Here is an 82,020-nt window from a genome sequence, read left to right as displayed (position 1 = left end):
GGCTCGGCGCGGGCGTCCGCCTCGTAGCCGCCGCGCGGTCGGAAGGAGGCCGTCGGCTCGGTGGGCGCGGCGCGGCCTCCCGCCGCCGCGGCGGTCTCCAGCGCGCGCGGACGGCTCTCGAAGGCGCACGGGCCGCTCAGGGCCTGGTCGGCGGTCCGCTGGACGGTGTGGTGGGACGGGAGCCGTCTGTCCCGCGGGAGGCGGCCGAGGCCGCCGCCGGTCCGGACGGCGATGTCGCCGCTGCCGGGCCGCCCGGCACCGGCGAGCAGGCGCGGCAGGGTGGTCTTCCCTGAGCCGTTCTGCCCCACCACGCCGGTGCGTTCACCGGCGCCGGGGGCGCCGGTGACGGGGTCAAGGACGAGCCGGCCGCGGTACGGCTCGGTGACCGCGCGGACGCTGGGCTGTGGGGGCATGCGAGTACTCCGGAACGTTCGCGAGCGAGGCGGCCCGGGTGGGCCGCGGGGTCGGGAGAACGTTCTGGATGAGCATGTCCGCTCCGTTGCCTCGACGACAGTGCAGCCACACGCTGGCACGTGTCCGTGGGCGGGGCAACCGGGTTTTCCCGGGCGGCCGGGCCGGCCGGTCAGTCGTCCGTACGTGAGCCGGCGCGCCGGACCCGCAGTACGTCCTGGTGGTGCGCGATCCGGTAGGTGCCGTCCTCGGTCCTGAAGTGCCGCTGTACGTACTCCTCCACCGCCTCGCGCGTGGGCCGGGGACCGCCCGGGAAGCTGAGGAGGAACCCGGCGACGGTGACCGTCTCCGCCAGGTCGTCGCCGCGGTAGTGGGCGGGGAGGGACTCCAGGCGGAGGTCACCGGTCAGGCCGTCCGGTGCCGCGGCGAGTTCGTCCGCGAGGTCCCGCAGGCCGAAGCCGATGCCGGTGAAGTGGCGCACCATCCGCATGCACGCGTTGTCCGGGTCCTGCTGGATCACGAGCAGGGTGCCGCCCGGCTCGACCCACCCCAGGACACGCCGGAGTGTGGCCGCCCACTCCTCGCGGGGGATGTAGTACAGCACGTGGGAGAGGAGCGCCAGGTCGACGCCGACGCCGGGATCGGCACGGTGCACCGGTTCGGCCAGGATCACGGCGTCGGGGCAGGTGCGGGCGAGGGCACGGCGCATGGGTGCGCTGGGTTCGACGCACACGGTGCGGTCGAAGGACCGGCCCACGTGGCGGGTGGTCGCTCCGTCGGCGGGGCCGACGTCGAGGAACACGCGCCGGGCGGGCAGCCGGCGCACCACCTCGTCGAGGTAGGCGTGGGTGGTGGCCTTCTCGTCGCTGTTGGCCAGGAACCGGGTGAACGCGTCGTAGTAGGCGTCCTCGTCGGTCCGCAGACCTCCGGTCGTCACGGTCTTCGGCGGCTTCATGTCCGTGTCCCTTCTCGCGGGCGGCGGGGCGGGCCCGCGCCGTCCGTGGATCCCGATGACCGGACACTGACACCGCGGGCCGCCCGGCCGTCGCGTGACGCGCGGTGAGCGCTGACCGGATGGAGCGCGCGCAGGCGCGGGGCGACGCGTTCGCGCCCCTGCGGGCACCACGTGACACGGCCGCTTCGCCCTCTTCCCGTCCGGGTGGCCGACGCGGCGTCGCCCCTCCCGTTCGGGTGACGCCCCGGGCGGGCCGTCCGCGGAGGAACCCGCGCGGCCACGGGAGCCGTTGAAGCGGATCGCCGCCACGGCGAGCGTTCCCCGCCTCGTTCCGCGACACGCACGCCCTGCCGCTCGGCACCGGCGGCGGGTGCCGTCCGGCGCGGAACGGGCCCGGCCCGGCCCGTCGGCCGCGGGCTCCCGCACGTCACCGGACGAGGCGTCGGTCGCCGAGAGCCTCCCGCACGGTGGGGTAGCAGCGCAGGAGCCCGTCGATGCCCAGGGCACCGAACACGCGCAGAACGGTGGGCGAGCACGCCGCCAGCCGTATCCAGCCGTCGCGGGACCGCGCGGCATGGTGGGCCTGGATCAGCGTGTTGACACCGGCCGAGTCCATGAAGGACACCGAGGCCAGGTCGACGACCGTGAACGGGGCCGGGCCGCCGGACGGCAGCAGTGCCCGGCGCACCCCGGCACCGGCGTCCTGGTCGATGTCACCGCGCAGTGTCACCACGGTGACACCGCCGGGAGTGGGGGAGCGCACCGCGGAGAACGGCTGCGGGGTCATGGCACACGTCGTCCTTTCCGGTGCTGGGTCCTGCGCAAGGATCGGCCCCGGTGACATCACCTGTCAACAGATACCTGAAAGGTATTTCCTATTTGCTGATACGTGAAACGCTCGTCACACTCAGGAATCATGGAAGGAGCACCCGAACCACACACCGGCTGGACGTTCCTGACCAACCACGCCCGCGTCCTGGCAGCGATCGCCGACGATCCGAGCGCGCGCGTGCGGGACATCGCCGCGCACTGCCGGCTCACCGAGCGCGCGGTACACAAGATCATCTCTGACTTGGAGGAGGACGGTTACCTCTCCCACACCCGTCGGGGAAGGTCGAACGTCTACCGGATCGAAGCGGGCGTCCCCCTGCGGCACCCCGCCGAGGCGGAGGCCGGTCTGACCGTGGCCGCCGTCCTGTCCGTCCTGGCCCGCCACGACGCGCGGCGCGACTCCCGGTCCTGAGCCCGGGCCTCAGGACCTCCCGTCCGCCGCGTCCCGCCGCAGGACCAGGAGCGCGACGTCGTCGGTGCGCTGTCCGCAGGGGCCGGCCTTCTTCAGCAGATCGTCGATCAGCAGGTCGAGGTCCTGGTCGTCGGCCTGGGCGAAGTGCCGTGCGAGGTGGGCGATGGCGTCGTCGAGGTCGACCCCCGGCGTCTCGATGAGACCGTCGGTGTAGAAGAGCAGCGTCAGCCCCGGCACGAGCGGGATGTCGCTGTGCGGGTACCGGGCGGCGGGGTCGACGCCCAGCAGCGGGCCGGGCGGCACGTCGACGGGCCGGGTGGCGCCGCCGGGCAGCCGGACCAGGGGCGGGGGGTGGCCGGCGCTGGCCAGGGTGGCCCGGCCCCGGACGAAGTCCAGGTGCGCGTAGAGGCAGCTGGTGAACAGGTCGGGGGCGAGGTCGGTCAGGAGCCGGTTGGTGCTGGAGAGGATCTGTTCCGGCGGTGTGCCGCGGGCCGCGTTCACGTGGACGGCGGTCCGGACCTGCCCCATGAGCGCCGCGGCCGCCGCGTTGTGCCCCTGGACGTCGCCGATGACGGCCGCGGCGGCGCCGTCGCCGAGCCGGATCAGGTCGTAGAAGTCCCCGCCGATGTCCATGCCCCGGGTGGCCGGCAGGTAGCGGGCGGCCACCCGCAGGCCCGCGACGGCCGGCAGGGTCCGCGGCAGCAGCGCCTGCTGGAGGCTGTGGGCGAGGTCCAGTTTGGTGTCGTAGAGACGGGCCCGGTCCAGGGCCTGGGCGATGAGGCCGGCGAGGGCGGTCAGGACGGCGCGTTCCTCGGCCGGGAAACGGTGCCTGCGCTCGTAGGACAGGATGCAGCAGCCCACCGGGCGGCCGGAGATGACCAGGGGCAGGAAGGCCCAGGCCTGTTTGCCGCTGACCACGGGGGCGTCGGGATAGCCGCGGCGCAGTTCCTCGGGGGCGGAGAAGAACAGGGGGGAGCCGGTGCTGAGGGTGCGCCCGGCGGGCGTCAGGCCGCTGTCCACGGGCACGCCGTCCAGGCGCTCGACGACGTCGGGGGCGTAGCCGCGGGACCCGGTGATCAGCAGCCGGCCCGCGTCGGCGGCGGCCAGGATCAGGCCCTGGGCGCCGAACGCGGGCAGGACCTGGTCGGCGACCAGGTCGATGACGTCCCGCACGCCGACGGCCTCGGCCAGCGCGGCGGCCAGATGGGTGAGCTGGTGGAGCCGGCCCGCGCGGGCCGGTGCGGCGAGCCGTGCGGCCCGGCGGGGCGCCTCGGCCGGAGCCGGCCCGGAGCCGCTGGGCACGACGCGGACGCTGATGCCGCTGGCGTCCGGGTAGAGGTGGAAGTCCAGCCACCGGTCCGGCGGGCGGCACGCGGTGAAGGCGACCGGCCGCCGGCTGAGGACGGCCGCGCGGTAACGCTCCTCGAAGGCGGGGTCGTCGAGCCAGCGCAGGGACTGCCAGGGCCGGGTGCCCAGCAGGTGGCCGGCGTCGCGGCCCAGCAGCTCGCAGGCCCCGGAGCTGAGATAGGTGAAGCGTCCCGCCAGGTCCACGGCGCAGCTGCCGCCGGGGAGCCGCTCGGCGAAGTCGGCGGCGGCCAGGTCGGGGTCCGCCTTCCGGTGGGCGGGCTCGGCCGGCACGATCCGGGGCGGGGCGTCGCGGTCCGCCGGGAGGCCGTGTCCGGCGGTTTCCTCGATCAGCCGGGCCAGGCGGCGGCAACTGGTGGTGATGTGTCCGTGTTCCCGTCCGGACATGTGGGGCGGGCGCGGGAGCGGCCACATCAGCAGCAGTGCGCCCCAGCGCCGGACGCCGGTGACGGGCGCGGCGGCCAGCGCCATCGGGTAGGGCAGGGCCACCGCGGTACGGGGGTAGGCCCGGGCCAGCTGTTCGTGGCCGCCGACCCACACCAGCCGGTCCTCGCGGGCCGCGTCGGCCACCGGGGTGGGGGCGGCCAGCGGCATCCGGACCCAGGGCGCGGCGAAGCCGGCGGGCGCGCCGTACAGCACGTCCAGCCGCAGCACCGGCTCGAGCGATGTCAGCAGGTACAGCGCGCCCACGGACGCGCCGATCCGGCGCACGGTCTCCGCGAAGGCGGCGTCCAGCGCGTCGAGGCCGACGGCCGGTCCAGGTGTGCCGGTCACCGAACACCTCCCGCAGCGCCGGGACGATCGATCCGGGCCGGAGCGGCCTTCGCTCACCGCCGGGCCGTACGGCGGGCCCGGCACCCGGTACGGCTTCTCCCACTCATGGACGCTACCCGCGCCCGGGCCGGTCGGCATGTGGCGGACCGGGGCGCGCCGGCCTGCGTCCCACCGTCATGGAATCTCCACCTCCCGTCACCGCTCCCGGAGCCGGCGGCGGGCACCCGTTCCGTGTACCGGTGCGAAGGGGGCCCGTGGTGATCGTCGTCGTCGCCGTTGTGCTGCTGCCCGCCCTGGGGCTCCTGCTCTACGGGACGGACCGACTGGAGGATCTGCTGTTCGGCCCGCCCTCGCGGCCGTCGACGGCACGGCACAGGCGGCACGGGCGGCACGGGAAGCGCGGGCGGCACGGGGGGCGCGAACGGCACGGGAAGCTGCGGCTGGTCGCCGCGACGGCGGCGGAACACCGTCACCGCGCCGACGGCGGGGCCCGGCACCCGGACGCGGCCTGACGGCGGCCGTCTGGCCGCCGCCGTCGGGGGTACTCGCGCGCTTCAGGGACTCCGGGGACCGCGGCACGGGCCCCGGCGAGCGGAACGGAGATGATCACCGTGGCGACCACGAGCACACGGCCGCACTCCGCCGGTGCGGACGGACACGGCCCGGGACACGGCCCCGGGCACGGACAGGGGCAGGAGCCTGTGAGCGAGCTGGTACAGCGGGCCTCGCAGCAGCTGACCGAGCTGGTGCGCGGCGAACTGAGGCTGGCGCAGGCGGAGATGAAGGAGAAGGGAAAGCGGTACGGCAAGGGCGGAGGCATGTTCGGGGGTGCCGGCCTGGTGGGGTTCCTGATGCTCCAGGCCCTGGTCGCCACCGCGATCGCCGCGCTGGCGGTCCCCCTTCCCGTATGGGCGGCGGCGCTGATCGTGACCGCGGTGCTCGGCGTGATCGCCGCGGTGCTGGCGCTGAGCGGCAAGAAGCAGGTCGGCCGGGCGGCGCCGCCCACGCCGCAGCGGACCATGGAGAACATCAAGGCCGATGTGGCCGAGATCAAGGGGAGCGCGCACCGATGACCCAGCCGCAGCACGACGGACCGGCCGCGCAGAGCCCCGAGGAGCTGCGGCAGCAGGTCGAACGCACCCGCCGGGAACTGGGCGAGACGGTGGAAGCCCTGGCGGCCAAGACGGACGTCAAGGCCCGCGCCCAGGAGAAGGCGGCCCAGGCCAAGGTCCAGGCCGCGGCAGTGGCCGGGCAGGCGAAGGAACAAGTCGCCTCGATGGCCGGACAGGCGAAGGAACAGGCCGCCTCGATGGCCGGACAGGCGAGGGCCAGGGCCGGTGAGGCGGCGCACCAGGTGCGGGACAAGGTGCCCGAGCCGGTCCGGGACCAGGCCGCCCGGGCCACCGGACAGGCCCGTGCCGTGGCGTCCCGGGCCGGCCGGACCTGGCACGAGAAGGCGCCGGAGCCGGTACGTGAGACGGCCGCCCGGTCGGCCCGGGCGACGCGGGACAACCGCGCCCTGCTGCTGGCCGGTGCGGGAACGGGCGTCCTGGTGCTGTGGCTGGCGCTGCGCCGCCGGGGAGACTGACCCAGGACACGCGCCGGTCCGCATCACGCGCCCGCTCCTTCCCGCGTGTCACGGGAGGGCCGGTGGCGGGCGGTCCCTCCGGGCGGCCCGGTACCCGCCGCCGGGGCCGGCCCGCCGGACCGGCCCCGGTGTGCCACGCCCCCTGCGGAGGACCCGGCGCCGGTGTACCCGGCCGGCGCCGGACAGGCGCACGAAGGCCCCGCCCGCGCGCTGCTCGACCCGTCGGCACGCCTCGCGCCCTCCGGGCGGACTCGGCGCCGATGTGCCCGGCCGGGTGGCTCCGCGCGCGCCGCCCGGACGCCTCCGGCACACCGCCCTCCCCCGGTCAGGACGCCCGGCTCCGGTCACGACGACCGGCGGAAGGCCGCGCCGCCGTGCGGAATAATGCACGTATGCGGATCTCAGCCAGGGCGGACTACGCGGTACGCGCCGCGCTGCAACTCGTCGCGTCGGGGGATGACGGGCCGGTGAAGGCCGAGGCCATCGCCGACGCCCAGGACATCCCGCACAAGTTCCTCGAGGGCATCCTCAGCGACATGCGCCGCGGCGGGCTCGTGGTCAGCCAGCGCGGCGGCAACGGCGGGTACCGGCTGGCCAAGCCGGCCGGGTCCATCTCCATCGCCGATGTCATCCGCGTCGTGGACGGCCCCCTGGTGTCCGTACGCGGGGTCCGCCCGCCGGAGCTGTCCTACCGGGGCCCCGCCGAGTCGCTGCTGCCCCTGTGGATCGCTCTGCGGTCCAACGTCCGCGAGATCCTCGACGGGGTGACGCTCGCCGATGTCGCCTCGGCCGAACTGCCCGCCGACGTGGCGGCGTTGACCGACACGCCGGGAGCCTGGACCAACCCCTGACCAGACCGCCACCACCTGCCGCGTCTCGCTTGACGAGACGCGGCTGACCATCATGTGAACTCCCCCTTGGGGCAGGCCCCGTCTTCTGCCACGATCCCTATCAACCCGGTGGGAAAACTAGGGATGGGATCGAGGGGTGACCATGGGAACGCTCAGCCGCGCGGACCGGTCGCTGCCCCTTCTCACCTCCCGCCGGCACGTCGACCTCCTCCGCACGTCCAGCGCCGTCTGTCCCGGCGTCTGAGACCACGCCACGACCGGTTCCACCGGGGAACGTGACGGCGCCCGCGTCGCCGTCACGTTCCCGGACGTCCCCCGGGCACCCGCCGCCTTCGCGCGCGTGCCCCCGCAGCCCCGTGCCCACGCACCCTCCGAAAGGACACCTCCGTGTCTGCCGCCGGACCGTTCACCGCCCTGCGCACCCTCGCCGCCCTGACGGCCCTCCCCCTCCTGCTGACGGCCTGCGGCTACGGCTCCGAGTCCAGCGACGACGACCGGTCGGCAGGCGTCGCCGCGAACGCGGAGAAGCTCTCCGCGGACGAGGTCAGGATCGGTTACTTCCCGAACCTCACCCACGCCACCGCACTCGTCGGCGTCCAGGAGGGCCTGTTCCAGAAGGAGCTGGGCGGCACCACGATCAAGGCGTCGACCTTCAACGCCGGCCCGTCCGAGATCGAGGCCCTCAACTCCGGGTCCATAGACATCGGCTGGATCGGCCCCTCCCCCGCCATCAACGGTTACACCAAGGCGGACGGCAAGAACCTGCGCATCATCGGCGGTTCGGCCTCCGGCGGGGTGAAGCTCGTGGTCGACCCGGACAAGATCAAGTCCGAGGAGGACCTGAAGGGCAAGAAGATAGCCACCCCGCAGCTCGGCAACACCCAGGACGTCGCCTTCCTCAACTGGATCGCGGAGCAGGGCTGGAAGGTCGACGCACAGAGCGGCAAGGGCGACGTGTCGGTCGTGCGCTCGGACAACAAGGTGACCCCGGACGCCTACAAGTCCGGCTCGATCGACGGCGCCTGGGTCCCGGAGCCGACCGCGTCCAAACTGGTCGCCGAGGGCGCGAAGGTGCTGCTGGACGAGTCCGACCTGTGGCCGGACAAGAAGTTCGTGATCACCAACATCATCGTGTCGCAGAAGTTCCTCGAGGAGCACCCGGACGTCGTCGAGGCGGTGCTGCGCGGTTCGGTCGAGACCAACGAGTGGATCAACGCCAACCCCGAGGAGGCCAAGGCGTCCGCCAACAAGGCGCTGGAGAAGCTCTCCGGCAAGGCCCTGCCGGACGAGGTCATCGACCCGGCGTGGAAGTCCATCACCTTCCTGGACGACCCGCTGGCCTCGACGCTGGACACCGAGGCCGAGCACGCGGTGAAGGCCGGCCTGCTGGAGCAGCCGAACCTCAAGGGCATCTACGACCTGGCACCGCTGAACAAGGTCCTCAGGGCCAAGGGCGAGGCCGAGGTCGACGACGCCGGTCTCGGCACCGAGTGACGGCCACCGGACCCACCGGACCCACCGGACCCACCGGACCCACCGGGCCCACCGGCGGCACCGATCCCATGAAGACCCCTGGAGGTGACGATCATGGCCAGCACGACGGCCAAGGCCGCCAAGGCCGCTGAGGGCGCCGGGGCCGCGGCACACGCCGCCCGTGTCGCGCACGTCTCGAAGTCCTTCCCCGCGCCGGGGGCGCCCGGTGGGCAGCAGCTCGTCCTGGACGACATCACGCTCGACGTCGCGCCCGGTGAGTTCGTCACCCTCCTCGGGGCCTCCGGCTGCGGGAAGTCCACGCTGCTGAACCTCGTGGCCGGGCTGGACCGGCCGTCCGCGGGGACGATCGGCACGGACGGCAGGCCCGCCCTGATGTTCCAGGAACACGCGCTGTTCCCCTGGCTGACGGCGGGCAAGAACATCGAACTGGCCCTGAGGATGCGGGGCGTGGCCGGACCCGAGCGCCGGCTGGAGGCGGAGCGGCTGCTCGGACTGGTCCGGCTGCACGGGGCGTACGGCAAGCGGGTGCACGAACTGTCCGGCGGGATGCGCCAGCGCGTCGCGCTGGCCCGGGCACTGGCCCAGGACAGCAGGCTGCTGCTGATGGACGAGCCGTTCGCGGCGCTCGACGCCATCACCCGGGACGTCCTGCACGACGAACTGACCCGGATCTGGCGGGAGACCGGCCTGGCCGTGCTGTTCGTCACGCACAACGTGCGCGAGGCGGTGCGGCTGGCCCAGCGGGTGGTGCTGCTGTCGTCGCGGCCGGGGCGGATCGCCCGGTCCTGGACGGTCGGCATCCCGCAGCCGCGCCGCCTGGAGGACAGCGCGGTCGCCGAGCTGTCCGCCGAGATCACCGGGGAACTGCGAGAGGAGATCCGCCGCCATGGCCGGCACTGACACCGGACCGGCGCACCGGGACGACGCGGCGTCGCGGGACCTGGCGGGCCTGGAGGCCGGGCTCGACGCGCTGGACACCGTGCGGGTGGGCCGTCCGCCCCTGCGCGAGGTACTGCTGCGCAAAGTCCTGCCGCCCGTCACCGCCGTCGCCCTCGTCCTGGTCGTCTGGCAGGTACTGGTGTGGACCCGGGCCGCGCCCGCGTACAAGCTGCCCTCGCCGTCCGCGGTGTGGGGCGAGGTGTCCGAGGCGTGGCTCCAGGGCACCCTGCTGGACTACATCTGGACCTCCGTCTCCCGTGGTCTGCTGGGCTTCCTGCTGGCACTGGTCATCGGCACACCACTCGGCCTGCTGGTCTCCCGGGTGCGGTTCGTCCGGGCCGCGATCGGGCCGATCCTGTCCGGGCTGCAGTCCCTGCCGTCCGTGGCGTGGGTGCCGCCCGCCGTGATCTGGCTGGGGCTCGACGACAACATGATGTACGCGGTGATCCTGCTCGGTGCCGTGCCGTCGATCGCCAACGGCCTGGTGGCGGGGGTGGACCAGATCCCGCCGCTGTACTTGCGGGCCGGCCGCACGCTGGGCGCCACGGGACTGCGCGGCGCGTGGCACATCGTGATGCCGGCCGCGCTGCCCGGCTATCTCGCGGGGCTCAAGCAGGGCTGGGCGTTCTCCTGGCGGTCGCTGATGGCGGCCGAGATCATCGCGTCCTCGCCGGACCTGGGCGTCGGGCTGGGGCAGTTGCTGGAGAACGGCCGCAACAATTCCAGCATGTCGCAGGTGTTCCTCGCCATCCTGCTGATCCTGGTGGTGGGCATCGCCGTCGACCTGCTGGTCTTCAGTCCGCTGGAACGGCGGGTGCTGCGCGGCCGGGGGCTGCTGGTCACCCGCTGACCGGGTAGGGCACACCGGGCACCGGCCGTACGGGGCGTCACCGCCCCGTACGGCCGGTGCCTTTCCCTGTGCTCCGCGCCGGCCGCGCCGCGGCCGGTCCCGTCAGGCGGGGAGGGCGAACGGGGGATGTGCCCCGCTGAGGAAGTAGTCCCCGACCTCGCGCAGTCCGTGGGCCACGGGGTGGCCGAGGGTGTGGGTGCGGGCGTTGCGCCAGAAGCGGTCGAACCCGTGGCGCGAGGAGGCGGCGCCGGGGCCGATGACGTCCAGGGCGCGGGTGGTGATGTCGTGGACGGCCCGCGCGGCGGCGGCTTCGGCGGCGGCGGCGAGTACGGAGATCTCGGCGCACTCGTCGTCGGTGAGGTCCTCGCCGCGGGCCAGCCCGTCGTCGAGGGCGGCCACCGCCTGGTCGGCGAGGGCGGACGCCGCGCGCGCGTCGACGGTGAGTTCGCCGTAGGTGACCAGCGGGTACGGGTCCTGCGCCGGGCCGTCCTGCCAGGACGGGAGGCCGGCTTCGGGGCGGTCGCCGAGCGGGGAGCGGCCGCCGGCGCGGATGTGCTCGCGGGTCCTGGTGTACTCGCGGGCCTCGGCGAGCACGCCCTCGGCGATGCCCAGGCAGAGCTGGGCGGAGACCAGGCGTCCGGTGGCGGCGGCCAGGCCGGCGAACGGCGGCAGCGCGCCCTCGTCGGCGGAGAGCGACCCCAGCACCGCGTCACCGGCGACGGGTACGGCGTCGAACTCCACGCTGCCGGTGTCCGACAGCCGCTGCCCGAACGCGTCCCCGTCGTCCCCGCTTCTCACACCGGGGTGAGCGGGGTCGACGAGGACGGCCAGCGGCTCGCCGCTGTCGGGCCGGGCGGCCCGGACGACCAGCCGGTCGGCGACGCGGACGCCGCCGACGGTGTCCTGGCGTCCGTTGAGCAGGTAGCCGCCGCGGGAGTCCGGGGCGAGCCGCAGGGGCTGCTCGTGGGCGGCGAAGCCGCCGCCCCAGCACCACTGGCCCGCCGCGGAACGGCGGGCGACCCGAGCGGCCAGGTCGGGCCCGGCGAAGAAGCGGGCCGTCCAGGACAGGACGTAATGGCCGCCGAGGAGCCGGCCGATGGCCCCGTCGGCCGCGGCGACCTCCCGGACGACGGCGTGGGCCGTGCTCCACTCCGCCCCTCCCCCGCCGTGCTCGGCGGCGATCAGCAGGGTCAGCAGTCCGGCCTCGCGGAGCCGGGCGACCTCGTCGAACGGGGGCTTGCCGGCCTGGTCGCGGGTGATCGCGTCGGTGGCGAGGTCCTCGGCCACCTCACGGGCGACGAGCAGCCAGTGGGCACGGCCCTCGGCCTCGGCCGGGGAAGGGACCGAAGGGGCGGGGGCGGTCGTCGTCACGTCCGTTCCCGGTGCCTCGGTGACCGGCGGACCGGCACCGGGCCGGGGTGGGGCAGCGTCACCGCCGTTCCTCCTCAGGACTTTCCTCGGGACGCGGAGCCGGAGCACTCCGGCCGGGCGGGGGTGTACTTGTAACCGACGCGCCGGACGGTGACGATCCGGTGCCGGTGGGCGCGGCCGAGCTTGGCCCGCACCCGGGCGATGTGCACGTCGACGGTGCGGCCGTCGCCGACGTGGCCGTACCCCCATACGCTGCCGATGAGCGACTCGCGGGAGAGCACCTGGTCGGGGTGGGCGACGAGGTGGGCGAGCAGTTCGAACTCCAGGTAGGTCAGGTCCAGCAGGCGTCCGCCGATCCGCGCGACGCGCCGTACGGTGTCGATCCCGATGTCGTTCTCCTCCTCGGCCGTGCCGTGCTCCGCGGGGGCCTCCGGCACGGGCGCGAGGGGGTGGATGACCGGCCGCGGCCCGTCGGGGACGAACAGGCGGGCGGGGTCGGTGCCTTCCGGGACGAACACGACGTAGCCGACGAGCGGCCCGGCGGCCCGCGCCGCCGGGTCGCCGGGCGGCTGTCCGGGCACCAGCCGCAGATGGCGGGGGCCCGGGTCGGCGGGTCCGGGGGGCGGGGTCTCGGACGGCAGGGGGGTGGTCATGACGGGCTCCTCGACAGGGGCGCCGGGCGGCCGGGGCGGGGCGGGCGGCCGGGAGGGGGCGAGTCTGGAACAGGAGGGGGCGAAGCGGGGTGACGGCACGCGTCAGCGCGTCAGGGATCGTCCTACGGGAGACGGCAGACCGCGCCGGCGACACGACAGAAGTCGACATGCCGACGGCGAACGAGCGGCTGCTGCGTACGGGACATGTGTCCCATCCTGCGCACCCGGACCGCTCCCGGTCAACAGTTTCCTATAAAACCGATAGGGATGATGGAGAAAAGGCCGGCGGTGCTGTGCGTCGGCGTCCGGCCCGGCCGCTCGGCACACCCCTCCCGGCGCGGGTCACGCGCACTCCGCCGGCCAGGGCCACCGACGGCACCGGTCGCGCCCCGTCGGACGCATCCGGCCGGGCGCGTCCGTCCGGACACCGCCGCGCGCACCATCCGGGGACACCCGTCAGGTGGCGGGCCGCGGAGTGCCCTGCGGCCCGCCACCTGACGGTGTGTCAGCCACTCCCATCCAGTGGAAAACGGCCCGAGAGGAACAAGTGGCACTAGTTGTACGTAGTATCTCCACCTCAGGGCATACGCAGCAGCCGAGGCCCGCCCAGCCATCGCGCGCGGCCGCAAGGGTGCCCCGCGGTCCCCCGGCACCCGGCTGCTGCCCGCCGGCAGCATCGACCGTCAGTGTCAAGGAGAGTGACCGACCATGTCGGAGACAGCGTCCACCGCCACCGAAATCGCCTCGCAGTACGCCGCGCAGGTGACCGGAGACCTGGAGCGCAACGCCAAGGAGCAGGAGCGCCTCAGCTCGGAGATCACCGCTCTTCAGGAGCGGCTCGCCGCGTTGCAGCGCGACCACAGTGTGCTGGTCAGCATCCAGCAGGCGCTGGGCTCGACAGGGGCACCGGCCGAGGAGGCGGTCGTGTCCGACAGCGCGGCCGTGCCGTCGCCGCGCAGGAAGTCCGCGCCCGCCGAGGGCACCGGCCCCAAGCGGGCCCGGGCGAAGAAGTCCGCGCCGCGGCAGGACCGGACGGGGAAGAAGACGCCGTCGGCCGGCAAGTCCGCGGCCGGGCCGGCCGCCGAGTCCGGTGTCAGGACCGGCACCACGCCCACGGCGAAGACCGCGGCGAAGACCGGGGCGAAGAAGCCTGCCGCTCCGACTCTGGGCGAGCTGATCCTCGGTGTGCTGGCCGGACAGGCCGGGCCGCGTTCGGCCGCGGAGGTGGCCGGCGCGCTGAACGAGGCCCACGCCGACCGGACGGTCAAGACCACGGTCGTGCGCAACACCCTGGAGAACCTGGTGGCCAGGAACCAGGTGCAGCGCACCAAGCAGGGCACCTCCGTCTTCTACACCGCCTCCGAGACCGCTCCGGCCGCGGCGCCGGCGGACGAGGCACCGTCCGAGAAGGCCGAGTAGCGGTTGCCGCGGGCCGCGCGGTGACTCCCGGAGGCCGGGCCCCGTCGATCGAGCGGAGCAACGACCTGCTCGGCGCTCGCGGTGCGCCGGGCCGACGGTGCCGGGGTGCCGGGGTGCCGACGGCGGCGCATCACCGCTCAGAGTCGCGGCACACCCCGCTGCTGACCGGCCGGGACACGCGCCGGCGTCCGGACGGGCGGTACGCCGCCGACGGCTCAAAACCGGACCGCGACAACGGATGTCCACGGGGCGCGCGCTTCCCGTCCGCCGTTCCCTGACGACGTGCCGCTCGGCGCCGCAGGCGGCCGACGCCCGGCCGCGCGGGGCGAGTCGCCCGGCCACCGGGTGCGCGCACCGGCCCGGGAGCCCCCGCCGTCGAGGTTCACGCCCCGGCCACCACCGTCCGCGTACCGCCGTCGAACACCCGGCACAGCGCGTGGCCGGGCTGACAGCCCAGGGTGCGGCAGACGGCGTCGGGCGTCGTGGACCGCACCGCCCCGGCGCACCCGTCCTGGTCCGGCGGCGGGTCAGCGGACCGGCGGACCGTGGCGTTTGTGACGCGGCGCGCGCCGGTCGGTGCTCTGGTGGACCAGAAGAAGGGCGAGCAGCAGTGGCCCGGCGGTGCACAGCGTGAAGAGCATGAGTCACCTCTCGCTCGGCTGACCTGACTGAGGTGTACCCGCTTACCCCCCGCACCAGTGGTGTGAACCCGGCCGCCACCCTCACGTGCCTCCGGCCTCGCACACCCGCACGACCGTGTTCGGCGCGGGGCCGGCCGGGCATGTGGGGGCCGGGACCGGGCAGATGAACCATCCGCGACGGCAGGACGCCACGACCGCGGAGGGAGAGGGCCATGGACGGCAACACCTTGGAGTTGGGAGACCTGCTCGCCGACGCCGAGGACGCCTCGCCGGTGGAGTCGGTCGACGTCGTGGCGCGCAACCTCCAAAAGCGGTTCGCGGCGGCCAGCGTCTCGTTCCTCTTCCTGGATCTGATCGAGGAGGAGCTGGTACGGCTCACCACCGCCGACGGCGTACGGGACGGGCACCGGGCGACACGCATCGCGCTGCGCGGCAGCGTCTACGAGAAGGTGCTGCGGTCGCAGCGCCGACGCGTCGAACCGGACGGTGACGGAAGCCACCGGGTGATCTCACCGGTCACCAACCGCGGGGACTGCGTGGGCGTCCTGGAGGTGACCCTTCCGCACGCCGACCCCTCGGTCCTGTACAAGATCGACCAGGCGGCCCACGCCCTGGCCTACATCATCGTCACCGACCGGCGCTTCACCGACCTCTACCACTGGGGCCGGCGCACCACACCGACCAGTCTGGCCGCCGAGATCCAGCACCAGTTGCTGCCGTCCGCCTCGGCCTGCGACGCCGCGCAGTTCTCCATCGCGGGCGGCCTGGTGCCGGCCGACAACATCGGGGGCGACACCTACGACTTCGCCCTGGACCGGGACGTGCTGCACCTGTCCATCACGGACGCGATGGGCCACGACACCGACTCGGCGCTGCTGGCCACCTTGCTGCTGGGGGCGCTGCGCGGCGCCCGCCGCACCGGATGCGGCATCGCGGAGCAGGCCAGACGCGCGCACCAGGCCCTGCTCGACCACAACCGGGGCCTGGCCACCGGTCAGTTGCTGTGTGTCCAGCTCGCCACCGGCGCCGTCCAGCTGATCAACGCCGGCCATCCGCGTCCCCTGCTGCTGCGCGACGGCACCGTACGGGAACTCGTGCTCCGCGCCAACCTGCCCTTCGGTGTCGCCTCCCCCGTGCCCCACCAGGTCCAGTACCTGAGGTTGCGCCCCGGTGACCGGCTCGTCCTGCTCACCGACGGCATGCAGGAGCGCGGCGCGTCCGAGGTCGATCTGCCCGCCCTGCTCCGCGACTCCCGCGCCCTCCACCCCAGGGAGGTGGTCCGCACCCTGGCAGGCGCCGTGCAGGACGCCTGCCGGGGCCGGCTGCGGGACGACGCCACCGTCCTGTGCCTGGACTGGTACGGCGACCGGGTTCCGCGGCTCCGGTAGCCGACGGGGCGGTCCGGGGACGGCGGCCGGCCCGAGCGGCCCTTCGAGGCGGCTGTCGCCGTTCCGCGGCGTGGGTGTGCTCAGCGCAGTGCGATGCGGGCGGTGACCCGTTCGCCGGTCGGCGCGAGCCGACCGGCGAGGTGCCGGCCGCTTCGACCTCGCCCATGCCGCCACCGCCGTCCGGCTCCCCCGTGGAGCGCGCGACGCCGCCGTCCCGCGCGACCGGAACACTTGTCGCCCCCCACGACAGTTCCCGTCGCGTCCCGGCAGGGCTCCGTGGTCCCGGCGCCCTCTCACGGGACATGAGCGGACGGTCCGGCCGGTCCCGCGCCGCCGCGCCGCCCGCGGGTGTCAGGAACGGGTGAGGACGACGAGCTGCCGGGTCGCGCGGGTCATCGCGACATAGCGGTCGACGGCTCCTTCGACGCCCTCGCCGAAGCGGTCCGGGTCGACGAGGACGACCAGGTCGAACTCGAGTCCCTTCGCCAGTTCGGGGGTGAGCGAGCGGACGCGGGACGTCGCCGGGAACGCGGGGTCGCCGATGACGCAGGCGGTTCCCTCGTCGTGTGCGGCGAGCCAGGTCCCGAGCACCGTCTCCAGGTCCGCGGTGGAGCCGTGGACGACGGGGACGCCGCCGCTGCGGACGGAGGTGGGCACGTTGGCGTCCGGGAGGGCGGCCCGGATGACCGGCTCGGCCTCCGCCATGATCTCCTGTGGCGTCCGGTAGTTGATGTTCAGGCGGGCCAGGCCGATCCGGTCGAGGCCGACCCGTTCGAGCCGTTCCCGCCATGACTCGGTGAACCCGTGCCGGGCCTGGGCGCGGTCCCCGACGACGGTGAAACTGCGCGAGGGGCAGCGGGCCAGCAGCATCTGCCACTCCGCGTCGGTCAGTTCCTGGGCCTCGTCGACGACGACGTGGGCGAACGGCCCGGCCAGGAGGTCCGGTTCGGCGGTGGCCAGTTCGCTCTCGTCGACCAGGCTGACCCGGGCGTCCTGGCCGCGCAGCATCCGTACCAGGCCCTCGCCGTCGTCTCCGTCCGCGCCGGAGTCCGCCACCGCCGCGATCAGGTTGTCGACGACCCGGTCCATGCGGTCGCGCTGGGCGGCCAGGGCCGCCTGCTCCCGGCGCCTTCGCCGCGCCGCCCGCGGGTCGCCGAGCCGCTGCCGCGCCGCGTCCAGCAGCGGCAGGTCGGACACCGTCCAGGCGGCCGGGTCCGCGCGCTGGAGCCTGCGTACCTCGTCCCGGTCGAGCCAGGGCGCGCACAGCCGCAGATAGGCGGGGACCGTCCAGAGGTCGCCGACCAGGTCGGCCGCTTCGAGCAGCGGCCAGGCGCGGTCGAAGGCGGTGCGCAGCTCCCGGTTCCGGTCGAGCGACCTGCGCAGCAGTTCCTGTGGGGCGTCGCCGTCGTGCTTGTCGGCCAGGATGGTGAGCAGTTCCTCCCAGACCTGGTCGCGGGCCTCGTTGTGCGGGGTGCCGGGGGCCGCCGCTTCGAAGGCGACGGCCCACTCGTCGGCGCTCAGCCGGATGTCGGACCAGGGGGTGGTGACCGTCATCCCCTCGGTGGGGGGCTCCTCGTAGAACCGGACGGCCTTCTCGATCGCTCTCACCAGGTCGGCGGACGACTTGAGCCGGGCCACCTCCGGATCGGCTTCCACGCCCGCTGTGGCTCCCTCGGTGACGAGGTCGCGCAGGACGCAGGTCTGCACGCCCTCCTCCCCGAGACTGGGCAGGACGTCGGAGACGTAGGCGAGGTAGGGCCGGTGCGGGCCGACGAACAGGACGCCGCCCCTGCGGTGGCCCAGGCGCGGGTCGGAGTAGACGAGGTAGGCGGCACGGTGCAGGGCGACGACGGTCTTGCCGGTGCCCGGCCCTCCGTCGACGACCAGGGTGCCGCGGGAGCCCGCGCGGATGACGGCGTCCTGGTCGGCCTGGATGGTGCCGAGCACGTCCCGCATCCGTGCCGACCTGGCGGAGCCGAGGCCGGCGATGAAGGCGGACTGGTCGTCCAGCGCGGCGTGGCCGGCGAACCCGTCCGGGGTGAACACCTCGTCCCAGTAGTCGCTGATCCGGCCGTCGCTCCAGCGGTACCGGCGACGGCTGGCCAGCCCCATCGGGTGGGCGTGGGTGGCGCCGAAGAACGGCTCGGCGGCGGGGGAACGCCAGTCGACCAGCAGACGGCGGCCCGTGCTGTCGGTGAGACCGAGCCGTCCGACGTACACCGGCTCGGGGCTGTCCGTGCCGACCATCCGTCCCAGGCACAGGTCGAGGCCGAAGCGGCGCAGCGCGCGCAGCCGGGCGGTGAGCCGGTGGATCTCCGCGTCCCGGTCCATCGCCTGGCGGCCCAGGCCGCCGGGGGCCCTGCGGGCGGCGGCGAGACGCTCGGACAGCTCGGTGACGGACTGCTCCAGGCACGCCGCCAGGGCCGCGAAGTGCCGCTCGTCATCGGCGATCAGCGCCGGGTCGCCCTTGGCCGAGAGCCGGTCGGGGAGGTTGAACGCGCTGGTGGTCAGGGGGGTCATGGTTGTCTCAGCTCCGATGTGAAGGGCGCTCACGGCCAAGGCGCGTGGCAGGGGCCGGGCTCGGGTCCGGGGGTCGGGTCCGGAGGCCGGGTCCAGGACCGGTCGGGCGCCGGCCACGGCCGGCCGCCGATGACGTGGTCACGTACGCCCCGCACCGGGGCGGTCCGTGGGAGACCCGGCTCGTGCTGAGCGCCTCCCCGAACAGTACGTCGACACTCTCGGCGTCCAGGTCCCACGGCACCCGGTGGTCGGTCACCTCCGGCGGGAAGGGCCGGCCCGCGTACGCCAGCGGCGGGCGCGGCGGCGACGGCGGGGTCAGCTGCTGGAAGGTCACGGACACGGAACGGATGCCGGGCTTCTCGGCCGCCGACAGCGCACCGGCCGCGGCCGGCACCACGCCGGTCGCCACCAGCACGTCGCAGCCCCCGGCCGCCCCGGTGACCACCTCGGACCGGGCGGCGATCAACGCGGCGGCGCGCTCGGGCAGCGACGACGGCTCCGGCGCCGCCTTCGTCAGCGCGCGCCGACGGGCCGGCCGGCACCAGTGGCACACCTGCGCCGGGCGGCCGGTGCGCGAAGTCCTCGGTCGGCGGTGCGCACACCAGCGCCTCGGCGCCGGGGTCCCGCAGCGCCAGGGCCGGCCCCACCAAGGGTTCGGCATCCCCGCGCGACCCGTACGTCGACAACAGCACACGCACTCGGCGACTCCCGTTTCCGCTGGTCCTGGGCTCAGGCCGGTCATTGTGCGGCACGGCGGGGGCCTTGCCGCAAGGCCCCCCGTGCGCTATACGTTGAGAGTGGCGGAAAGTGGGTTCCTCCCCCCGCCGTTCCCCCGGGCATCGCGAGCCGTGCCGTGTGCCGTACGGCGGTGTTCGTCAGTTCCGCTCCGGGCCCCGTAGGCGGTCGGACAGTCCGGCGGCGTCGCGGACCACCCGCAGCGGCGGGTCGGGGTCCTGATCCTGGGGGCTTTCGGACCGGTCGCCCCTGGGGCCGGGGTCGGCCGAGACGCGGAACAGGTCCTCGGTCACCGAACGGGCGACGTGGCGCCGGATGTTGCGGAGAACCGCGGGTCCGGCTCGCCGAGGACCCGCCGGCCGCCGAGGAGCGACCGCGTCCCGCCGGCCGTCTCGCCGCCGATCCGGGTGACGACGCCGCGCGCCTCGTCCGGCACGGTGTCGACGGCGGCGCGCCTGCCGTGCCGGTCCCGCCGGGTGAGCGGCGGTTCGCAGGCGACGCTGTGGCGCTCGCCGGTGTCCGGATCGGCGGAGGACATGACGTCCCGGGTGGTGGCCTCGTGGGCGAGGTCGTGAATACGGACGCGGATGCCGGCGATCGGGGCGAACCGGGGGTGCGCGGTGACGTCCTCGACGCGTTCGCCGCCGGTCCAGATCCGCCGGTCGGCGGAGAGGGATTCCTTGTACCGCCGGCCGGTACGGATCATGCGGAGCCTCCTCGGCCGCGGCGGACTCGCGGAGGGCATGCCCGCTTCGCCCGAGCCGTGAACGGGCCGGTGCGGGCGCCGTAGGGTCGCCGGCCCGCGGCCGGTGGCGGCGGAACCCGGTTCCGCCGCCGGGCCCGGCAGGCGTACGGCTCAGGCGCGGGTCGGCGCCTTTCCGCCGGGGCCCTCTCGTCCGCGGCCTCCTCGCTGTCCGTGCGCAGGGCGGGGATCAGGCACGCCACGGCGGCCGGCACCAGCGCGACACCGCAGCCGATCAGCAGCCCCGTGCGGAAGCCGTCCTCCGAGGCGATCTCGTAACCGCCCATGGTGACGGTCGTCTGCGCCAGGACGACGCCGATCACCGCTGAGCCGACGGTCGTGCCGAGCGAGCGCATCAGGGCGTCGAAGCCGTTGGCCGCCGCCGTCTCGGAGAGCGGCACCGCGCTCATGATCAGCGCGGGCATGGCGCCGTAGGCCAGTGCGACACCACTGTTGATCACGATACCGGCGGTCATCAGGCCCCAGGCGGTCCCCATCAGCGGAAGGGCGAGGCCGTAGCCGGCGGCGATCACCAGCGCGCCGAGGACGAGGGCGGGCCTGGGCCCTCGGGAGTTGATGAGCTTGCCGTCCGGAGGAGAGATGATCATCACGCCGCCGGGAGCGAGGTACGGACCCGCCGCCAGCATCGACTGGCCCGGGCCGTACCCCGTGGCCTCGGGGAACTGGAGCAGCCGCGGCGCGACCAGCATGAAGGCGTACATGCCGGCGCCGATGAGGATCGAGGACACGTTGGTGAGCAGCACGCGGGGGCGGGCCGTGGTGCGCAGGTCGATCAGCGGGTCGCGGGTGCGCAGCTCGTAGCGGCCCAGGCCGCGAGCGCGGTGCCCGCGAGGGCGAACAGCTCCAGCGTGGTGCCCGAGCCCCAGCCCCAGGCCGGGACGCCCCTGCGCGTCAGCGGTGACGGGACGCCGACGGGTCCGCGTCGACCCGCCAGGCCGCGCGGCAGCCACGACACCGTCCCCGTATCCCGTCGGCCGGGGCCGCGGGGGCGAAGCGCGGCATCGCGTCGAGGAGGCCGCCGGGACGCCGGCGTGATACGCGTCGAAGACCTCGCCCCGCGTACGGGAAACGAGGGGGCAAGGGGACGGACGAGGCGCCGGCCCGCCCGAACGGCTCGCGGCGCGTCCCGAGCGGCTCACGGCGCGGGTCTTCCCGGCGGTACGGCACCGCGGCGGCTCCCGCCGCACCGCACCGGTGATTCACGTGATTCCCGCGCCGCGACTCCCCGCTTGAATCGGCTCGTTCCGGTACCGAGACGTCCTTCGGTGACCGGGGAAGACAGGACAGACAGGCACGCCCCCGCAACCGACACGACCCGCGCCGCGGCGCAGACGGCCGGCGCGGCCAGGAGGGATTCCCGACATGTCTCGTTCCAGTTGGCGCTTACGCGTGTGCGGCACCGTGGCCCTCACCGCCCTGTCGGTGGGAGCCGCCGGCGCGCTCACGCCTCCCGCTGCCGCCGCCACCGCGGTCTACAGCGAGGACTTCGCCGACGGGCTCGGCACGTTCACCGCCGACGGCTCCGTCACCACCGGCACATACGGCGCCCGGTTGAGCGGTTCGCTGCTCTCCGACCCGTCGCTGACGTCCGCGCCCATCGATCTGACCGGGCACAGCGAGGTGACGGTGTCGTACACCCGGACGGCGTCCGGGCTGGACCTCGGCGAGACGTTCACCGCGGCCTACTCGGTCGACGGCGGGTCGTTCACCTCGCTGGAGTCGGCGCGCACCGCCACCGGCGCGGCGTCGTTCCGCCTGCCCGCCTCGGTGGACGGGCACGAGCTGCGGCTGCGGTTCTCGCTGGACGCCAACAGCGTCCTGGAGTCGCTGACGGTCGACGACGTCCTGGTCGAGGCGGCGGGCGACGGCGGGCCGACCGATCCCCCGCCCGGGTCCCTGCCCCCGGTGTCCGACGTCACCGCGCCCGGACCGTACGCGGTCACCGTCGACGAGTCGGCGGGCCCGGACGGCGACGGATGGCTGGTGTACCCGGCCGCCGCCGGCCGGGACGGTGTGGACCACCCGATCCTCGTCTGGGGCCCGGGCGCGGGCTCCGACCCGGCCGCCTACGAGGACATGCTGCGCCAGTGGGCGTCGCACGGGTTCGTGGTCTACAGCGAGGTCTCGTCCAGCAGCGGCGACTACATGGTCGACGCCCTCGACTGGCTGGAGGACGTGAACGCCGACGCCGGCGACCCGCTGTACCAGGACCTCGATCTCTCCGAGGTGGCCTTCGGCGGTCATTCCCGCGGGTCGATCGGGACGTTCGACGTCGCCGACGACCCGCGGCTGGAGACCACCATCCACGTGGCGGGCGGTTCCTTCGACGGAAACGGCCCGGACAGTCTGCGCAATCCGGCCCTCTACATCGGCGGCGACGCCGACTTCGCCACCTCGAACGTGGAGCGCGACTACACCAACACCGATGTGCCGGTGTGGTTCAACATCCTCGACGGCACCGATCACATCGCCGCCACGCGCAACGGGCAGCACATCATCACCGCGTGGCTGCGGTGGCACCTGGCCGACGAGGAGTTCCGCCGTACGACGGACTTCCTGAGCGCCGGCTGCACGTTCTGCGGCCTGGGCGAGGTGCGCTACAAGAACTGGTGACGTCGCGCTCCCGCCCTCGCCCGCCCGTCGGACCGGGACCCCGATGCCGCCGCCGACGACGTTCCGCCCGGTGACGTAGGCGGCGGAGGTGCGGAAGGCGACGGCCTCGGCGCTCCGGTGGACGGTGCCGGATCCCCGCGACGGGATGCGGGCGGCGGGTGACCCCGGTGACCTGGGTGACCTGGGTGACCTGGGTGACCTGGGTGGGCGTCTCGGGCGGCACACCCGCCCCGGATCGGATCGGGGCATCGACCGTTCCCCGGCTGACCGCGTCGCCGCCGAGGCGCCGGCTCGACGGCTCGACGGCTCGACGGCGAGCGAGGGCACCACCGCCGGCAGGGCACTCCTGCCGGCGGTGGTGACGCTCTCCCCCGCGACACGGCAAAGGACGCCGACGCCGACGGTGAAGACGGCCGAGGCACCGCCGGCGAGCGGCGGGGGGCTTGCGCGGGGTGGGGAACCGTCCCCGGTGGTGACGCCGAGCACATCGCCGGACGCCTCCTCGCCGACCTCCTCGACCGGTGCCCCGCGCGTGGTCCCGGCCTTCGGGAAGAGGGCGTCGGACAGCCGGCCAGCGGACGCGTCCTTCACGGCGCCCGCGGTGCCCCCCGGCGTTCCCCACCACCCGGACGCCGGGGGCACGGCCACGACTCGGGAGAGGGCGGAACCGAGGCCGGGCAGCAGGGTGGCCGCGTCCAGGACGGCGCGGGCGTCCTCGACGACGGGCCGCGTCCGCCGGGGCTCCGCCACCCCGTCGCCGCCCGCGGATGTGCGTCTCGGCGCGGGCGGGAACTCCCGGACGGCTTCACGCGTTGCGGAGAGCGACTTGATCGTACCGGGACTTGACGGCTGTGCCGTCGTCGGGGGAAGTGAGCAACCCATGGCCATGGTGGGCCTGTTCTGGATCGCCGAGGGCGATGTGTACGTGGGCGCGAAGCCGTCCGGCCTGGCTCCCGGGGTACGCCTGTCCCCCGAGGGCGTCGTGGCCCTCGGGGACGGACAGGCCGGTCTCCACCCGTGGGAGGACGTGCGGAGTCTGACGGTGACGGACGTGCCCGTGAAGACCGTGATGCGGCGGGTCGGCGCGGTCACCGACATGGCAGTGACCACGGTGCTGAACTTCGTGGACCCGGGCTCGGGCGGGGCGGACGAGGCCCCGGCGCTGATGACGGTGAACGTGGAGACAGCCGACGGCGGCCACGAGCTGGCGGCCTACGTGGCCGCGGCCGCCGGCTACTCCCAGGCGGAGACCGACCTCTCCCGCGCCCTCCTGGCCCGCCTCACGGAGGGCTCCGCGACGGTGGCCACCACCCTGACGGCCATGTCGGAGTGGGGCCGCACCCGGGAAGGCGGATCACCCCGGCCGACGGAGCGGGAGGCACTGCTGCGGAAGTGGCTGGGGTAGGGCTCCGCCCGGCTCCGGGGCCCGCGCGCCGTCGCCCTTCCCCTGCCGGCGCCGCATGGACGTATGGGGACCGCGGGCACCCCTCCTGCGGCCGCGGACCCCGCACGGCTTCCGCCCGGACGCTCCGGAAACGTCGAAGGGCCTGCACCCGACGGTCACCGGCCCGGTCGCCGGCCTGGGCCTGGAGAAGCGGTGGCGCGGGTCCAGGAGCCTGGTGGAGGTGCGGATCCCGGGGCGGCAGCGGGTGCTGCGACGGGAGAACGGGACAGGCCGGCGGCCGCTGTGCGAGGACCGGCCCGTCGCCCTGCTGCCCCGTCTGCCGCGCAGGCCCGCACACGGACCGGGCACGGTGCGCTGCCGCTCGCTCCCCCGTGCGCTACGCGAGCGGCGGCCCGCTGGACGCCGTCATGGCGCAGTTCTCCGCCGTTCCCTTCGGCCTCGGGGACACGACGGTCCCGGCGCGGTTCCCCGCGGTTCCGCGCGGACGGGGGCGTCCGGTGCATCGGGGCGAGCCCACCGCCGACGACGACGCGTGGGGCCGCCCCGGTACGGCGACCTCGGCAGGAGGCGCCCGGACGACGAACCCGGCGGCGACGGCTGGGGCTCGGACGGAGGAGACGGAGGGAGCGGTGACGGGGAGCGGGGCGAGTGGCTCGGAGGCGGTGGCGATGGAGGAGCAACGCCGTCAGATCCCGGAGACGCCCGCCGAGGGCAAGGCCCCCGCGGGCACGGCCGAGCGGCTGATCTCCGCCCCGGAACGGGACCGGCCCGCGTCACCGCCGGACGCCTCCGGCCCCGAGCGCCCGCGCGTGCCGGCGGACGCGGCGGACGGCTCCGACGCCAAGGCGCGGGAGGTGTCGGGCGAGTGACGGCGGCACCGGGCGGCAGCGCCGACGGAGCGGGTCCCGGCGTCGTCCCCGTCCCGGCGTCGTCCCCGTCCCGGCGTCACCCTCGTCCCGGCGTCACCCCGTCACGCCCGGATGGCGGAGATGTCGAACTGCAGCCGGATCTTCTCGCTGACCATCGCCCCGCCCGCTTCGAGGCGCTGGTTGTAGACCAGCCCCCACTCGGTGCGGTCGATCGTGGTGGTGCCGTCGAAACCGGCGCGCTCGTAGCCGAAGGGGTCCATGACCGAGCCGAGGTAGTCGAGCTGGAGGTCGACGGACCGGGTGACGCCGCGGATGGTCAGGTCGCCCGTCATACGGAAGCTCTCCCCGCCCTCGTGGACGGTGTCCGTACTGCGGAACACCATCTCCGGGTAGCGGCTCGCGTCGAAGAAGTCCGCGCCGACGAGGTGGGCGTCGCGCTGCTCCACGCCCGTGTCGACGCTGGCCACCTTGATGACGAGGTGCGCCCGCGACCGGGAGGGCCGGGCTCCGTCGAAGTACAGCTCGCTGTCGTAGTCGGCGAAGGAGCCCCGGACCGTCGTCACCATCGCGTGCCGCACGGAGAACCCGATGCGGCTGTGCGGACGGTCGATGGTCCACTCACCGGTCAGCGCGCGCAGCCTGGGGTCGAGCGCCGCACCGGCGGGCATGGCCTCCTCCACCGGCGCGTGGAAGTCGACAGGTGAGGCCGGCTCGGCGGTCGCGCTCTGGCGACGGCTGAAGATACCCATGAGGTCGTAAGCCCTTTCGACTCGATCCCCCCGTGCTATCACGGAGTCGACGGCCGAGGAACGGCGAAATGGGCGACTTCGTCCGGGTTCCATACCGCCGACCACAAAGCTGCACAAGTTCCCCGTGTCCGCGACGCGGCTCCGGCGGCCGGCGCCGCGGCCGCGGGTGTGCGCGGGATCCCTCCGCCGACCGGTCCGGCGTGAGCAGGGCGCCCCGCACGAAGGCGCCCGTGCCGTCCGGCGGCTCCGGTACCCGTCGGCCCGGGGTGCGGATCGGCGACAACGTGAGGCTCCAGAACCACGCGCCGGTCCACGAGCCCGCGGCACTCGCCGGCGGCGTGCCCGTCGGTCCGGCGGCGGCGCTCCCGGTTGTTTCCAGCTGTTTCTCGCAAAGTGTGTTTTCTCGAACACCTACCGGCATAACATGTGCACGAAGTGTGCAGACCAAGCACGATGAGCACACGAGCCAGTCGTGTCCAGGGGGGTTACGGGGTGATGGGGACACCTGTGTCCAAAGCCGGGAGCGCTTGTCGAACCGGCGTCTGACGTCTGCCTTTCCACCGTCCGGCCGGTCACGGCCCGACGGGCACAGTCTGCTGAACACAGGACCCACAGGGGGGTTGGTGTGTCCGAAAGATGACCATTTCACGTCTGGCGGCGCTCGGTCGTGACGAACCGTCGCTGCTGCCGCTCGCGCGACGGCTGCTGGCCCTGGCGGAGTCGGGCCTGCCCGCGATGCTGCTGCCGGGCAAGGAGGCCTTCGCCTTCACCCTGGCCGGGACGCGGGCACCCGACGGTTCCTGGCACCTGGAGCAGCGCGGGACCAGCAGACGGTACGCGGCCATCACCGCGCTCGGCGTCCACCGCCTGCCCGAGGAACGCCAGCGGACGGTGCTCGCGGGCCGCACCGCCCAGGAGTTCACCGGCCTGCTGGTGGAGTCACTGCCGTCGGTGACCAACCTCGGCGACGCCGCGCTCATCGCCTGGGCCGCCGCCGAGACCGGGCACCCCAAGCTGTCCGACGCCCTGGCCCGGGTGACGGCGCTGGACGACCACCGCCGGCCGCAGTACACCGTCGAGGCGGCCTGGGTGCTGTCCGCGCTGGCGGCGGCCCGTGACGCGGCCGATGTGGAGGAGCACCTCCGCGCGGCCCGCGACCGTCTGCTGCGCTCCCGAACCGGCGGCGGCCCGCTCTTCCCGCACGCCACCGGCCCCGGCCTGCTCCCCTGGTACCGGGCGCACGTGAGCTGTTTCGCCGACCAGACGTACCCGCTCCAGGCGCTGGCCCGCGCCCACGCCAGTGGCCCCGGCGATCCCGAGGCGCTGGCCGCGGCCCAGGCGTGTGCGGCCCGTGTCTGCGAGCTCCAGGGCGAGGGCGGTCAGTGGTGGTGGCACTACGACGCGCGCACCGGCGGTGTCGTGGAGGGCTATCCGGTCTACAGCGTCCACCAGCACGCGATGGCGCCGACCGCGCTGTTCGACCTCACCGAGGCCGGGGGCGGCGACTTCGGCGCGGCCGTCCGCAAAGGGCTGCGCTGGATGACGGACGTACCGGAACTGGCCGGACACCCCTCCGCCCAGGAGCCGTTGATTCTCGACGAACTGGGCGTGACCTGGCGCAAGGTCCACCGGGGTGACCCGAGGAAGGCCGTGCGGGCGGTGCGCGGACTGTCCACGCGGGCCGCCGCGGGGCTGCGGCTGAAGGTGCTGGACCGGGTGTACCGCCCGCTGTCCGTGGACCGCGAATGCCGGCCGTACGAGTTCGGCTGGATGCTCTACGCCTGGCAGGGGGGCCGGATATGAGCGGGCGGAGGTCGCTGTTCGGGATCGAGCTGGACCCGCTGACCATGGACCAGACGGTCGAGCGCTGCCTCGCCGCGGTGCGCGAGGGCCGACGGCTGGAGATCGGCGTGGTCAACGCCGCGAAGCTGGTCAACATGCGGCGCGACCCGCGGCTCGCCGAGGCGGTGACCGGCTGCGACCTGGTCCTCGCCGACGGACAGGCCGTGGTCTGGGCCGCGCGGGTGCTGCGCGCCCCGCTGCCGGAGCGGGTGGCCGGGATCGACCTGTTCCTGAGACTGCTGGCGGAGGCGGAGAAGGCCGGCATCCCGGTGTACTTCCTCGGCGCCCGGCAGGAGGTGCTCCAGGAGATGCTGCGCCGGGTCGCCGTCCGGTTCCCGGGACTGAAGGTGGCGGGCCACCGGAACGGTTATTTCGACGACTCCGAGCAGGAGGCGATCGCGAAATCCATCGCCGAGAGCGGCGCCCACATGCTTTTCCTTGGCATGACCTCACCAAAGAAGGAGATCTTCACCGCCGCCCACGGCGTACGTACGGGCGCCCGGGTCGTGCACGGGGTCGGCGGCTCCTTCGACATCCTGGCCGGGATCACCCGGCGGGCCCCCCAGTCCTGGCAGCGCCGGGGACTGGAGTGGCTCTACCGGGCCCTGCAGGAACCGCGCCGCCTGGGCCGGCGCTACCTCACCACCAACACCGCCTTCGTCCTCATGACGGTCCGCGAGCGCTTCCGGCTCACCCCGTCGACCGCTCCCGCGAACAGGAGTCACTGATGCGTGTCGTCGTGGTCGGACAGGGATACGTCGGCCTGCCGCTGGCCATCCGGGCCGCCGAGGTCGGACACGAGGTGATCGGCTACGACGTCGACACCCGGCGGATCAAGAGCCTCGCCTCCGGCGAGTCCTTCGTGGAGGACGTCTCCTCCGAGCGGGTGCGCGCGGCCCTGGACGACGGCACCTACCGCCCGAGCGAGTCGGCGCGGGACTGCGGCGGTTTCGACGTCGCCGTCGTGACCGTGCCGACCCCGCTCCACGAGGGCACTCCCGACCTGCGCTACATCAGGGAGTCGGCGGTCACCCTCGCCCGCTATCTGCGTCCCGGGGCCACGGTCGTCCTGGAGTCGACCACCTATCCCGGCACCACCCAGGAGCTGTTCGGGCCGCTCCTGGAGGAGGGGTCGGGGCTCACCGCGGGCCGCGATTTCCGGCTCGGCTACAGCCCGGAGCGGATCGACCCCGGCAACGCGGTGTGGGGCTTCAAGGAGACCCCGAAGGTCGTCTCCGGCGTCGACGAGGCATCGCTGGAGGCGGTCCAGGACTTCTACGGCCGGCTCGTCGACACCACCGTGCCGGTGGGGTCGCCCAAGGAAGCGGAACTGGCCAAGCTCCTGGAGAACACCTTCCGGCACGTGAACATCGCGCTGGTCAACGAGATCGCCATGTTCGCCCACCACCTGGACATCGACGTCTGGCAGGCCATCGACGCCGCCTCCAGCAAGCCCTTCGGGTTCATGAGGTTCACGCCCGGGCCGGGTGTCGGCGGACACTGCCTGCCGATCGACCCGTCGTACCTGTCCTGGCGGGTGCAGCGCGAACTCGGCCAGAGCTTCCGCTTCGTGGAGCTGGCCAACGACGTCAACAACCACATGCCCGAGTACGTGACACGGCGGATCACCGACCTGTTCAACACCAGACGCCGGTCCGTCAACGGTTCCCGCGTCCTGCTGCTCGGGCTCGCCTACAAGAAGAACACCGGTGACGCCCGCGAGTCGCCCGCGCTGCGCATCTCCCAGCTGCTCCTCGACATGGGGGCGCAGGTCAGGGCGGCGGACCCGCATGTCGTGGAGAGCCTGCCGGTGGACTCCCGGCTGGTGCGGGTCGACCTCGAACCGGAGGAGCTCAAGGCCGCCGACGTGGTGGTCCTGCTCACCGACCACGACTCCTTCGACTACGAACTCGTCGCCGAACACGCCCCCTTCGTCCTCGACTGCCGCCGACGGCTGCCGTCCGGACCCACGATCGAGGTGCTCTGAGGCAATGCCGCGCATCATCTGTGTCGCCGGGGCACGCCCCAACTACATGAAGATCAAACCGGTGATGGACGCGCTGGAGCGCCGGGGCGCCGAGGTACTCCTCGTCCACACCGGCCAGCACTACGACCCGGCCATGAACGACGTGTTCTTCACCGACCTCGGCATCCGCCCGCCGGACCGCTTCCTCGGCGTCGGCTCCGGCAGCCACGCCGAGCAGACCGGCCGGGTGATGACCGCGTTCGAGCCGCTGCTCGACGAGGTGTCCCCGGACCTCGTCGTCGTGGTCGGCGACATCAACTCCACGCTGGCCTGCGCCCTGGTCACCGCGAAGGCCGGCCCGCTGCTGGCGCACGTCGAGGCCGGACTGCGCAGCCGGGACTGGAGCATGCCGGAGGAGGTCAACCGGGTCGCCACCGACCGGGTCAGCGACTATCTGCTGGCCCCCTCCCCCGACGCGGTCGGCAACCTGCGCGCCGAGGGGTACCGGGAGGACCAGATCCACCTGGTCGGCAACGTCATGATCGACACGCTGCTGGCCAACCTGGAGCGGGCCCGGGCCTCGGACGTCCTCGACCGGTTCGGGCTGACCAGGGGCGGGTACGGCCTGGTCACGCTGCACCGGCCCGCCAACGTGGACGACCCGGAGGTGCTCGCCGGCCTGCTGAAGGCGCTGGGTGAGATCGCCGGCCGGTGCCCGCTGGTGCTGCCGGCGCATCCGCGCGCGGCCGGCCGGCTGAGCGAACTGGGGGTACCGGAGGGCGTCCGGCTCGTGCCGCCCGCCGGCTACCTGGACTTCATCGCGCTCCAGGACGCCGCCCGGGTGGTGCTGACCGACTCGGGCGGGGTGCAGGAGGAGACCACCGCCCTGGGCGTGCCGTGCGTGACGCTGCGGGACAACACCGAGCGGCCCGTCACCGTCGAGGAGGGCACCAACGTGCTCGCCGGGCGGGACCCGGCACGTGTCGTGAGCACCGTGCACGGGGTGCTGGACGCCCCTCCCGCGCCACGCCGGCCCGCGCTGTGGGACGGCCGGGCGAGCGACCGTATCGCCGAGGTGCTGCTGAGCGGCGGCACCGCGCGCACCCGGCCACGGCCCACCGACCGGCCGGGGTCCGCCGACCAACCGGAGCCCACCGCCCAACCGGGGCCGATGAGACCGGCGTTCCCCATATGATCCGCTTGCCACACATGCTCGTCGAACGCCGGGGCGCCAGGGGGTACCACCATGGATCTCGCGGAGATCTTCCGGGTCATGCGCAGGCGCTGGTACGTCCTGCTGCCCGGACTGTTGTCGACCGCCGTGCTGCTGGCCGCCGTGGCCCTGCTGGTCCCGGTGACGTACCAGTCGCAGAGCACGGTGGTGCTCCTCAACTCCCAGAAGGCCACGGTCGCTTACGACGGCAATCCGTTCCTGAGCACACAGGCCTCGCTCACCGGTATGGCCGACGGCCTGGCCCGCAACCTCAACTCCGACAGTTCGGTGCGGGAGCTGGAGTCCCGTGGCGCCACCGGCACGTTCGAGGCCAAGCTGGCCGACAACGCCCAGGGGCCGCTGATGTGGCTGACCGTCACGGGCACGGACGAGAAGGCCGTCCTGGCCTCCGACAAGCTGCTGACGGCGTACGCGAAGGAGCGGCTGGAGGAGTTCCAGCGGCAGCAGTCGGTCGACCCGGAGGCCATGATCCGGATGACCACGGTCGTGGCCCCGCAGCAGCCGGTGGCGCAGACCAGGACGCGGCTGCAGTACCTGGTCATGGCCGGGGCGCTGGGCCTGGTGCTGAGCCTGGTCGCCGTGTTCTGGACCGAAGCGCGCCGCCGGCCGCGCGCGCCGCGGCGGCCGGACGGCGCACCCGCACCGGACCACGCACCCGCGCCCACTCCCGACAGCACCCCCGAACCCGACAGCGCCCCCGAACCGGACAGCGTCCCGGAGCCGGACAGCGCCCGCGGGACCGGTGAGCCGGCCGTGGACCGGACCATCGCCCTGAGACGTCCGCCCGCCTGGTCCCGGGCCACCGGCCGCCGGAACCCGGCGGAGCCGAAGGCGGGGCGCGCGGCCGTGACGCCCGCCGCCGAGCCGCTCGACGAGGAGCCGACCCATGGACAGCGTTCGCCCACCGGACAGCGGGACCGCCGCTGACCCGAGCGGCACCCCCGCCGTGGACACGGCCGACCCGCACGCCCCCGACCCGCACGCCCCCGCCGCGGACACCCCAGCCGCGGCCACCCCCGCCGGGCACTCCCCCGGCGCGGACGCCGCCGGCACCGGCTCCCTCAGCCGGAAGGTGCGTTCCGCGGCGGGCTGGAGCCTGGCCAACACCATGGTCATGCGCCTGGGCAACTTCGCCACCGGCATCGTGCTGGCGCGCTTCGCGCTCGGCCCGGCGGAGTGGGGCGTCTACGGCATCGCCCAGACGGTCCTGCTGGTCCTGCTCTCCGCGAACGAGCTCGGCGTCAGCCTGGCCGTCGTCCGCTGGGAGGGCGACCCGCGCCGCTTCGCGCCGACCGTGCTCACCCTGGCCACCGCCTCCAGCGCGCTGCTCTACGCGGGCCTGTTCGTCACGGCGCCGGCGGTCGCCGGACTGCTGGACTCGCCGGACGCCACCGGTGTGCTGCGGGTGATGTGCCTGTGCCTGGTGATCGACGGGGTGGCGCAGGTGCCGGCCAACTTCCTGACGCGGGAGTTCGCCCAGGGCAAGCGCATGGTCATCGACGCGCTGAACTTCGTCCTGAGCACCGGGGTGACCCTGCTGCTGGCCTTCGCGGGCTGGGGGGCGATGAGTTTCGCGTGCGGCGCGGTGGCGGGCAACGTCGCCGCTCTCGTCGGCTGCGCCGTGGCCGCGCCCGGCACACTGCGGTTCGGCTGGGACCCCGGACAGGCCCGCGCCCTGCTGGGGTTCGGGCTGCCGCTGGCCGGTGCCAGTCTGCTCGCCCTGGCCGTCGTCAACGTGGACACCCTGGTCGTCGGCTCCACGCTCGGCGGGGTCTCGCTCGGTTTCTACGTCCTGGCGTTCAACATGTCCGGGTGGCCGGTCCGGGTCATCTCCGAGGCGGCCCGGCGGGTCTCCTTCGCCGGCTTCTCCCGGCTCGCCGGCTCCCCGGGGGCCCTCGCCGACGGCTTCAGCCGGGCGCTGGGCGTCCTGGTGACCGGCACCGTGCCGCTGTGCGTGCTGCTCGGCGGCCTCGCCGCGCCCGTCGTCGAGCTGGTGTACGGCAGCACCTGGGTCCCGGCCGCCGCCGCGCTGCCGTGGCTGATGGCCCTGGGCCTGGTCCGCATCGGCTGCGAACTCGCCTACGACTGTCTGGTCGCCGCCGGACAGCGCCGTTCCCTCATCCTGGTGCAGGGCCTGTGGGTGGCCGCGCTCGTTCCCGTCCTTGTCGCGGGTGCGCGGCTGGACGGCATCGTCGGTGTCGCGCAGGGGCACGTCCTGGTCGCCGCCGGGGTCATCGTCCCCGTGTTCCTGTGCGCCCTCGGCCGTGCCGGGATCGGTCCCGCCGCCGTCGGCCGGGCCTGTGCCTGGCCGTTGTTCGCGGGGGCGGTGATGACCCTGGTGGTCCTCGTCGAGCGGCGGCTGCTCGGCGACGGCACCCTCGCCCTGTTCGTCATCGGCACCAGCGCACTGGCCTGCTACGTGGTGTGCCTGCTGCCCGGCCGGCGCTTCCTGCTCGGCTCCCGAACCCCGGAGACCGTATGACGAGGCGCCGCCGGCTGACGGCCTGCCTGGCTCTGCTGCTGACCGCCGCCTGCTCCGCGGACCCCGCGCGGACGGACGGCCCCGCGGCGAGCGGACCGGCCGGTACCGGTTCCCCGCCCCCCGCCCGTGCCCCTTCCTCCACCGCGCCGCCCACCACCTCGGCGGCCCCCTCGGCGACCGGCTCCCCGCCGGCGGCCACGAACAGTCCCTCGCCACCGGTCCGCCCGCCCGCCACCTCGGCGGCGCCCGTGGAGGCGGCGTTCCCGAACGCGCGCAGCACCGGACCCCGCGTCCGGCTCACGCCGAAGTCCACGGGCGACCTGAGCGTGCGGACCGACGGGGCGGTCATCAGGGGGCAGGACATCACCGGTTCGCTCGACATCTACGCCGACGACGTCACCATCGTCGACTCCCGGATCACCTCCGCCAACTGGTGGGGCGTCAACCTGCGCCCCGGCCACCACGGGCTGCGCATCCTGCACAGCACCATCACCGCGGTCCCCGGCGAGGGCCCCGACAACGGCGGGGTCAACTACGCCGTGTCCAACATGGGCACCAGCTCCATCGAGGTCGGCTGGTGCGACATCTCCGTCTTCGGCAACGCCCTGTCCATGGGGCAGGGGCACATCCACGACACCTACGTCCACGGTCTCGTCCCCTTCCGCAACAACGGCGGCGAATGGCAGCATCTCGACGCGGTCATCAGCGGCGGCGGCAACGACGGCGAGCTGGTGATCCGGCACAACACCCTGCTCAACCCCGCACCCGTGGACCGCGGGGCGTCGGCCGCCGTGGGCCTGTTCGCCGACACCGGCCGGGTCTCCGACACGGTGATCGACGGCAACCTGCTGGCGGGCGGGGCGTACGCCCTGTACGGGGGCGGCGAGGGCGCCACCGGCATCACGGTCACCGACAACGTCTTCTCCACCCGCTACCACCCGAACAGCGGCTTCTACGGGCCGGTCACCGCCTGGAACGCGGGCGGCGCGGGCAACGTCTGGCGCGGGAACCGGTTCTCCGACGGCACCCCGGTCGTCCCCGAGCCGGCCGGCTGAGGAAGAGGATCATGCGACGTGTCGTCCGCCTCCCCTGGGAGCTGCTCAAGCACGCCTTCGGCTGGATCGTCCTGTTCGAGCTGCGCAACAAGGTCCTGCTGCTGCCCTCCGCGCTGCGCCTGCGCCGGCTGGAGAACGCCGAGACCCGTCGGCTGGCGGCGGTCCTCACTCCCCCGCCCGCCGCCCTGGTGGCGACCGTCATCGCCACCCACCGCCGGCCCGGGCAGCTGCGGGCGGCGGTCCGTTCGGCGCTGGCGCAGACCGTGCGGGACCAGGTCGTCGTCGTGGTCGACGACGGCGCCGGGCTCCCAAAGCTGCCCGCCGACCCCCGGCTGTTCGCCGTGTCGCTGTCCCGCAACACCGGGGTGGCCGGGGTGGTGCGCAACGTGGGCATCCGGCTGACGCGCTCGCGGTACGTGGCGTTCCTGGACGACGACAACCTGTGGGAGCCCGACCACCTGGAGCGGGCGCTGGCCGCCCTGGAGGCGCCCGGCGGGCCCGACGGCGTGTACACGGCGCTGCGCCGCGTCCTGCCGGACGGCACCGAACGGGACGTGCTGTCCGTGCCGTTCGACCGGCGCCGGGCGGCCCGGGAGTCCTTCCTGGACACCAACGCGTTCGTCGCCCGGCGCGACGGCTCCCTGCACTTCAGCCGGCTGCGCCGGACCCCGCGGGTGCTGCCGCGGGAGGACTGGGAGCTGATCCACCGGTACGGCCGGAAACACCGGGTGCGCCACGTGCCCCACCCCACCGTGCGGTACCTGGTGAACCCGGACAGTTTCTACACGACGTGGTCCGGATGAGCGTCACGGCCTGGGCGTGGCCTTCAGCGCGCCCGGCCGCAGCAGGGCCGCGGCGGCGGCGCGGCTGGCCTCGCGGCCGAGGGCGGCCCGGGACACCTCGCGCAGGAACACGGCGGCCCGGAAGCAGGCCGTGGCGAGGGGCCCGTTGCGCCGCCCGTACAGCCGTACCCGGTTGAGGGTGAGCAGGGTCCACAGCCGGGGCGACACCCGGGAGTCACCGCCCAGGTGCACCGCCTCGGCGGTCGGCTCCAGCCGCGTGGCGTATCCCAGGTCCCGGGCGCGCAGGCAGTACTCGGTCTCCTCCGAGTAGAGGAAGAACGACTCGTCCCACGCGCCGCAGGCGGCCCGGCACTGGGCCGACACGGCCATCAGCGCGCCGGTGGCCCAGTCGGCGCGGGTGGGCCGGCGGTAGGCGGCCGGGTCGGTGACGATCTCGCTCAGCGCCGGGAACCGCCCGGCCCTGCGGTTGCCGATGAGGGCCTCGCCGAGGGCCCGGGTCACGCTGGACTCGCGGCGCAGCGAGTGGTGGGGCGTGTCCCGGCCCTCCTCGTACAGCAGCGGGACGGCGATCCCGGTGCCGTTCCCGAGGCGGTCCACGAGCCGTTTCGCGCAGCCCTGCCGCATCCGCACGTCCGGGTTGCAGACGAGGGCGGCGCCGAAGTCACCGGCGGCGGCCACGGCCGCGTTGATGCCGGCGGCGTACCCGGCGTTGCGGCCGGTCCGCACGACGGTGGCGGCGGGGGCCAAGGCCCGCAGGACCTCGACGGTGTCGTCGGCGGAGTCGTTGTCGGCGACGACCAGCCGCCAGTCGAGTCCGGCCATGCCGTCCTCCAGCGCGGCGAGGAACCCGGGGAGCACCGGGGCGCTGTTCCAGGTGACGACGATGACGGCGACGGTGCTCATCGGGACTCCGCGGGTCGGGGAAGCTCGGTCTCTGCGGTCTCTGCGGTCTCTGCGGGCCTGCGGGGCCCGGGGCCGGCGGCACCGGCCGCCTCGCGCCGGACGAACCCCAGGTAGCTGCTTCCCGCCCCCAGGGTCAGGAAGAAGACGCCGGCGAACATCGGGAAGCTGAGCGAGTCGAAGGTGGCGCTGATGACGAGGGCGACCAGCGCCGAGGCGAAGAACGCCTGCCCCAGTTCGCGGTCGCCGTCGGTGCGGGCCAGCCGCCGCACGGCGCCTCCGTGGTGGATGCCGGTGAGGAACAGCGCGGACAGGGCGACGACCCCGAGCAGTCCCGTCTCGGCGGCGGTCAGCATGTACTGGTTGTCGGTGAAGAAGTACAGGTCCGGGGTGAAGGTGCCGAACCCCCGGCCGAACAGCGGGTGTTCCCTCAGGTAGGGCATGATCGCGCTGTACTTGACGGTCCGGGCCTGGGTGCTGCTGTCGGAGTTGGACAGGAAGGAGGCGAACAGCTCCGTGATGGTGCCGATCAGTCCGGGCACGAGCACCTTGAAGACGGCGACGGAGGCCGCCATGATCCCGATGGCGGCCCAGCGGCGGGCCGGCTGCCAGCGGGGCACCATCACGAGGGCGACCAGCAGCAGGCCGAGGACGGAGGTCCGCGACACCGTCAGGGGCAGCGCGCCGCCGATGAGCAGCACCGGCCCCCAGCGGCGCAGGGCGGGCAGGTGGCGGCGGACCGGGTCGAGGGCCTGCTGGATCGCGAAGGGCAGGAGGATCGCCAGCATGCCGCCGAACTCCAGCGGCTGGGCGGTGGTGGACCGGGGCCGGGTGAAGGAGCCGCGGTCCATGACGGAGACCTGGGCGACGCTGGTCCGCAGGCCGGGGATGTGGATGGAGTCGGCGATGTTGGTGGCGGCGAAGAAGTCGTAGAAGCCGATCGCGGCGACCACGGACCCCATGACGACCATGCGGCGCATCAGTGTGTCGAGCCGGCCGCGGTCCCGCACTCCCGCGGAGACCAGGACGACCAGGGAGACCCACACCAGGAAGCCGATGAGGCCGCGGTCGGCTCCCAGGACCTCCTGGTGGGAGCTGCCGCGCAGACTGTTGGCGAGGTAGGCGGCGAGGACGGACAGGCCCAGCAGGCACATCACGATCCGTACGGGCCGGGTGCCCGGCGCGGGCAGGATCCGGCCGCCCAGCCAGGTCGCGAGGTACCACAACAGCCCGAGCAGGGCGAAGACGTTGGCGGGGGTGCCGACGCCGCCGAGGGCGGGCAGGGCCAGGTTGGACGGGACGAAGAAGGCCAGCACCAGGTAGACGGTGAGGATCGCGGTGGCGTCGACCCGGCGGCCGGGCGGTCCCGCCCGGACCCGCTCCGGCGTCCGCGACCGGTGCGGTAGCGGGCCGGCCGGCGGGCGGCGGCGGCGCACCACCGCGACGCCTTCCATCAGGATCGACAGCAGGAACGCGCTGACGACACCGAGGATGACCACGGCCGCGACGCTCTGGTAGCGGCTCTTCGACTGCGCCACCGGGGTCTGCGGGAGGACGACGGGCGCGGTCTCCACCAGGTAGGCGGGCGGGACCTCGGCGGCCTCCTGGAGGGCGGTGAGCTGCTCACCGGCGAAGGCGGTCAGGGTGTCGGTCTCCTCCAGGACCTTCTCGCGGTCGGTTCCGGTGACGCCGAGCTGGAGCAGCGGGCTCTCGCTGCCCGGGGCGAACCCGGCCGTGTAGGGGTCGGTGACGCCCCGGCTGTACAACTCCTTGGCGGCATCACCGGATTCCAGGGTCCGGATCAGGACGTCGGCCGTGACGATGAGTGAACCGCCCGCGTTCGAGATGGGGTTGCCGAAGGCGGGGGCCAGCCGGGCCACGGCCGAGGAGTCGAGGAGCGCGACCGAGCTCTGCGACTGGTAGGAGACGGGGACGGTCGCGTACAGGTAGGTGCCGCCGAGCAGGCTGAGCAGGGTGAGCGGCACCATGAAGTACCACCGCCTGCGCAGAACGGCCCATATCTCGCCGAGGCTCACCTACCGACCCCCTCGATCCGGTGGCGTCGCCCGGCGCGCCCTGCCAGTATCGGGAGGGACGGAAGGAACGCGTGATGTCGCCTGGGAACGTCGCCGACGCGCTGCTGCGCCGCTGGTATGTCGTGGTGGTGGCGCTGCTGCTGACGGCCGCCGGGGCCTACCAGGTGATCCGCCCCGACCCCCGGTACACGGGGTCCGCGGTGGTCGTCCTCAAGCCGCCGGTGACCCGGAACCAGCCCAACCAGCTCACCAATCTCCAGCCGCCGCTCGCCGCGGTCTCCTACGCGGTCGTGCGGCAGCTGCGCTCCGGGTCCGGGAAGGACGAGTTGCGGGCGGCGGGCGTCCGGGGCAGCTACCAGCTGGTGCCGCGCAACAGCGGCACCAGCGCGATGCCCCAGTACCTGATCCCGTCCCTGCAGGTGCAGTCGCGGGCGTCGGACCGGGAGACCGCGGTGACGACGGTGCGCCGTGTCATCGAGGTGTACGCCGCCCATGTCGAACGGCTCCAGACCGCGCAGGGCGTGCCGGCCGGGGCGCGGATCACCCCGTCCGTGCTGACCTCCCCGAGCGCCGCCCCGGTCCAGGGCGACCGGGTCCGCGCCCTGGCGGGCACGGCCCTGCTGGGCACGGCCGGCGGGGTGCTCGGCGCGCTGTGGCTGGACCGCCTGCCGGCGGGCCGCCGGCCGCACGCCGCGCACGGTCGCCGCCCGCACGCCGCTCCGGTGGCCGCGGCCCGCTGAGACGCGCGCCGGGCGGAACTGGCGCCCCATCAGATTCCGCGCCGCTTCCACGACTCCCACCACAGCCGCTCCCGGCCGCGTTCGGCCACGGCCGACCACACCAGCGGCTGGAGGTAGGGCATCACGGCCGGGCCGATCCGCCGGCGCAGCCGCAGCGCGCGGTACTCGGGCAGCGCCCGGTAGCCCGGCAGGCACCGCTCGGCGAAGGCCACGCACTCGTCGACCGGTACGACCCCGGTGCGCCCCCGGTCGTAGGCCCGGTAGGCGCGGCGCAGGGCGAAGCGGGCGAGCCGGGTGTGCACCTGCTCGGCGAGGCGGTCGGCGTGCGGCAGCCGGTCGCCGCACTTGGCGAGCACCGAGTCGAAGGCGGCCAGCCGCTGGCGCAGGTCGTCGAGCTGCCCGCCGAAGTCGGTGGTGGACATGTTGTCGCCGTGGACCCGGTAGAAGGCCTGGTCGGCGCCGCGTACGTAGCCGACGTCGGCGTGGGCGGCGAGCCGCATCCACATCTCGATGTCACCGGCGTGCGGCAGGGCCGGGTCGTAGCCGCCGACCGTGCGCTGGAGGCTGGTGCGGACGACGACCTCGGGTGAGGTGATGCAGCCGGTGCCCTCGCGGAACCGGCGCTCCAGCCACCACCGCCCGGGGTAGACGACCGAACCGGTGCCGCGGGTGCGGGCCTTCGGCAGCGGCCCGCCGTGCCGAAAGCGCAGGGGTCGCCCGTAGGCGAACCCGGCCTCCGGGTGGGCGTCGAGCAGGGCCGCGGCGCGGACCAGGGCGCCCGGCACCAGCCGGTCGTCGGCCGACAGCAGGGCCACGTAGTCGCCGTCGGCCCACTCCAGGAGGCCCTCGTTGTAGGTGGCGATGTGCCCCTTGTTGGTCTCGTGGACCCGGACCTCGATCCGCGGGTCGGCGGCGGCCAGTTTCCGCGCGGTCTCGGCCGAGTCGTCGGGCGAGGCGTCGTCGATGATGAGCACCCGGACGTCGACGCCGTCCTGCTCGTCGAGGACGCTGCTCACGCAGTCGGCGAGGAAGTGGCCGTACTTGTAGCAGGGAATGACAACACTGACGCTGCTCATCGTGGGGAAGCCAATCAGTTCTTCGGGCGGCGGACGGAGTCGGCGGTCAGGGTCCAGCTTTGGGAGGCGACCGCCCGCCGGTCCGCGTCCACGGCCGTGACCGTGATCCGGAACCGGGTGCCGTCCGGCAGGGGTGCGGTCAGGTGGACGGACGCCCTGCCGGCGGCCCGGTCGTAGTGGGTGACGGGCCGGACGCCGAGCTGTTCGGCGGCGGCCTCGTCGTCGGCGCCGGACAGGACCTCCAGGGTGGCCCGGACGGACGACGGCCGCGCGTGGTCGGGCACGGTCACCGTGAGCGGGTCCACCGCGTCGGCGGTGTACGTCACGGTGGACGTGGTCGGCTCGGCGGAGCCCTCCGCCGCCATCGAGGCGTTCGGGTCGTCGGCGGTGAAGACGGGGCCCACCCAGTAGTTGGCGGAGCCGTGGGAGGCGGTGGGGAAGACCGGGTCGGAGCCGTACTTGTAGAGCCCGTTGGGGTGGGCCGTGGTGTCGGCGGTGGCGGTCAGCGGATAGGACTGGTGGGCGGCGGCGAAGTAGCCGCCGTCCACCGCGTACCGGCCGTTCGGCGCGTGGTAGGAGGCGACGTACGCGGTGCCGGCGGTGACCTTCACCGGGGTGGCGAAGGCCAGGGTCTGCCAGCCGGAGGCCGTCTCGCCCGTGAAGGTGCCGGCGGCGAGCAGCGTGCCGTCGTCGGACCAGAGGCTGCCGGTGTGGGTGCCCGTGTTGCCGGCGCCCTTGTAGAAGGTGACGCCGGTGATCCAGCCGTCGGCCGAGGAGGTGAACCGGGTGCCCAGCTCCACGGAGTTGGTGTCGGAGGTCATGTCGGTGACGGCCGGCGTCGCCGAGGGGCCCCACAGGGTGCAGGGGCAGGTGACCGGGGGCGGGGTGGAGCTGGTGGTGAACGACCAGGTCACCGGCTCCGGCATCGTGTTGCCCCAGACGTCGGAGGCCTGTACGGAGGCGGTGTAGGTGGTGTGCAGGGAGAGCTGGCTCGACGGGGTGAAGGTCACCTTGTCCGCGGCGGGCACGGTCACCGTCCCCGGGACCGCGGCGCCGCTCGGGTCCCGCACGGTGAACGTCACCTCGTCGGGGTCGACGGACGCGCTGAGCACGGCCGACACCGAGGCGGTGATCGAGGCGTCGGCCGCCCCGGAGGTCGGGGAGGTGGAGGTGACGGTGGGCGGGACGGTGGTGGCCGTCGAGGTGTCCAGCACCACGTCGACCCAGTAGTTGCTGCCGTCGGACCGGGTGGACGGGAAGGCGCTGGCGGAGGTGTACCGGTAGACGCCGTTGCCGCCGTCGGTGCCGGACTTCAGGGCGGTCAGCGGGGCCAGGCCGGCGTCCTGGCCGGTGAAGTAGCCGGCGTCGTAGGAGTATCCGCCGTGGGGTGCGAAGTAGGAGGCCACGTAGGTGGTGTTGGCCTTGACGGCGACCGGGGTGGCGAAGTTGAGCTGCTGCCAGCCGGAGGCCGTCTCGTTGCTGAAGGTGCCGGTGGCCAGGCGGGTGCCGGAGGCGGTCCACAGGCTGCCGGTGTGGGTGCCGGTGTTGGCGGGCGACTTGTAGAAGCGGACGGCGGTGACCGAACCGGCCGCGGTGGTGCGGAACTTCACACCCAGCTCGACCGCGCTGCCGTCGCCCGCGTTGACGGTGCCGGGCACGGCCGAGGCCGGCCAGACGGTGCAGGGGCAGGTCTGGGGGCCGACGGTCACCGGGATGGTGGTGACGGTGCCGATGTTGACGCTGTCGTCGACGGCGCGGACCTTGAGGATCGCGGGTCCCGGCGTGGTCGGGGTCCAGCTGTAGGTCCAGGACGTCAGTCCGGTGGCGGCCCGCCAGGTCGCCCCGTCGTCGGTGGAGATCTCCACGCGGGCCACCACGCCGCCGCCGGGGTCGGTGGCGGTGCCCTTGACGGTGACCGGCTTCAGCGCCGGGACGGTGGTTCCGGCGACGGGGGCGGTCACGGTGACGGCCGGGCCGGTGGTGTCGGTGGAGGCCGTGGCGGTGACCAGGCCGCTCTGGAGAGTCAGCGGCTGCACTCCCATGTCGGCGAGGACGTTCACGGTCGCCTGCTGCATCCGGGCGTCCTCGGTGACCACGGTGTCCTCGGGGTTGTACGTGGGGACGTCGGTCAGCCCCCACGACCACTGCACCGTCCCGGCCCCGAACACCAGGGCCCCGGAGTCCTGGTCGCGGAACGCGACGAGGCTGTGGGTGGCCGTGCCGTTGCCGTACGTGTTGCCCCAGTCCAGGCGGAGCTTGCCGTCGTCGATGTCCACGGTCGTCGACGACAGGTCGATCGCCCCGGCGGGCCGGGTGCTGTTGTCGATGTCGCTGTCCCACTCGTAGCCGAGGGTGCCGGTGGGGAAGGTGGCGGTCTGGCTCGCGGTGAGGCCGGCCACCGAGGTGTTGCGCCAGATGCGGTTCTTGCCGTACGAGCCGGGGACGGTGATGGCGTCGGCCCGGTAGCCGTTCACCGTGAACATGGAGCCGGTGAGGATGTTGGGCGGCTGGTAGTCCTGGCCGTAGCGGGTGCTGGCCGGGTCCATCCAGGTGCCGGTCCAGGTGCCGCTGGGGTCGGCGATGCCGTTGTTCTGGGCCATCTTGGTCATCTTGTAGCAGACCAGGGTGCGGTCGTCGGTGGCGGTGCCGTCGATGCTCGGGGCGAGCCGGGTCTGCCAGAACACCTCGTTGCCGCTGAAGAAGGCCTGCTGGACGCCGGCCTTGCGGGCGTCGAGGACGTTGGTGTACTGGCTCTGCGTCCAGTACTCGTCGTGGCCGGAGGACAGGTACACCCGGTGCTTCCTCAGCAGGGTGTCGCCGTCGACGGACACGTCCACCCCGGACAGGTAGCTGACGTCGTAGCCGTTGCGTTCCAGCCAGGCCAGCATCATGAACTCGGAGCCGTAGATGCCGTTGTCGCCGCCGATGTCCAGCGGCCGGTTGTAGCTGACCTCGTAGGCCCGGCCGTCGGGCGCGGGTCCGGCACCGCCGTAGAGGTCCTGGCCGCCGTAGTCGTTGTACGCCTGCCAGGTCTGGTCGCTGGTCTGCACGACGATGTCGGAGGTGGAGCCGTCGTCGCGGACGACGAACGGGTACGGCATCAGGCCGTCGCCGTCGGTCTGCGCGAGGTTGGCGATGTACAGGCCGGAGACGGCGTCGTCGGGCACGGTCCAGGTCACGGTCACCGGCCAGTTGCCGCAGTCGACCAGGCCGGTCTCCTTCTTGGTCTCGCAGCCGGCGGGCTCGGTCGTGTAGGTGGCCGGGTACGTCACCGACGCCTCGGCCTCGGCCGAGACCAGCCGGGCGCCGTCGCCGCCGTACCAGCCCAGGCGGTAGATCTGCACCTGGTACGGGACCGGCGACTGGATCTTGAACTGGACGGTGTCACCGGCCCGCACGCTCTCCTCGGTGGAGAAGCCCTTGATGTCGCCGTAGGCGTTGGGCGAGAACCACTCGGACTTCGGGGTGCCCGCCTTGGAGTTCTCGCACACGACCGGGTTCGAGTCCGCGCCGCACGGGTCGACGGCCGCCTGCGCCGCCCCGGCCTGCGGGAGCACCGCCCAGACCAACGCCGCCACGACGGCGAGGCGGACGCACCGGACCCGTCTGCTCCATCTGTTCATGTGCACCTCTCAGCCGTGCCGCGTCAGCCGTCGAGCGCGTGGGCGAGCCCGTCCACGACACGTTGCTGCTGGTCGGGGGTGATCTGCGGGTAGAGCGGCAGGGACAGGATCCGGTCCGCCGCCCGCTCGGCGTTCGGGAAGTCGCCGCGGGCGTGGCCGAGGTGGCGGTAGGCGGGGGTGAGGTGGACCGGGGCGGGGTAGTGCACCCCGGCGCCGATGCCCTCGGCGTTCAGCTTGCCGACGACGTCGTCGCGGTCGGCGCCGGTGATCTGGACGACGTAGAGGTGCCATACGTGGGTGTTGCCGGGTTCCGTCACGGGGAGGACGACCCGGCCGGCCGCCGCGAGACCGGCGAGCAGGGTGTCGTAGCGGGCGGCGGCGGCGCGGCGGGCGGCGTTGCCGTCGGCGAGGCGGGCCAGTTTGGCGCGCAGGACGACGGCCTGGAGACCGTCGAGGCGGCTGTTGAAGCCGGGCACGTCGTGGCGGTACTTGGCGACGCCGCCGTGGTTGGCGATGGCCCGCACCAGGCCGGCGGTCCGGGCGTCGTCGGTGAGGACGGCGCCCGCGTCGCCGTAGGCGCCCAGGTTCTTGCCCGGGTAGAAGCTGGTGGCGGCGGTGTGGCCGCTGCCCGGGGTGCGGCCGTCGCGGGCCGCGCCCTGGCACTGCGCGGCGTCCTCGACGATCCGGACGTGCGCGGGCAGCCGGTCCGCCAGCGCGGTGACGTCGGCCATCTGCCCGTACAGGTGGACCGGGACGACCGCGCGGGTGGCCGGGCCGACCGCCGCGAGCGCCGCCTCGGGGTCGATCAGGTGGCTGTCGGGCAGGCAGTCCGCGAGGACCGGGCGGGCGCCTGCGCGGGCCACCGCGCCGGCCGTGGCGATGAAGGTGTTGGCGGGCACCACGACCTCGTCGCCCAGGCCCACGCCGACGGCGCGCAGGGCCAGTTCGAGGGCGTCGGTGCCGTTGGCGACGCCCACGCAGTGCGCGACGCCGCCGAAGCCGGCGTACTCGCGCTCGAAGAGGCGGACCTCCTCGCCGCCGACGAACGCGGTGTGCGCCAGGACGCGGTCGAACCCGGCCCGTACCTCGTCGGCGACCTCCTCGTGGGCCGCCTTGAGGTCCACCAGCGGTATCCGGTTCATCTGACAGGTCCCCCCTGTGCGTGCTCGGTCCGTGTGTCGAGTGCGGCTTCGGCGAGCGCGGGCGCCGGTGCGGCGCGCAGCCGCCGGGCCGGGCTCCCCGCCCAGACCTCGCCCGGCGGCACGTCGCCGAGCACGCCGCTCCCCATGCCGATCAGCGACCAGGCGCCGACCGTCGTGCCTTCCCTGACCAGGGCGCCGGATCCCACGTAGGCGCCCCTCGCCAGGCGTACGCCGCCGCCGAGCCGCACGCCGGAGGCGAGCGTGGCGAAGTCCTCGACCACGTCGTCGTGGGTGAGCACCACCTGCGGCATCACCGCGACGTGCGCGCCCACCCGCACGGCGGCGGTCAGCGCGCAGTGCGCGAGCAGGACCGAGCCAGGCCCGACCGTCGAGGTGGCGCAGAGGGCCGCCGTCGGATGGACGACGGTCGCGTAGCGCTCCTCGGGCAGGCCGAGGCGGCGGACCAGGCGGGCGCGGGCCGCGTAGTCGCGGGGGTTGCCCACGCAGATCACCACGCGGGCCCCGGGCAGGCCGTGGACGAGGTCGCAGCCGCCGAGGACGGGCACGCCGTCCGTCTGGGTGCCGTGCAGGGCCGGGTCGTCGTCGAGGTGTCCGAGCAGCTCGAACTCGCCCGCGGCCAGCGCCGCCTGGGCGGTCTCCCGGGCGAATCCCCCCGCGCCGACGATCACCAGTGGGGTGGTCATGCCGGCGCCCGTTCGCGCAGTACCGCCACGACCCGGTCCTGCTGGGCCTCGGTCATGGTGTGGAACAGCGGCAGGATCAGCGAGTCGCGGCTGATCCGTTCGGTGACCGGCAGGGGGGCGGCCGGGTGGCCGGCGTAGGCGGGTTCGAGGTGGGCGGCCATGATGCCGCGCCGGGCCGAGACGCCGGCGTCGGCGAGCGCGCCGAGCAGGCCGTCCCGGCCGCCGGGGAAGTCCTCGTCGAGGAGCACCCAGTAGGACTGGAAGTTGCCCTGCCCGTGCCCGGGGTCGCGTACGGGGGTCAGGCCGGGGACGTCTCGCAGCAGCCGCTCGTAGCGTGCGGCCAGTTCGCGGCGGCGGGCGATCATCGCGTCGAGCCGGCCGAGCTGGACGAGGCCGACCGCGGCCTGGATGTCGGTCATCCGGTAGTTGAAGCCGACCTCCAGGTAGCTCTCCAGTACGGGCCGGCCGCTCGCGTGGCGCTGGGCCGCCGAGGCGTTCATGCCGTGCTCGCGCAGCCGGCGCAGCCGGGCCGCCCACTCGGCGTCGTCGGTGGTGACCATGCCGCCCTCGCCGGTGGTGACCAGCTTGCGGGGGTGGAAGGACCAGGCGGCGAGCAGCGCGCCGTGGCCGACGGGCTTGCCGCCGACGGTGGAGCCGATGGCGCAGGCCGCGTCCTCCACCAGGGGCAGGTCCCAGTCGGCGCAGGCGGCGCGCAGGGCGGTTACGTCGGCCGGTACGCCGCCCTGGTGGACCGCGAGGACCGCTTTCGTACGGGGGGTGCGGACCGCGTCCACGGTGGCCGGGGTGAGGTTGCCGGTGGCGAGGCCGACGTCGGCGAACACGGGCTGAGCGCCCGTGTACCGCACGGCGTTGGCGGTGGCGATGAAGGACAGCGAGGGCACCACCACCTCGTCGCCCGGTCCGATGCCGAGGACGACGAGGGACAGGTGCAGGGCGGTGGTGCAGGAGCTGACCGCGACGGCGTGCTCGGCGCCCACCCGCTCGGCGAAGGCCCGCTCGAAGGCCGCGACCCTGGGTCCCTGGGCGACCCAGCCGGACAGGACGGCCTCGGAGGCGGCCCGGGCCTCCTCCTCGCCGAGCCAGGGGATCATCACCGGGATGCGGTCGGTGCCGCTCACCGGGCCGCCTCCCGCTCGGCGCGCCACCACTGGACCAGGTCACGCAGCCCGGTGCGCAGGTCGATCCCGGCGGTGAAGCCGAGCCGCTCGGCGGCCCGGGAGGTGTCCGCGAGGCGCCGTTCGACGCCGTTCACCGAGCGGGCGGGCCCGTGCACCGGCGTGAGGCCCTGGACGCCCATCGCCTCCAGCAGGCCCTCGGCCAGCTCCTTCAGGGAGGTCTCGGTGCCGCTGGCGATGTTGAAGACCTCGTCGGTGACGTCCGACTCGGCGGCCAGGAGGTTGGCCCTGGCGATGTCGCGGACGTCGACGAAGTCCATGGTCTGGGTGCCGTCGCCGAGGATCAGCGGCGGCTCGCCCGCCTCGATCCGTTCCATCCAGCGGATGAGGACCTCGGTGTAGAGGCCGTGGATGTCCATCCGGGGGCCGTAGACGTTGAAGTAGCGCAGCGCCACGTAGTCCAGGCCGTACATGGCGTGGAAGCTGCGCAGCATGCCCTCGTTGAAGGCCTTGGCGGCGCCGTAGAAGGTGTCGTTGTTGTAGGGGTGGTGGCGTTCGGTGGTGGGGAAGGTCTCGGCCATGCCGTAGACGGAGGCCGAGGAAGAGGCGACGATCCTGGAGACGCCGGCCTCGGCCGCCGCCTCCAGGACGTTGAAGGTGCCGTCGACCAGGACCTCGTTGGCCAGCCGGGGTTCTTCCGCGCACTGGGTGATGCGGATGGCCGCGAGGTGGAACACCAGGTCGGCGCCCCCGGTGGCCTTGCGCACGGTGGCGACGTCCCGGACGTCGCCCTCGACGATCTCCACGACGCCGCTGGTCAGGGCCTGGGCGAGATTGGCCCGCCGGCCCCGGACGAAGTTGTCCAGGACCACGATCTCGCGGGCGCCGCCCTGTGCCAGGAGGTCGACCAGATGGGAGCCTATGGTGCCCGCTCCCCCGGTGACCAGAATCTTCTTGCCTCGTACGGTGCTCAACTGCGGTGCCCTCTCAGTGTGGTGGTACGGCCGGTCAGCGCCCGGCGCGCAGGCCGACGACGGCGCCCTTGAACTCCAGGCTCCGGGACGCCGCCTCGAGGATGTCCAGCACCCGCAGTCCCGCCCGGCCGTCGGTCAGCGGTGCCCGGCGGTCGTGGACCGCGTCGGCGAACTCGTCGACCATGGAGCGCAGCGCCTCCTTCTCGGTGAGGGCGGGCGCGACCATGTCCCCGGAGCGGTAGGAGACCAGCATGTCGCGGCGCTCGTCCGCGCCGATCTCCTGGGGTGAGGCGAGGTCCACGCCGCGGTCGTAGATCGCCACCCGCTGCAGGGGGTTGAGGTCGTCCCACAGGAGGGTGCGTTTGGCGCCGCCCACCATGGTGGTGCGGACCTTGGTCGGCGACAGCCAGTTGACGTGCACGTGGGCGATGGCCCCGGTGTTGAGCTGGAGCGTCAGATAGGCGACGCAGGCCTGTCCGGCGCCGATCGGGTCGGCGCCGTGGGCGGCGACGGCGACCGGCTCGACGTTGTCGGGCAGGATGAAGTCGAGGATCGACAGGTCGTGCGGGGCGAGGTCCCACAGGACGTCGATGTCCTTCTGGACGAGGCCGAGGTTGATGCGGACCGAGTCGACGAAGTGGATCTCGCCGAGTTCGCCGGAGCGGACCGCCTCCCGGATGCGGCCCACGGCGGGGGTGTAGCAGTAGGTGTGGTCGCACATCAGGGTCAGGCCGCGTTCCCCGGCCTCGGCCACCAGGCGCGTTCCGTCGGCGTAGGTCGCGGCGAGGGGTTTCTCCACGAGGACGTGCTTGCCCGCGCGCAGGGCGGCCAGGGCGATGTCGAGGTGGGTGCCGGCGGGCGTGGCGACGGCCACGGCGGCCACCTCGGGGTCAGCGAGGACGGCCGCGTAGTCCGCGGTGGCCTGGACGGTCGAGTAGCCGCCGAGGACCCGCCGGGCGCGTTCCACGTCGAGGTCGCACAGCCAGCGCAGCCGGAAGCGGTCGCTGGCCTGGAAGTTGCGTACGAGGTTGGGTCCCCAGTAACCGGCGCCGACGACGGCGACCCCCAGTGGCCGCCGTGGCGCGGCTGTCTTCTTCCCTCGGTCCATCAGTATTCCCCCCGGTCCATCAGTAGTCCCCCCGGTCTGTCCGTGGTCCCCGGTCCATCAGCAGTTCCCGGTCCGGCCGCGGGCCCCGGTCCCTGCTCGGGCCCCGGTCTCGCCGTAGTTCCCGGTCCGGCCGCGGGCTCCGGTCCCTTCGTGAGTCCCGGTCCGGCCGCGGGCTCCGGTCTCGCCGTAGTTCCCTGCCCGTCCGCCGGCGCCGACCCGTCCGCGGGCCCCGTCCCCCTCCGGGCCCCCGTCCATCAGTAGGCCCCCGTTCCCCGCACCACCGCGGACCCGGTCCGCAGCAGGATCGACAGGTCGAGGCTCATCGACCAGTTGTCCACGTAGCCGAGATCGAGCCGGACGGCCTCCTCCCAGGGCAGGTCGGAGCGGCCGCTGACCTGCCACAGACCGGTGAGGCCCGGTTTGACGAGCAGCCGGCGTTTGATGTCCGGTGAGTACTCCTCGACCTCCTCCGGCAGCGGGGGCCGGGGGCCGACCAGCGACATGTGGCCCCGTACGACGTTGAGCAGCTGCGGGAGTTCGTCGAGGGAGCTGCGGCGCAGGAACGAGCCGACGCGGGTGACGCGCGGGTCCTCCCTCACCTTGAACAGCAGCCCGTCGCTGTTCTGGTTGAGATGGCTCAGCTCCGCCCGCAGCGCCTCCGAATCCGGGCGCATGGTGCGGAACTTGAGCATGGTGAAGTGATCCCCGTAGCGGCCCACGCGCTGCTGGCGGTAGAACGCCGGCCCGGGGCTGTCGAGGCGCACCACGAGGGCGATGACCAGCATGGGCAGCGCGAGCAGCAGCAGGAGCACGGCGGCGAGGGAACGGTCCAGCAGCTCCTTGGGCAGCCGGGCGGCCCGCGAGAGGTTGGGCGCCTGGATCCGCACCAGCGGCACTCCGCCCATGGGCCGGACCGCCAGCCGTGCCGCGGCGATGTCGCAGACCATCGGGGCCAGCAGGAAGTCGACGCCCCGCGCGGCCGCCGTCCAGGACATCCGGCGCAAGGCGGAGGCGTGGAGACCGGGCGCGGGCAGCACCACCACGGTGCCGATGCCCAGGGTCCCGACCACGTCGTTCATGTCTCCGACGCCGCCGAGCACGGGCAGTCCCGTCCGGCGGATCTCGGCGGCGTTCTCCGGATCGCTCAGGCAGACCCCGGCGATCCGCAGCTCCTGGACGTCCCCGCGCCGCAGTACGGTGACCAGTTCCAGGAGGCCGCGCGCCGGTCCGACCAGCAGCGCCGGACTGCGGCCCCGGCCCCGCGCCCAGCGCCGGTGCAGCCGGCGGCGCAGCGCGTACCGGGCGGCCGTACCGGTCGCGGCGACCGGCACGGCGGACATGATCATGTCATGAAGAAGGGCCGCATCACGGGCGAACAGCCAGTAGACGGCCGCGGACAGGGCCGGGAGCGCCACGGCGCCGCGCGCCACCCGCCGGTACTCCTCGGTCCCCAGGCCCAGGACACCGCGGTCGTAGGAACGGTGAGCGAGCATGATCGCGATCCAGGCCGGCGGCAGCACCAGGACCACCGCCCACCGGTCGTACGCCCCGTGGACCGACAAGGCCGCGACGACGGCCACCAGACCGTCCGCGACCAGCAGGACGGTCCGGTACTTCCGGTCCCAGGGTCTTCGGCGAACCTGCGGACGCCCACGCTCCACATCCACCGGCTCATGCGTGACCTCAATGGTCATGGCCCCCCACCACCACACGCGCAACTACCCCCGGCCGCGCACACGGAATGTACGGTCACTGGTCCGCGGCCAGGGCTGGATCGGCGCCGACGTGTCTCCTCACACGGCGGCACCGGACGTTCGAAAAGCCGTCAGCGGTTCCCCAACCGCTTCATAGCGCCTGCTTTTCCGGTCATCGCTTCACCGCCGGACCGGAGTTCATGGCCGTGCCCGCCATGCCGTCAGCGGCACGTTCCCCTCCCTCATCACCGACCCGGCGGAGGTCAATCTAGACCATGGAACACAGCCACGGGAACAGTTGGACGAAACATGCCTCACAAGGGTGACACCGACGGCATACTGCCCAGGTGACGAGCATCGTGATCCCGGCGCACAATGAGGCGCGTGTGATCGGCCGGCTCCTCGATTCGCTGTTGACCGGCCCCGCCGGGGGCGCCGTCGAGGACTCCGCCCGGGACTTCGCCGACGAGACCGACATCGTGGTCGTGTGCAACGGCTGCACCGACGACACCGCGCGGATCGCCGCCGAACGCGGCCCCCGTGTCCGCGTCGTGGAGATCCCCGTCCCCTCCAAACACGCCGCCCTGCGAGCGGGCGACGAGCACGCCCTCGGCTTCCCCCGGCTCTACGTGGACGCCGACGTCGTGATCACGCCCGCCGGGGTGCGCGCCCTGGCCGGACCCCTGGCCGACGACGGCTCCGGTGTCCTGGCCACCGCTCCCGAGCGGCGGATCCCGCTGGCCGCCTGCGCCTGGCGGGTACGGGCGTACTACCGGGTGTGGCAGCGCCTGCCGGCCGTGCGCGAGGGGCTGTTCGGCCGGGGCGTCATCGCGGTCTCCGAGGCCGGGCACGCCCGCATCGCCGCACTGCCGCCGCTGATGGCCGACGACCTGGCGGCGTCCTTGGCCTTCACCCCGCGCGAGCGGCTCGTGGTCGGCGCGGCCGAGGTCGTGGTCCAGCCGCCGCGCACCTGGGCGGACCTGATGAGACGGCGGGTGCGGGCGGCGGTGTCCACCGCCCAGGTGGAACAGCGGCAGAAACCGGAAGACGCCTCGGCGCGCACCAGCGTCGCCGATCTGCGGGCCCTCGTCCGCGCGGAGCCGAGGCTCCTCGTGAGCGTCGCCGTCTTCGTCGCGGCGGCGGTCGTCGCCCGCCGCAGGGCCCGGAAGGCCATCCGGGCCCAGGACTTCGGCACCTGGCTGCGGGACGACAGCAGCCGGCAGGACTGAGCCCACCGCACGGGGAGTCGCGCACATGTACCTCACCGACCGTTCCGCCCCGCCGGCGGACACCGGGCCGGGCCGAAGACGCGGGCCCCGGCCCCGGATCGCGCCGGTCGTCCTCGTCCTGGGTACCGTCAGCCTGATCACCGACATCTCCTCGGAGATGGTCACCGCCGTCCTCCCGCTCTACCTCGTCACCACGCTCGGCTTCAGCCCGCTGGCGTTCGGCACCCTCGACGGCGTCTACAACGGCGTCAGCGCCCTGGTCCAGCTCACCGGCGGCCATCTGGCCGACCGCGTACGCGACCACAAGCTCCTCGCGGGCCTCGGGTACGGGCTGTCCGCGCTGTGCAAGCCGCTGCTCCTGCTGGCCGGCGGCATCGGCACGCTCGGCACGGTGCTGGCGCTGGAGCGCACCGGCAAGGGCCTGCGCACCGCGCCGCGCGACGCGATGATCTCCCTGTCCACACCGGCCGCGCACCAGGGCCGGGCGTTCGGTGTGCACCGGGCGATGGACACCACCGGCGCGATGCTCGGCCCGCTGGCCGCGTTCCTCATCCTGAACGCGGCGGCCGACGGCTACGACGCCGTGTTCGGCGTGAGCACGTGCGTGGCCGTGCTCGGAGTGCTGGTGCTGGTGCTGTTCGTGCCCCGGCGGGGACGGGGCACGGCCGCGGGGGCGGGTGGTACCGGTGAAACGGACGGGGCCGGCGAGCCGGACGCGCCGGGCACCGGCGGCGCCGGGCCCCCCGTCCGCGTGCGCGAGGCACTGGCACTGCTGCGCCTGCCGCGCCTGCGGGCCCTCGCCGGCTGCGCGGCGCTGCTCGGTGCGACCACCGTCAGCGACGCGTTCGTCTACCTCCTCCTGCAACGCCGCGCGGGCGTCGGCGAGGAGTGGTTCGCCCTGCTGCCGCTGGGCACCGCCGCGGTGTTCCTGCTGCTGGCCGTCCCCATGGGCGCGCTGGCCGACCGGACCGGCCGCCACCGCGTGTTCCTCGCCGGGCACCTGGGCCTGCTCACCGCCTACGCCCTGCTGCTGTGGGCCCCGGGCACCGGGCTGCTCGTCCCGCTCGTCCTCGCCCTGCACGGCGCGTTCTACGCGGCCACCGACGGGGTGCTCCCGGCCGCGCTGGCCGGGATCGTGCCCGACCGCCTGCGCGCCAGCGGCCTCGCCCTCGTCGGTACCGGCCAGGCCCTGGCCCGGTTCTGCTGCTCGCTCGGCTTCGGCGCCGCCTGGACGATGTGGGGCGACGGCCTGGCGCTGGCCGGCTCGGCGATCGGCCTGCTGTGCTGCGCGGCCGTCACCGGCCTGGTCCTGCGGCCCGCCCGCCGGCTCCGATGACCACCACCGAGACACCCCGGACGCGACAAGGACACCGACACCGATGACATCACTGCGCCGCCGCCTGCTCATACTCGTCGTGGCGGTCCTGGTGCTCGCCGGCACGGCGACCGGCATGGTGCTGCGCGCCGCCGGCCGCGCGGACCACGCCGGCCGGTCCCGGCCGGGCGACCCCACCGTGCGCGCCGGCACGGTGACCCTCGGGCAGAAGGACCGGCTGGCGTTCGTCAACGGGACCGCCGGCCCGCACCGCGCGGCGGTGGCCTCGGTACCGTCCACCGATCCCGGAGGCGACCGGACCGCCTCGGACCTCACGTGCGTGCGCTTCTACGCGGCGGCCGGCACCGGCGTCTGCCTCCAGTCGGACCCCGGTGTGCTCAAGCAGAGCAACCGCGCCCTGCTGCTCGACTCGCGGCTGCGCACCAAGCGCACGTTCACGCTGGCCGGGACGCCCAGCCGGGCCCGGGTGTCACCCAGCGGGCGCTTCGCCGCCTGGACCGTCTTCGTCTCCGGCGAGTCCTACGCGTCCACCTTCTTCTCCACCCGCACCTCGATCCTGGACACCCGCACCGGGAAGCTGGTCCCGAGCCTGGAGACGTTCGCCATCACGCTGGACGGCGAGCCCTACCGCGCCGCGGACGTCAACTTCTGGGGCGTCACCTTCGCCGCCGACGACGACACGTTCTACGCCACTCTCAACACCGCCGACAAGACGTACCTGGTGCGCGGTTCGGTCTCCGGGCAGTCGGTCACCACTCTGACCGAGAACGTGGAGTGCCCCTCCCTCTCCCCCGACGGAACCCGGATCGCCTTCAAGAAGCGGGTGCTGTCCCGTACCGACCTGTGGCGCGAGTACGTCCTGGATCTGCGCACCCTGCGCGAGACACCGCTGGCCGAACGCCACAGCGTCGACGACCAGGCCACCTGGCTGGACGACGACACCGTCGCCTACGCCCTGCCCGCCGACGGCAGGGCCGGCAGCAGCGACCTGTGGAGCGTACCCGCGAACGGCACGGGGAGCCCCCGGCTGCTGATCGCCGGGGCCTCCTCCCCCGCCCCGCTGCGGGCGTCCGCGCCGGCGGCGCCCCGGCCCACCGGCCGGTGGTGACCGGCCACAGCCCGGTCCGCTCGGCCGCCTGCGTCCACCGCCGGTGAGGTGCAGCCGGGCGACCGCGGACAGGGCCGCCGCGGCCCCGGCGCCGATCAGGGCCGGACGGCCGACCGGCCCGGTGCCGCGGCGCCGGGCCGGCGCCGGCAAGGCGTGCACGACCGTCGGCGCAGCGGACGGCCCTCGCCCGTACGCCTCCGACGCGCTCGCGGGAGGAGTCCGGCAGTCCGACGGCGGCTGATGCCGCCGCCCGCGCTCACCCGCGGGTGGACGGCCCCGCCGGGGGGGGGGGGGGGGGCCCGCGCCCCGCGCCCCCCGGGGGGGGCCCCGCCCCGCGGGGCGGCCCGGCGGACGGGCGGCGCGCCACGGGTCCTCGGCGGACGCGCCGGCTATCCGCGGTGGCCGGCGGAGAGCGGGTCGCCGGCCTCGCGGACGACGCCGTCGATCCAGGCCATGGCCTCGGGTACGTCGTAGTTGCCCCCGTGCGGCTGGTTCCAGGCGAGCCGGTAGTCCAGGTTCTCGACCTGCCGGTCAGAGGCGAGGGCGCGGTCGAGGTTGACCGAGACGGTGAACGCGGTGTCCCGGTCGCGGGTGCCGTGCCGCACGTACCAGTTCGGCGCGGTGTCGGCACCGGTGCCGATGAAGTCCATCGGGTTAATGAGGTGTACCTGGTCGTCGACGGCGGTGCTCTTCTTCGCGGTGTACCGGTCCCAGGTCAGGCCGGTGTCGTCGACGCCGCTGCCGTCACCGGCGACGTCGTTGTGGTTCCAGCCGTACTCGGTGTAGTTCATGTACTTCTGCGTCGGCGGGCCGAAGAGATCGGTCTCGGTGCCGCTGGTGGTGTTCCCGTCGACGCCGACGGCGTCGAAGGCGGGGGTGGTCTTGAGCGTGGCCTGGGTGGCGACGAAGGCGAGGTACTTCGCCATGTCGACGGAGCGCACCTTGCCGGTGGCGTCGTCGACGTCGATCCAGTCGTTGACGTACGTCTTCGTGGTGGGCGAGCCGCCAGGGCCGCCGGACGTGATCTCGAAGGTGCCGCCCAGCGGCGGGATGGTGTGGGCGGGGTCGGCCTTCAGGTAGGTCTCGGCGGAGCGGACGACCTCCTTCTCGATGGCGTCCAGCATGGTCGCCGCGGTGAGCCGGGAGCCGTCCGGGTTGCGCAGCCCGAGGCTCCTCTCGTACGCCGCGAACCGGGCGGCCAGTTCCGCGGCCGCCTCGGGGGAGGCGTCGGAGCCGGTGGCGTCGCGGGTCCCGAGGGTGTTGTACAGCCACTCGTAGGCGATGTCGGCGTTGCCGAGGTCGGTGATCGGGCAGTACGCGTTGACGGCGAAGACGTCGTCGCGCAGGGTGCTGCGCCCCTTGGCGTCGATGCCGGCGGCGCCGACGGCGGCGAGGTAGGGGTCGTACTCGGCGCTGTTGCCGGAGGCGCCCAGGATCGACACCAGCGCGCCCCCGCCGCTGGTGCCGTTGATGACGATCCGCTCCGCGCTGCCGGGCATCACGGCGTCGTTGAGGCGCAGGTAGCGCACGGCGGCCTTGGCGTCGACCACGGCTGCGGGGGCCTTGCCGGGAGCCGAGCCGTCGGCGCCGACCAGTCCGCGACTGCGGTTGGCGACGTCGACGAAGACGTACCCCGCCTTCAGGGCGGCGCCGACATTGCTGGTCGAGCTGTTGTAGGAGGTGCCGGCGGTGACGCTCGCCCGCAGGTGACTGGCCTTCCAGCCACTGTTGTTGACAGCGAAGTAGACCGGGGCCCGCTGGTCCTCGAAGGCGCTTTCGGGGACGAACACGTTCATGCTCTGGTAACCGCAGGCGGTGTCGGGGATCGTGGTGCCGCCGCCACCGGGACCGCCGGGCTGCTGGGGCGCCGCCGCGACCGGGTCGGCGACGTAGCAGATCTCCTTGTACCAGCGCACATTCATCGGCAGGCCGTCGACCGTGACGCTGATCGTGGTGTAGGCGGCGGAGTCGAAGTCCAGCGCGGCGTCCTGGGGGTCCGTGACCTGGCCCCGGTGCCGCGCGGCGGTCGCGTCGGCGGCGGCTGCCGCGACGGAGGCCGGCACCACGGCGGCCGTGAGCGCGAGAGCACCCGTGAAGGCCATACCTCTCAGGAGATGGGCGCGGGCCGCCCGGCGTCCTGCCGGCCGGGTGCGTCCCGCACGTCCGAAGGACGCGGAGTGCGACTGCATGGAGTCTCCCCTCATCGAGCACCAAGTGCCTCGCCGATGCCTCGGGCTCAAGGCGAGACGCACGTTACAAGATTGTCAACAATATGCACAGCAATCTCACGGACTTTTCTGAGTCCGGGACGGGCCGGTGGGAGACGGCGGAGCGGACAGGGGCGACGGAGCGGCCTCGCGCCTCCCGGCGGTGGGCCGGGAGGCGCGCGCCTCCCGGCCGGGGTGTCGTACCCGGCGGCCGGCCCTCGCCTGCACCCCCCGCGGGGCGACCGCGCGCCCGTTACCCGGTACGACGGGGGTCGTTGGCCGGACGAGAGGCGCGTGAGCCGGGGGACGCGTGGGCCGCGACGCTGCCCGTGCGTCCCGACACGCCCTCCTCCGTGACACCACGGGGTGGCTTTCCCCTCCCCGTCCAGAGCACCCAGGCGGTCCCATGACGACGAGCAGCACCGACAACAACTCCGCGATGCCCCCCGAGCCGGCCACGCGGCCGTCCGGTCCCCGGCCCGAGGGCGGGCGCGGATGGAACAGCGCGACCACCGTGGCCTACGCCGTGGCGATCGTCAGCGCCCTGGCGGCCGCCGTCCTGTCCCCGCTGGGTGAGCACGTCATCAACACGTTCCTGGAGGAACCCACCTGCCCCGGTGAGGCGTGCGACGGGAAGAACCCCGGCAAGCAGGGCTGCGACGGCGACGCGCGCACCTTCGAACCGGCCGCCGGCAACCCCGCCGAGCTCCAGCTCCGCTACAGCGAGGACTGCCAGGCCGTATGGGCGAGGATCGAGCGCGGCAGCAAGGGGGACATGGTCACGGTCGAGGCGACCGGAGGCGCGAAGCGCGCCGCCGAGATCGGCTACGGCGACGACCAGTACACCCACATGGTGCGCGTGGACGACGATGAATTCGAGGTCACCGCCTGCGCGGTCCCCAAGGCGGGCGGCAGGAGCACGTACGACTTCTACTGCATCCACGGGACCGAGGCGACCGCCTGGCAGTGACCGCGCGCCGAGGACGACCAGGATGCGCGTCCGGGGCCTTCTCGGTCTCGCGCATCCGCCCGCCCTCCTCCCGAGCGCCCTCCCACGGCCCCGTTCCCCACGGCGGCACGGCGGCCCCCGGGCGGATGCCTTTCACGCGCGGGAGGCGGGTGGCGCCCCGTCACGCGACGGCCGCTCGGGCAGGGGCCGCAGGGGTGCCTCCATGTCCTTCGTCAAGGCATCCCTGTCGGGTCTGGGGTGATTCGGTCTTGCTGGGGTCATGCGGCGAGTTCGACGTTCGCGGGCGTGCGGGGTTCGTAGAAGGTGCCGTCGCGGAGCGTGGCGAACAGGACGCTGATGCGTTGACGGGCCAGGCGCAGGAGGGCCTGGGTGTGGGTCTTGCCGCGGGCGCGTTGTTTGTCGTAGTAGGTGCGGGAGGCGGGGTCGGCGTTCATGCAGGCGAAGGCGGACAGGAACATCGCCCGTTTGAGCTGCCGGTTCCCGCCTCGGAGTGCGTGTTCGCCGTGGATCGAGGTCCCCGACTGCTTCGTGGTGGGGGCGAGGCCGGCGTAGGAGGCGAGGTGGGCGGCGGCGCCAAACCGGTCCGCTCCGCCCGCTCCCCCCTTACCGGCTTCGGCTCGTCGGGGTGGATCTCGACGAAGTCCCTGAGGGGGCTGGAGCGGTGGCCGTGTCCCACGGTGTGTGAGGTGTGCGGACGGGGGCGGGCCGACCGCTGCGGGGCGTCGGTGCCGGGAACCGGTGCGGACGCGAACGCCGTTGTGTTCGAACGGAAGGCCGGGCCGCCGGTGGTGGCACGGCGTTTACGAGTGGGTCCGAGGTTCCCCCGGGCAACGGGGGAACCTCACCTTCCGGCTCACCGCGCAACCGAACGCCGAACGGGCGATCAGTCCGGCCGGTCTGCCGAGGTGACACGTCCGCGGGCCCGGAAGGCCGGGCCCGCAGGGATGCTACCTGTGCGACTCGTCTTCCCCGGGATCGTCGGGCACCCAGCGCAGGACGTCGCCGGGCTGACAGTCCAGCGTGCGGCAGATCGCGTCGAGCGTCGTGAACCGCACCGCCTTCGCGCGGCCGTTCTTCAACACGGCGATGTTGGCGGGCGTGATGCCGACGGCAGCGGCGAACTCACCGACCGACAGGTGGCGCCTGGCGAGCTGGAGGTCGAGATCGACGATGATCGCCATCAGACCACCTCGGCGATCTCGGCCTGCAGGTCCACCGCCTTGCCCAAGAGGCCCCGCATGATGACCGTGAGCATCGTGAACGACGCCCCCACGGCGACGCCCGCGAGCGCGGCACCGGTGGCGCCGATGAGTTCCATGCCGTCGGTGGGCGAGGGGATGTCGGCCACGAGCAGATGCCCAGCGACTCCGATCGCCAGCAGCGTCGCCACGATCGAGGACCCGATGATGATGTCGACCCAGCGGAAGGCCAGCGGCGTGAAGATCGCATCCCGTTCGACCATGGCGAGCAACATCCACACCGCGATGAGCGCGACTTGGACGCAGACGACGCCGACGATCGCCACCGTCACGTAGGGAGCGGCGAAAGGAGCGTAAGGAGGGAAGCGGTCGACCTCATCGGCCGCTGTCGTCGGGATGACGACGATCTGGCCGAAGAGACCGAGCAGGATCGCTGCGACGACACCGGCCCGCAGCATGGCTATAAAAAGGCGATTCATCTATCGATGATCGATCGGTATCGATCGAAAGTCAATCGGCCTGGCCGTCTCCGGTGACGCTCGGACGGGGTTTGTCGGCGCGCGGGGCCGTTGATGGCCTGGAGTGTTGCGGGTTGGGAGCGTCTACTGCCTTCGGCTCGCCAGGGCCAAAGTTGTCGGCGACGACCCCGCCGGTGGTGCAGGCGGCCTCGCCGGCCGGGTCGGGGCCGGGCTTGCGCCCGTGGCGGGCCAGGCGGGTGTTGACGGCGCGGACGGTCGCGCCCGGCCGGACGCGGACCCGGGTGCCGTCGTCGAGGACCTCGGCGGAGCGGAAGTGGCGGCGGGTGTCGGCCAGGACCCCGTGGTTGGCGGCCTGGCCGGACAGGCTGGTGCCGCCGGAACGGAACGCCAGTGACGGGTCCCCCGCGGCCGCGGCCCGCAGGAGGCCAGCGGCCTGGGCCGTGTCCCGGGGGGTGACGACGGTCTGCGGTACGAGCGGGTAGTGGAAGGCGTCGTGGGTGAAGGACAGCCGGTCGGTGGCCCGGCCGGTGACCGTGCCCGGTGCCGCCGCCTCCAGCCGTGCCAGCAGGTCCGGGCCGGCGGCGAGCGGACGGCCGGGGTCCGCGGCGCGGGCCCGGTCAGTGCGACTCACGGCTGACCTCCGAGCCGCTGGAGCCGACGAGGAAGTCCAGGTCGGCGCCGGTGTCGGCCTGCTGGACGTGGTCGACGTAGAGCCGTTCCCAGCCGCGGCGGGGGGCGGCGAAACCGGCGACGGTGGCCTCGTCGGGGGTGCGCCGGGCGAGTTCCCCGGCGGGGACGTCGAGGTCGATGCGGCGGGCCTCGACGTCCAGGCTGATCATGTCCCCGGTGCGTACCAGGGCGAGGGGGCCGCCGGCCGCCGCCTCGGGGGTCACGTGCAGCACGACCGTGCCGTAGGCGGTGCCGCTCATCCGGCCGTCGCAGACGCGGACCATGTCGCGTACGCCCTGTTCGAGCAGTTTCCTGGGCAGCGGCATGTTGGAGACCTCCGGCATCCCCGGGTAGCCCTTGGGGCCGCAGCCGCGCAGCACCATGACGGAGTCGGCGTCGATGTCGAGGTCCGGGTCGTCGACGCGGGCGTGGAAGTCCTCGATGGAGTCGAAGACGACCGCCCGGCCGCGGTGGCGCAGCAGGTGCGGGGAGGCCGCCGCCGGTTTGACCAGGGCGCCGCCGGGGGCGAGGCTGCCGCGCAGGACGGCGATGCCGCCCTCGGCGACCAGCGGTTTCTCGCGGGTGCGGATGACCTCGGGGTCCCAGACGGGGGCGTCGTCGAGGTGGTCCACCAGCGGGGTGCCGTCGACGGTCAGGGCGTCGGGGTCGAGGAGGTCGCGGACCTCGCGCAGGACGGCGAGCAGTCCGCCGGCGCGGTGGAAGTCGTCCATGAGGAACCGGCCGGCCGGCAGCAGGTCCACCAGGACCGGCACGCGGGAGCCGATGCGGTCGAAGTCGTCCAGGGTCAGGCCGACGCCGAGGCGGCCGGCGATCGCCAGCAGGTGGACGACGGCGTTGGTGGAGCCGCCGACGGCCGCGAGCGCCACGATGGCGTTGTGGAAGGACGCCTCGGTGAGGAAGGCGCCGGGCCTGCGGTCGGCGGCGACCATGTCCACGGCGAGGCGGCCGGTGCCGTGCGCCGCCTCCAGCAGGCGGCTGTCCGGGGCGGGGGTGCCGGCGGTGCCGGGCACGGTGGTGCCGAGCGCCTCGGCGACGAGGGCCATCGTGGAGGCGGTGCCCATGGTGTTGCAGTGCCCGCGGCTGCGGATCATCGCCGACTCGGAGCGGGTGAACTCCTCGTTCGACAGCGTGCCGGCCCGGACCTCCTCCGAGAGGCGCCACACATCGGTGCCGCAGCCCAGCGGCGTGCCCCGGAACGTGCCGGTCAGCATCGGTCCGCCGGGGACGACCACCGCGGGCAGGTCCACCGAGGCGGCCGCCATGAGCAGCGAGGGGATGGTCTTGTCGCAGCCGCCGAGCAGGACGACACCGTCGATCGGATTGGCCCGGAGCATCTCCTCCGTCGCCATGGCCGCCATGTTCCGCCAGAGCATGGCGGTGGGGCGCATCTGGGTCTCCCCCAGTGACACCACGGGGAGTCCGAGGGGGATGCCGCCGGCCTCGTACACACCGTTGCGGACGGAGGCGGCCACCTCGGTCAGGTGCGCGTTGCACGGCGTCAGGTCGGAGGCGGTGTTGGCGATGGCGATCTGCGGCCGGCCCTCGAACGCGTCGCCGGGCACCCCCCGGCGCATCCAGGCCCGGTGGATGTAGGCGTTGCGGTCCTGACCCGCGTACCACTGTGCGCTGCGGAGCTTCACACACGGCTCTTTTCATCAATCGGTACGACGGTCTACAGTCCGGAACACGATGGAGCTTACGCAGATCTCCGACGGGTCGTCAGATTCCGCGGGTAAGAAGGCCGCCGACCGGGGCGACGCCCACCGGCTGGTGGGGTCCGACCGGGTGCTGGCGGTGCTCAAGGAGCTCGCCCGCCATCCCGACGGCGTCGGCCTGCAGGAGATGACGCGGGTGATCGGGGCGCCGAAGCCGACGGTGCACCGGGCGCTCGGGGCGCTGCGCCGGGCCAGACTCGCCGACCAGGACAGCCGTGGCCGCTACCTGCTGGGCGACGAGTTCCTCCGGATGGCCTTCGCCCACCACGAGGCCCGCCCGGAGCACGTGCGGATCAGTCCGGTACTGGAATCCCTGGCCACCCGGTTCGGCGAGACCGCGCACTACGCCGTGCTGGACGGCCACGAGGTGGTCTACCGGGCGAAGGTGGACCCGCCCAGCGGCGCGGTGCGGCTGACCTCCACGGTGGGGGGCCGCAACCCGGCCCACTCCACCGCCGTCGGCAAACTGCTGCTCGCGCACCGGCTGCTCACCTTCGAGACGGTCAGCGACTGGGTCGGACCCGGCCCGCTCCCGGCCCGGACGCCGAGGACCCGGTGCACGGCCGAAGACCTCCATCGCGAGTTCCAGAGCATCAGACAGCACGGGTACGGCGTCGACGACCAGGAGAACGAGACGGGGGTCAACTGCGTCGCGCTCCCCGTCTACGGCACCACGCCGGCGATTCCCTCGGGCGCGATCAGCGTGAGCGCCCCGGCCTACCGCACCCCCTTGAAGACCCTGACGGACGCCTACGAGGAGATGAGGGGCCTGCTCGGCGTTCCGGGCACTCCCCCCTCCTGACCCGCTGCCCCGCAGGCTCCGTCCGAGCCGTCCCACCACCACCCTGGAGAAGTCCCGTGTTCCTCATGCGTATCGGCGCCCCCGGCGCCGAGAAGCCCGTTGTCCGGATCGACGCCGACAGCTACGTCGACGTGTCCGACGTCGTCACCGACTTCGACGAGGCCTTCTTCGGGTCCGGGGGGGTCGACCGCGTCCGTCCGCTGGTGGCCGAGCGCGCCGCGGCCGGCCGGCTGTCCCGCTTCGCCGGGGAGCGGATCGGCGCCCCGATCGCCCGGCCGCACCAGATCCTGTGCATCGGCCTCAACTACCGTGACCACGCGGCCGAGACCGGGCAGGCCGTGCCCGACGAGCCGATCCTGTTCACGAAGTCGCCCAACACCCTCGTCGGACCCAACGACGACGTGCGCATCCCCCGCGGCTCCACCAAGCCGGACTGGGAGGTGGAGCTGGGCATCGTCATCGGCCGGCGCACCAGCTACCTGGAGTCGCCCGACGAGGCCCGTGCCGCCATCGCCGGTTACCTGGTGGTCAACGACGTCAGTGAGCGGGCCTTCCAGATGGAGCGCGGCGGGCAGTGGGCGAAGGGCAAGTCCGCCGAGACCTTCAACCCCGCCGGACCGTGGCTCGCCACCCCCGACGAGATCGACGACGTCCTCGGCCTGGACATGTGGCTCGACGTCAACGGCGTGCGCCGCCAGGACGGCAGCACCAAGACGATGGTCTTCGATCCGTACTTCATCGTGCACTACCTCAGCCAGTTCCTCGTCCTCGAACCGGGCGACCTGATCAACACCGGCACCCCGCCCGGTGTCGGCATGGGCTTCGACCCGCCGGTGTGGCTGCGGCCGGGTGACGTCATGGAACTGGGCATCCAGCACCTGGGCAGCCAGCGGCAGAACGTGCTCGGTCCCCGGTGAACGACGTACCCATGCGGGGGTTCGTCCTGACGGCGCCCGGCTCCTGCGAGGTGCGGAAAGGCAAGGCGTCAGCTCCGCCGCAGCGTCGTCTCGTGGACGAAGGCTCCCTGGGCGTGCGCACTGACGCTCACCTCGAAGAGGTCACCGGCACGGTCGTAGCAGCGGCGCACGAACTCCAGTCCGGGGCTTTCGGGGGCCACTTGCAGGTGCTTTGCGGCCTCCGGCGGGACACCGACCGCCCGCACCCGCTGCACCACGCGCTCGACGGACCTGCCCGTGCGCGTCGGGCGGGCGGCGGCGTCAGTCGACCGGCCAGGTGTGCACCGGGGCGTTGAGGTGCATGTAGTCGATGTACTGCAGGGTCATCAGCCGCAGCGCCTCGTGGCGGTCGCAGTGGGCCGAGGCGCGGATGCGGTGGAACATCTCCTTCTGCCACGTCGCCCCGTTGCGGCCGGTGACACACCGCTGCTCGATGACGCCCAGCAGCGGCTCGCGCCAGGCCGCGTCCATGCCGGAGAGTTCCAGACCGTGGTGGGCCAGCGGCAGCAGCCGGCGCAGGACGAGTTCGGCGACGGGCACCTCGCCCGTCCCGGGCCAGTACAGCCGTGCCTCCATGCCGTGCCGGGCCGCGGTGTGCAGGTTCTCCTCCGCCGCCGCGAAGGACATCCGGGACCACACCGGGCGTTCCTCCTCGACCAGGGCGCGGGTCAGTCCGTAGTAGAAGGCGCCGTTGGCGACGGTGTCGGCGACGGTGGGGCCGGCCGGCAGGACCCGGTTCTCCACGCGTACGTGCGGGCGGTCGCCGGCGACGGCGTAGACGGGCCGGTTCCAGCGGTAGATGGTGCCGTTGTGCAGGGTGAGTTCGCCCAGTTCGGGGATGTCGCCGCGGTCGAGCGTCTCGGTGGGGCTCTGCTCGTCGCACAGCGGGAGCAGGGCCGGGAAGTAGCGCAGGTTCTCCTCGAAGAGGTCGAAGACGCTGGTGATCCAGCGCTCCCCGAACCAGACGCGGGGGCGGACGCCCTGCGCCTTGATCTCCTCGGGGCGGGTGTCGGTGGCCTGTTCGAAGAGGGGGACACGGGTCTCGTGCCAGAGTTCCTTGCCGAAGAGGAAGGGCGAGTTGGCCGCCAGCGCGACCTGGACACCGGCGATCGCCTGGGCCGCGTTCCAGTAGCCGGCGAACTCGTCCGGTGACACCTGGAGGTGGAACTGCGTGCTGGTGCAGGCCGCCTCCGGGGTGATGGTGTCCGCGTAGGCGCGCAGCCGGTCGACCCCGTCCACCTCGATGCGCAGGTCCTCGCCCCGGGCCGCGAAGATCTGGTCGTTGAGGAGGCGGTAGCGCGGGTTCTCCGACAGGGCGGCGTCCCCGGCGTCCTCCTGACGGAGGGTGGGGAGGATACCGGTCATGATCAACTGGGTGCCGACCGACCTGGCGCGCTCGTCGGCGTGGTTCAGCGCGGCCCGGATCTCGGACTCCCAGGCATCGGGGCCGCCCGCCGTCAGACCGCGCGGCGGGATGTTGACCTCCAGGTTGAAGCGGCCCAGCTCGGTCTCCCAGGCCGGGTCCGCGATCGCCTCCAGCACCTCGCTGTTGCGCATCGCGGGCTCGCCCCCGGCGTCGACCAGGTTCAGTTCGATCTCCAGTCCCACCTGGGGCCGCTGCGACTCGAACCGTGACTCGCGCAGCATCTGGGCGAAAACGTCGAGGCACTCCTGCATCTTGACGCGGTAGCGGCGGCGGTCCTCTCGGGTGAAGACCAGAGCCGGAACGTCCCGTCCCATCGGCTTCCTCCCGGGTTCTCCCCCCCCAGCGTGGCACCGCCGGACCACTCCCACCAGACGGGACGGGCCCGGCCGCGCGCCGCAGGCGCCGCCCGGGGCCCGCGCCGTAGGCCGTCCGGGTGACCGGCGGTCCCCGGAGCCGCCCGACGCACGCGTCCAGGACTCCTGGGCATCGTGAGCGCTTCCCGGGGCACTCTCACTGCCGGAGACACCGGACATGAACGGTGGGGATCGGAGGCTGCCATGCTGTCGTACCGTCTGGAGCACGGGGTGCTGGTCATCACGGTGGAACAGGACCCCGGGATCGGCGGCCGGGCCGCCCTGGCGAACCGGATCACGGATCTGGTCGACGCCCACCGGCCGAGCCCGGTGGTCGTCGTCATCGACGACCGGGCGGCGGGCGACGCGGCGGTCAGTGCCGTGCTCCGGGCCCATCGGTTCTGCGCCCGGCTCGGTGTCCTCATGTCCGTGGTCACCCACAGCGCGCCGCTGCGCCGTCTGCTGGAGGCCGACGGCGGCGCCTGCGGCCCGCGGCTGGTGGTGCACGCCCGCACCGACACGGCGATCACCGGCAGCTTCGCCGCGGCGGCCTGATCCGGACGGACGCCTCCGGCGGCGCGTGCGGCGCGTGCGGCGCGTGCGGGACAGTATCGCGAGGAGCGTGGCGGGTCGGCGGGTGGCGGGTGGCGGGTGGCGAGGAGCTGAGCGGCTGAACGCCGGACGCCGGGCCGCGCGCCGGCCCGGCGCGCGGCCCGGCGTCCGGCGTGGGCGTCACCGGGTGTCCCCCTGCCAGTCGAACCGCCGGCCGTCCGCCGGCCGGGGCGCGTACACGGCCCGGCCCCCGGCTCCGTACCGGCCCATCTCCGTGGGCAGCGCGACGCTTTGCGGTGCCCCGGTCCCGAACGTGCCGGTGACGTCCAGGAGCAGGCCGTCCAGCGGGCCGCCCACCAGTTGCGCGTACACACGGCCGGACCGGGGCCCGGGGTCCCCGTGCTCGGCACCGTAGACCCGGCCCCTCATGAACTCCTCCTCATCCATGACGGTCAGCCTCGCACCCGGCACTGACATCGACGCCGCCCCGCGCCCCGCGCCTTGGCGCCCCCGCCGTCGTGTCCGCCGCTGTCCCGGAGGGCTGGCCGCGCACGGCAGTTGTGGTTAGCCTTGCCTAAGTCCGTGGGTCCGGTGTCCGGGTGCTGCGACCGCCGCCCCGCGAGGGCACGCGGGGGCAGCGGATCCGCCGGGACGGGGCCGCACGGTCCGCTCCGCGTGACACCCGGCCCGGCCTCCACCAGCCCGTCGCTCCGCTCCGCCAGACCCCGAAGCGAAGAACCACCGATGTTCCGCTCCCGCAGAGCACCACGGCTCGCCGTCGCACTCGTCTGCACTCTCCTGCTCCTCACCACCGCCACGGCCTGCGGCGGGGACGACCCGGACTCCGGCGCCACGGGGTCCGGCACGGAGCCCGGCGCCTCCGGGCGGTCCGCCTTCCCGGTCACCATCGGTCACAAGTACGGTTCCACGACGATCGAGTCCGAGCCGAAGCGGATCGTCACGGTCGGTCTCACCGACCAGGGCGCGGTCCTGGCGCTCGGCGAGGTGCCGGTCGGCACCACCGAGTGGCTGGGCGGCTACCCCGGGGCCATCGGCCCGTGGGCCGAGGAGAAGCTCGGCGGGGCCGAACCCGACCGTGCTGAAGGACACCGGCACCGGACCTCAGGTGGAGCGGATCGCGGCGCTCAGGCCCGACCTGATCCTGGCGGTGTACGGCGGGCTCCGCGGCCCGGTCCAGCTTGCCGTTGGCCAGGCACGGGAAGCGCTCCAGCGGCACGACGGCGGCCGGCGCCATGTGGTCGGGCAGCCGGGCCGCGGCATGGGCGCGCAGTTCCGCCGGGGCGGCCGTGGCCACCACGTAGGCGACCAGCAGGGTGCGCGGGCCGTCCTGGCGGGCCGTCACGAGCGCTGCCGTGACGGCCGGGTGGCGGGTGAGGACGGACTCGGCCTCGGCGGGTTCGACGCGGAAGCCGCGGATCTTGAGCTGGTCGTCGGCCCGGCCGAGGAAGTCCAGGCGTCCGCCGGCCGTCCAGCGGGCCAGGTCGCCGGTGCGGTACATGCGGGTGCCCGGAGCGCCGTACGGGTCGGCGACGAAGCGTTCGGCGGTCAGCGCGGGGGCGTTCAGGTAGCCGCGGGCCAGTTGGACTCCGGACAGGTACAGCTCGCCCGGGACGCCCGGGGGGACGGGGCGCAGCGCGGCGTCCAGGACGTGGGTCCGTGTGTTCCACACCGGGCGTCCGATCGTCACGTGCGCGGTGCCCGGCTCCACCTCGGTGGCGGTGACGTCGACGGACGCCTCGGTGGGGCCGTACAGGTTGTGCAGCGCGGCGGGCAGCAGCCGGTGGAAGCGGTCGGCCACCGCGGCCGGGAGGGCCTCGCCGCTGCACAGCACCCGGCGCAGGCTCGTGCAGCGGGCGGCGGCGGGTTCCTCCAGGAACACCTGGAGCATGGACGGCACGAAGTGCGCGGTGGTGACGCCCTGTTCGCGGATCAGCGCGGCGAGGCAGGCCGGGTCCCGGTGGCCGCCGGGCTCGGCGAGCACCAGGGCGGCCCCGGTGATCAGCGGCCAGAAGAACTCCCACACCGACACGTCGAACCCGGCGGGGGTCTTCTGGAGCACCCGGTCCTCGCCGGTCAGGCGGTAGGCGTCCTGCATCCACAGCAGCCGGTTGACGATGCCCCGGTGCGGGACGACCACGCCCTTGGGGCGGCCGGTGGAGCCGGAGGTGTAGATCACGTACGCGGGGGTGGCGGGGTCGTGGGCGGTGGGCGGGTCAGCGGCCGGGCCGTCGTCGGGCAGCGCGGCGTCCACGACGCACACCGGCCGGGCCTCCGCCAGGACGAGCGCGGTCCGCCCGGCCGGCTGGTCGGGGTCGAGCGGCAGGTAGGCGCCGCCCGCGCGGTGCACGGCCAGCAGGGTGACGACCAGGTCCACGGCGCGGCAGGGCCACCGCCACCGTGTGCTCGGGCCCCACGCCCCGGCCGGCGAGCACCCGGGCCGCCCGCTCGACGCGGGCGTCCAGTTCCGCGTACGTCAGGTGCTCGGTGCCCGAGACCGGGGCGGTGGCGTCGGGGGTGCGGGCCGCCTGGGCGCGGAAGAGTTCCGGCAGGGTCGTGGGCTCGGTGGCGTGCGCGGTGGCGTTCCAGCGGGTGAGGACGAGGCCCCGCTCGTCGTCGGTGAGCGGGTCCAGGTCGCGTACGGCGGTGTCCGGTCCGGCCGCGATCTGCTCCAGGAGGCACACCAGGCGTGCGGCCAGGCGCTCGGCCGTCGTCTCGTCACAGCGGTCGAGGGCGTACTCCAGGAGCAGCGCCACGCGGTCGCGGCCCGTCTCGTCCACGGAGTGGTCCACGAAGGTGAAGTGGAGGTCGAACTTGGCCGCGCCGGTGTCCATGGCGTACCACTCGGCCGGCAGGCCCAGGACGTCCGGATCGCCGTCGGGCCGGTGGTGGCAGCCGAGCATGACCTGGAAGAGCGGGTTGCGGCCCGCCGCGCGGGGCGGGTTGACGGCCTCGACGACGTGGTCGAAGGGGAGGTCCTGGTGCTCGAACGCGGCCAGCGACGACTCCCGCACCCGGCTCAGGAGTTGACGGAACGTCAGGTCCGGTCCGGTGAGGTCCGTGCGCAGGACGAGGGTGTTGACGAAGAACCCGACGAGGTCGTTGAGGGCGTCGTCGGTGTGGAGCGGGGACCGGTGTCCGCGCGCCGGGCCAGCGCCTCGGGGGTCGGTGCCTCGAAGAGGTCCCGGATCGCCAGTTCCGCGCCCAGTTCGGTGCGGGCGCGGCTGATCAGCCGGGTGGCGAGCAGGGAGTGGCCGCCCAGGTCGAAGAAGTCGTCCTCGGCGCCGGTGCGGGGCAGCGCGAGCACCTCGGCGAACAAGCGGCACAGCACCTCCTCGGCGGGAGTGCGCGGGCCGCGTCCCCGCGTCAGGGCGACGGCGGGCTCCGGGTCGGGCAGGGCGCGGGCGTCGAGTTTGCCGTTGGCGTTCATCGGCAGCCGGGGCAGGACGACGAAGGCGGCCGGGACCATGTGGGCGGGCAGCCGCCGCCCGAGGTCGTCGCGCAGGCGCCGGACGAGGGCGCCGTGGCCCCGGGTGGCGGTGGGGGTGTTGGCGTACGGGGCCCGGCCGCGGTCGGGGCGGGGCAGGTGAAGGCCGGTCGTGCGGCGGGGGCGTTCACCGGGGACGAAGACGGCGTCGAGCAGGCCGGTCCGGTCCGACCAGGTGGTCAGGACGTGGTGGCCGTGCCGCTCGCCCAGGGCGCGCAGGTCCTCCGGGTCCACGGTCGCGGCGGGCAGCGGTGCGCTCTCGCCGTCCATGGCGCGCTGGGCGGCGAGGTCGTCGGCGGTGCGGGCGTCGGGGACGTGGCGCACGCGCAGCGGCCCGGTGCCGTCGAGGCGGGCGGCCAGGTCGTCGGGTCCGGCCCAGTCGACGGCGGGGACGGTGTCCAGCCCGGTCGCCTCGGCCGAGCCCTCGTGGAGGACGACGTCGTAGCAGTAGCGGGTCAGCTCGTTGTGGTGGCGGCCGGCCTTGACGCGCAGTTCGACGCCGGTGCCGAGGGTGGCGAGCCAGTCCGGGTCGACGAGGAGTTCCTTCTCCGGGGCGAGGCCGCGCTCCACGGCCCGGCGCAGCGTGCCGGGGTCGGCGCCGGCCTCGGCGCGGGCGCGCTGGACGCCGGTCCGCAAGACGCGGGCCTGGCGCAGGTCGCGTACGTCGCCGAGGAAGACGGCGCCGCCGGGCGTGAGCAGGTCCAGCGCGCCGCGCAGGACGCGGTGCAGGTGGTCCAGGCTCGGGAAGTACTGGACGACGGAGTTGATGACGACCGTGTCGAAGAAGCCGGCGGGCAGGCCGCCGGTGTCGTCGGCGGCCTGGCAGCGCAGGGTGACCTTGCCGGCCAGTTCCGGGTCGGCGGCGAGGTCGGCGCCGAGCTTGCCGATGACGGGGGCGGCGAAGTCCGTCGCCCAGTACGCCTCGGTGTGCGGGGCGAGCCGGGAGAGCAGCAGGCCGGAGCCGACGCCGATCTCCAGGACGCGGCGCGGGCGCAGGGCGCGGACGCGGCGCACCGTCTCCTCGCGCCATTCGCGCATGTGGTCCGCGGGGATGGGGGTGCCGTCGTAGGAGCTGTCCCAGCCGGCGAAGTCCTCGGTGTGCACGGCCGTGCCGATCTCGGTGTACTCGGCGCTGTAGATGTCCCGCCACTCGCCGATCTGCTCCCGCTCGGCCGACTCCCGTGCCCCGGTGTCCGGTTCGGCGGGGACGACGTAGCCGACCAGGCGGCGGGTGCCGGGGGCGGCGGGGTCGTCGCGGGCGAGGACGGAGGCCTGGGAGACCCCGGGGTGCTGGGTGAGGGCGGTCTCGGTCTCGCCGGGCTCGACGCGGTGGCTGCGGATCTTGACCTGGTCGTCGGTGCGGCCGAGGAAGTCCAGGTTGCCGTCGGGGCGGCGGCGGACCAGGTCGCCGGTGCGGTACACGCGCTCGCCGGGGCCGCCGTGCGGGTCGGCGACGAACCGTTCGGCGGTCAGGCCGGGCCGGTCCAGGTAGCCGCGGGCCAGGCCGGCGCCGGCGATGTACAGCTCGCCCGGCACGCCGTCGGGGACGGGACGCAGCCAGGTGTCGAGGACGTGGGCGCGGGTGGCGCGGATGGGGCGGCCGACGGTCGGGGTGGCGCTGTCGCGGGTGCCGCCGCCGAGGGTGTTGATGGTGTACTCGGCGGGCCCGTACAGGTTGTAGCCGTAGGTGCCGTCGGTGTCCCGCAGGGTGTTCCGCACCGTCTCGGTGCGCCGAGGTCGTCGCCATCCGGCCGGTCACCGAGGACGGCGAGGTCCGCTGGTTCGACGTGGTCAGCCAGGACCCGGCCGCGCCCGGCCGGCACACCGTCCGCCGTGCCCGCGCCCTGTGCGTGGCCACCGGTCTGGAGCCCCGGCTGCCGCCCGGCGCCGTCCTGTCCGACCTGGTCCGGCACAACAGCGAACTGCTCCCCCGCGTCGAGGAGCTGGTCCGCTCCGGCCGGCCGGTGCGCCGCGCGGTGGTCCTCGGCGCCGGGCAGAGCGCCGCGGAGGCCGTCGACTACCTCCACCGCAGGCTGCCGCAGGCGGAGGTCTGCTCCGTGTTCGCCAAGTACGGGTACACGCCCGCCGACGACAGCCCGTTCGCCAACCGCGTCTTCGACCCCGAGGCCGTGGACGTCTTCTACGGCGCCCCCGCCGAGGTCAGGCAGTCCCTGTTCGACTACCACCGCTCCACCGACTACTCGGTGGTCGACACCGAGTTGATCGAGTCGTTGTCCCGGACCATGTACCAGGAACGGGTGCGGGGCAGGCTGCGGCTGCGGCTGCGGCTGCGGCTGCGGCTGCGGCTGCTCAACGTCTCCCGCATCCGCGAGGTCGTCACCCGCGCCCACGACGTCCGGGTGACGGTCGAGTTCCTGCCGACCGGCGAGCGCGAACTCCTCGCCTCCGACATCCTCGTCTACGCCACGGGGTACCGTCCGCAGAGCATCGGGAACCACCTCGGCGAGATCGCCAAGCTCTGTCTGCGCGACGACGAGGACGCCCTGCGCGTCGGCCGCGACCACCGGGTGGAGACCGCGCCCGACGTCACCGCCGACGTCTACCTCCAGGGCGGCACCGAACACACCCACGGCCTCGCCCCGACCCTGCTGTCCACCACCGCCGTACGCGCCGGGGAGATCTGCGCGGCCCTGCTCGCGCGCCGCCGCGCCGATGTGCCGCGCGGGTGACCCGGACCGGCCGCGCCGACGCCGGTACGGCAGGATGGGGCCATGAGCGTAGTCAAGATCAACGTACTGACGGTCCCCGCCGAGCAGCGCGAGACGCTGGAGAAGCGCTTCGCCTCCCGGGCGCACGCCGTGGAGAACTCCGACGGCTTCGAGTGGTTCGAGCTGCTGCGCCCGGTCGAGGGCACCGACACCTACCTGGTCTACACCCGGTGGCGTGACGAGGAATCCTTCCAGGCGTGGATGGAGGGCCCGATGAAGTCGGCCCACCAGGGCGGCGGTGCCCCGGAGGGCGAGCGCCCGAAGCCCGCGGCGAGCGGCTCCACGCTGTGGTCCTTCGAGGTGGTGCAGCAGGCGGGTCCGGGCACCGGCCGGGTCCACGGCGGGGACCTGGTGCCGCCGGGCCCCGTACCGGACCGGGTCCCCCGGCCTGTCCGGCCGCCGCGTCGTCGGCGGCGACCGTCCGGGGCGTGGCGGTGCGGGGCGCCCGGCGGTTCGGCAGGCGGCGACGCGGGCGTTCTCCGCGGTGTCCCGGACCGCGACCCGCACCGCGCGGCCCCCGTGGCGCGGGGACAGCCGCGGCGGGCGGTGAGGCCCGGGCGGCCCGGGCCGGGTCCTTGGCGAGCGCCGCTCGCGCGCCGGAAGCCGGCGGGAACCGGGCGTCCGGGGCGTCGGCGACGACGATCCGGTGACACCGGTCCAGGCCGGCGAAGCCGGCCCCGGTCGCCGTGGACGGGGCGCCGTCTCCGCAGCCGGCCGGCGGGGAGGCGAAGGACATGTCCGGCCGCCGGTCCGTCCGGTCGCACGACCGGGTGACCGGGCGACCGCGGCGCGGTACCGGCCGGCCGCCGCCCGAGCCGGGCCGCTCACGCTCCCGGTCAGCGCCTCGGAGGACGGGGCTCCGCCGCGGACGGTACGGCCGACGGGGCGCGGTCCGGCGGCCAGGCGCACGGCGAGCGGACCGGCGCGGCCCACCGCGGCCGCCCGGTGACCGCCCCGGGCCGGAATCCGGCGCGGCGCCGCGTACATCAGCCGCGCCGCCGCGCCGGCCGGCCGCCGATCCGCTCCACGGCGAGCAGGCGTACCTCGAACATCCCGTCACCCGGGCCGCGTCGGCGGTTCCCCGCGCGTGAGGTACCTCTCCGGCGCGCACCGGCCCGCCCGGGGCGGCGGCACGCTGACGAGACCGGTGCGGACCGGGCCGTACGCCACGACCGGGTGGCCGCTGTCGCCGTCGAGTCCGTCGTACAGCCGTCCGGACGGATGCGGCGGACACCGGCCCGGTTCCCGCGCGTGCACCCGTGACGCGACCCGTGGATCCAGGAAAGACCCCGGCGCTCGCCCCGCGCACCCGCAGGCCACGGCCCGGCCGCCTCCTGCGGCACACCTCGGGGAACGGGTCTGTCGTCAGGAACCCTCCCCGGCCCGCCACGGGTAAGGGAGCGAACGAGAAGTGAAGGAATGGTGTGCGACTGGGAAGGAGTGATCCGTCGTGGTCATGATGTCCCCCACGGTCCCGGTCCCGGTCCCGCCGGGGATCGCCGCGACACCCCTGGAAACCGCCCTGCGTGCGCCCTTTCTCACACTGAGGCGCTCACCCAACCCCCGGCCACTTCACGATCATGAGCGGTCTACCCTGTCCCTGTCCCAGGAGCGTTGCCAGTGCACACTCTTCGCCCCTGGCACGCGCCACCCCGGCGCCCCCAGCCCCGCTCCGCGCTCCCCACGAAAGGTGGACACCATGCCCCTCGGACTGCTCCGACGCCGGCGGCACAGGAACGCCACGGCCGGTCCGAGTCTCACCCTGCCGCTGCCGGCCGGCGCGGGCGGCGTCAGCCGTACCGTGCTGGACCCGGTCGACCAGCCGCTGGCCGGCGCCGACGTCACGGTCACCGCGCTCGACACCCACCGACTCCTCGCCCGCGGCACCACCGACCCCTACGGCTTCTTCGTGGCCGCGCTGCCCCCCGGCCGTTACAGCATGCTGATCGTCGCCGAGGGCCTGGAGCCGCACCGCGAGACCATCGAGATCACCGGCGACACCCACCCCGACACCGGGCTGGTACGGCTCCACCCGGCCCAGCAGCTGGCTCTGCCGCCCGCGGGCAGCTGGATCTTCGACCCGCCCCACACCGCGATCCGGTTCATCGCCAAGCATGTCGGCATGGCCCACGTGCACGGGCGCTTCGAACGCTTCGACGGCGTCCTCCACATGGCGCCGGACATGTCCGACTCCCGGGTCCAGGTCCGGATCGACGCCGCCAGCATCACCACCGGCAACACCACCCGGGACAACCACCTCCGGTCGGCCGACTTCCTCGATGTGGAGAACTACCCGCACATCGACTTCGTCAGCACGCGCTTCGTCTACCGCGGCGGCAGCAAGTGGGTCGTCAACGGCACCCTCAGCATGCACGGGGTGAGCCGCTCGGTCGGGCTGCAGACCACCTACCTGGGCACGGTCAACGGAGGTTACGGCGAGGAGCTGCGCTGCGCGGCGCTGGCCACGGCGGAACTGCACCGGGAGGACTACACCCTCAACTGGCGCTCCATGCTGGCGCGCGGCATCGCGGTGGTGGGTCCGACCGTGCAGCTGGAACTGGACGTCCAGGCGATGTACCGCACGCACGACACCCCCATGCCTCCCGAGTAGCCCGCGCGGTGCGCCATGGACGGCGGTGACGCGGGGGCCGCAGACCACTCCACGCTCCTCCACCGGTTCGGGTCGGCCGCGGGGCCCCCGCGCGTCCCGGCGCGCACCGGCGCGCACCGGCCCGGTCCGGGACGGCGGCACCGTCCCGGACCGGGGTTCGCGGTCAGGGGGCGGGCTGGTTCCACAGGTCGCACTGGTGCCGTTCGGGGAACGTGGTCTGCGCGGTGATCCCCTCGGGGTCGAGGATCTGGACCTTCGGGAAGAGGGACCAGCGCGGAGCACCGGCGGCGTACGGGACGCCGGTCTTCGCGAAGTTGGTCCAGTAGCCGAGCATCGCGTCGGCCAGGGCGTTCTGGGCGGGGGTGCCGGTGACGCCGCCGAAGACGTACCGGATCTCGGAGCCGTGCGGGGCGCCGATCGGGAAGCTGACCGGCAGGCCGAGGTGGTCCATGGCGTGCCGGTCGGCGAACTCGTACTGGTAGGAGCGTACGTACCGGGCCATCAGGCCCGCCGTCCGGGACTGCGGGCAGGCGAACGGGGAGTCCGTGAGGATCGCGCCGAGCGCCTCGGCGGGCGTGCCGTAGTCCGACAGCGGGTAGCGGGCGAGGATCGCGTCGGCCCGGTCGCCGTAGAGGGCGCGGACCGCGGACGGGTAGCCGGCGGCGGTGAGCTGCCGGCCGGCCAGGTCGTAGGTGCCGGCCACGGTGAGGCGGCCCTCGTCGGCGGTGGTGCCCTGGAGGACGGGGACCCGGTGGAACCGTCCGCTCTCCAACGCGTCCGTCACCTGCCGGGGCAGCACGGCACCGTCGACGTTGGGTGTCCAGCGGGCGGTGGGGCTCTGCGCGGCGGCGAGCACCCGGTCGGCGGGCAGCGCGCGCAGACACGCGGCGTCCGCGCAGCCCAGCGAGTCGGCCCAGGCGGTGCCGGCCCGCTGCTGCGACTCCTGGGCGGGCAGGGTGAACCCGCAGCCCGACTGGGCGATGGCCCGGTCGAACAGGCCTGCGGCGCGCGGTGAGACCAGCTGGTGGCAGACGCTGCCGCCGCCCGCCGACTCCCCGAAGACCGTGACGTCGGCGGGGTCGCCGCCGAAGGCCGCCACGTTGTCGCGCACCCAGCGCAGCGCGGCCTGCTGGTCGAGCAGCCCGTAGTTGCCCGACACCGCCTCGGCGGACTCCCCGGCCAGGTCCGGGTGGGACAGGTAACCGAAGGCGCCCAGGCGGTAGTTGAGGGTCACGACGACCACGTCGCCGTCGGCCGCGAGGGTGCTGCCGTCGTAGAAGGCCCCGGAGCCGACGGTGAAGCCGCCGCCGTGGATCCACACCATCACCGGACGCTTGAGCGGTGACGGCCGGGCCGGGGTGTGGACGTTGAGGTAGAGGCAGTCCTCGCTGGGGGTGCCGGGTCCGGCCAGGTCGCCCCAGGGGCTGTCCGAGGCGGTCTGCATGCACGGATCACCCGGGGCGGTGGCGTCCCGGACGCCGGTCCAGCGCGCGGGCGCGGCCGGCGGGCGCCACCGGAGCGCGCCGACCGGTGGGGCGGCGTAGGGGATGCCGAGGTAGGAGTGGGCGGCCTCGCCCGCCTCACCCCGCACCTGGCCGTACCGGGTGGTGACGGTGGGTCCGTCACCGGCGGCGACGGCGGGGGCCGGTGCGGACCACAGGCCGGTGGCCAGCAGCAGGAGCGCTCCCACCCGCACTCCGATATGTCGTGTCCATGACATTATTGCGCCTCCATCAGGAGAGTTTCCCAGCAACGGTGTGCGGAGTCTCTCCCCGCCGACGGGCGGCCGGCATCGCGTGAATCACCGGTCCCGGCGCCTTCCGCCGGCCGGCTCCGCCGCGCACGCGCCCGGCACCGCCGGCGCCTGGGTCTTCGGGTACGGCCTCCGCGTGGGAGCGGCGCCCGTACGCCCGGAGCGCACGGAACCGGAGCCCACGGAAAGCGATGCGCCCGTGACCCGTCCCGCCGGTCCCGGGCGACGACCCGCGGGCCGTCGCCCGGGACGTGGCCGGCGCCGCGGACGCGGGCCCCGCGTCAGCCGCCGAGGAGCGTGCCGAACCTCACGGCGTCGACGTTGCCGCCGGAGGCGATGACGCCGATCCGCCGCGGCGGGTTCTCGACGCGTCCGGCCAGCAGGGCGGCCAGGGCGGTGGCGCCGCTGGGTTCGAGGACGATCTTCAGGCGTTCGAAGGCGAAGCGCATGGCGTGGACGATCTCGTCGTCGGTGACGAGCGCGACCGCGTCCACGAGGCGCCGGTTGACGGCGAAGGTGATCTCGCCGGGGGTGGGCAGGGCCTGGCCGTCGGCGATGGTGCGCGGGACGGGGACGGTGACGCGTTCTCCGGCGGCCAGCGAGCGCTTGGTGTCGTCACCCGCCTCGGGCTCCACACCGACGACGCGGACCCCCGGGTGCAGGGCGGTGGCGGTGACGGCGCTGCCGGCGATGAGCCCGCCGCCGCCGACGGGCACCACGAGGGCGTCCAGCAAGCCGGTGTCCTCCAGCAGTTCGAGGGCGGCGGTGCCCTGGCCCGCGATGACGTGCGGATGGTCGTAGGGCGGGATGAGGGCCAGGCCGCGGTCGCGGGCCAGGGCCTCGCCCAGCGCGACGCGGTCCTCGGTGTAGCGGTCGTAGGTGACGATCCGCGCGCCGTATCCGGCGGTGGCCTCCCGCTTGGCGCGCGGGGCGTCCTCGGGCATGAGGATCACGGCGGTGGTGCCCAGTTCGCGGGCGGTCAGGGCGGTGGCCTGGGCGTGGTTGCCGGAGGAGTAGGCGGCGATGCCCCCGGCCCGCTGCTTCGGGGGGAGCCGGGAGGCGGCGTTGTAGGCGCCGCGGAACTTGAAGGCGCCGGCCCGCTGGAAGTTCTCGCACTTGACGAACACCTCGGCGCCGACCCGGGCGTCGAGGGTGCGGGAGGTCAGCACCGGGGTGCGGTGGGCGACACCCGCGAGGCGCGCGGCGGCGTCCCGGACGTCGTCGAAGGTGACGGGCTCGGCGGCGGCCATCGTGTGTCCTTCCGGTCGGAGCGGCGGGGCGGGGTGGGGCGGGGCGCACGGTGCCGGGTGCGGGCCGGCCGTGCGGGTGCGGCGCGGGGCCCGTGGTGGCGGGGTCAGCCGGAGGCGTCCAGCCGCCAGCACGGCGGGCCGCCGGCCAGACGGCAGGTGAGGACGTAGAGGGGTATCGGCGGGGTGTACGGGGAGCCGGTGCGGGGCGCGTGGATGAGGGTGGGCCGCTCCATGCCCGGTCTCGGCCGGTGGGTGGAGGTCCAGGAGGGGTCGGCCACCCGGGCGCCGACGGCGTAGGTGGTGCCGGGCGGCCAGACCACGCCGATCTGTGAGCCGGAGGGGACGATCCACCACCAGCGCCGTTCGTCCCCGAAGACACAGCCCACGCGTGGCAGCCGGTCCAGGATGTGCTCGCCGTGCTCCCGGGGCAGTCCCACGGCGTCGCAACCGAGGTCCGCGGAGAGCCGCGCCGGTATGGGCAGGCGCTCGGCGTGTTCGGGCCGGCACTGCTGCGGGCGGGGTGCCGGGTGATCGGGGCGGATCGGTCGGTCCATGAGGCAGGGGTCCTTCGGCCGAGTGGGGGGGTGGGCCGGGCGGGGCGGCACGGGACCGCCGGCGGTGCGGGTCGGCCTCCGTTCTCAGACGGGTGCCGCCGTGCTGTCCGAGGCGGATGCCGCCGCGCTCGTGTCTGTGGCCGGGCGGACGCCGGCTTTCCCGTGTCTGCTCCCGGCGGGTGAGGCCGTGATCGGGTCCGCTCCCCTCGGGTGCCACCGGATCGGGTCCGCTCCCCTCGGACGCCACCGGATCGGGTCCGCTCTCCGGCGGGCGCCGCCCGTGCCGGTGCCGGTCCTCCGGCGGGCACCACTCACGCTCGGGTCCCTTCCCGAGCCGGCACCACCGTGCTCATGGCTGTTCTCCGCGAGGCCGGCGACGGAGCCGTGGCCGCGCCGTACGGCGGCACCGCGCGTCCTGCGGCGGGACGGGAGCGGGGAGTTCCCGGAGGCGGGCCGGTCGGGGCCGTGGGCCCGGGGAGTCGACCGCAGCGCCCGCCTCCGGGTGCGCGCGGGGAGGGGGCGTGCTCCGGTGGTCGACCGGACGCCCCGCCTCGCGCTGCCGCCCCGCGGCTCCGGCTCGGGCGGGCCGGCCGCGGGTGGCACGGCTGGGGTGACGCTCCGGTCCGGTCGTGTCCGGGCGGTGTGCCCGGCGCCCGAGAGGAAAGGGCCACGCATCGCCATCGCCTTCCGTCCGCCTTCGCACCGGGAACGCCCGGACCGCCGGCAGCCGGTGCGGCATCACCAGGTGTACGCGGCAACCGGAACGGTGACTCCACTGTGACACCTTCCGACCACGCCTCGCAACCGGCAAGTTGAAAATTGCAAGTCCCCCTGTGCATGCTGCTCCTCGCGGCACCGTGGCCGCGAGTGCCGGTGCCGCCTGTGCACATGAGACGGCGGTCCGGAGCTTTCCGAGCGAGCGAGGGAGCGGGCGTGCGGGCGGAGACCGACTGGGGCGGCGCGCCCTCCGTCCTTCGCATGATCCTCGGCAGGCAGCTGGAGGAACTGCGCTCCCGGGCCGGCCTGACCTACGAGGAGGCGGGCGACGCCATCGGGGTCAGCCACTCCACGATCCGCCGGATGGAGGCCGCCAAGGTCGCCCGGCTGCGGCTGACCGACGCCGAGAAGCTCCTCCAGGTCTACGGGGTGACCGACCAGCAGGAGATCGACACCTTCCTGAAGTCGGTCCGCGAGGCCAACAAGCGCGGTTGGTGGCACACCTACCGCGATGTCATGCCGGACTGGTACGCCGCCTACCTGAGCCTGGAGCAGGCGGCGTTGCAGATCCGGGCCTACGAGAGCGCGTTCGTCCACGGGCTGCTGCAGACCGAGGCGTACGCGCGTGCCCTGCTGAGCGCCGGCAATCCGCACGCCCCGGCCGAGGCCACCGAGCGCCGGGTGGCGCTGCGCATGCGCCGCCAGGACCTGCTCACCCGTCAGGCACCGCCCAGGGTGTGGGTGGTGATGGACGAGACGGTGCTGCGCTGGCCGGTCGGCGGGGCTGAGGTGATGCGCGCGCAGATCGGCCATCTCATCGAGGTCAACCGGCTGCCGCATGTGACGGTGCAGATCATGCCGTTCGCCGGCGGACCGCATCCCGCCATGCGGGCGGGCGCGTTCCAGCTCTTCCGGTTCCGGGCCCGGGAACTCCCCGACGTCGTCTACCTCGACGGGCTGGTGGGCGCCGTCTACCTCGACAAGGGCGACGACGTCGTGGTGTACCGGGAGGCCCTGGACCGGCTGGGCGCCCAGGCGACGCCCGCGGCCCGGACCGAGACCGTCCTCGAAGCGATCCGCAGGCAACTGTGACGGCACGCCCTCGGGGGCGCGAGGGCGAGACGGTGCGGCCGGTGCCGGGCGGGAAAGCCGGTGCCGCCGACATCCTGCCGCGAAGTGTGCTTTCTTTGTCGGGCGTTGGCCCGAACCTCACGACCGGCAGGGGAGACATGACGGTGCCCGACAACGGATGGTCCGCTGACCGCATCGACACCGCGCACGCGCACTCCGCGCGGATCTACGACTACATCCTGGGCGGCAAGGACTACTACCCGGCGGACCAGGAGGCGGGCGACGCCATGTCCCGGGAGTGGCCCGCCCTGCCCATCCACATGCGCGCCAACCGCGACTGGATGAACCGCGCCGTGCGCTGGCTCGCCGAGACAGCGGGGGTGCGCCAGTTCCTGGACATCGGCACCGGCATCCCCACCTCCCCCAACCTCCACGAGATCGCCCAGGCGGTGGCCCCCGACGCGCGGGTGGTCTACGTCGACAACGACCCCATCGTGCTCACCCTCTCCCAGGGACTGCTGGCCAGCACGCCACAGGGCAGGACGGCGTACCTGGAGGCCGACTTCCGCGACCCGGCGGCCATCCTCGACGCGCCGGAACTGCGCGAGACCCTGGACCTGACGCGGCCGGTGGCGCTGACCGTCATCGCCATCGTGCACTTCATGCTGGACGAGGACGACGCGGTGGGTGTGGTGCGCCGGCTCCTCGAACCGCTGCCGTCGGGCAGCTACCTGGCGATGTCGATCGGCACCGCGGAGTTCGCCCCGCAGGAGGTGGCGCGGGTCGCCCGTGAGTACGCGGCCCGGGACATGCCGATGCGGCTGCGCACCCTGGACGAGGCCCACACGTTCTTCGAGGGCCTGGAGCTGGTCGAACCGGGCATCGTGCAGGTGCACAAGTGGCATCCGGACGGTACCGGCGAGCAGGGCGTCCGCGACCAGGACATCGCGATGTACGGAGCGGTGGCCCGCAAGCCGTGACGCCCCCGCGGGGGGTGCGGACACCGCCCGCCCGCGGGGCCACGGGAGCGCGCCCCCGCCACGGCGGAGCACACCCCCCTCTGGCAAGCTGGCCGGTGTGACAGCACCCGAGGCAGTGCACGCCCCCGCGTTCGGTCAGATAACCCGGCCCGAGGACCTGCCGCCGGCCCTGCGCCGGGAACTGCTCGCCTGCTGGGCGGCGGTGGCCAACGCCGGCGGGGCGGTGATCCCCGCGGACTGCCCCCTGCCGCCGGTGTCCCCCTCCCAGCTCGCGCCGGCCCTGGACCGGCTCGTGCAGCGGCTCGCTCCCCGGCGGAGCCGGCTGCTGGTGGCCACCGTGGACGGCGCCCTGGCGGGCTGGCTGCTCGTCCGCCGCGAGTCGCATCCGCTGGAGGCGCACTGCGGTGTCGTCAACCACGTCCAGACCCAGGTGCCGTTGCGCGGCCTGGGCATCGGGGCGGCGCTGATGCGCCACGTACGGGACGTGGCCCGCGACGAGATGGGCCTGGAGCGGCTGAAGCTGACCGCACGGGCCGGCCTGGGGCTGGAGGTCTTCTACCGCAAGGCCGGCTGGACGGAGGTCGGCCGGTGGCCGGGGGCGCTGCGGGTGGCGCCGGGCGACGACCGCGACGAGATACTGATGGCGCTGGCCCTCCGTGAGGAGGATCCCACGGAGGGCTGAGAACCTTCGGGCCGTCAGCCCGCCGCCCGGCCCTCGCCCGTCACCGCCAGGCCCTCACCCCTTGACGGCCACCAGCACACAGCTGTCCCCGAACTGCCAGACCGGCGTGACGTGCCGGAAGCCCGCCCGGCGCAGCAGCGCGGTGTGCCGGTCCAGGGAGAGGTCCCCCGCGCCGCCGCTCCCGCCACCGGCCGGCCGGCGCCGCTCGCGCTCCGTGAACAGATCGGCCAGCTCGGGGTCGCGGGCCGCCTCGGACCACCAGGACCGCCAGTCCTCATCGGTGTGGGAACCCGTCCGCTCGGCACGGCGGCGCCCCACGAACGCGGTCAGGTCGGAGCAGGGCGTCGCCTCCGGCCGGAAGTGATCTCCGTTGACCAGGGCGCCGCCGGGACGCAGCAGGCCGGCGACGGCCCGGTAGGTGTCCAGGAGCGTGGGCTCGTCGAGGTAGTGCAGAGCCGTGGTCGAGACGGCGGCGTCCAGGCGGCGAGGCAGCTCCAGGGCTTCGGTCCAGCCCTGCGCGCCGATCACGGTGTCGACGTAGCGGGCGGCGTCCGAGTGGTGGGTACGGCCCAGTTCCAGCAGCAGCGGGTCCATGTCCACGGCGACGATCTCCGCGTCCGGCATCCGGTGGGCGAGCCGGGCGGACAGGGAGCCGGGGCCGCAGCCCAGGTCGAGCAGGAGCGGCCGGGGGCCGGCCGTCACCGTGACGTGTTCGACGACATCCGCGATCACCGTGAACCGCTCCTCGCGGTCCACCGCGTAGCGCCGCTGCTGCCGCTCCCAGCGCTCGACCCACATCGCGGCCGTTCCCATGCTCACGCCCATCTGGTCGCGCCACCTCTTCCGTCTCTCACCTGTTCACTGCCCGGGGCAGAAATCTACAGGTGGAAACGGTTATCACTTGACACCGGAGGTGGCAGCGGGCGCCCGGGCCGTTCACTCCCGTACCAGTGGGGCGCCCGCGTCCCGCCAGGCGACGATCCCGCCCGCCAGGCTCCGCACGTCCGGATGCCCCATCCGCGCCAGCGCCGCCGC

The 82,020-nt window shown here is 74.0% G+C and carries 65 protein-coding genes and 7 pseudogenes; 37 read left to right on the top strand and 35 right to left on the bottom strand.

Annotated elements, in window-relative coordinates; all coding sequences use genetic code 11:
• The 3 genes from ACY1JF_RS25155 to ACY1JF_RS25145 all read right to left on the bottom strand — a co-directional run.
• Window positions 1-413, bottom strand: a 413-nt coding sequence (locus ACY1JF_RS25155) for an ATP-binding cassette domain-containing protein (protein ID WP_462707516.1), incomplete at its 3' end; no start/stop codon positions are given.
• A 170-nt stretch (window positions 414-583) separates the two neighbouring features.
• On the bottom strand, window positions 584-1,366 hold the full coding sequence (locus tag ACY1JF_RS25150) for a class I SAM-dependent methyltransferase (protein WP_462707515.1): 783 nt from the start codon (window positions 1,364-1,366) through the stop codon (window positions 584-586).
• A gap of 427 nt (window positions 1,367-1,793) precedes the next feature.
• Window positions 1,794-2,153: an STAS domain-containing protein gene (locus tag ACY1JF_RS25145; RefSeq protein WP_462707514.1), complete on the bottom strand. Its 360-nt coding sequence runs from the start codon at window positions 2,151-2,153 to the stop codon at window positions 1,794-1,796.
• A gap of 129 nt (window positions 2,154-2,282) precedes the next feature.
• On the opposite strand from ACY1JF_RS25145, the gene ACY1JF_RS25140 reads away from it, so the two are divergent.
• Window positions 2,283-2,609 carry a helix-turn-helix transcriptional regulator gene (locus ACY1JF_RS25140; RefSeq protein WP_462707513.1) on the top strand — a complete coding sequence of 109 codons (327 nt, stop codon included), beginning with the start codon at window positions 2,283-2,285 and terminating at the stop codon, window positions 2,607-2,609.
• A 9-nt stretch (window positions 2,610-2,618) separates the two neighbouring features.
• Here the strand turns inward: ACY1JF_RS25140 and ACY1JF_RS25135 are convergent, their stop codons facing one another.
• Entirely contained in the window at window positions 2,619-4,748 is a 2,130-nt protein-coding gene (locus ACY1JF_RS25135; protein ID WP_462707512.1) for a GAF domain-containing SpoIIE family protein phosphatase, read from the bottom strand.
• Window positions 4,749-4,987: 239 nt separating this feature from the next.
• On the opposite strand from ACY1JF_RS25135, the gene ACY1JF_RS25130 reads away from it, so the two are divergent.
• The 8 genes from ACY1JF_RS25130 (at window position 4,988) to ACY1JF_RS25095 (ending at window position 10,470) form a co-directional block, all read left to right on the top strand.
• Complete coding sequence (locus ACY1JF_RS25130; protein ID WP_462707511.1) at window positions 4,988-5,260, top strand: hypothetical protein; 273 nt, start codon at window positions 4,988-4,990, stop codon at window positions 5,258-5,260.
• Window positions 5,261-5,449: 189 nt separating this feature from the next.
• Window positions 5,450-5,821 carry a phage holin family protein gene (locus tag ACY1JF_RS25125; protein ID WP_462707510.1) on the top strand — a complete coding sequence of 124 codons (372 nt, stop codon included), beginning with the start codon at window positions 5,450-5,452 and terminating at the stop codon, window positions 5,819-5,821.
• Window positions 5,818-6,336 (top strand): DUF3618 domain-containing protein, encoded by a 519-nt coding sequence (locus ACY1JF_RS25120; RefSeq protein ID WP_462707509.1) that lies wholly within the window; start codon window positions 5,818-5,820, stop codon window positions 6,334-6,336. Before ACY1JF_RS25125 ends, ACY1JF_RS25120 begins: the two co-directional genes overlap by 4 nt.
• Before the next feature lie 392 nt (window positions 6,337-6,728).
• Window positions 6,729-7,187, top strand: a complete 459-nt coding sequence (locus ACY1JF_RS25115) for an RrF2 family transcriptional regulator (protein WP_462707508.1) — start codon at window positions 6,729-6,731, stop codon at window positions 7,185-7,187.
• A 142-nt stretch (window positions 7,188-7,329) separates the two neighbouring features.
• Window positions 7,330-7,431, top strand: a complete 102-nt coding sequence (locus tag ACY1JF_RS25110; RefSeq protein ID WP_462707507.1) for a putative leader peptide — start codon at window positions 7,330-7,332, stop codon at window positions 7,429-7,431.
• A 143-nt stretch (window positions 7,432-7,574) separates the two neighbouring features.
• Window positions 7,575-8,681, top strand: a complete 1,107-nt coding sequence (locus ACY1JF_RS25105) for an ABC transporter substrate-binding protein (RefSeq protein ID WP_462707506.1) — start codon at window positions 7,575-7,577, stop codon at window positions 8,679-8,681.
• Between the two features lie 93 nt (window positions 8,682-8,774).
• On the top strand, window positions 8,775-9,581 hold the full coding sequence (locus ACY1JF_RS25100) for an ABC transporter ATP-binding protein (RefSeq protein WP_462707505.1): 807 nt from the start codon (window positions 8,775-8,777) through the stop codon (window positions 9,579-9,581).
• Window positions 9,568-10,470 carry an ABC transporter permease gene (locus ACY1JF_RS25095; protein WP_462707504.1) on the top strand — a complete coding sequence of 301 codons (903 nt, stop codon included), beginning with the start codon at window positions 9,568-9,570 and terminating at the stop codon, window positions 10,468-10,470. The genes ACY1JF_RS25100 and ACY1JF_RS25095 overlap by 14 nt, the downstream gene beginning before the upstream one ends.
• A 102-nt stretch (window positions 10,471-10,572) precedes the next feature.
• Here ACY1JF_RS25095 and ACY1JF_RS25090 read toward each other — a convergent pair whose 3' ends face one another.
• From ACY1JF_RS25090 to ACY1JF_RS25080, 3 genes are all read right to left on the bottom strand, one after another.
• A complete protein-coding gene (locus tag ACY1JF_RS25090; RefSeq protein ID WP_462707503.1) occupies window positions 10,573-11,841 on the bottom strand; it encodes an acyl-CoA dehydrogenase family protein in 1,269 nt (422 codons plus the stop codon).
• Window positions 11,842-11,915: 74 nt separating this feature from the next.
• On the bottom strand, window positions 11,916-12,494 hold the full coding sequence (locus ACY1JF_RS25085) for a winged helix-turn-helix domain-containing protein (protein WP_462707502.1): 579 nt from the start codon (window positions 12,492-12,494) through the stop codon (window positions 11,916-11,918).
• A 122-nt stretch (window positions 12,495-12,616) separates the two neighbouring features.
• Entirely contained in the window at window positions 12,617-12,700 is an 84-nt protein-coding gene (locus tag ACY1JF_RS25080; RefSeq protein ID WP_462707517.1) for a putative leader peptide, read from the bottom strand.
• A 502-nt stretch (window positions 12,701-13,202) separates the two neighbouring features.
• Here ACY1JF_RS25080 and ACY1JF_RS25075 point away from each other — a divergent pair.
• Together ACY1JF_RS25075 and ACY1JF_RS25070 are read left to right on the top strand one after the other, a co-directional pair.
• Complete coding sequence (locus ACY1JF_RS25075; RefSeq protein WP_462707501.1) at window positions 13,203-13,913, top strand: hypothetical protein; 711 nt, start codon at window positions 13,203-13,205, stop codon at window positions 13,911-13,913.
• Between the two features lie 853 nt (window positions 13,914-14,766).
• The gene (locus ACY1JF_RS25070) at window positions 14,767-15,942 is read left to right on the top strand and encodes a PP2C family protein-serine/threonine phosphatase (protein WP_462707500.1); all 1,176 of its coding nucleotides are present in this window, start codon (window positions 14,767-14,769) and stop codon (window positions 15,940-15,942) included.
• A gap of 351 nt (window positions 15,943-16,293) precedes the next feature.
• Here ACY1JF_RS25070 and helR read toward each other — a convergent pair whose 3' ends face one another.
• From helR to ACY1JF_RS25055, 3 genes and pseudogenes are all read right to left on the bottom strand, one after another.
• Window positions 16,294-18,462: an RNA polymerase recycling motor ATPase HelR gene (gene helR / locus ACY1JF_RS25065; RefSeq protein WP_462707499.1), complete on the bottom strand. Its 2,169-nt coding sequence runs from the start codon at window positions 18,460-18,462 to the stop codon at window positions 16,294-16,296.
• A 1,024-nt stretch (window positions 18,463-19,486) separates the two neighbouring features.
• Window positions 19,487-19,903 (bottom strand): 4-hydroxyphenylacetate 3-hydroxylase N-terminal domain-containing protein, encoded by a 417-nt coding sequence (locus ACY1JF_RS25060; protein ID WP_462707498.1) that lies wholly within the window; start codon window positions 19,901-19,903, stop codon window positions 19,487-19,489.
• 179 nt (window positions 19,904-20,082) lie between these two features.
• A pseudogene (locus tag ACY1JF_RS25055) lies at window positions 20,083-20,831 on the bottom strand (MFS transporter); the annotation flags it as partial.
• Window positions 20,832-21,322: 491 nt separating this feature from the next.
• Here ACY1JF_RS25055 and ACY1JF_RS25050 point away from each other — a divergent pair.
• The 3 genes from ACY1JF_RS25050 to ACY1JF_RS25040 all read left to right on the top strand — a co-directional run bounded on the left by ACY1JF_RS25050 (window position 21,323) and on the right by ACY1JF_RS25040 (window position 24,847).
• Window positions 21,323-22,573, top strand: a complete 1,251-nt coding sequence (locus ACY1JF_RS25050; protein WP_462707497.1) for a poly(ethylene terephthalate) hydrolase family protein — start codon at window positions 21,323-21,325, stop codon at window positions 22,571-22,573.
• Between the two features lie 880 nt (window positions 22,574-23,453).
• On the top strand, window positions 23,454-23,978 hold the full coding sequence (locus ACY1JF_RS25045) for a hypothetical protein (protein WP_462707496.1): 525 nt from the start codon (window positions 23,454-23,456) through the stop codon (window positions 23,976-23,978).
• A gap of 668 nt (window positions 23,979-24,646) precedes the next feature.
• Window positions 24,647-24,847 (top strand): hypothetical protein, encoded by a 201-nt coding sequence (locus ACY1JF_RS25040; protein WP_462707495.1) that lies wholly within the window; start codon window positions 24,647-24,649, stop codon window positions 24,845-24,847.
• 101 nt (window positions 24,848-24,948) lie between these two features.
• On the opposite strand, the gene ACY1JF_RS25035 is transcribed toward ACY1JF_RS25040, so the two are convergent.
• Complete coding sequence (locus ACY1JF_RS25035) at window positions 24,949-25,596, bottom strand: YceI family protein (protein ID WP_462707494.1); 648 nt, start codon at window positions 25,594-25,596, stop codon at window positions 24,949-24,951.
• A 636-nt stretch (window positions 25,597-26,232) separates the two neighbouring features.
• Between ACY1JF_RS25035 and ACY1JF_RS25030 the strand changes: the two genes are divergently transcribed.
• The 8 genes from ACY1JF_RS25030 to ACY1JF_RS24995 are packed head-to-tail and all read left to right on the top strand — an operon-like array spanning window position 26,233 to window position 34,978.
• Window positions 26,233-27,399 (top strand): hypothetical protein, encoded by a 1,167-nt coding sequence (locus ACY1JF_RS25030; RefSeq protein WP_462707493.1) that lies wholly within the window; start codon window positions 26,233-26,235, stop codon window positions 27,397-27,399.
• Window positions 27,396-28,166 carry a WecB/TagA/CpsF family glycosyltransferase gene (locus tag ACY1JF_RS25025; RefSeq protein ID WP_462707492.1) on the top strand — a complete coding sequence of 257 codons (771 nt, stop codon included), beginning with the start codon at window positions 27,396-27,398 and terminating at the stop codon, window positions 28,164-28,166. The genes ACY1JF_RS25030 and ACY1JF_RS25025 overlap by 4 nt, the downstream gene beginning before the upstream one ends.
• On the top strand, window positions 28,166-29,425 hold the full coding sequence (locus ACY1JF_RS25020) for a nucleotide sugar dehydrogenase (protein ID WP_462707491.1): 1,260 nt from the start codon (window positions 28,166-28,168) through the stop codon (window positions 29,423-29,425). Before ACY1JF_RS25025 ends, ACY1JF_RS25020 begins: the two co-directional genes overlap by 1 nt.
• Before the next feature lie 4 nt (window positions 29,426-29,429).
• Window positions 29,430-30,599 carry a non-hydrolyzing UDP-N-acetylglucosamine 2-epimerase gene (gene wecB / locus ACY1JF_RS25015; protein WP_462707490.1) on the top strand — a complete coding sequence of 390 codons (1,170 nt, stop codon included), beginning with the start codon at window positions 29,430-29,432 and terminating at the stop codon, window positions 30,597-30,599.
• Window positions 30,600-30,650: 51 nt separating this feature from the next.
• Complete coding sequence (locus ACY1JF_RS25010) at window positions 30,651-31,565, top strand: YveK family protein (protein WP_462707489.1); 915 nt, start codon at window positions 30,651-30,653, stop codon at window positions 31,563-31,565.
• Window positions 31,525-33,120, top strand: coding sequence for an oligosaccharide flippase family protein (locus tag ACY1JF_RS25005; RefSeq protein WP_462707488.1), 1,596 nt, complete (start codon window positions 31,525-31,527; stop codon window positions 33,118-33,120). Before ACY1JF_RS25010 ends, ACY1JF_RS25005 begins: the two co-directional genes overlap by 41 nt.
• A complete protein-coding gene (locus ACY1JF_RS25000) occupies window positions 33,117-34,175 on the top strand; it encodes a hypothetical protein (protein ID WP_462707487.1) in 1,059 nt (352 codons plus the stop codon). The genes ACY1JF_RS25005 and ACY1JF_RS25000 overlap by 4 nt, the downstream gene beginning before the upstream one ends.
• A gap of 11 nt (window positions 34,176-34,186) precedes the next feature.
• Window positions 34,187-34,978 (top strand): glycosyltransferase family 2 protein, encoded by a 792-nt coding sequence (locus tag ACY1JF_RS24995; RefSeq protein WP_462707486.1) that lies wholly within the window; start codon window positions 34,187-34,189, stop codon window positions 34,976-34,978.
• A gap of 3 nt (window positions 34,979-34,981) precedes the next feature.
• Here ACY1JF_RS24995 and ACY1JF_RS24990 read toward each other — a convergent pair whose 3' ends face one another.
• Both ACY1JF_RS24990 and ACY1JF_RS24985 read right to left on the bottom strand, forming a co-directional pair.
• Window positions 34,982-35,881, bottom strand: coding sequence for a glycosyltransferase family 2 protein (locus tag ACY1JF_RS24990; protein ID WP_462707485.1), 900 nt, complete (start codon window positions 35,879-35,881; stop codon window positions 34,982-34,984).
• Window positions 35,878-37,914, bottom strand: coding sequence for an O-antigen ligase family protein (locus tag ACY1JF_RS24985; RefSeq protein ID WP_462707484.1), 2,037 nt, complete (start codon window positions 37,912-37,914; stop codon window positions 35,878-35,880). The genes ACY1JF_RS24990 and ACY1JF_RS24985 overlap by 4 nt, the downstream gene beginning before the upstream one ends.
• Before the next feature lie 74 nt (window positions 37,915-37,988).
• Between ACY1JF_RS24985 and ACY1JF_RS24980 the strand changes: the two genes are divergently transcribed.
• On the top strand, window positions 37,989-38,654 hold the full coding sequence (locus ACY1JF_RS24980) for a YveK family protein (protein ID WP_462707483.1): 666 nt from the start codon (window positions 37,989-37,991) through the stop codon (window positions 38,652-38,654).
• Between the two features lie 29 nt (window positions 38,655-38,683).
• Here ACY1JF_RS24980 and ACY1JF_RS24975 read toward each other — a convergent pair whose 3' ends face one another.
• The 8 genes from ACY1JF_RS24975 to ACY1JF_RS24940 all read right to left on the bottom strand — a co-directional run bounded on the left by ACY1JF_RS24975 (window position 38,684) and on the right by ACY1JF_RS24940 (window position 50,111).
• A complete protein-coding gene (locus ACY1JF_RS24975) occupies window positions 38,684-39,730 on the bottom strand; it encodes a glycosyltransferase family 2 protein (RefSeq protein WP_462707482.1) in 1,047 nt (348 codons plus the stop codon).
• A gap of 14 nt (window positions 39,731-39,744) precedes the next feature.
• The gene (locus ACY1JF_RS24970) at window positions 39,745-43,353 is read right to left on the bottom strand and encodes a DUF4082 domain-containing protein (protein ID WP_462707481.1); all 3,609 of its coding nucleotides are present in this window, start codon (window positions 43,351-43,353) and stop codon (window positions 39,745-39,747) included.
• 23 nt (window positions 43,354-43,376) lie between these two features.
• A complete protein-coding gene (locus tag ACY1JF_RS24965) occupies window positions 43,377-44,495 on the bottom strand; it encodes a DegT/DnrJ/EryC1/StrS family aminotransferase (RefSeq protein WP_462707480.1) in 1,119 nt (372 codons plus the stop codon).
• Entirely contained in the window at window positions 44,492-45,199 is a 708-nt protein-coding gene (locus tag ACY1JF_RS24960) for a NeuD/PglB/VioB family sugar acetyltransferase (protein ID WP_462707479.1), read from the bottom strand. The genes ACY1JF_RS24965 and ACY1JF_RS24960 overlap by 4 nt, the downstream gene beginning before the upstream one ends.
• Entirely contained in the window at window positions 45,196-46,338 is a 1,143-nt protein-coding gene (locus ACY1JF_RS24955; RefSeq protein ID WP_462707478.1) for a DegT/DnrJ/EryC1/StrS family aminotransferase, read from the bottom strand. The genes ACY1JF_RS24960 and ACY1JF_RS24955 overlap by 4 nt, the downstream gene beginning before the upstream one ends.
• Complete coding sequence (locus tag ACY1JF_RS24950) at window positions 46,335-47,309, bottom strand: NAD-dependent epimerase/dehydratase family protein (protein ID WP_462707477.1); 975 nt, start codon at window positions 47,307-47,309, stop codon at window positions 46,335-46,337. Before ACY1JF_RS24950 ends, ACY1JF_RS24955 begins: the two co-directional genes overlap by 4 nt.
• Before the next feature lie 34 nt (window positions 47,310-47,343).
• Window positions 47,344-48,417: a Gfo/Idh/MocA family protein gene (locus ACY1JF_RS24945; RefSeq protein ID WP_462707476.1), complete on the bottom strand. Its 1,074-nt coding sequence runs from the start codon at window positions 48,415-48,417 to the stop codon at window positions 47,344-47,346.
• A 254-nt stretch (window positions 48,418-48,671) separates the two neighbouring features.
• The gene (locus tag ACY1JF_RS24940) at window positions 48,672-50,111 is read right to left on the bottom strand and encodes a sugar transferase (protein ID WP_462707475.1); all 1,440 of its coding nucleotides are present in this window, start codon (window positions 50,109-50,111) and stop codon (window positions 48,672-48,674) included.
• A gap of 347 nt (window positions 50,112-50,458) precedes the next feature.
• On the opposite strand from ACY1JF_RS24940, the gene ACY1JF_RS24935 reads away from it, so the two are divergent.
• The 3 genes from ACY1JF_RS24935 to ACY1JF_RS24925 are packed head-to-tail and all read left to right on the top strand — an operon-like array spanning window position 50,459 to window position 53,784.
• The gene (locus ACY1JF_RS24935; RefSeq protein WP_462707474.1) at window positions 50,459-51,340 is read left to right on the top strand and encodes a glycosyltransferase family 2 protein; all 882 of its coding nucleotides are present in this window, start codon (window positions 50,459-50,461) and stop codon (window positions 51,338-51,340) included.
• Window positions 51,341-51,365: 25 nt separating this feature from the next.
• Window positions 51,366-52,676: an MFS transporter gene (locus ACY1JF_RS24930; protein ID WP_462707473.1), complete on the top strand. Its 1,311-nt coding sequence runs from the start codon at window positions 51,366-51,368 to the stop codon at window positions 52,674-52,676.
• Window positions 52,677-52,719: 43 nt separating this feature from the next.
• Window positions 52,720-53,784 (top strand): TolB family protein, encoded by a 1,065-nt coding sequence (locus ACY1JF_RS24925; RefSeq protein ID WP_462707472.1) that lies wholly within the window; start codon window positions 52,720-52,722, stop codon window positions 53,782-53,784.
• 389 nt (window positions 53,785-54,173) lie between these two features.
• Here ACY1JF_RS24925 and ACY1JF_RS24920 read toward each other — a convergent pair whose 3' ends face one another.
• Window positions 54,174-55,886, bottom strand: a complete 1,713-nt coding sequence (locus tag ACY1JF_RS24920) for a subtype B tannase (RefSeq protein WP_462707471.1) — start codon at window positions 55,884-55,886, stop codon at window positions 54,174-54,176.
• Between the two features lie 511 nt (window positions 55,887-56,397).
• Here ACY1JF_RS24920 and ACY1JF_RS24915 point away from each other — a divergent pair.
• Complete coding sequence (locus ACY1JF_RS24915) at window positions 56,398-56,961, top strand: DUF2690 domain-containing protein (RefSeq protein WP_462707470.1); 564 nt, start codon at window positions 56,398-56,400, stop codon at window positions 56,959-56,961.
• A gap of 257 nt (window positions 56,962-57,218) precedes the next feature.
• On the opposite strand, the pseudogene ACY1JF_RS24910 reads toward ACY1JF_RS24915, so the two are convergent.
• The 5 genes and pseudogenes from ACY1JF_RS24910 to ACY1JF_RS24890 all read right to left on the bottom strand — a co-directional run.
• Window positions 57,219-57,542 (bottom strand): annotated as a pseudogene (locus ACY1JF_RS24910) (transposase); the annotation flags it as partial.
• Between the two features lie 366 nt (window positions 57,543-57,908).
• Window positions 57,909-58,142 (bottom strand): helix-turn-helix domain-containing protein, encoded by a 234-nt coding sequence (locus tag ACY1JF_RS24905; protein ID WP_462707469.1) that lies wholly within the window; start codon window positions 58,140-58,142, stop codon window positions 57,909-57,911.
• The gene (locus ACY1JF_RS24900) at window positions 58,142-58,639 is read right to left on the bottom strand and encodes a DUF2975 domain-containing protein (RefSeq protein ID WP_462707468.1); all 498 of its coding nucleotides are present in this window, start codon (window positions 58,637-58,639) and stop codon (window positions 58,142-58,144) included. Before ACY1JF_RS24900 ends, ACY1JF_RS24905 begins: the two co-directional genes overlap by 1 nt.
• Before the next feature lie 31 nt (window positions 58,640-58,670).
• Complete coding sequence (locus ACY1JF_RS24895; protein WP_462707467.1) at window positions 58,671-59,270, bottom strand: FAD-binding oxidoreductase; 600 nt, start codon at window positions 59,268-59,270, stop codon at window positions 58,671-58,673.
• Window positions 59,257-60,969, bottom strand: a complete 1,713-nt coding sequence (locus ACY1JF_RS24890) for an IlvD/Edd family dehydratase (protein WP_462707466.1) — start codon at window positions 60,967-60,969, stop codon at window positions 59,257-59,259. Before ACY1JF_RS24890 ends, ACY1JF_RS24895 begins: the two co-directional genes overlap by 14 nt.
• 49 nt (window positions 60,970-61,018) lie before the next feature.
• Between ACY1JF_RS24890 and ACY1JF_RS24885 the strand changes: the two genes are divergently transcribed.
• Window positions 61,019-61,846: an IclR family transcriptional regulator gene (locus ACY1JF_RS24885; RefSeq protein WP_462707465.1), complete on the top strand. Its 828-nt coding sequence runs from the start codon at window positions 61,019-61,021 to the stop codon at window positions 61,844-61,846.
• A gap of 56 nt (window positions 61,847-61,902) precedes the next feature.
• Window positions 61,903-62,763, top strand: coding sequence for a fumarylacetoacetate hydrolase family protein (locus ACY1JF_RS24880; protein ID WP_462707464.1), 861 nt, complete (start codon window positions 61,903-61,905; stop codon window positions 62,761-62,763).
• 68 nt (window positions 62,764-62,831) lie between these two features.
• Here ACY1JF_RS24880 and ACY1JF_RS24875 read toward each other — a convergent pair.
• Together ACY1JF_RS24875 and ACY1JF_RS24870 are read right to left on the bottom strand one after the other, a co-directional pair.
• Window positions 62,832-63,029 (bottom strand): annotated as a pseudogene (locus ACY1JF_RS24875) (UTRA domain-containing protein); the annotation flags it as partial.
• 34 nt (window positions 63,030-63,063) lie between these two features.
• Window positions 63,064-64,542: a glutamate--cysteine ligase gene (locus tag ACY1JF_RS24870; RefSeq protein WP_462707463.1), complete on the bottom strand. Its 1,479-nt coding sequence runs from the start codon at window positions 64,540-64,542 to the stop codon at window positions 63,064-63,066.
• 243 nt (window positions 64,543-64,785) lie between these two features.
• Here ACY1JF_RS24870 and ACY1JF_RS24865 point away from each other — a divergent pair, with 243 nt between their 5' ends.
• Window positions 64,786-65,136 carry a hypothetical protein gene (locus tag ACY1JF_RS24865; protein ID WP_462707462.1) on the top strand — a complete coding sequence of 117 codons (351 nt, stop codon included), beginning with the start codon at window positions 64,786-64,788 and terminating at the stop codon, window positions 65,134-65,136.
• Between the two features lie 177 nt (window positions 65,137-65,313).
• On the opposite strand, the gene ACY1JF_RS24860 is transcribed toward ACY1JF_RS24865, so the two are convergent.
• Window positions 65,314-65,580 carry a hypothetical protein gene (locus ACY1JF_RS24860; RefSeq protein WP_462707461.1) on the bottom strand — a complete coding sequence of 89 codons (267 nt, stop codon included), beginning with the start codon at window positions 65,578-65,580 and terminating at the stop codon, window positions 65,314-65,316.
• 297 nt (window positions 65,581-65,877) lie between these two features.
• Here ACY1JF_RS24860 and ACY1JF_RS24855 point away from each other — a divergent pair.
• Window positions 65,878-66,316, top strand: a pseudogene (locus ACY1JF_RS24855) (iron-siderophore ABC transporter substrate-binding protein); the annotation flags it as partial.
• Here ACY1JF_RS24855 and ACY1JF_RS24850 read toward each other — a convergent pair.
• Window positions 66,308-70,363 (bottom strand): annotated as a pseudogene (locus ACY1JF_RS24850) (amino acid adenylation domain-containing protein); the annotation flags it as partial. The pseudogenes ACY1JF_RS24855 and ACY1JF_RS24850 sit on opposite strands and share 9 nt — an antisense overlap.
• Window positions 70,364-70,368: 5 nt before the next feature.
• Here ACY1JF_RS24850 and ACY1JF_RS24845 point away from each other — a divergent pair.
• From ACY1JF_RS24845 to ACY1JF_RS24835, 3 genes and pseudogenes are all read left to right on the top strand, one after another.
• Window positions 70,369-71,328, top strand: a pseudogene (locus tag ACY1JF_RS24845) (SidA/IucD/PvdA family monooxygenase); the annotation flags it as partial.
• Window positions 71,329-71,370: 42 nt separating this feature from the next.
• A pseudogene (locus ACY1JF_RS24840) lies at window positions 71,371-71,688 on the top strand (antibiotic biosynthesis monooxygenase family protein); the annotation flags it as partial.
• A 1,378-nt stretch (window positions 71,689-73,066) separates the two neighbouring features.
• Window positions 73,067-73,978 carry a YceI family protein gene (locus ACY1JF_RS24835; RefSeq protein WP_462707460.1) on the top strand — a complete coding sequence of 304 codons (912 nt, stop codon included), beginning with the start codon at window positions 73,067-73,069 and terminating at the stop codon, window positions 73,976-73,978.
• A 163-nt stretch (window positions 73,979-74,141) separates the two neighbouring features.
• Here the strand turns inward: ACY1JF_RS24835 and ACY1JF_RS24830 are convergent, their stop codons facing one another.
• From ACY1JF_RS24830 to ACY1JF_RS24820, 3 genes are all read right to left on the bottom strand, one after another.
• Window positions 74,142-75,698 (bottom strand): carboxylesterase/lipase family protein, encoded by a 1,557-nt coding sequence (locus ACY1JF_RS24830; protein ID WP_462707459.1) that lies wholly within the window; start codon window positions 75,696-75,698, stop codon window positions 74,142-74,144.
• 314 nt (window positions 75,699-76,012) lie between these two features.
• Window positions 76,013-76,981: a threo-3-hydroxy-L-aspartate ammonia-lyase gene (locus ACY1JF_RS24825; RefSeq protein ID WP_462707458.1), complete on the bottom strand. Its 969-nt coding sequence runs from the start codon at window positions 76,979-76,981 to the stop codon at window positions 76,013-76,015.
• A gap of 104 nt (window positions 76,982-77,085) precedes the next feature.
• On the bottom strand, window positions 77,086-77,535 hold the full coding sequence (locus ACY1JF_RS24820; protein ID WP_462707457.1) for a hypothetical protein: 450 nt from the start codon (window positions 77,533-77,535) through the stop codon (window positions 77,086-77,088).
• Window positions 77,536-78,468: 933 nt separating this feature from the next.
• Between ACY1JF_RS24820 and ACY1JF_RS24815 the strand changes: the two genes are divergently transcribed.
• The 3 genes from ACY1JF_RS24815 to ACY1JF_RS24805 all read left to right on the top strand — a co-directional run bounded on the left by ACY1JF_RS24815 (window position 78,469) and on the right by ACY1JF_RS24805 (window position 80,985).
• Window positions 78,469-79,344, top strand: coding sequence for a helix-turn-helix domain-containing protein (locus tag ACY1JF_RS24815; RefSeq protein WP_462707456.1), 876 nt, complete (start codon window positions 78,469-78,471; stop codon window positions 79,342-79,344).
• 143 nt (window positions 79,345-79,487) lie between these two features.
• On the top strand, window positions 79,488-80,303 hold the full coding sequence (locus ACY1JF_RS24810; protein ID WP_462707455.1) for an SAM-dependent methyltransferase: 816 nt from the start codon (window positions 79,488-79,490) through the stop codon (window positions 80,301-80,303).
• Between the two features lie 97 nt (window positions 80,304-80,400).
• Window positions 80,401-80,985: an N-acetyltransferase family protein gene (locus ACY1JF_RS24805; RefSeq protein ID WP_462707454.1), complete on the top strand. Its 585-nt coding sequence runs from the start codon at window positions 80,401-80,403 to the stop codon at window positions 80,983-80,985.
• 54 nt (window positions 80,986-81,039) lie between these two features.
• Here ACY1JF_RS24805 and ACY1JF_RS24800 read toward each other — a convergent pair whose 3' ends face one another.
• The gene (locus ACY1JF_RS24800) at window positions 81,040-81,810 is read right to left on the bottom strand and encodes a class I SAM-dependent methyltransferase (RefSeq protein WP_462707453.1); all 771 of its coding nucleotides are present in this window, start codon (window positions 81,808-81,810) and stop codon (window positions 81,040-81,042) included.
• Window positions 81,811-82,020: the final 210 nt, after the last annotated feature.

The organism is Streptomyces sp. SYSU D01066-1, assembly GCF_054956795.1.
The sequence above is the reverse complement of the archived record's forward strand: the minus strand, read 5'-3'. Positions and strand labels throughout refer to the sequence as shown.

What these genes read in the sequence shown, in the direction of transcription:
- ACY1JF_RS25150 (WP_462707515.1), bottom strand. Translation starts at nt 1,366, where the DNA reads ATGAAGCCGCCGAAGACCGTGACGACCGGAGGTCTGCGGACCGACGAG.
- ACY1JF_RS25145 (WP_462707514.1), bottom strand. Translation starts at nt 2,153, where the DNA reads ATGACCCCGCAGCCGTTCTCCGCGGTGCGCTCCCCCACTCCCGGCGGT.
- ACY1JF_RS25140 (WP_462707513.1), top strand. Translation starts at nt 2,283, where the DNA reads ATGGAAGGAGCACCCGAACCACACACCGGCTGGACGTTCCTGACCAAC.
- ACY1JF_RS25120 (WP_462707509.1), top strand. Translation starts at nt 5,818, where the DNA reads ATGACCCAGCCGCAGCACGACGGACCGGCCGCGCAGAGCCCCGAGGAG.
- ACY1JF_RS25115 (WP_462707508.1), top strand. Translation starts at nt 6,729, where the DNA reads ATGCGGATCTCAGCCAGGGCGGACTACGCGGTACGCGCCGCGCTGCAA.
- ACY1JF_RS25110 (WP_462707507.1), top strand. Translation starts at nt 7,330, where the DNA reads ATGGGAACGCTCAGCCGCGCGGACCGGTCGCTGCCCCTTCTCACCTCC.
- ACY1JF_RS25100 (WP_462707505.1), top strand. Translation starts at nt 8,775, where the DNA reads ATGGCCAGCACGACGGCCAAGGCCGCCAAGGCCGCTGAGGGCGCCGGG.
- ACY1JF_RS25095 (WP_462707504.1), top strand. Translation starts at nt 9,568, where the DNA reads ATGGCCGGCACTGACACCGGACCGGCGCACCGGGACGACGCGGCGTCG.
- ACY1JF_RS25085 (WP_462707502.1), bottom strand. Translation starts at nt 12,494, where the DNA reads ATGACCACCCCCCTGCCGTCCGAGACCCCGCCCCCCGGACCCGCCGAC.
- ACY1JF_RS25080 (WP_462707517.1), bottom strand. Translation starts at nt 12,700, where the DNA reads ATGTCCCGTACGCAGCAGCCGCTCGTTCGCCGTCGGCATGTCGACTTC.
- ACY1JF_RS25075 (WP_462707501.1), top strand. Translation starts at nt 13,203, where the DNA reads ATGTCGGAGACAGCGTCCACCGCCACCGAAATCGCCTCGCAGTACGCC.
- ACY1JF_RS25070 (WP_462707500.1), top strand. Translation starts at nt 14,767, where the DNA reads ATGGACGGCAACACCTTGGAGTTGGGAGACCTGCTCGCCGACGCCGAG.
- helR (WP_462707499.1), bottom strand. Translation starts at nt 18,462, where the DNA reads ATGACCCCCCTGACCACCAGCGCGTTCAACCTCCCCGACCGGCTCTCG.
- ACY1JF_RS25060 (WP_462707498.1), bottom strand. Translation starts at nt 19,903, where the DNA reads ATGATCCGTACCGGCCGGCGGTACAAGGAATCCCTCTCCGCCGACCGG.
- ACY1JF_RS25050 (WP_462707497.1), top strand. Translation starts at nt 21,323, where the DNA reads ATGTCTCGTTCCAGTTGGCGCTTACGCGTGTGCGGCACCGTGGCCCTC.
- ACY1JF_RS25045 (WP_462707496.1), top strand. Translation starts at nt 23,454, where the DNA reads ATGGCCATGGTGGGCCTGTTCTGGATCGCCGAGGGCGATGTGTACGTG.
- ACY1JF_RS25040 (WP_462707495.1), top strand. Translation starts at nt 24,647, where the DNA reads ATGGAGGAGCAACGCCGTCAGATCCCGGAGACGCCCGCCGAGGGCAAG.
- ACY1JF_RS25035 (WP_462707494.1), bottom strand. Translation starts at nt 25,596, where the DNA reads ATGGGTATCTTCAGCCGTCGCCAGAGCGCGACCGCCGAGCCGGCCTCA.
- ACY1JF_RS25030 (WP_462707493.1), top strand. Translation starts at nt 26,233, where the DNA reads ATGACCATTTCACGTCTGGCGGCGCTCGGTCGTGACGAACCGTCGCTG.
- ACY1JF_RS25025 (WP_462707492.1), top strand. Translation starts at nt 27,396, where the DNA reads ATGAGCGGGCGGAGGTCGCTGTTCGGGATCGAGCTGGACCCGCTGACC.
- ACY1JF_RS25020 (WP_462707491.1), top strand. Translation starts at nt 28,166, where the DNA reads ATGCGTGTCGTCGTGGTCGGACAGGGATACGTCGGCCTGCCGCTGGCC.
- wecB (WP_462707490.1), top strand. Translation starts at nt 29,430, where the DNA reads ATGCCGCGCATCATCTGTGTCGCCGGGGCACGCCCCAACTACATGAAG.
- ACY1JF_RS25010 (WP_462707489.1), top strand. Translation starts at nt 30,651, where the DNA reads ATGGATCTCGCGGAGATCTTCCGGGTCATGCGCAGGCGCTGGTACGTC.
- ACY1JF_RS25005 (WP_462707488.1), top strand. Translation starts at nt 31,525, where the DNA reads ATGGACAGCGTTCGCCCACCGGACAGCGGGACCGCCGCTGACCCGAGC.
- ACY1JF_RS25000 (WP_462707487.1), top strand. Translation starts at nt 33,117, where the DNA reads ATGACGAGGCGCCGCCGGCTGACGGCCTGCCTGGCTCTGCTGCTGACC.
- ACY1JF_RS24995 (WP_462707486.1), top strand. Translation starts at nt 34,187, where the DNA reads ATGCGACGTGTCGTCCGCCTCCCCTGGGAGCTGCTCAAGCACGCCTTC.
- ACY1JF_RS24990 (WP_462707485.1), bottom strand. Translation starts at nt 35,881, where the DNA reads ATGAGCACCGTCGCCGTCATCGTCGTCACCTGGAACAGCGCCCCGGTG.
- ACY1JF_RS24980 (WP_462707483.1), top strand. Translation starts at nt 37,989, where the DNA reads ATGTCGCCTGGGAACGTCGCCGACGCGCTGCTGCGCCGCTGGTATGTC.
- ACY1JF_RS24975 (WP_462707482.1), bottom strand. Translation starts at nt 39,730, where the DNA reads ATGAGCAGCGTCAGTGTTGTCATTCCCTGCTACAAGTACGGCCACTTC.
- ACY1JF_RS24970 (WP_462707481.1), bottom strand. Translation starts at nt 43,353, where the DNA reads ATGAACAGATGGAGCAGACGGGTCCGGTGCGTCCGCCTCGCCGTCGTG.
- ACY1JF_RS24965 (WP_462707480.1), bottom strand. Translation starts at nt 44,495, where the DNA reads ATGAACCGGATACCGCTGGTGGACCTCAAGGCGGCCCACGAGGAGGTC.
- ACY1JF_RS24960 (WP_462707479.1), bottom strand. Translation starts at nt 45,199, where the DNA reads ATGACCACCCCACTGGTGATCGTCGGCGCGGGGGGATTCGCCCGGGAG.
- ACY1JF_RS24945 (WP_462707476.1), bottom strand. Translation starts at nt 48,417, where the DNA reads ATGGACCGAGGGAAGAAGACAGCCGCGCCACGGCGGCCACTGGGGGTC.
- ACY1JF_RS24940 (WP_462707475.1), bottom strand. Translation starts at nt 50,111, where the DNA reads ATGACCATTGAGGTCACGCATGAGCCGGTGGATGTGGAGCGTGGGCGT.
- ACY1JF_RS24930 (WP_462707473.1), top strand. Translation starts at nt 51,366, where the DNA reads ATGTACCTCACCGACCGTTCCGCCCCGCCGGCGGACACCGGGCCGGGC.
- ACY1JF_RS24925 (WP_462707472.1), top strand. Translation starts at nt 52,720, where the DNA reads ATGACATCACTGCGCCGCCGCCTGCTCATACTCGTCGTGGCGGTCCTG.
- ACY1JF_RS24920 (WP_462707471.1), bottom strand. Translation starts at nt 55,886, where the DNA reads ATGGCCTTCACGGGTGCTCTCGCGCTCACGGCCGCCGTGGTGCCGGCC.
- ACY1JF_RS24915 (WP_462707470.1), top strand. Translation starts at nt 56,398, where the DNA reads ATGACGACGAGCAGCACCGACAACAACTCCGCGATGCCCCCCGAGCCG.
- ACY1JF_RS24905 (WP_462707469.1), bottom strand. Translation starts at nt 58,142, where the DNA reads ATGGCGATCATCGTCGATCTCGACCTCCAGCTCGCCAGGCGCCACCTG.
- ACY1JF_RS24900 (WP_462707468.1), bottom strand. Translation starts at nt 58,639, where the DNA reads ATGAATCGCCTTTTTATAGCCATGCTGCGGGCCGGTGTCGTCGCAGCG.
- ACY1JF_RS24885 (WP_462707465.1), top strand. Translation starts at nt 61,019, where the DNA reads ATGGAGCTTACGCAGATCTCCGACGGGTCGTCAGATTCCGCGGGTAAG.
- ACY1JF_RS24870 (WP_462707463.1), bottom strand. Translation starts at nt 64,542, where the DNA reads ATGGGACGGGACGTTCCGGCTCTGGTCTTCACCCGAGAGGACCGCCGC.
- ACY1JF_RS24865 (WP_462707462.1), top strand. Translation starts at nt 64,786, where the DNA reads ATGCTGTCGTACCGTCTGGAGCACGGGGTGCTGGTCATCACGGTGGAA.
- ACY1JF_RS24860 (WP_462707461.1), bottom strand. Translation starts at nt 65,580, where the DNA reads ATGGATGAGGAGGAGTTCATGAGGGGCCGGGTCTACGGTGCCGAGCAC.
- ACY1JF_RS24835 (WP_462707460.1), top strand. Translation starts at nt 73,067, where the DNA reads ATGCCCCTCGGACTGCTCCGACGCCGGCGGCACAGGAACGCCACGGCC.
- ACY1JF_RS24830 (WP_462707459.1), bottom strand. Translation starts at nt 75,698, where the DNA reads ATGTCATGGACACGACATATCGGAGTGCGGGTGGGAGCGCTCCTGCTG.
- ACY1JF_RS24825 (WP_462707458.1), bottom strand. Translation starts at nt 76,981, where the DNA reads ATGGCCGCCGCCGAGCCCGTCACCTTCGACGACGTCCGGGACGCCGCC.
- ACY1JF_RS24820 (WP_462707457.1), bottom strand. Translation starts at nt 77,535, where the DNA reads ATGGACCGACCGATCCGCCCCGATCACCCGGCACCCCGCCCGCAGCAG.
- ACY1JF_RS24800 (WP_462707453.1), bottom strand. Translation starts at nt 81,810, where the DNA reads ATGGGCGTGAGCATGGGAACGGCCGCGATGTGGGTCGAGCGCTGGGAG.